Here is a 115,343-nt window from a genome sequence, read left to right on the forward strand (position 1 = left end):
ATAAAATCTCATTGAGCTTTCTCCTGTTGGTTTAGTCACCTTAAGCATACCGCTGATGCGGCTTGCTAGGGAGGAGGCTCAATGAGTATCAATGCATTGCAAAGGACAAAAAACAGCTGGCCGTTGCTCGTGCCTTGCTATTTTGGACATCAATTTTTAGCCTCTGAATACGGCCTTGAAGTTGTAGTATTTTTATTTTTTTAAGAAAAACAGCCATTTTTTAGGGTTCCAAATGCATTACCTAGCGTCTTAAAAGTGCTTAGGATTGATTTCAGGAGCTCGTTATTTAATTGGACTTGGCTGTTAGAGTTATTCTACAGTCTCGTTAGTTTTATTATCAAAGTGTGTATATTAAAAAGGATGAATGGATATGGGCGAATGGTCTGATTATTTCGAAGATTTCCCAGAAGAAGCACCTCAACCACCGAGCGCTGAAGAAAGAGCAAAAGAAAAATTTGACTCTGATATCAAAGATATGAATGCAGATGCATTTGCTTTAATAGCTAAAACGAAAAAAAAGGTTATTGATGCGGCTCAACTACAAAAGAAACAATTTTTTGAGTCGATTGATTACTGCCCTCAATGTGGTGAAAAAAAGTTAAATGTCTATAAATTAGAGAACAAAACTTATCTATGTGAGTGCCAAAATTGTGGTATTTACGGGGCAGGAGATAATTTTTCCGCAGCATTACATAAAACGGCGTCAGCAATCGGGGATAATATCGATTGGAGAGACGGATCCTTATTTTCAGTCAACACAAAATAAAACTAATCGGGTAGCCGGAGGTATCTCACAATACATGGCCACCCACGATTATTGGCTGCGCGGAGCCAAATGCTGATTCAATCGAGTGTATTAACCTCATTGAATCAGTTAGACTTAAAAAAGATGTGATGGAACACCACTATGAGAAGGGAATTTCAATGAAACACGTACATACCAAGCCATATTACCCGTTCAAAATAGCTCTGCAGCCCAGAGCCAGCATCAAAAAAAGCAAATTCCTATAGCCTAAAGGGTACCAATTAACCAGGACTCGGCATCGGCCAAGTTCAGCAAGCGTTTTCTGCCATGTAAACAGCGCAACGCACAAATACTAAAACGCTAAATGCCCACGCGGAAACTTATAGAGAAATGGTTATGGAAGATATGGATTTTTATTCACTCGAAGATAGGATGAAAGAACTCATACTTTCAACGAAGTTAAAGGGCGACACAACATGCGTGGCAAAAACCTCTGGGATGGCCGGGGATATTTACATTTTCGATCAAGGTGAAAATGTTGCCTCTAGATATGTTTGTATTAAAGTTCCAAAAAGGATCGAAGGTGTCTCAAAAGTTGATATTGCAAATCGATTTATACAAGAGCTTAAAAATCAGTTAAATTACTATCATAACTCATTTGTAAATTGGGCATTTGATTTTAATGAAGTCATGGGAGTGCCAATTGCACTATTTCGTTACTGGGGTCGTGACCTAGGTAAAGTAATAGAAAGTGGTACAGCTTCAGAAATAGAAAAACTTTCTTTAATATATTATGCATGTCTGGGTTTAACACACTGTTATGGAAATGGGCTAATCTGTCATCAAGATCTCAAGCCCGGAAACATTTTTATAAGAGACGTTAAGGAAATGCTCCGCATTCACTCCGATTCAGACGTTTATAAATTTGCAATGGTGGCTGACTTTGGCTTAGCTAATGCATTTATAAATTATAATTATTTTGAAGGTACGAGACCTTATATAGCGCCGGAACAGTGGTGTAAAGAACCTCTATCACCAAAGACTGATATGTTTGCTCTAGGGGTTATATTGTATGAGCTGCTCTCGGATGGTTTTCACCCCGTTGGAATTAAACTATCTGATTACTGGCCTGATCCTTTAGAAGGTAATACCAAAAAGTGGTTAAAAAGTAATGAGTGGAAAAAATGGGTTCGCAACGGTTGTCAAATTAAGAACGAAAATGAAAATGTAAGTCGAGAGTGTAAACTTTTCATCCAAAAAATGCTATCAATCACAGCTTCAGATAGGCCAAATATTCAAGAAGTACAAGCTTTCTTACTTGATCAAATTAAAAATAGGTGCGTGGATAGTCACACTAAAATAATGGCAGTTAAAAGTCAGTTGGGATCTTCTGGGAAATGTGAACCTCTCGAAACATACAACCCACATTTATATAATACTTGGACAAGTTTCGAAGCGAGGTTTAATGCAGCTTCTCCAAAAGGCATTAAACAAGGCGCTTAAATGACTAATAAAGTAATGAGTATATAAAATAGAATATGGAACAATTAAAACTAGAAAACTACGCTGAAGCGATTGCTGATAACTATTATTTGATTCTTACATCAAACAGCAAAGAAAAAGAAGCTGTTAACAAAATAATGTCTCAACGACGAAATCTTGTATTGGGTATACCAAGTAACGGATCTAGCATCGGTGTTATTGGAGGTGTTTTCGTTGTATGTACTGCACTAATTTATCGCGGCTGGTGACAAACTGGTCATCATGTATCGGTTGCGAACTCACTATTTTGCCGCCTTCCCATGTAAACATCATGCGCTGACGCTCAAACGGATGTTGAGTGCGGCTAAGTCGCTTTTGGACTCCGTTGAAGGCATTAATGAAGTTGATCTTGAGTTTGGCAGCTTTGGCACCGGTAAAGCCCATCACTAAAAACATAAAACCGTCTTTGGTCAGGTGGTAACACTTCAAATCACGTGACTCGTGCCAACCTGTTTATTTTGCACGTTGACGAAAATTCACTGGGGGCATCGTTTAGAATACGGTCAATTTTACTTATGAGTTATCAGTTAAGTGAGTTATCGATAACCATCCAGCCATTTTATAAAGCTAACATGGTGTCATCGAGAACCTTCGGTCATACGGCTATTTGCTGCCTAAAGCAAAGCGTATACGTTTGAGTGACTTAGCAAAAAATGGGGCAATATTAAGCGGCTATTTAGGTTTCCGCTTTCGCCTAGACTAAAGAGTGATTGATCAGAGGTGTTTAAGCTGATAAGTTACTAAAAATATTGATAAATAAAGCAATATTGATGTTAGGTTTTGGTTAATATTCTTTGAGTGTGTATCGGATTCACACTAATATGCTTTATAAGCCTTAAGGATGGCAGGTTATAGATGAAGAATTCTGAAAGCTTCAAAACTGTATGGTGGGGGATCCTCGTTGTTGTTATAGGATTCTATTTGTATGGTAGATACCCAAAGCTTATCGAGGGGAGCCCTTCCTACTTCGACGTTGTCGTTTTCGTCATATTGACTGGCGTTTGTCTTGCGCCAATATTCCAAGAAATGGACTTGTTTGGTGTAAAACTAAAACAACAAATCGATGATTTGAAGAAAGATGTAAACCATCAACTTTCCATACTCAAAACTGAAATCAAGTCTTCAATCGAGGTATCGAATGCTAACAGTAACCAGATATATTTTCAGTCTGGCGCTGTACCGCCGAAAGATTCTGAGATACCAGATCTCTCTGAACAGATACAACGCACCCTGGATAAAATGGGCATTAAAACAGCCCCAGAAGATGATGTATATGATTACGGTGTTGATCCAGTCCACGTTGAAATGTTCAAAGTAAGATTATCTTTTGAAAATCTGTTGCGCGAATATTCAGATGCTGATGAAAAATATAAACGTAGATACTCCGTTGGCAAGTTATTGAATGAGCTAAAAAACTATGAGCAAATATCCAAGAATGTTCTTCTTGGAGTAATGGAAGTTATATCAGTATGTAACTATGCGGTTCATGGTGAGCCCCTCTCAAAAGCTCAAATAGCTTTCGTCAGGGAATCTGCTCCGGGATTGCTTAAAGCATTAAAAAATGAATTGCAAAATGGCTTATAGCGCCTCAGTTGACTTAGTACCTTTGTAAATCTTGACAATCTTCTGATTTATAAGGTTATTATTTAATAGTATGAAATTTAAAGGAGCATTAATGAAACTAAAGTTAGATGGAATTAAAGATTTATACATAAGCATGAAAACTCAAAAAATAGAAAGATATTGTTTTGACTTTAAGCTAGGCACGGCATCTTTTAATGTGTTTTTCTTTATCGATGGAAGTCCTTTTAAATTGCTCTTTGGAGCAAAGGGGCACACATTTGGTTTTGAAGTGGAAGTTGGTCAAGGTTTTGAGATCGAGACTAACCTTGACAAAGCAGTTTTTAAAGGACTCTGTATAGTTTTAGGTTTAACCTACGATCCGAATAATAAGTTTAGCCCTTTTAAGTTTTTCAATGAGTTTAATAAATCTATCCCCAAGATCGCTATTTCTAACCAACCAATTGAACCTTCACTCCTAGCACCTTATGTATCTTTGGCAGAGGAAGAAAAGAAAGTTTACTTTACTGGATGGCGAGATCAAAACGCACGTGGTAGCAATGTTACAGAACAAAACCTAGATAAAACTCGAAAGTTAATTGGTGAAAAAGAATATAGAACTTGCAAAGCAAAAAATATCAGTAGCTGTTGGTCTGATTGTTCAAAACAAGCAAAAAAATTAACGTTACCAAAGTGAACAGTGTTTGTAACACATATGAGCCTCCCGCCAGTCAATAGGCGGGTCTAACTTATTTGACAGCTTTAGCAGTCAAAACATCATAAAGCTAAACAGGCCACCCACAATTATTGCTGCCTAAAGCAAAGCGTATGAGTTTTAAAGGTCAAGCAAAAATAATGGGTGGCAATATTAAGCTGAACTAGTTTGAAGTAGGACTTAGGACAAAAAAAAGGTTAGCTCGTACACAATCATCGAGTACACCATTTAGGGAAGAAGAAGGCATTCAATAATAATGTGAAAATCAACTTATTCTATTAATATATTTCGTGCTCGGGGTCCTTTTGACTCTTTTGATGTGTCAAAGTTAACTTTGGTACCGATCGAGACGTGAACTATATCGTCAGAGAAATCATCGATTGAAAAATAAACATCTTTGCCTTTCTCTCTGCGGATAAATCCAAAACATTTAAAATCATCATAAGTATTTACAAAACCATTCTCTCTAGACATTTTATCCCCAATATTCGCTGATTGTTGTTACTGATGAATAATGTTTTTTTAATGACACTCTTAATTTTTTTGATAGTATTTTATTCGTCCTAGCCAAAATTCCAAGGTTGTAAATTATCAGATTATATTTTTTTAGTACTCCCCATTTTGAGTGGGAACTGACAGGAACCTTTAAAGCAGCATTTGTGCTTCTAACCAGCTTGTCTTGTGCTTCTTGGTCATATTCAGGAAGCATGTTAGACAATCGTTCACGATGACTAATGGCCTGAGAGTGATTTAATCTACTTAATTTAGCAACTAATCCAGATGTTTTATTCCATAAGATGTGAAAGTCCTCACTCGTTTTAGACTTGGATGCAAGTTTTTCACATTCAAATACAAGTTGGCGGACATGCCTTACATCTTTTTTTCTCATTTGAGGATTTACTGGTTGTACCCATAGTCCAGTAACTTCGAATTCTTTATGTATTTCAGAACGGTCCGATATTTTTGTTTTATTGCTTTTTAATGATAATTCATTTTTTCTGAGCATCGCCGAGACTTTTTGAATTATCTTAGTGGTTGATTTGCTATCAATCTTATTTTTAGATGAAATTGTTATGTCATCTAACAATCTTGTATATCGAATGGCTTTCCCTCTAAAAGAGCTTACCAGTTTATATTCTGTATTAAAAAATACTAGATTTGCTAAATAACTTGAAGTACAGCCACCTTGAGGTAAGCTGCCATTGTAAGTTGTTAACGTTGTTAGTATTTCAACTACGTCATCGCTAAATCTAAAAAAATATTTGAAAATACCACTAACTGCATTTGTCTTGATGTTAGGATAAAAATTTTTTACATCTAAGTTTATTAGTGTTTGGCTGTGACCATGCTGAGAGGCATTTTCAACGTAATCACGCTTTATTGATGAAGTTGCTTTAATACCTCCATGTAAATAAGGAGGAAATATAACTAATTCAAAAATTCTAGAGTTGATTCGTTTTTGGATTTTTTTTAATTCGTGTTTGGGATCAACTACTTTTCTGATTTTCCCTGTGATCGGGTGCTTTGGTAGTTCATGACTTGTATATGAGGAATTAACTTTAGATGCAATATCAATCAGTTTTTTTTTATGAACGCCTAATGTTGTTGCTAATACATCAATAGAACCGATTGGTTTACAGGGGTATCTGGGCTTATCCATAAGTCACCGTTGTTTTGATTAAGAGAAGTCAGCTGTTAGCTAATATTAGATAAAACATCAAGAATATATGGTGTTACACCTAAAAATAAATTAACAGCCAAAGGGAGGTAGTCTAAAACTAGTCCTATCCAGCCCTTTGGGCTCTGGTCATTTTGCTTCTCAGAGGATTCGTAATTGACTCCAATTTCGAACTCTGTGTTTTCACTTTTACTTGTGTAACGCATGTTAAATATAAACATATATTTTGTCCTTATAGGTTGTTAGCGAAGTGCCTGCCAGACCAATAAAAACGTTAACAGAAATCTTAGTAATGACCGTTGAGCCGACTTCTCAAATCAGTGCCAGACAACCGTCGCCAATAATACGTTAAATAAAGGTGCGAAACTGAATGCAGCCTAAAGAACGAAGTAAGAGCGCGGATGCGGGTCATGAACCAATAATATGAATTAGAGGTTCGCTCAAAAGAGCGTCGTTTTTCTGTTTATTACACAAAGAAAACAATAGCAAATAGGCGATTTCACCTACACTTTAAGAGTATATTGAAAATGTTTTGTTGTAAATATAAATAAATGATTTCAGTAACTATTAATCATAAATGTGTGAGTTGGCTACTATTATAAACAGTAATTTTAGTTTTTCTAACCATCATAAATATCTTTGAAATTTTGATTATTTTTAGCTATAAATCTCTACAGTTTCATAAGACCATCACATATATCGCCTAGCCATCTTAAATCTTACATATCACGCAAACTCAATTCGACCAATGCCATGTGTGGCGTAAAACACGCCATATATGGCGTATTTCTACCCCTGAAATCAGCTACAGTTTATGTAAGCTTGATACCACTGCGTAACTGGCTTTGCTTCCTCTCTTGCTCCTTTATGCGTTCTCTCTCGTTAGACCCTTGCCGTTGGGCTCCTGTATTGGAGCCCATTTTTTTGCTTATTGTTTACCAGGTGCTGCATGAATATTAAAACAAGGCTTATGGCACTGGGGGTTTACTGGTGCCATTCTTACTGGTGGTGTGTTAGTTGCTACGGGTGAGGGTGAAGTATTAAGCACCTGTGTTGAACCTGCCGGTATTGAAACGGCCTGCTTTGGCCAAACTGGTCACAACATTAAACTTGGCATGGTGTTCACTAACTAGCAGTGCCTAGACATGCTGGCAACCAGCCTTAACACCTTTGACCGTGAGCTTGTAAAGTTGACCCCGCCATTAAGCGAGGGTGAACACATTAACAGCCTATTACGTGTGCGAACACTGCGGTTGCTGCATTGAAAACAATCAACTGCACCACATGGAAGAGCACCCAAGCGCTTTATGGATATGCGACAAAACGGGCGTGTACACCTCAAAATAGGGACGGTTGAATTGCGTTAGCCATAGTAAATATAAGATCCTTTTCCCGAGTAAAATCATGTTAATATTTATCAGCATAAAAAAATGATGATGAGTTAATCTACAATTAAATTAATTCTAATATTGACTCGTTTACTCGTGACTAATGAGGATTTGCTGATTAAAATTCAATAACGTAATAAAGGGATATTCTATGCATCATGTATTTACTCAACCCTGTGTGAGTGAAATAGTTCAACCGACTGCGTTGACGCTTCACTTACCTGATAGTGTGAGTGACTTATTAGTGTTATCAGCGATGAGTAGTCCTTTGGTTGAGTTTGTGGTTAGCCAAGTTAGTCACACTCAAGCGACTCTCATCACCCGAATTCAGCCGTTCTTGAGTTTTGCTTTTGAAACGATGCCGCCGACTAACAACACTCCACAGCAAAGACGTAGTGTGGGGCAGGGGATAAAGTTATATCCTTTAACAGGCGTGGCGCCTCGGGTGTGTATTGAACAGCTAAGACGTGGCGTAACGGTTAGCATTAACATCGATGCGGGTGTTTATTTTAGTTTATCTACCGAAACTCGTTTTGAATTAGTAACCTTAGAGAATGATTTACGGATTTTGAGCGAACCTCAAGTTCTCGTTATGGCTAAAGCGATATTAGGCCGTAAGTTTGATCATGATGAGCCCTCTAACATGCTTGCTGTTCATATTAGTGAATTAGAGCAAGTACGACGAGAGTTACGTGACTATTTGCGCGGTGAGTCGGGGAAAATCCACCCTGGTGTATCAACCGAGCTATTAAAACTTGATCATTTATTGCAAAATAAGCACCAATGGTTGTTACGCACCTATCATCAGTCATTAGAGCGTACCAACTTAGGATATTCATCAAATGAACAGATTGTTAGTAATGAACAACTACAACGTAAATTAGATTGTTTTGAACTATTAGCCCCTAAAGACGTGTCGGAAATGGTCAATAAGCTGTGTGAAGACGATCTTTAATTTTTCAGTAACTCTAGAGTCCAACATGTCTTATATTTGCCCTATTTGTAATGCCCCATTAGTACAAAAACAAAAATCATTGCAATGTGAACAACGCCATCAATTTGATTTTGCTAAAGAAGGTTACGTTAATTTATTACCAGTACAGAAGAAGAAAACCAAAGATCCTGGTGATAACAAAGAAATGATGTTTGCTAGGCGGGAGTTTCTTAATCAAGGTTTTTATCAACCGCTAAGTGACAAGGTAAATCAGTTAGCGCTTGAATATACCACTGATGTAAACAAGATCCTTGATATAGGCTGTGGTGAGGGATATTACAGTCATAGGTTGTTTGAAACACTACAATCTGCCACGCAATCCGACATTGAACTTTTCGGGCTGGATATTTCTAAGTTTGCCATTCGTTATGCCGCAAAACGCTATTCAACAATGAATTTTTGCGTTGCGAGTGCATTTGAAATGCCTTTTGCAGACGACAGTTTTGATTTAGCCATCCGTATTTATGCGCCCTCTAAAATTGAAGAGTTACAAAGGGTGATAAAACCAGGAGGAATACTCATTACTGTGTCACCAGGCCCTATGCATCACTATGCGTTGAAGAAGAAGATCTACAGTGAACCCAAACTACACTCTGAAGAGTCGATAGTATTAGCAGGATTTACGTATTTAGCACATGAAGAGCTTGGTTATTCGTTGTCACTGACGCGTACAGAAGATATTGATCATTTTCTTAATATGACGCCTTACGCCTGGAAGCTGAGTGACTCACAAAAGTCTCAAATAATAGAGCAAGGGCTCGAATGTGAGATAGACTTTAAAATCGAAATTCATCAACGCGAACAATAAACAATCAGATAATTGATATAAATAACTATTTGATGCTCAAAGATAAACCGTTTTGTGATGGCATTAAATAAATAGGGTTGTTTTGCCGATGTTTGTTGACTTATTTCTAAAATGGTTTATAGTTTACTCAGCTTGAAGGTTGGGCTTATATTTATCAATACGAACAGTTTCGTCCTGTAAACATAAGTAATACCGGCATTTTCCAGCTTTACCGCCGTTAAGGCTTTAACTATTTTTTTACAGGATTTATATTATGTCTCAAGTTACTGGTGTTGTTAAGTGGTTTAACTCTGATAAAGGTTTCGGATTTATTGAGCAAGAGTCTGGTCCAGACGTATTCGTTCACTTCCGTGCTATCAATTCAGACGGTTTCAAAACTCTTGACGAAGGTCAGAAAGTTTCTTTCACTGTGACTCAAGGTCAGAAAGGTCCTCAAGCTGAGAACGTTTCAGTAGTTTAATATTTAGCTCGAGCTAAATGTTAGGACTTTAAAGCTGTAGCAATTTATTGCTGCAGTTTTTTTTATTTTAAAAGTTTACTTTTTACACTCTTGTTGTATTGTCGTCATACCCATACCCATACCCATACCCATACCCATACCCATACCCATACCCATACCCATACCCATATCAATCATCATCATCCAGCTCTTGCTATCGGTTGTTATCATCAAAAACTATCTATTTTTATCAAGTCATGATCAATTACTGTCCATCATCCACCTTCTACCATCTATTAACATAAATCTCAGTTTTACTTACGCTTATTATATTATTTTCTAATGCTTAGACCTGGTATCGCGTTAATCGTTCATTAGAGCTTGTTTAATCATCGATTACTCGCCGCTATGGGCTTGAGGCTTGTCATTTAATAGAGAATAAGCTCGACTCGGGATAATAAACGATTATCAAACAGTAGGTTGTATCGCGGATTGGATTTCATTGTTTTGCAATGGGCTGGTTATTAAGGTGTTGATCTGTGTTGCTAACAAAACAAATGCGAGGTTAATGAAATAGGCCGAATGGGATGGATTTAGCTTACTTACTTCCCATAGCTTAACCTGAGTAATTAAAAAATATCTCAAACTGATCCGCTAGATGTAATGACGATAACTGGCCGATGTAAGTTGTGCGCTGTGTGATTAATTTACTCTTGGTTAATACAGTCTATGCCTGCTAGTTCAAGCGAGTGACTAAGGAGTGCGAGTTTAAGAGCCTTTTTGGGAATGGATGGTGTTTGAGCATTGTTAATATCAAGAGACGATCACGGAATTGAGAGGGGATGATGATGTGACATTTTTGGAGCCCCTCGTTTATGAAAAGTGCTAGTTAATCATAAATAAGGGGACTACATACTATTGCAATAACGTGCAGTGAGTCGCTTTCTCATCACTAGCGAAGCTGATGAGCATAAGTCATATTCTGAATAATCTCTAAATATTAAGAGAATAAGGTTTCTTCTAAAGTTCTGCCTTTTAGCAGGGCTTTATATTGCCATTGATTCACCGTAAACAGCTCAAATAATTGTATTTCAATGGCAAAGCCAGACTGTTTTTGGTACTCAATAACATATTGATCATCACCGATGCGTCTAACTTGAATAATATCGTTTAGCCCCAATAGTTTTTGGTGGAGGCTATCCATGTCGCACTGTTTCATTGTCAGGGTAATAAAGTCAGTCGCTTGACTGGCTTTTATCGATACAGATTGTTGTAGTTTGCCATGCTCAAGATAGACAACTTGGTCGCATAACTTTTCAAGTTCATCTAGGTTATGTGAACTGATCACAAATGTCGTATTACCTGATAAATCTTTAACAATCTGGCGGATTTTTTTCGCATTGGCAGGATCAAGTCCAGCAGTTGGTTCATCGAGTAAGACAATTTTAGGTGAACCCATTAACGCTTGTGCTATTGAGACTCGTTTGCTCATCCCGTGACTTAAGCTTTTGGGCTTAGCTTCAGCAGAATCGGTTAAATCAACAAGCGCAAGTACTCGTAATGCTTCTTGCTTGGCGGCTTTTGTTGTCATGCCTTGTAATTGGGCAAAGAATTGCAGTTGTGACACGATACTAAAATTAGGATCTAATGCTGCATCTTGTGGTAATGCAGATAATAGTCCTTGCAGCGCTTTGCTACCTGGTTTGTGGCCTAAAATGCTAATGCTGCCATTGGTGGGTTGAATATACCCACATAATAAACTGAATAAGGTCGTTTTACCGGCCCCATTAGGACCAACTAATGCAATGGGTGCGCCCTGTGTCAACGTTAACGATACTGTGTCGAGCGCCAGTTTATTACCATATTGCTTAGAAAGGTTGTCACATTGAATGATACTCATAGTGCGCTCCGGCTCATTAAGTGTTTACCGACAAATAAAATAACCGCAGTTTGCAGTAATGGGATGGGAGCTAGTGCGAAAGAGCTTAACCCTTGAGTATTAATTAAATTAGAAATTTGCGAACCTGGCAATATCCAATTTAACCAGCTCAGTTGGGGGAAGTTCATATTGATCAAGGCAATAAAAATCGATACCACAGCCCACAAGATAACCGCAAAGATACTCGCTTGTCTGGCCGAGTTGGCATGTAATGACAGCACCGCCATGGCGGCAGTGTAGGGCAATAATACAATGACTAAGTTCACCATCACTAATAGGCTGGTGGTGATCGATGGCAGTAATAATGACATATCACGCGAAAGAGCCAATGCGATAGTGGCCAATAGTGTTAACACAATAAGCATTAATTGGATCAGCATTTGACCTAGGAAACGTCCAAAAAACAAACTGCTACGACTAACCCTTAAGGTTAAAAATCGCAAGCTACCACGTTGCTTATCCGAGCTAAATTGATCTGCAGCGATAAAAATACTGAACATGGGAAACAGATATAGTGCGGCTAGCCAGAACACTGCAAATTCTTCAACTGGCCATTCGAATAAATGGCGTAAACTCCCCGGTCCAAAGAGTGCTTCGGTAAAGTCTCTGAAGTTTGGCTGCATAATAAATTCAGATGCACTCTTAATCGGATACAGTAATAAAATTGCCCAAATTAACATAAAGGCAATTAATGAAATCATGCCGCTTTTATTGGTAAAGCGTTTGCTTAACTCATATTTGGCTAATAACCAAATATGAGTCAATGTTGATGGGGAGGCAGTACTTTCCATAATATTGTCCTTGCTTACCGTTTAACGGAAAGCATAAGTTAGTCTAATAGGGGTTCTAATTGTGCGAGCTTTTGTTCCAGCAATTCAACTCTGCGCTCTAATTCTGCAATCCGAGTATCTTGCTGTAATGTTTGCTGCGTGTGGCCTGAAACCACAATGGCATCACTACTGTTAACATCATAGTCGTCAACATTACCACTGAAGCACTCAAGAAAGCGGCAATCACGTTTATTCGGCTCTCGAGCAAGTTGTACTACTAAGGGTTTTTCACCTTGGCTTAATGCCAGTAATACGGATTCAACTTGGGATACATCAGTGAACTCGTGCAGTCTATTTGAGCGAGTTTTGAGTTCCCCTGGCGTTTGAGGACCACGTAATAACAACACACAAATTAATCCAACTTCAGCACTGGTTAACTGTAATTCGCTGAACTCAGTATTACAAAAGCGATGTTTATATTTTACGACGCGACTACCAAAACCGGATTGCTCACTGATTAAGCGTTTTTTAGTGAGGTCTTCGAGTATCGTTTGTACTTGAGATTCACTGAGTGACATAACCGGTTCACGGCTACTTTTTTGGTTACATGCTAGGGTAAGTGAGTTTAATGACAGGGGATATTGATCAGGAGTTGTAAGTTCTTTTTCGAGCAAGCACCCGATAACTCGAGCTTCTAGCGGGGTTAATTCCATAAACAGTATCCTTTTAATAAAAAGCATGATTCTATTACTTTTATAACAGAGCCATGCTTTTTCTCAAAGGATTGCACTAGTTTAGGGAGGTTAATCGATTATTGTTCACACAGTTAAGCGAATGCCGTCACTTTCGATAGTGATTTCACCTGCTTTAAATAAACCACCAATAGATTTTTTAAAGGCTTTCTTACTCATAGCGAGTTTGTCATAAATAACATCGGCATCAGTTTTGTCATGTAAAGGTAAAAAGCCGTTTGCGCTGCGCAGTTTATTGATGATCAAGCGAGCATTTTTATCGAGCTCATCTTTGTCACCTTTTTGCAGCACAAGATCAATTTTGCCATCACTGCGCATCGTTTTAATAAAACCGGTGACTTTTTGGCCAAAGCGAAGTTTTTGAAACACTTCATTTTGGTATATCACTCCCCAGTGCTGGTGATTGATAATAGCTTTGTAGCCTAAATCTGTTGTGCCGCCAATGATCAAGTTAACTTGTTCGCCTTCGGTGTAATGAGCTTCTGTTTTATCAACAAACTTATCCAGTTTAGAGGAGGCCATGATGCGTTCATCTGCATGGTTAGCATGAACATACACTAAATATGAGTGGCCTTCTTCGGCAGGTTTGTGTTGCTCGCCAAAAGGCAGTAATAAATCTTTGTCTAATCCCCAATCTAAAAAGGCACCATATGGGCCTGTTGCAACCACTTTTAAGTAAGCATATTCACCTACTTGAGCAAGTGCTTTTTGGGTGGTAGCTATCACAATGTCTTCTGAGTCTAAGTAAAGAAATACATCGACCATATCACCGACATTACAACCGGTAGGGACAAATTTATTAGGAAGCAAGACTTGCCCAAGCTCTTGAGCATTTAGATAAACCCCAAAATTAACTTGTTTAACGACTTCTAATGAATAACGTTTACCGATTTGTATCATGAATGACTCTGCTCTACTTTAATGAAAGATAAAAATGAAAAGATGATCTTTGGAAATCCGCTTAATTATACACGTAAATTTAGCTGACGTTGTGCCAATTAAGCACGATTAAAAATCATTTATGGTTGAGGTACTGTTTATTGATGTTTAACTCATCGAATATAGACGTTTTTTTCTGGTAATTATTCGGTAATTAACTTGCATTACACGCCATTGCAGGTTTTAATTGCGCCGTTTTTATAAAGGCTGAAAATGTTACTGGTTTTGGGATTTAAAAGTGATCTAACCGTGCGCGAAATCAGTAAAAAACCTGTTACAGCAACTAGTCGATACTCTGTTAGTAAAATTTGCATGATTTGTGAATATCTGCGTAAGATGATTAGCATTAGATGTTGTGCAATAGATAAATAAAGATGAGATGACATTAGGGCACTTGGCAGTGCCTTTTTAGTCAAGAGTTTTGTAGCTTCAATCGTGCTGCACACTCTTTTACTGTTGAGATAACCTTGTTGTGTTATCTGGATTTTTAACAAGTAGATGCCCCTATTGCGGCACTGCTAACTTTGATACAAATACGGAAAATAATTATGTCTGATTGGTCTATCGAAGATGCTCGCTCGGGTTATAACGTGACTCACTGGAGCCAAGGTTTTTATGGTATTCGTGAAGATGGCGAAGTGACAGTGTCACCTAACCCACAAAATCCTGATCATAAAGTTGGCTTAAATGAATTAGCTAAAAGTATGGTTGAAGCAGGCGTTTCGTTACCGGTTTTAGTCCGTTTCCCGCAGATTTTGCACCACAGAGTGGAAAGTTTATGCGAAGCATTTAATGATGCAATTAAGAAGTACGATTATCAAAATGATTATTTGTTAGTTTACCCAATTAAAGTAAACCAACAGAAAACGGTAGTTGAAGAAATTTTAGCTAGCCAAAAATCGAAAGAAGTCCCTCAATTAGGGCTTGAAGCTGGTAGTAAGCCTGAATTAATGGCTGTATTGGCTATGGCACAAAAAGCCAGCTCAGTGATTGTATGTAATGGTTACAAAGATAAAGAATATATTCGTTTAGCGCTTATCGGCGAAAAGCTTGGCCATAAGGTGTATATCGTTCTGGAAAAAATGTCAGAACTTAAAATGGTATTAATTGAAGCTGAAAAGCTCGGTATTACACCTCGTTTAGGTTTACGTGTACGTTTGGCTTTCCAAGGTAAAGGCAAATGGCAAGCCAGTGGTGGTGAAAAGTCCAAATTTGGTTTATCTGCAGCGCAGGTGTTGAAAGTTATAGCTGAATTGAAAAGTGCTAACATGCTTAATTCTCTACAGTTATTACATTTCCATTTAGGGTCGCAAATTGCCAACATCCGTGACATTCGCCAAGGCGTAAGTGAAGCTGGTCGTTTTTATTGTGAATTACGCCAACTAGGCGCCAGTATTGATTGTTTCGATGTCGGCGGCGGGTTAGCGGTTGACTACGATGGTACTCGTAGCCAAAGCAACAACTCAATGAATTATGGTTTAAATGAGTATGCAAACAATATCGTCAATGTATTAACCGATTTATGTAATGAATACGAGCAACCAATGCCGCGTATTATTTCTGAATCAGGTCGCCATTTAACGGCGCATCATGCAGTGTTGATTACGGATGTTATAGGTACTGAAGCCTATCTTCCTGAAAATATTCAGGAACCAAGTGAAGATGCACCGCAATTGCTCCACAATATGTGGCAATCTTGGTTAGAAATCAGCGGTCGTTATGATCAACGTGCGATTATTGAAATTTATCATGATAGCCAAAGTGATATTTCTGAAGCACACTCATTGTTTGCTGTGGGTCAATTAAGTTTGGCTGACCGAGCTTGGGCAGAACAAGCTAATTTACGTGTTTGCCATGAAGTGAAGGGATTATTAAGTAACAATAACCGTTATCATCGTCCAGTGATTGATGAATTAAATGAAAAATTAGCCGATAAGTTTTTCGTTAACTTCTCATTATTCCAGTCATTACCTGATGCATGGGGTATTGATCAAGTGTTCCCTGTGTTGCCTTTATCTGGTTTAGATAAAGCACCAGAGCGCCGTGCGGTTATGTTAGATATTACCTGTGACTCAGACGGTATTGTGGATCAATATGTTGATGGTCAAGGTATTGAAACGACCTTACCTGTACCTACGTGGAGTGCTGACAGCCCGTATTTGATTGGTTTCTTCATGGTGGGTGCGTACCAAGAAATCTTGGGCGATATGCATAACTTATTTGGTGATACTAACTCAGCAGTAGTGCGTATCGATGAGCGTGGATTAAGCCAGATTGAGTCTGTCTTACAAGGCGACACGGTAGCAGATGTATTACGCTATGTGAATCTAGATGCTGTTGACTTTATGCGCACCTATGAAGAGCTTGTGAATCAGCATATTGTTGAAGATGAGCGAGCTAGTATTCTAGAAGAATTGCAGTTAGGTCTTAAAGGCTACACTTACTTAGAAGATTTTTAATCTCTTCTATTAGGTTAACTTGTTATCCAAAAAGCCTAGCACCCTCAGGTGGCTAGGCTTTTAAGTTGCTAAGATGTTTTTTGAAGGTTCAGAGAAAAAGTTAGAGATTATTGTTGATGCAGCCGCGCCTAAATTACGGTCTTTAGATCGAACGTTTTGGCAGGGGCTTGTTGCTGCCTCAAATGCAGACATTTTATCTAGCATAAGCAATGATTTTTGTGATGCTTATTTATTGAGTGAATCAAGCTTATTTGTTTGGGATGATCGTATCGTTGTGCTCACATGCGGGGCTAGTACGTTAGTCGAATCAGCCTGTTACTTCATTGAGCATATAGGTGAACAAGCGATTTCCTATGTGTGTTATCAGCGTAAAAATGAATATTATGCTCATTTACAAGCCAGCTCTTTTGGCGATGATGTGCTTAGGTTAAGAGATTTTATTGGTGGGCAGGCCTATAGAATGGGTCATTTAGATAGCCATCACCATTATATTTTTACCACAGATAAGCATTATCAAGCCAGTCCACTTGATACCACCAATGAATTACTGATGTATCATATTTCTGGTACCGTAGCAGACTATTTACGTGGCGAGCATCAATCAACAGAACAAATTAGTCAGCTGTTACAATTGGAACAATTATTCAGCGGTTTTAGTGTTGATCAATATTTATTCAGTCCTTTAGGGTATTCCATTAATGGTATTCGAGGTGCTGAATATTTTACTATACACATTACGCCGCAGGAAAATAGCTCTTATGTGAGTGTTGAAACCAACATCGATATTAGCTCAAATCAGGTCGATATTTTTGCTGAGCTTATCGTATTATTACAGCCTAACAGCTGCGATATTATTGGCTTTAATAGTCATATGGCCAATAAGCCAATGTTAAATTATGTGTGTTTAAGCCATTGCGCGATGACTCTCGAGCAAGGTTACAACATACATTTTAGCCACTATCAGCAAGATTGCTTAGAAGTGCTGAAGCCTATTTTATTGTAATTATCGGTGCTAGCTAGCTTTTGCATAGCCTATGACGCCTTTCACCGACAAAGCTGATTATTGGCTTTATTCAAATGTATTTAGCTATTTACGCCAAGCGCTTAATTTTAAACCCATTGAGTCTAACACTGTTATCGTGATTACTTAGATGGTGCTTTTTCATCCGCTACGGGTACCTCAGAGTGTTGTAGCTTAACCTGTGATAAATCAATGGCAATGATGCGCGGTTTACGTGGTATGGGTCTTGTTGCGATAGATGTTGTTGCAGTCGCAGCATCATAAATTCTGCTGAAATTACCGCGCTTGCAGGTGCAACATTGGACCTTTAAATACTGTATGTTTGGACCCAAGGTAAAGGCTTAATTAAAAAGTAATTTTAACTTTACTATTAAACACCTAAGCCAACGTGTTGACGTTGGCTTTTTTGTGTCAGCTCAGCGTAGAATACAACTTGCAAGCTTTAATGAGGAGCCAGTATGAGTGATTTAAGTGATATTCGCCGTGAATATACCCAAGGTGGATTAAGAAGGGCTAATTTACCTGCTAACCCAATGGATCTGTTTGAACAATGGATGCAGCAAGCTAAAGATGCTCAGCTTTCCGATCCAACTGCTATGTGCGTTGCTACGGTTGATGAAGATGGTCAGCCATTTCAACGTATTGTGTTACTGAAGAAATTTGATGACAACGGTTTTGTTTTTTTTACTAATTTAGAAAGCCGCAAAGCTAAACAAATAGCCGTCAATAGCAAAATCAGTTTATTGTTTCCATGGCATCCACTTGATCGCCAAGTCGCGGTATTAGGTCAAGCGGAGCCATTATCGATGTTAGATGTGGCAAAATACTTCATGTCTAGACCCAAAGACAGCCAAATTGCTGCTTGGGTATCTAAGCAATCAAGCAAAATTAGTGCGCGACAGGCCCTTGAAGGAAAATTTGCAGAAATGAAAGCAAAGTTTGCCCAAGGTGAAGTCCCTCTGCCGAAGTTTTGGGGCGGATATTTAGTTCGTCCTGCTAGCGTTGAGTTTTGGCAAGGTGGTGAACACAGATTACACGACCGATTTATTTACACCAAAACCGATGCTGATTGGAATATTGATCGTTTGGCACCTTAATGAGTGTTAATGAACAGGAGCTTTTAGCTGTGATAACGAATAAAATCTGGGTTGATGCTGATGCTTGCCCTAATCCGGTTAAAGAGATGTTATTTCGGGCATCTGAGCGGAAATCGATTCAACTTGTGCTGGTTGCTAATCAGATGATTAAAGTACCAATATCACCTTTAATTAGCATGATACGAGTGAGCTCAGGTTTTGATGAGGCCGACAACTACATTGTCGAACAAGTGGCACAAGGGGATTTGGTGGTTACTGCTGATATTCCCCTTGCATCGGATGCGGTTGATAAAGGTGCGCTTGTATTAAATCCTAGAGGAACGGTTTATACCGTGGAAAATATCAAACAGATCCTGACTATGCGTGACTTTATGGAAGAAATGCGCAGCAGTGGTATTCATACTGGTGGCCCGAATAGTTTTTCACAAACGGATAAGCATGCGTTTGCACAAGCATTAGACAAATGGCTGGCTAAATTGATCCCCAGCAAAATATAAGCAAATATTACTCTATACTTAATCTGACTTTCTATACTAAGGACTTTATGATGAAAAAATGGTTACCATTATTAGCCGCTAGCTTGCTCAGCACATCTGTGATGGCAAGCGACTGGCAAGTCAATCAAGATCATTCTCGAGTAAGCTTTATTTCGATTAAGAAAACTGATATTGCTGAAGTGAATCATTTTAAACACGTTGCTGGTTCATTAACGGATGCGGGTGCATTTTCTTTATCGATTGATTTAACCAGTGTTGATACTGGTGTTGAAATTCGTGATCAGCGCTTGCAGTCAGTGTTATTTGAAGTCGCGCAGTTTCCAACGTTAACGATAGATGCGGTGGTCAATCCTAAATTGCTTGCCGGATTAAAAGTCGGTGACACATTAACGACCCAAGTTGAAGCGACCATTATGTTACATGGTCAGAAACAACAGAAGAGCTTTGATGTGTTAGTGGCAAAATTATCTGATAAGAAAATGGTGGTTTCAAGTTTAGCGCCTGTGATTGTACAAGCAAATGAATTCGGTCTTGTGGCAGGTGTCGAAAAACTCAAAGAATTGGCCGGTTTACCGAGCATCAGCTTAGCAGTGCCGGTGTCATTTGTGCTAACCTTAGCGCAGTAGTTATCGGTGATTGAAAATGGCATTCGATCATCACGATTGAAAGCCATTTTCGGTTAAGTCGTTTCAAGAAAGGTAGGATAAAATGGTTACTGACAAAGAAGGGTACATACATTTAATTCAGTATTTAACTGAACATTTAGGGCTGTTTGAGTCATCTGAGAATAATGTAGCGGCAACTGAAACTGTCATGGAATTGTTTGAAGAGCAGTTATCTGCTCAGATTATTATGGTTTGCGGCCAGAACCCACAGCTATCGTTTGCTGAGCGCAATATGGTGATCCGTGAAATTGACGCAATTGTATACGATTTAGAAGAGATTTTAGCCTCTGTCGCTAATCATTTAGCCACCCCTGAACAGAGTATTTTTATTACTGAGTTTTCTGGTTTAATTAAAAATTTATTTGATCAAGAAGTTGATCATTTGTTGCGTTAAACGCAGCTAAACGCCCGCTATTAAAGCGATTTGTGGATTTTTGGAATTGATCATGTTTAAAAGAATTGTGATTGCCGCTGTATTGTGTTTCCTTTCTATATCCGTATTTGCAAGTGATAAAACCGTTTTAAGACAAGTTGAAACCATGACTGTTGCTAAGTCTGGACTTCATTATCGTGCCCGCATTGATACCGGTGCTGCCAATACCTCATTACACGCAGTCGATATAGATATTATTGGCGGTGCATCTAAGAAAATGAAAAACGATGTCGGTAAAATTGTTGAATTTACTACACAAAATGAGCGTGGTGAGAAAAAACGTATTCAAGCTGAAATAGTCAGCACATCTAGAGTCAAAAATTCTCAAGGGATTGAAACACGTTATATGGTGAAACTCGACGTCGGCTTTGCCAATGAGTTTCATAATATTCATGTTAATTTACGTGATCGTAGCCATATGAATCATAAATTACTCATAGGGCGTAATTTTTTAAAGCATGATTATATCGTGGATGTTTCAGATAAAAAAATGATTGGGCCTCTAGCTGAGTTGAGTATTAAGCAAACTGGCTTGTTGTATAATACCCGCATTGATACGGGGGCTGTTGAAAATTCATTACACGCGGTGAATATTCGCGTCGATAAAGAAGACACAGTTAATATCGAAAATAACATAGGTAAAATGATCACATTCACCACAGCTAACGAAAAAGGTCAGCAAGCAGAGGTTCGCACCAAAATTCGTGGTACCTCATTAATTCGTAATGCACAAGGTACAGAAAGACGATACATGGTGAGGTTAAATGTTGGTGAACCTCGTCATGAATATGTTGTTGACGTTAACCTTAAAGACCGCAGCAAAATGGGTTACAAATTATTAATTGGCCGCAATTGGCTGCAAGGTCATTATATGGTCGATGTGTCCAAAAAACATTAATCACAGTTAAACCAATTCATCTTATTAATACCGCTCATTATGAGCGGTATTTTTTTATTACTTTTATCTGATCCTGCAACATACCTGCAACCTAACTGTCATCGGTTACCGATATAGTAACAGCCGATTTACGCTATAAATCGATAAAAATATGTTTACGATATAAATCAGTTAACTAAAATTATGGATAATAATAAGGGTCTATTATGTTAAGCAATAAAACCTTGCTTGCGGCATCAATATCAACATTAATGGCTTTTCAAGTCAGCGCACAAGATTTACTTATTTCAGAATACGTGGAAGGTAGTAGTAATAATAAAGCTATCGAGTTATATAACCCAACAGGCACCAATATTGATTTAAGTGATTATGTATTATCATTTTATTTTAATGGTAATACTTCTGCGTCAACCAAGATTAATCTTTCAGGCAACATTGCGGCTAACTCTACTTTTGTGATTGCTGATAATGATGCTTCAGCAGATATTTTAGCATTGGCCCAGTTGACTTCTAATGGTAGTTTTTTTAATGGTGATGATGCCATTGTGCTGACTCATAGCGACAATGTTATCGATTCTTTAGGCCAAGTAGGCGTCGATCCCGGTGCTGAATGGGGCAGTGGCGATACCTCTACCCAAAACAATACGTTGCGCCGTGATACAAATAATTTAACAGCAGATCAAGTGATTGACGATGCCGTAACATTTGTGGGCTGGCAAGGTTTTGCGCAAGATGACATTAGTGACTTAGGACGATTTTCTGCCAATGGTTCAACGGATCCTGTTGATCCAGTTGATCCAGTTGATCCAGTTGAGTTTGTCTGTGGTCAATCAGCTGTCGCTATTCATGAAATACAAGGTAATGCTCAAGCCAGCGCATTGATAGGGAGTACAGTGGTTGTTGAAGCCATTGTCACCAGCGATCAGCAAGCGGGTTTAAAAGGCGTGTTCTTGCAAATGACAGACCTTGAAGCTGATGCTGATATAGACACTTCGGAAGGTATTTTTGTCTATACCGGCACTCAGGCGTTACAAGTTAATGCGGGCGATAGGATTCGAGTAGCCGCAAATGTAGCAGAATATAACGGTGTGACTCAGTTATCGGGCGTTAGCCAATTTGCGCTTTGTGCTACTCAGCAAATGTTGCCAAGTGTCTCATCAGTTACCTTGCCAATAAATGACAGTCAGCAGCTTGAGCGTGTTGAAGGTATGCGTGTGTATTTTGACCAGGATTTAGTGGTCAATGAGGTATATAGCTTAGGCCGCTATGGGGAAGTGTTATTAGGCAGTAGCCGCCACTTTATTGGAACTCAGGTCGCGACTCCAGGTGCTGATGCTGTTGCCGTTACAGCCGCGAATTCCCGTGACAGCATTATTTTAGATGATGGTTCAACTCGCCAAAATCCTGAAGTGATCCCGTATCCTGCGCCCGGGCTATCGGCTAATAATACCTTACGAGTGGGTGATAGTGTGACTAGGCTTGAAGGGGTAATGCATTATGGCTTTAGTCAATTCCGCATTATGCCGACCAGTTTAGTGAATGTTATCCAAAGTAATCCACGTCAAATGGCACCAGAAGTGGTTGCCGATGCCGATTTAAGAGTCGCCAGTTTTAACGTGCTCAATTACTTCAATGGCGATGGTAACGGTAACGGTTTTCCAACTGATCGCGGTGCTGATTCAGCCGTTGAATTTGAGCGTCAACGCGCAAAAATTATCAATGCCATGCAAACGATCAATGCCGATGTCTTTGGTTTAATGGAGATTGAGAATGATGGCTATGACACTAGCTCGGCCATCAGTGATCTTGTTAGCGGTTTAAATGCGGCACTAGGCACAACAACTTATGCGTATGTTATGCCTAACGTGGCAAAAATCGGCACTGATGCGATTACTGTGGGAATGATTTATCGCACTGATAAACTGACGCTATCTGGTGAGGCTGGGATTTTATCATCAGCAAATTCACCCGCTGATGATAATGGCGTGCAATTGTTTGATGACAGTAAAAATCGTCCAATGCTCACTCAGCAATTTACGGTCAATGGCACAGACGAGAATATTGTGGTTGCCGTGAATCATCTAAAATCTAAAGGCAGCAGCTGTGATAGTCTTGGTGATCCTGACTTACAAGATGGTCAAGGTAATTGTAACCAAACCCGAACTCGAGCAAGTGATGCTATTGGCCAATGGTTAGCGGTGCAATACCCTGATAGCAAAGTACTGGTAATAGGCGATTTAAATGCCTACGCAAAAGAAGATCCGTTAACCATGCTAGCAAGTCATGGTTATAATGAATTAACCAGCTATGTCGGTGCCCAAAAGCCTTACTCTTATGTGTTTTCTGGTGAGTCAGGTCAGCTAGATCATGCTTTAGCCAATGATGAATTAGTCAGTAACTTAGTCGGCATTACTCAATGGCACATTAACGCCGATGAGCCTATCGTACTGGATTATAACGAAGAGTATAAATCGGCAACACAACTGCAAGAATTGTATCAAGCGGATGCATTTCGTTCATCCGATCATGATCCTGTGATTATCTCGTTTAAATTTGCTCCAGCAAATGCGTTACCTGTGGCCAGCTTTGAGCAACAATTAAATGGCAGTGTATTGCACGTTCAGTCAACTTCAACTGATAGTGACGGCCAAATTGTTCAGCATCAATGGGACTTTGGTGATGGCACTGTGGTATCCGGCGTGACGGCTTCGCATCAGTATTTGCAACCAGGCGATTACCAAGTGCAATTAACCGTTACCGATGACAAAGGTGATGTTGCGACGAGTGTCAGCAGCATAAGTATTGTGGAGCCTGTCAACATGGCCCCCATTGCGCAAATTCAGCGAGTAAATTTATGGTTTATGCAGTTATTTATTTCAACTAGCTATGACCAAGACGGTGTCATTAAGCGCCAGCAATGGGCCTTTAATAATGGCCGCAAAGCGCGCGGACCTGTGGCCTTTAGTTTCAGCCGTCGTGAACATACCGTTGAGTTAACTGTGGTTGATAATGATGGTGAAACAGGCTCAGCAACGATGCGCTTTAGATAATAAGATTTGACTGATTATCGATGAGTATCTATTTGAGTTAGTCTCAGTAAAAAGGCGCATAACGCGCCTTTTTTATTACGTAATTATGCCAAATGATTTGTGGCTGGCATGTAAAAATTCCCCTGCAGTTAATAAGAATGATAGGCAATAGGCAATCACTAGCAACATAGACGTCGAAATTGTAGTTAAATACAACTATTTGGCATTAAAAAGTCCAATAATGACTAGTAAAATGGTAGTCGCTAACGTAAAATTTCAGTCTTTATTTTTAACCTTAGTTTTAGCTCTTTGTGGCTTTTGACAAGAGTTAAACTACCGCGTCGTCACTATTGATTGTTAATAGTCGACCAGACGCCCAATCGCATTGATATGCACAAATGCAGTGGATGATAACATGCAGCAGTTAACCGAGATCGTAGAACAAGCCTTAGAGGTCATTGATAAGGCCAGTGATCTAAAGACATTGGATGATATCCGTGTCGATTACCTTGGTAAAAAAGGTAAAATCACTGACATGATGAAAATGATGGGGTCATTAAGCGCAGAAGAAAAACCTGCCTTTGGTGCCGCAGTCAATCAAGCAAAGCAAGCCGTTCAACAACAGTTGACTGAGCGTATCGACGGATTGAAAGCATCAGAATTAGAAGCTAAATTAATTGCTGAAAATATCGATGTCACTTTACCTGGTCGTACGTTAGATATTGGTGGCTTACATCCGGTTACGCGTACAATCGAACGTATCGAAACATTCTTTGGTGAACTTGGGTTTGTTGTTAAGCAAGGTCCTGAAATCGAAGATGATTTCCATAATTTCGATGCGTTAAATATTTCTGAGCATCATCCTGCTCGTGCCGATCATGACACGTTTTACTTTAATCCAAAAGTGATGTTGCGCACCCAAACTTCTGGCGTGCAAATTCGCACGATGGAACATGAAAAGCCACCGCTACGGATCATCTCTCCAGGCCGAGTTTATCGTAACGATTACGACCAAACACACACGCCAATGTTCCACCAAGTTGAAGGCTTAATGGTTGCAGAAAATGTTAACTTTGCTGAGCTTAAAGGTATCTTGCATGACTTTTTGCGTAACTTCTTTGAGCAAGATTTAGAAGTACGTTTCCGCCCATCTTATTTCCCTTTCACAGAACCTTCTGCCGAAGTGGATGTGATGGGTAAAAACGGTAAGTGGTTAGAAGTATTAGGCTGTGGCATGGTACATCCAAACGTACTGCGCAGTGTGGGTATTGACCCTGAAAAATATTCTGGTTTTGCTTTTGGTATGGGCGTTGAGCGTTTAACCATGTTGCGCTACGGCGTAAATGATTTACGTGCCTTCTTCGAGAACGATTTACGTTTTCTTAAGCAATTCAAATAACGGAGCAAAAATTAGATGAAATTCAGTGAATCTTGGCTTCGTGAGTGGGTTAACCCATCAGTAAGTCGTGACGCATTATCACACCAAATCACCATGGCCGGCCTTGAAGTTGACGGTGTTGATCCTGTAGCTGGCGATTTTAGCGGCGTGATCATTGGTGAAGTGGTTGAATGTGGCCAGCATCCTGATGCCGATAAACTACGCGTTACCAAAATTAATGTTGGCGGCGATGAACTTATCGACATCGTTTGTGGCGCACCAAACTGCCGTTTAGGCTTAAAAGTCGCGGTAGCTATGGTCGGCGCAATATTGCCTGGCGATTTTAAAATCAAAAAAGCCAAATTACGTGGTCAACCATCAATGGGCATGTTGTGCTCGTATGGCGAGTTAGGTATGGACATCGAAAGTGATGGCATTATCGAATTACCACTAGATGCGCCTTTAGGCGTAAATGTGCGTGAATACTTGCAATTAGATGATGCCATTATTGATGTTGATTTGACAGCTAACCGTGCTGATTGTTTAGGCATGGCAGGGCTTGCGCGCGAAGTGGGCGTATTAAATCGTCAAGCAGTGACCGAGCCTTCTTGGCAAGCTGTTACAGCGACTATTGACGCACCGTTTAGCATTAATGTTGTGGCGCCAGATTTGTGCCCTCGTTACTTAGGCCGTGTGGTTAAGAACATTAATGTTAAAGCTGCTACGCCATTATGGATGCAAGAAAAGCTACGTCGCAGCGGTATTCGTTCAATTGATCCAATTGTTGATATCACCAACTATGTGTTGATCGAATTTGGTCAGCCAATGCATGCGTTTGATTTAGCTACCTTAAACGGCGGCATTACTGTGCGTTTGGCAGATGGTGTTGAAAAGTTAACTTTGCTAGATGGTAACGAAATTACTGTACCTAACGACACCTTAGTGATTGCCGACGATAAACAAGCTGTTGCATTGGCAGGCGTGTTTGGTGGTGAGAGTACCGGTGTGAGTGAACACACCCAAAACATCCTTTTGGAATGTGCTTTCTTCTCACCACTAGCCATTATGGGTAAATCACGTCGTTTAGGCTTACACACAGACGCGTCACACCGTTTCGAACGTGGTGTTGACCCTGAGCTACAACATAAGGTGATGGATCGTGCTACTCGCCTAGTATTAGATATCTGTGGTGGCGAAGCAGGGCAAGTGATTGAAGCTTTGTCTGCGGAGCATTTACCAACAGCGGCTAATATTACTTTGCGTCGTAGCAAGTTAGATAAAACCTTAGGTCACTTTATTCCTGACTCTGACGTGGTTGAAATACTAGAACGTTTAGGTTTTAGCGTGCAAACCAACGCTGATGTATGGAATGTGACCACTGCGACTTATCGTTTTGATATGGCGATTGAAGAAGATTTGATCGAAGAAGTGGCGCGTATTTACGGCTACAACAACATTCCTAACGTTGCCCCTATGGCTGCATTAAGCATGTCTGATCACCAAGAAGCTGATATCTCGCTTAAGCGTGTGCGCAGTATGTTTGTTGCACGAGGTTTCCAAGAAGCGGTGACCTACAGCTTTGTTGATCCAAAAATGCAGAATATTGTGCACCCAGGCGAAGAAGCCATGGTGTTGCCAAACCCGATTTCAGTTGAAATGTCAGCCATGCGTTTGTCGATGTTTACTGGATTATTGACTGCTGTAGGTTACAACCAAAGCCGTCAGCAAAATAGAGTACGTTTATTTGAGACCGGTTTACGCTTTGTTCCTGATGCACAAGCAGATTCTGGTGTTCGTCAACAAGCTATGCTGGGCGCGGTTATTTCTGGTGTTCAAAATGACGAACATTGGTCAATGGAATCGAAAACTGTCGACTTCTTTGATTTAAAAGGTGATTTAGAAGCAATAATCGGCTTGACAGTTGCCTCTACAGAATTTAGTTTTAAAGGGGCAACACATCCTGCGCTGCATCCAGGTCAATGTGCTGAAATATTGAGAAATAATCGAGTCATTGGTTACATCGGTGCTATCCATCCTAGTTTGGAAAAGCCGTTTGGCCTCAATGGTAAAACAATTGTTTTTGAGTTAGAACTGGATGCATTATTGCACGCCCGTTTGCCGCTAGCCCAAGCTGTATCTAAGTTTCCTGCCAATCGTCGCGACATCGCGGTAGTAGTAGATGAAACTGTTTCTGCAACTGATGTTATGAATTTGATAAGAAAAGTTGGCGAAAATCAGTTGGTTGGCTTAAACTTGTTCGATGTATACCAAGGTAAAGGTGTTGAGCCTGGCAAAAAGAGCCTAGCCATCGCACTTACGTTACAAGACACTACTCGCACACTTGAAGATAAAGATATTACTGAGGCTATGGAATCAGTGGTATTGGCTCTAAAGACCGAGTTCAACGCATCGTTGAGGGATTAAAGTATGGCACTTACCAAAGCCGAAATGGCAGAACATCTTTTTGAAACATTAGGCATTAACAAACGTGTGGCTAAAGAGATGGTCGAGTCTTTTTTTGAAGAAATTCGTGAAGCACTCGAAAGTGGTGAGCAGGTCAAGTTATCTGGCTTTGGCAACTTTGACCTTAGGGACAAGAATCAAAGACCGGGAAGGAACCCGAAAACTGGTGAAGATATTCCGATTTCTGCACGTCGTGTTGTTACCTTCCGTCCTGGACAGAAGCTAAAATCACGAGTTGAAGCGGCAAACTCGGGTAAAAAATAATTCACTAGTTAATACGCCAATCCGATCGGATCTGTATTACGAAGAGCCACTCTTAATTGAGTGGCTCTTTTGTTTTTGAGTTTGACGAATACTGTTTATCATCTGTATTGATTATGGATATTATACCCATTCCAATATTTATCTGGTCATTCAGTGGGAGTGTTGTGCCTTCTAGGCAAGTAATAGGATTGTAGGCATAGTTGTTCTACCTCAATAATTATATTAAGCCGTGCTGATGGTACAAAACCCGCCCGTGGGAGTGACTTAAGCTTTCCATTTTTTGTGGCATTGTTTTATGAGGGACAAGCATTATTTCAACAATGTGCCTGAAACTGAAAAAACTCAGTGACTCTGATTGAGCACGTAATTAATGGAATTGGTATTTCAAATTGTGATATCGGATAATCTTATTGACGCTGTCTTGTGCGTCAGAGCGATGCTATAGGTGACACTGTCGTTTTGTTATTGTTGATTATAATGTTGGTTTGCACTCCTTAATCACGAGTATAATGGCCTTGTTAGTATATTATTTTTTGCCGTGGCTCACGGTCAGTTTATTTGGAGATTCTTTTGGCACGACAAGCAAAATATTTTGACACTCGTTTTAAGCAATCATTACTGCATCCTCGTTACTGGGGAACATGGTTAGCCATCGCCGTGTTGTTTCTGTTTGGTGTTCTTCCCGCAACAGTAAGAGATCCTATTGCGAAATTATTGGCCCGCGTGGTGATGAAAGTAGCTAGCAAACCAATACGAATCGCAAAGGTTAATATTACCCATTGTTTCCCTGATAAGTCGCCTGACGAAGTCGATGAGTTAATTAAACAAAATGTTGAGACTTTTGTGATTACCTTATTGTCACAAGCTGAGTTGCTTATTCGGTCTAAAGCCTACTTAAAACGCCGTATTCAACTAAATGGCTTTGAAAATGTGCAAGCTGCTCGAGATGCTAAGCAACCGATCATTTTTATTATGCCGCATGTCTGGCCGATGGAATACGCGGGCCTGAGAATCAACTTAGAAATTCCGTTAGTGACTATGGTTAAAGCACATCGAAATGGATTATTTAATTGGTTTAGTAATCGAATGCGTAGCAGTCAAGGTGGACGTGTGTATATGCGTGAAGCAGGGATCAGAGCCTTGTTGGCCGAATTAAAAAACGATAATAGTTTTTTCTATTTGCCTGATGAAGATCTCGGACCTGATAAAAGTATATTTGCGCCTTTTATGGGCACAGTGAAAGCCACATTACCGGTCGTAGGGCGCTTAGCTCAAGCAGGTAATGCCCAAGTCATGCCAGTTAAGATTGGTTACGATCAACAAGCTAAGCAATTTATTATGACTGTGATGCCAGCGATAAATCCCCAAGAGATGGTTGGTAAAGAGAACGAAGCTATTGCATTAAATAAAGTGGTTGAGCAAGTGATTAATGCCTATCCAGAACAATACATGTGGTTTTTAAAACTACTGAAAACTCGCCCTCCGGGTGAAAAAGAATTTTATTAATCATATACGATTTGAATGCATTATTATCGGTCATGATCTTCTACTCATTCGTTGTAGTGTGTATCAGTTGTTTAACGACAACCATGACTTTGATAATATTAGTAAAAAAGACGCCTCGGCGTCTTTTTTACTAATAAAATGGGCTAAAACGTTACTGACCGGTGGCAGACTTGCTGGCTTTGGTATGGCGGTTTAGTAAGTTTTGATTAATATCGGCCATCGACAAACCTTGATCTTCAAGCAACACAATTAAGTGATACATCAAATCCGATGCTTCATTGACTAACTCTTCTTTGTCATGAGTGGCTGCGGCAAGGGCTGTTTCAAGGCCTTCTTCACCGACTTTTTGGGCAATGCGTTTAGTACCGCGTTCAAATAGTGAGGCAGTATAGCTTGAATCTGCACTTTGGCCTTTACGGGAAATAATCAGTTTAGTCAGATTATCGATAAAAGGGTGTGCGTTACCATCTTTCCAGCAGCTTTCTGTTCCTGTATGACAGGTTGGGCCGTTAGGGATCACTTGCACTAAAAAGCTGTCGTTGTCGCAGTCTTTGTCGATAGCGATGAGATCAAGCGTGTTACCAGAGGTTTCGCCTTTGGTCCATAAACGTTGTTTAGAGCGACTAAAAAAGGTCACTTGTTTAGTGGCTAAGGTTTTCTCTAATGCCGCTTGATCCATATAACCTAGCATAAGCACTTTGCCCGTTAGGTGGTGCTGCACCACTGCTGGTATCAAGCCTTGTTGCTTGTCCCAATCTACGCCTGTGCTATCAAATTTGATGTCTGTCATTTGTAATCTCTTTTTGGGTGAGGCTATGTTTAGTCTCGTAAAAATCTAAGCTTATAAACGAATCGCGATGTTATTGGTGTGCAAGTATCGTTTTAACTCACCAATATCAATGATGCCTTTATGAAACACACTTGCTGCTAATGCGGCGTCAACTTTGGCAAGTTCAAACACTTGTTTAAAGTGCTCCATAGTACCTGCACCGCCAGAAGCAATTAACGGCACATCGCAAATAGCGCGTACCATGCTAAGTTGTTTGATGTCATAACCACCGCGCACGCCATCTTGGTTCATGACGTTCAATACAATCTCGCCACAACCGCGCTTTTGTACTTCTTCAACCCAATCCTGAGTATACCATTGAGTGTCTTTGGTCGCTGCTTCATCGCCGGTAAACTGTTTTACTTTGTAACTGCCAGTTGCAGCATCATAAAATGAGTCAATGCCGATAACGATACACTGGCGGCCAAACTCATCTTGTAGGCGTGATATCAAACTCGGGTCGCTTAATGCAGGCGAGTTAATTGATATTTTATCCGCACCAAAAGCGAGTTTTTCGCGTGCTTGCTCGATGGTTTTAATTCCACCGGCGACGCAAAACGGAATATCAATTTGTTCAGCAACGCGGCTTACCCAGGATTTATCGATAACCCGGTCGTGTGCACTGGCGGTAATGTCATAAAACACTAACTCATCAGCGCCTTCTTCGGCATAACGTGCGGCGAGGGGAACGATATCACCGACAATTTCGTGGTTGCGAAACTGTATACCTTTAACCACTTTACCTTCGCGAACGTCAAGACACGGAACTATGCGTTTGGCCAGCATTGTATTGCCTCCTCGACGGTAAATTGATTAATCAATAAAGCTTTGCCGATAATAATACCCGATGCTTTACTGTTGCGAACTGCGGCAACGTTATCGAGCGTAGCAATGCCACCAGAGGCTTGCCAAAGGATAGTAGGGTAAGTCGCGGCAAGTTCAGTGTAGAGCTGCGTATTGGCGCCAGTTAAGGTGCCATCACGGCTGATATCAGTCACCAATGCATGCTTAAGGCCGACGGTTTCAAATTCAGCCACTAACGACTCTAATGACTTACCACCACCCGATTGCCAACCCGATACCGCGACAATTTTTTCGCCGTTATCGTTGATGTTGACGTCCAGAGCCAAACAAATGGCTTCACTGCCGTATTTTACAAACCAGCTTTTTACCAGCTCAGGCTCTTTAACCGCAAGAGATCCAATGACTACACGCTTAACACCGATAGCTAATAATTCTGCGACTTGCGCTTCAGTTCGAATACCGCCGCCGACTTGAATATCAACATCAAGCCCTGCAGCAAGTTCAGCGATTAATTGGGTTTGGCGTTTATTAGGATCTTTAGCACCGGTTAAGTCGACGATATGCAGCAGTTTCGCCCCTTGGGCTTGATAAGACTGCAATTGTGCCAGAGGGCTTAAGTCAAAGGTGGTTTGCTTGTCATAGTCACCTTGGTACAAACGCACCACTTGGCCGTCAATTAGATCAATGGCAGGAATAATCACTGTGGTGTCCCCATGTTTAAGAAGTTCTGCAAAATTTGTGCGCCCACTTTGGCACTTTTTTCTGGGTGGAATTGCACCCCAAAAAAATTACCTTTGCCAATGGCGGCACTGAATGACTCGCCATAAGTGCTACTGGCTAGGGTATATTCACTGATTGGCGCACGGTAGCTGTGAACAAAATACACGTAGCTGCCATTTTCAATGCCGACAAATAATGGGTGATCGCTCACCTCAATTTGATTCCAGCCCATGTGCGGCAAGGGCAGACCTTTGCTGTCTAAGTCACCAATATCAGTCGGCACTAAGCCTAAACAGGTGATATTTTGTTCGCTACGACCACCATGTTCATTAGACAATGATGCCAGCATTTGCATGCCTAAACATACGCCCATAACAGGTTGCGTTAAGCTTTTAATCAGCTCAATTAGGTGTTTTTGTTTTAAGACGTCCATTGCCGCACCAGCGGTGCCAACACCTGGCAATACCACTCTTGCTGCGCTGCGGATCACATCAAAGTCAGCACTGACTAAGACATTGGCATTCAGACGCTCAAAAGCGAACCGTACAGAGCTTAAATTGGCACAGCCGGTATCAATAATCACGGTAAGATCATTGGTAGCGTTTGAAGTATTCGATACTTGTGTCACATGAACTCCTTACAGCACACCTTTGCTTGATGGCAGTATGTCACCTTCCACTTTCACCGCTTGGCGAAGCGTACGGCCTAACACTTTAAACAGTGCTTCTACTTTGTGGTGATCGTTATCGCCTTGCGAACCAATGTGTAAGGTGCAACGTAGGCCATCAGCGAATGAGCGGAAAAAGTGTGGCACCATCTCGATAGCCATTTCACCGACCATTTCACGATCAAAGTCAGCATTGAACTTTATGAATGGGCGACCAGAAATGTCCATTAGGCACTCGCCGCTGGCTTCATCCATGGGTAAGCTGAACCCAAAACGAGCGATACCGCGCTTGTCGCCAAGGGCTTGACGAATCGCGTCGCCAATGGCCAGTGCGGTGTCTTCTACACTGTGGTGGTCGTCAATTTCTAGGTCGCCGTCAACATGCACGTCCATTTTAAAGTTACCGTGGGTTTGAATTTGATCCAGCATGTGGTCAAAAAAGCCGATTCCGGTTTCAATCTTTCCCTTGCTTTGATTATCTAAGTCGATGGTCACTTTGATGTTGGTTTCTTTGGTGGTACGCACTACTGTTGCCACGCGACCTTTACTTAATAAAGCACTGGTTATAGCGTCCCAGTCGAGCGTTTGACGATTGTATTTAAAGCTTTTAATGCCCATTGCATTGGCTAGTTCAACGTCGGTTTCACGATCGCCAATCACTGCTGAAGTGGTAAAATCTACTTTGCCTTGGGTTAAGTAGTCTTTTACTAAACCTAGTTTAGGTTTACGGCAGCTGCAGTTTTCATCATTAAAGTGTGGACAGATAACCACATCGTCAAATACTACACCTTGGCTTGCAAAAATTTGCATCATCATGTCGTGCGGGGCATCAAAGTCTTCTTTTGGAAACGAAGGTGTGCCCAAACCGTCTTGGTTGCTGACCATCACCAAGCGAAAACCGGCTTTTTGCAATTTAAGTAACGCTGGGATCACTTGTGGTTCAAACACTAGTTTTGCCAAACTATCGAGCTGCTTGTCGATGGCAGGCTCTTCCACTAATGTACCATCGCGATCGATGAATAATATGTTCTGTTTCATGTTCAATGCCTTAAATAGGGTGTAATTTTATTTGTTTTAATCTGTTGGTTTTATCTATTCAATTTGATCTATGTGTTTATCAATAGGTTAATCACAGTATCTATTGATAGGGCTTTAACTTTTATGCTACTGACTCTGACAGCGCTTTTTCAAACAAAGCGATAATCAAATTGGTTTGTTGTTCATTGGTAAAGCTAAAGCGAATTGCATCAGCAAGGCGTGGATCTTTGTATGCACGGGCAACCACGCCGGAATCACTTAATCGTTTGGCTGCAGCGCTAACATCGTCAAATTTTGCTAACATATAGTTACCATTAGCAGGCAGCACTTTAGCGCCATAGGCAGTTAACGCAACGCTTAAGCGTTGGCCTTGTTCAATTAAACTGGCGACTTGAGTTCGCATAGTATCGATGCCAGCTGGACTTAAGGCTCTTACCGCAAGTTCAGATACTGGCAAAGGTACTGGATACGGTGCGATAACTCGCATCACTAAATCGATAATGGCATCACTCGCAAGCATAAAGCCACAACGAGCACCAGCTAAGGCAAATGCTTTTGATAAGGTACGCAACACCACAAGGTTAGGGTACTGATCAAGTAAATCAGCCACGCTGTAGTCTGGGCAAAATTCAATGTAGGCTTCGTCGACCACTACAATCGAGTTTGGCGCCGCTTGAATGGCTTGTTCAATCTTGTCTTTAGCAAGTACGGTGCCGGTTGGATTATTGGGATTACAAATAAACACTACTTTTGCATTGCCTATTTGGGTTGGCCACGCGTCAGGTAACTGATAGTTGTCGGTTAAACTTAGCGCTGTGACAGCCACATTAAAGGTTGCGGCACTAATTGAATACATGCCATAAGTCGGTCCAAAGCAAGCAATACTGTCGACGCCAGGGATACAAAAGGTGCGAATGAGTAATTCAATCGCTTCATCAGCGCCACGACTGGCAATTATGTTACTGGCTTTCACACCGGAATAACTGCTGTAAGCATTGATGAGTTCAGGTGGCTGGCATTCTGGATAACGGTTCACTTTATCAAGGTCGCTATTATTAAATGGCGATTCATTGGCATTGATCCAAATATCACCTCTACCGCCAATACGTCTGGCACTTTGATAAGGTGTTAACGTGAGTAATTCGGGTCTGGCCAAGGTGTTTGGATCAAAAGTCGCTACTTGGGTCTGGCTCATGGCTATGCTCTCTACTTTCAACTCTAATAAGGTGTTAACTGAACACGACAGATTTTGCTCTAGGCTTAACAGTTACATACTGGCTAAACGGATTGCGATAGCATTTTTATGCGCATCTAAAAGCTCATTCTCTGCTAATACCATGACACTTTGCCCCAAGGTTTGTAATCCCTGCTGACTGAGTTCTTGCACTGTAAAGCGGCGACTAAAATCGGCTAATGACAAGCTAGATACCGAACGGCTGTAACCATAGGTCGGTAACACGTGGTTGGTGCCACTGGCATAATCGCCAACCGATTCAGGGGTGAATGCGCCTAAAAACACAGAACCCGCACCGCGAATTTGCTTTAGTACTTCCCGAGGTGCAGCCGTTTGAATAATCAAATGCTCCGGGCCATACAAGTTAGACACTTTAGCGGCCGCATCCATATCACTGACAATGATACTTCTGCTGCATTTAAGCGCTTCTGCGGCGATGTCTTTACGGCTCAATGGTGCTAATTGCTCAATTAATGCTTGGTTGACTTGCTCTGCCAGTGCTAATGAATCGGTCACTAGCATCACTTGCGAGTCAACACCATGTTCTGCTTGAGACAATAAATCTGATGCTACAAAAGCAGGATTAGCATCTTTGTCAGCAATAACGAGTACTTCAGAAGGACCCGCTGGCATATCAATTGATACGCTAATACGGCTGTCTTGTGACACTAAGCGTTTCGCCTCAGTCACGTAACGATTACCCGGACCAAATATTTTATCAACGTTTGGTACGGATTCTGTTCCAAAAGCCAGTGCTGCTATGGCTTGCGCGCCGCCGACTTGGAAAATATCGGTAATGCCGCAAACATTGGCTGCATAAATAATTGCATCATTAATTGGCGGAGGGCTGACTAATACGCGTTTGCCACAACCGGCTATTCTTGCCGGTAAGGCTAGCATCATGACCGTTGAGATTAATGGTGCCGTACCGCCTGGAATATATAAGCCAACACGCTCGATAGGCTCGCTTCTGAGTTCACAACGAATTCCTGCTTGAGTTTCAATATCTACACCCTGAAACACTTGCGCCTTATGAAAGGTTTCAATGTTGTTGACCGCTTGTGCAACTGCTTGCTTAACGTCGTCACCCACTCGTGCACATGCTGCAGCAATGGCGTCAGTTGATAACGCTAATTCTGTTAGCTCAACACCGTCAAATTGTTTGTTATAAGCCAATAATGCGCTATCACCTTGAGCGTTAACTTGCTCAATAATGTTGCGAACACCTTGCTCAACACTTGCGTCACCCACTAATGGAGAACGCGCTAAGGTTTGTCGTTGCTGTTCGGTAGATAAAGAAGCCCAATCGAGAATTTGCATTTGTGTTACCCCATCATTTTTTCAATAGGCATGACCAGAATTGAGCTTGCACCTAGCGCAGTTAATTCTTCCATTGTGTCCCAGAATAAATCTTCAGTACTTACAACGTGAATTGCCACCCTATTAGTGTCGTCATTTAGTGGTAATACGGTTGGGTTTTCAGCTCCAGGGAGTAGGGCAACGATTTGATCTAAGGTTTCAATTGGCGCGTGCAATAAGATGTATTTGCTTTCGCGAGCACGGATAACGCCATTAACACGCGATAGGATTTTATTGATTAGTGCTTGTTTTTCAGTTGATTGAGTTGTATTAGATTGAATGATGCACGCCATTGAACGGTAAATCACTTCAGTTTCATACAAGCCATTCGCTTCAAGGGTGGCACCTGTAGAGACTAAATCACAAATACCGTCTGACAATCCTGCTCGTGGCGCTACTTCAACCGAGCCCTTTAGCATACAATCGCTGTAGTTAATGCCTTTTTCTTGCATAAAACGGCGCAGCAAATTCGGGTAAGAGGTTGCAATGCGTAAGCCTTCAAGTGAGTTGGCATCTTTGTATTCAAACTCATTGGGTACAGCTAATGATAGACGGCATGAACCGAAATCTAACTCACGTAATTTAGTGCATTCAGCAGGCTTGTTTGCGAGTTGACGCTCAATTTGCTCTTCTTCAAGAACGTTCTCACCGATAATACCTAAGTCAACAACACCATCCATTACTAGGCCTGGAATATCATCATCACGAACGCGTAATAAATCGATTGGCATATTGTCTGCGTGTGCAATCAAGCGTTGCTCATTTACATTAAATTTAACCCCACAGCTTTTTAGTAACTGTTGAGACTCTTTTGATAAACGGCCTGATTTCTGGATGGCGATACGTAAACGTTTTGACTCACTCATGTGATACTTCCTTATGTATTAAATATAAAATTCTGTAAATTTAAAAGCTTAAATAAAAATATAAATTTAGAAAAACAAAAAACCCCTGAAATTCCTTCCAGGGGTTTATGTGAAATTTTGTTCACCACCAGAAGGATAACATCCTTCGGCAGTAAGCATCCGAAGGCTACCGCATATGGTGATGATGGTGGAATGTAGTCACTTGGATGTTCATATTAATTACTCTTTAAGTATGCTTGCTGTAATGGTTGTTATTGACTATCAATTAACCATTACGTTTACATTAATTATTCGCTAAAAACTATACGATTAAACTTAACCGTATTTATAACAGTTTGCAATAGTCAATAAACATAAAATGCGATTTACAGGTCAAAATTTTTGCATAAGTTATAAGTTTAATGTCAAGTTACCTAAATAAACCAATAACAAGATATTTATTGGTTATTAATAAAGCGATATGAGTTTATTTGTTCACCGTTAGGACAGCAGTCAGCCAAATTTACAGGATGGTGTTATCTTCGGGTTAACTTTTTTGTAACCATTGAGTCGTTGATTATCTAATGATACTAAATACTATGTTGTATTAATTTTACTCATTTAATACATCGGAAAGGTCATAAGCTGATGGTAAAATAGGTCAAAATTGGAGTGAAAAGTGAATATTGTTAATGGTTTATTTGTTTTTTATTGAATCGATACACTATACTTTGTTGCTAATATGGCTTCACACATTACACTCCTTTAATGGGTGTCATTAAAGGATATTCATTAAAGTCATTGAGTATATTTAACTAAGCTCATAATATTACATATTGCTTTATTAGTGATAAAACAACGTTATCGGGGTATGCATTGTATGAAGACCATTGACCTAGCTGCGCTTAGGGAAGTTATGGATTTAATGCTTGATGCTGTTTGTGTAGTGGATAAAAGTGGTTGTTTTGTATTTGTGAGTGCAGCGTTTGAAGATATATTTGGCTATGCACCAGCTGAAGTCATCAATAAACCAATGATAGATTTTGTTTATCCTGATGATGGACTAAAAACACTTAAAGTTGTTGAAACACTGATGAGCGGAGTGCATCAGCGGCGTTTTGAAAATCGTTGGGTCCGCAAAGATGGCAACATAGTTGATATTCTGTGGTCAGCAAGGTGGTCAGAAGATCATCAGTTGAGGATTGCGATTGCTCACGACATCACTGAGCGCAAAAAAATGGAACAACAACTTCATTACATTGCAGGACATGATCCATTAACAGAATTGCCCAATAGAGCATTGTTATTTGAACGCTTGCAAACGTCATTAGGGTTAGCGCGTCGTGAGGGAGCATCTTTATCATTACTGTTTATTGATATTGATGGGTTTAAGCATGTCAATGACAGTTATGGCCATTTGGTTGGTGACAAACTGTTAAAGAGTATAGCTCAACGTTTACGCCATTGTGTTCGTAAATCGGATACGGTTGGACGCTTTGGCGGCGATGAGTTTTTAGTTGTACTAAACTGTATTAATTCTCTAGAGAAAGTGCTTGTTATTGCTGAAAACATTCGTTCTGAACTCGATAAACCTTATCGGTTTGATGATCTCGTTCTGCAGCTATCCCCTAGTATTGGTATGGCACGTTATCCTGATGATGGTGATGATGAACAGCAATTGATTCAACATGCAGATAAGGCTATGTATAGTGCTAAAAATGCGGGTGGAAATAGAGTCAATGTCAGTTGATATAGTGCTAACTCAGCTGGTTACTTAGCCTATATTGTCAGTTTAAATCATACCCTTTTTAAGCAAAAAACCGCATCTAACCCGCATCCTCTCTCAGCACACCTAGTGTTTAATCTGTTTTGTTTATCATGAATTGATAACAGCATACTGATATTGTTAAATTATCACATAGAGTCACTCAGCAAGTCATGAAGGCCATCTCATAATGGGCATTTATGGATAAATAATATTTGACGATGTCAGCTGTAATTGTATTTGAGTGCTGATTTCACCTTTTTGACTGGCCGTTAGTTGGCTTGAGTTATCAATGGCTGCCAGCGCCGATCGCTTATCAAATCCACTCCACACAGTAATAGTATTTATAATCGATTCTAGTCGTGTTGCGGGGTCATTAATGAGTTCGGCTACATTAAACGCTTGCTGCGGATCTGTTTGGTTCAGCTGAGCTGAACGTTGATTTAATGCAATATCTTTGTTGTTATCAGACAATGGATTAATCAATTGTAAAAAATCGTTTTCAGAATATTCTACCAGGGCATAGCTAGCGTTAATAATAATATCGCGTTGCACTCTAGCCTCGTAGTTATCAAGTCTGGCTAACATCATGTTAGGTTCAACACTGGCGATTTCTGCTAGGGCGCTATTGAAATAGTCTTGGTTTAAATTGTAGCTTTGTTTTTGATTATTTAAAAAAATCAACGCGGCCTCTGGATCGGTTTCTGCCATTTTGCGTGAAATAATGAAAACGCCACTGGCGCGTTGTTCAACTGCAATGCCGTCCAACCAATCAACAGCTTCTTGAATATTCTTTTCAACTAGCTGATATACCATCGAGGTAATCAGATAATTTGTCGACTCATTCAATGGTAACGATGCAATAAGATTTGCAGCCTCATTAGGTGATTGTTCAATGTAATAATACATAGTATTTAAGTACATTTTTAAGGTCGATTGTGTTTCAGGTTGTAACTTTAACCATTCAAATGCCCCTATTGCATCTGAGCTTGCCCATGAATCGACAATCGACATCATTATCGATGACTTCATCGGCTCTACTGCTAATAAATCAATCTCGTTTAACGCCTGCTGTGGATTAACGGTCGCTAGAGCGCGCAAATAACTGTCGAGTAATGATTCGTATAGCTCAGTGGATTTTTGGTGTTCTAACCATGAGATCACGTTCGAAAATTGCATTTTTCCAGCGATTTCTAAAATTAAACCGTATAAGTCTTCGTGTTGCGTTTCTTGGGCAACGAGCAATGCTTCAAGGGGATCTTGTTCAGCCAATTGCATGATACGAAAAATCGACATGTAAGGTGTTTCATCGCTGTTTAATGACGCCTTAAAGGCATCGCGGTCTAGAGAGTTTTGCGAAGGATAATTTACTGAATGCAAAGCTAGTTTGTCTGCCGATAGCGAATTTAGCGTGTTGGTTTGTGGAGTTTGAGTCAACTCCTCTGGGGTTTTAGTTGTGTCTATGACGTCGCTCGGCCAGATCAGTGGATAACTGATAAACCCGATACACCAACTTATTACCACCACGATTAACCATTTCATTACTGCTTTTCCTTAAGCTTACTGTGTTTGCTCGATTCACTCTCATTTAGGTTACGTTATTATGATGCTGTTAATATTGCAATAAATTGTTCCGCCACAGATATGATAGAATGACTGTTAACTGACTAACTTTTATATTGAATTAATCATTAGTATCTAGACTATGTGGCCCCAAGCGAGTATTTATGCGTAAAAATGACAAAAAAAGAGACAATCAAATAAGGCTAGGGTTAACGGCCGTATGCGAACATGCATTAAATGCCTATCCTGGTTTTGCGTGGATTACCCATATTGTGGACTATGATTTGTATCCTAAGAGCCTTCAGATAGTGTGTATATTTGATACTGAAACACAACTAAGACAATGTAGCCAAAATGGTGATAAAGCCGCATTATTAGACTTAATTAAGTGTACTTTAGCTAAAGATGGCATTGAGTTTAAAAATATTAATCAACATGTTAGCTTCGATACAGAAACCGCCTGTGAGCAGCAACATAAGGGAAACTGGGCATTGCGATTAAATGAAAGAAAGCATAGTGCTAACTTACACTAATTGATTGTGTCTGCTGCTTTTTATCTGTTAGCACACCTTATAAGATGATGTTGTATATCATTCATTGATTGAATTAATATTTCCCATTTCAACATTTCCCGTACTAGCTTGTTTAAGTTTATTTCTACTATCCGCAAAAGCGAGATCTAGCGCTTATATCGCCTGAGTAAAAGCCGTTATCCTAATACCAAGTAAATTTGGGGTTACCGACTTATGTTTCAGGTCTTTTCAGATTTTGCCTCTTGGCTTGTTTACAGTGTATTGGGATTGTCTCCAGAGACAAAACTCGGCGATGCCCTGCATTTTTTTGCTGAAGATGTGACTAAAATTTTTGCTTTGTTATTGGTGATGATTTATCTCATTGCTTTAATGCGAGCATCGTTAAATGTTGAGCGAGTCAGAGATTATTTAGCCGGCAAGCACAGAGGGCTAGGTTACCTAATGGGATCGGGTTTTGGTGTGGTAACGCCATTTTGTTCTTGCTCGAGTATTCCGGTATTTTTAGGCTTTACCTCTGCGGGGATCCCATTGGGGATCACCATGAGCTTTTTGATTACCTCACCCTTAATCAACGAAGTGGCGATATTGCTGTTAATGAGCCTCTTAGGGCTTAAGTTTACCTTGTTATATATCGCCGTTGGCATGAGTGTCGGTATGCTGGGCGGCTTGTTTCTTGACAGCATTAAGGCTGAGCGTTGGTTACAATCATTTGCAGCAGAAGCGTTAAAACGTGGTCAGCAGAAGGCTGGCAATACAGTTGATGATAGTGCCAATGTGCAAGCCATGTCGTTAAGGCAAAGGCATCAATTTGCCAAAACTGAGATGCTAGATATATTTGGCCGAGTGTGGAAATGGGTCATTATTGGTGTGGGCTTGGGCGCCGCATTACACGGCTTTGTCCCAGACGGTTGGATTGCCGCGCATTTGGGTGACGGACAATGGTGGTCTGTTCCTGCTGCTGTGTTACTCGGTATTCCGCTATATTCGAATGCGACCGGAGTTATTCCGGTCATGGAAAGCCTGATTGTTAATGGTTTGCCAATAGGCACCACATTGGCATTCTGTATGAGCACGGTGGCTGCCAGTTTTCCTGAGTTTATTTTGCTAAAGCAAGTCATGCAATGGCGATTGCTCGTCATCCTATTTTGTTTACTGTTGGTTGCATTCACCTTAGTGGGGTGGATATTTAATGGGGTTGCACCGTTTCTATTGTCTGCTAATTAATTAGGCTAGTCGCAAGGAGTAAAAAATGAAAATCATTAAAGTCTTAGGTTCTGGTTGTAAAAAATGCCTTGAAACTGCGGAACTTGTTCAAGCGGTTGCGGATGAAAAAGGGGTCACGATAACAATCGAAAAAGTCACCGATATGGCACAAATTATGGCTTATGAGGTGATGAGTACACCAGCAGTGGTGATTGATGAAAAAGTGGTCCACAAAGGCAGTAAACCCACCAAGGAGCAAGTGGCAATGTGGATATAGAAGATATGTTTTACGGATGATTTTGTGATGCCTGATATATTGTCATTTGACTTATTCGGTCAAACTCGGCAGAAAAAGTCACGAGCATAAGTGTTAAACGCAAGGTTACCAATGAAAAAGTGGTATTTGAATTCACCCCTGAACACCACATTCAAAACCAGTTCTCTGAATTACTAAAAAATAAACTTTTGATTATATTTTATACGAGTCAAGAAATGCTGAGTCACGCTGGTGGCCAGCATTTTTGTTTCTGGTCTAAATTTAGTCAAATCATCGATATTGTTTATACAACTGCCTTTACAACTTTTGGTGATAAACAGTTGGAACATGGGGCCGTTATAAGCATAATAGCGCAAACCACATCACATCAGCATTAGCGCGATAATTTGAGGATGCTTTGAGCTCTACATTGACCCAATCTGTAATCCATGAGTTTAGCGAGCGTGGTGCGTTAGCCAAACATGTACACAATTATCATAATCGCCAAACTCAAACTGATATGGCTGTTGCGGTAAGCGATGCTATTGCTAAAAAGCACAATCTCATTTTAGAAGCGGGCACCGGCGTAGGAAAAACCTTCGCGTATTTAATTCCAGCCTTGCTCAGTGGCAAACAAGTGGTGGTAAGTACCGGCAGTAAAAATCTACAAGAACAGTTATTCCTCAAAGATTTACCAGCATTGTTAACCATGCTCGATATCCATGTGCCTGTTGCATTACTTAAGGGGCGTAATAATTACTTATGCCATTTACGCCTTGAAAAACAGATGCAAATGGCCAGCCAATTAAGCGAATATTATATTGATGATTTGCTTAAGATTAACCAATGGGCACATTTAAGCAAAGATGGTGACATAGGCAATTTAACCTCGGTGGCAGAGCATTCTGACGTTATTCCTAGTGTTGTTAGCACCAAAGAAACCTGTACGGGTAAAAAATGTGACCATTATGACGTGTGCTTTACCCGTAAAGCGCGGATTAGGGCGATGGAGGCCAAAGTGGTGGTGGTCAATCATCATTTATTTTTTGCCGACCGATTACTCAAAGACACCGGATTTGCCGAGTTACTGCCTGATCCTGATCTGGTCATTTTTGATGAAGCCCATTTAGTGCCAGATATTTGCATTAACTATTTTGGTAGTCATATATCCAGCCGCGAAATTGATCTGTTATTAAATGGCATCATCAAAATTCACAAAAAGGTGATCCGCGACAGCATTCAACTAGAGCAATTGTCGCAACGTGGTTTGTTAGCGTTAAGTGATTGGCATAATGCCATGTACGACAGTCAAGTATCTGATTGGCGAAAAGTACTTGCCAATAAACACTTAGCGACAGTGTCGTGGGCATTACAGCAAGCGTTGACTGATCTGGCCAATTCTATGCGCCATCATCTTGGTCGCGATGATCAACTCGATTTAGCGTTCGAGCAATTGTATGAATTGTCTCAAAAGCTGCAAGATTATTTTGAATGTAAAGATATCCAAGCAGCTTACAGTGTTGAGCTAGGTCCGCGTTTTATCATGTTAAGACTTAGTCCTATCAATGTCGCTAAACAATGCCAACAATTATTTGATGCCGATACTCGGTGGATTTTTACCTCGGCAACCTTGCAGGTGAACCGCAGTCTGGCTCACTTTGCGACTGAGCTAGGATTATCATCGGCACAACAAATTATTTTAGATAGCCCGTTTGATTATCCTAATCAGGCAGTATTTTGTGTGCCACGTCATTTAGGTAAAGTGGGGCAGTCGCAGCATACGGTTAAACAACTGGTTGATGTATGTATTCAAGCAATCAATGCTGCGCAAGGCCGCACGTTTATCTTGTTTACTAGCCATCAAATGCTCGAGCAAGTTGCATCGGCATTGCAAGGTAAAGTGGCTTATCCTTTATTGGTACAAGGCCAAGCGAGTAAACAAAGTTTGTTAAATAAATTTAGACAGTTAGGTAATGCCGTTTTGCTCGGTACCAGCAGCTTTTGGGAAGGGGTCGATGTTCGAGGTAAATTATTAAGCTGCGTGATTATTGATAAGCTGCCGTTTGTGTCACCAGATGATGCCTTATACAAAGCCCGTGCCGCCAATGCCGAGCGTCAGGGACTTGACCCTTTTAGTCATATTTCTTTGCCGCAAGCAGTCATTAGTTTAAAGCAGGGCGTCGGGCGGCTTATTCGCGATGAAAAAGATCGCGGAGTACTTATCTTGTGCGATAACCGCATTGTTAATCGGGCTTACGGGCAAGCTTTTATTAATTCTCTGCCACCAATGCAGCGTACACGTGACTTAGACCGTGCATTGCAATTTTTAAAACAAATTCCTTAAGCTTTTTAAAACGGTGCGCATCAGTTATCATATTAAGTCTAATTTGATGCTTTTTTACTGGGTAACCCATCATAATGCCAAAGCCGTTAACCATCCTCGCTCTTGATACTTGCACCGAAACTTGCTCTGCTGCGTTAACCACCAATGGTAAGGTGTTTGCACTTATTGCCGATGCTCCTCGTGAACACAGCCAACGTTTATTGCCTATGGTTGATGATGTATTGGCCCAAGCCCAAGTGACATTGGCCGATGTGGACATGATTGCCTATGGCCGTGGCCCTGGTAGTTTTACCGGTATTCGTATTTGTACCAGTATGACGCAAGGTTTAGCGTTAGGCCTTGATTTACCCGTTATTGGTATTTCAACGTTAGCCGCAATGGCTCAGTTAGCAATATCACAACACAATGCCTGCCAAGTTCTATGTTGTATTGATGCCCGCATGAACGAAGTCTATTGGGGCCAATACATTGCCAAAGACGGCATAGCGACATTAGTGGGTGAAGAACACGTTAGCGTACCAGAGGCAATTGAATTAATACTCGATACCCAGCAAAGTATTAGTGTATGCGGTACCGGTTTTGAAGCTTATCCAGAGTTACTCAATATTGCGCCAAACATGACACCATGTGCAGAAGCGACTTATCCAGATGCGAAAGCCATGTTAATTCTGGCGCAGCACGGGTACCAACATGGATTACACACCATTGTTGATGAACTGGCACCAGTGTACCTTCGAGATACAGTTACATGGAAAAAACTTCCTGGTCGAGAATAGCCATTAAAGGTAATTTGACATAGAGTATATGATACAAGTATAGGTAAATGGTGTCGTTAATGGCGATAAATGCTGCATTATCAATGGCAAATAATCAATCAGGTCCAATAACCCTGAGTCAAGCTGTTGCTGGTAATCGGCCTATTACGGCGGCCATTGAGCCTATTGTTGTTAATGTCTCTGCTTCCGAGCAACAAATTCAAGGCATTGAGGCGCGCAATATGGCCATAGTTGATGATTCAACTTTGTCGGCTAAACAGCAAGCTCGGGTTGAATATGACCGTGATACTTACAGTCAACGGGGGGCTATCGCGCAATATTTATCAACACAGCATTCTGCTAAAAGAGATGAAATTCAACAAATGGTTGGTATTGATTTATATGCCTAATGTTCCGTTGTCTGCAACACCCAGTCGCAGCCGTTTTATGATTGAATTACTGCTAGCTTTCCTACTAACTCGATTTCCTTATATCTCTATCCCTTTTAAATGGTTTGAAAGCTACTTTCACGAGTTATCTCATGGTATCGCAACGTTATTGACTGGTGGCTCTGTGAGTCATATTCAATTATTTCCAAATGGCGCGGGCTTTTGTTTTAGTCAAGGTGGTAGCAGTATACTTATTGCTTACGCTGGTTATTTTGGTGCGGCGCTATGGGGATACTCAATATTTCTGATGGCAACTCAAAAGCAAACGATTAGATTTACCTTAACCTTGTTAGCCCTCACTGTGGCTGCGTCATTGCTTTTCTGGGCGCGTGATGTATTAACGATCATTATTCTTAGCGTATTAATAATACTTTTTTTGTTACCACTTAAATTAAAAAATAGTAGTCTGCTAAACACCTTACTGCGTATATTAGGCCTAATGATTATCCTTAATGCCATGGCTAGTCCAATGGTGTTATTGGGGTTAAGTGGTCAAGGCGATGCGGTGATGTTAGCTAAAATGACTTGGCTACCCGCATGGTTATGGGTGATGACATGGCTTGCATTCAGTGGGTTTATGTTATGGCTCTGTTGGCGTAAAGTTGATCGAAAAAAGGGAGTGTCAAAATGAAACGTAACATGATGTTAGGGGCCTTAATTGGCTTATCAAGTTTAGGTATGTCAACGGTAATATACGCTGCGGATAGTGTTGACGAGAAATCCGTTACTGCGCCGCAGGTCAATGCTGCGCTCGCCAAAGCTGTGGCCAGTGAGTTTCGGTCGACTAAAAATAAACTGCGCGATCAATATCGTCATCCAGCAGAAACATTAGCATTTTTTGGTGTAAAACCCGATCAGACTGTGATTGAGTTATGGCCTGGTGGGGGGTGGTATGCTGAAATTCTTGCGCCTTATTTAGCCGCTGATGGCCAATATGTTGCCGCCAATTTCGAAACAAAACCCACTGAAGATAATCGCCAAACAGCGTATTATAAATCTGCGGGGATGAAGTTTGAGCAATGGGTCAGTGAAAATAAAGCCAGTGTGGGCAATGTTCAGTTTGTTACTCTCGATCCACCGGCTAAATTGTCATTAGGTAAAGATAACTCTGCAGATTATGTATTAACGTTCCGTAATTTGCACAACTGGGCCATGAAAGGCGAGTTAGAAGGTGTGTTTAAAGCCGCCCATGATGTATTAAAGGTTGGTGGTACACTCGGCGTTGTTGAACACCGAGCCAATGTAGATATGGCTGCTGAAAGTGGTTATATGGAACAAAACCAGATGGTTGAACTTGCTAATAAATATGGTTTTAAATTAGCGGCTAGCTCTGAAATAAACGCTAATCCTAAAGATACAAAGGATTACGACAAAGGTGTGTGGACATTACCCCCAAGTTTGGCCAAGGGCGATCAAGATAAGCAAAAGTACCTTGATATTGGTGAAAGTGATCGCATGACACTTAAGTTTACCAAAACAGCAGCTCAATAATTTTTGCAAAGTGAGTCAACAATGTTGAATGTTAACGTAGAAGAAATTCAATTGCCGTTGGCTCATATTACGCTTGCTGCAAAACGTTATGGTCATGCTGACAAGCCAGTAATATTAGCTTTACATGGCTGGCTTGATAACGCTGACAGTTTTGTTCCGTTAGCGCATGCCTTTGCACAGCAAAAATTATTCGATAAATTTCAACTCGTATGTATTGATTGGCCTGGTCATGGATTATCAGATCATCGCCCGGGTCGTTATCCATTACATTGGGTTGATTATATTTATGACCTGCAAGCCGTCATCCATACACTTTCACAAGATACAGGTCCTATTATTTTATTGGGGCATTCTCTTGGCGGCATAATTGCGTCGGCTTATAATGCCTGTCTTGCTGAAAATATTCATAAACTCATATTAATTGAAGCGCTTGCCCCTTTATCTGAGTCTGCTTCTAAAGCCAAAGATCGCCTGCGTAAAGGTTTGCTGCAACAACAACGTTTTAATCGCCAAGTAACCAGAGACTCTTCGACTTATTCTTCTATGGATTTGGCGGTACAAGCCCGCCATAAACTGACCGGATTAGCCATTCCATGGTGTGAGCTTATTACTAAGCGAAATATGGCAATAACAGATGGGCAGTATCATTGGCGAAGTGACCCTAGATTAAAATTAGACTCACTTAATCGATTTAGTTTTGAGCAGGTTGATGCACTGATGAGCACTAGTAATACGTCTACTTTACTCATGGTTGGTCACGATGGATACAAACACCTAACCGCCTCAACAGAACAGGCTAATAAATGGTTTTCTAATATTGAAATCATTCAGTTAAGTGGAGATCATCACCTCCATATGGGTAATGCTTATCGCGTCGCTGAATCGATTGGAGCATTTATTCTAAATAGGCAGTAGCACTGGCTGAAATCGCTGTTATTTTTGTTTTATTTATGTGACTATAGTCGAAAATTAAAACACTTGTATGATTTAGGTCACTACGAGCATCATAATAAAGCCTGCGATAACAATATTAATGATACGTGGGCAATAAAATATTTTACCACTGACGGGGAATGCACGTCTTAGCACAGTGGGTATTATTAGGAGACACCTGTGGACCAGCCTTGGATTAATAACTTACCTGAACATGTTCCGGCCGAAATCGACTCATCTCAATTCAGTTCTTTAGTCGATATGTTTGAAGATTCAGTAGCAAAATATGCTGATCAGCCTGCGTTTATTAATATGGGCGCGACCATTACGTACCGAAAACTCGAAGAACGAAGTCGAGCATTTGCAGCCTACTTACAAAATGAATTACATTTAAAAAAAGGCGACCGTGTCGCCCTTATGATGCCAAATTTACTGCAATATCCTATTGCTCTGTTTGGTATTTTGCGCGCTGGTATGGTGGTGGTTAATGTCAATCCACTTTATACCCCACGGGAATTAAAGCATCAATTGGTTGATTCTGGCTCTAAAGCTATCGTCGTGGTGTCAAACTTTGCTAACACCTTAGAAGAGATTGTTGATCAAACACCGATTGAGTCGGTGATTATTACCAATCTTGGCGATCAACTCAGTGCTCCGAAACGCACGCTAGTTAATTTTGTGGTTAAATACATCAAAAGATTGGTACCAAAATACCATTTACCACATGCATTATCGTTTCGTGATTCGCTCTCTAAAGGTCGACGCCTACAGTACATTAAGGCCGATATTGGTGGCGAGGATTTGGCTTTTTTACAGTATACCGGTGGCACGACTGGGGTCTCTAAAGGTGCCATGTTAAGCCATAAAAACGTGGTCAGTAACGTTTTACAGGCCAGTGGTGCTTATTCTCCAGCCCTTGATGATGGTGCAGAGTTTGTCGTGACAGCATTGCCTCTGTACCATATTTTTGCCCTAACAGTGAATTGTTTACTGTTTTTACATAAAGGTAGCAAAAATTTATTGATCACCAATCCTCGTGACATTCCTGCTTTTGTTGCTGAGATGAAAAAGTACCCGTTTACTGTCTTAACCGGTGTTAATACCTTATTCAATGCTTTGGTCAATAATGAAGAATTTACTCAACTTGATTTTTCTGGTTTAAAATTGTCTATTGGCGGTGGTATGGCGGTGCAGCGTGCGGTCGCGGATAAATGGCAAAACCTTACTAAGACACGCTTACTCGAAGGTTATGGTCTAACTGAAGCTTCACCATTAGTTACATGCTGCCCATATAACCTCAGTGGGTATAATGGTTCTATTGGTTTTCCTGCACCATCGACCACTATTCAAATTAGAGATGAAGATTCAAAAGTATTAGCTCAGGGTGAAACCGGCGAGTTATTTGCTAAAGGTCCGCAAGTCATGCAGGGATATTGGCAACGTCCGGAAGAAACTGCCACTGTGATTGATAAAGATGGTTGGTTAGCGACTGGCGATATTGGCTATATGGATGAAAAAGGTTTCTTTTTCATTGTCGATCGCAAAAAAGACATGATTTTAGTGTCTGGTTTTAACGTGTTCCCAAATGAAGTGGAAGAGGTTGTCGCGTTACATCCCAAGGTTATTGAAGTCGCTGCGGTTGGCGTTCCTAATGATGCCAGCGGTGAATTAGTGAAGATTTTTGTGGTCGCAAAAGACAAGTCACTTACAGAAGAAGAGTTGATTAAGCATTGTCGTCATCATTTAACGGGATATAAAATTCCTAAACTGGTAGAATTTAGGGACGAATTACCGAAAACCAATGTGGGTAAAATTTTACGCCGACAACTTCGAGATGAAGTTAACAAAGCATAAAATGATAGCCGGCAACTGAGCCGGCTTTTTTATACTTGGCAATTCTCAGTTTATGACCATTACTCACATCCCTTTTTAGCGGAGCCTATTTTGTTAACGTTTGAATATATCAGCGATGATGCCAGTTTGTTGTCATTAGTTGAACAATACCAACACAGCGCCTTATTGGTGCTTGATACTGAGTTTGTCCGCACTCGAACCTATTATGCTAAATTAGGCCTCATCCAAGCTTATGATGGTAAAACCCTAGCATTAATTGATCCGGTTGCGATTAAAGACTTAAGCCCATTTTGGCAGCTATTAACTGACCCCAATATTGTTAAGTTAGTGCATTCATGTAGCGAAGATCTTGAGGTATTTGCTCATTATGGCGAATGCCAACCGAGCCCATTATTTGACAGCCAAATTGCGGCTAGTTTTGCGGGCCTAGGTCATGGCTTAGGTTATGCCAAACTTGTAGATGCATGCTTGCAAGTTGAAATTGATAAGGGTGAATCACGAACCGATTGGATGAATCGTCCATTGTCTGATTCACAATTGCAGTATGCTGCTAATGATGTATTTTATTTGTATAAATTATATCCTCAATTACAACAGAAGCTTGTAGCCGAAAATCGTCTCGAATGGCTGTTTGAAGAAGGTCAGCGTATGACCGAGGGACGTTTGTCACTGCCAGAAGGTGACAGCGTTTACCTTAAAGTTAAAAATGCCTTTCAGTTATCAAGTCAGCAGTTAGCCTACTTAAAGGTATTGGCTAAGTGGCGATTGACCAAAGCGGTGAGCCGTAATCTTGCGCTTGGCTTTGTGGTCAAGGACCATGCATTAATTGCATTGGCCAAAAAGCAGCCCACAACATTGTCTGAGCTCAACAGTTTAAATGATTTAACTGATCAAGAAAAACGCATACACGGTAAAGATTTATTAGCGGTAATGGCGACTGCAGATTTAACAGATTTACCTGAAGAGGTAGATGTTGTGGCACTAAAGTCTGGTTATAAATCGGCTTTCAAAGAAGTTAAAACGATATTAACTGAGCTATGTGAGCGTGAAAACGTTGCATTAGAATTTGTTGGTTCGAAGCGCCATATTCACGAGTTTTTGCTCTGGTTGTATCACAATAAGCAAACACCAAAACCACTACTCTTTGTGGGGTGGCGCGGCCAATTGGTCGGTAATTTACTTGCCCAAGTTAAGTTTAATTAATTCAATAGCTTCATTAAACGAAAAAGGATACCGGCAGCAATGCCCGTATCCTTTTTGTTATATTAAGTCCGTCAATCTAAAAAGATGAGCGTTACTTAGTGTCCGGTAAGGTGACGTTAAGTTCTAGTACAGATAAGTTGTCATCATTTTGGTCTAACTGCACAGAGACTTGGTCATCTGATATTTGCACATATTTACGGATCACTTCGATGATTTCTTGTTTCATCTTTGGGAAGTAATCCGGTGCACCACGTTCTCCACGCTGATGAGCCACAATAATTTGTAATCGCTCTTTTGCCAATGACGCGGTATTGGGCTTTTTACTGCTTCTAAAATAATCAAGTATCGACATAATTAGCTCCCAAATATCCTTTTAAGGAATCCCTTTTTTTCTTCTGTAATAAATCGAATTGGTATATCGTCGCCTAATAAACGCGCAACGGTATCGCCGTAAGCCAAGCCTGCATCGCTTTCTTGGTCAATAATCACAGGTACACCTGAGTTTGACGCCTTCAATACCGACTGAGATTCAGGGATAACTCCCAGCAATTCAATAGCAAGAATATCCTGCACATCTTCAACACTGAGCATTTCACCTGTTTTAACTCTGGCCGGCGAGTAGCGAGTTAATAGTAAATATTCTTTGATAGGTTCCAAAGTCAATTCAGCTCGACGCGAGCGACTCTGCAGCATGCCCAAAATACGGTCTGAATCACGTACTGAGCTCACTTCTGGATTGGTGGTGACAATGGCAATATCGGCAAAGTAAAGTGCCATCATTGCACCTTGTTCAATACCCGCTGGTGAATCACACACAATAAAGTCGAAATCTTTGGCTAAATTTTCAAGGACTCGGCCGACGCCTTCTTTGGTCAGCGCGTCTTTATCTCGTGTTTGAGACGCGGGTAAGATAAATAATTTGTCGCAGCGTTTATCTTTAATTAACGCTTGATTCAAATTGGCTTCACCATTGATGACATTAACAAAATCGTATACGACCCTGCGCTCACAACCCATAATCAGATCAAGATTGCGTAAACCAATGTCAAAGTCGATAACGACTGTTTTGTGTCCTTTTAAAGCCAATCCGGTGGCAATTGCTGCACTGGATGTTGTTTTTCCCACACCACCTTTACCTGATGTGACAACAATAATTTGCGCCATTTATATTTATATCCTTGTGTTTGCCGATTATTGGGGCAATGTTTCAACAGTAAGGGATGCGCCCTCAAGGCGAATACAACCTCTTTGGCTTAAGTCGTATTGTTGCAAGTGTTCAGTCAACCAATACTGTCCAGCAATCGATACTAATTCTGCTTCTAACGAGTTAGCGATAATCACACTTTGATTATCTCCCGCGGCACCCGCCATGGCTTTACCACGAAGAGCACCATATATATGAATGCTACCATCAGCAATGACTTCAGCGCCATTACCAACTGCACCAAAAATGATTAAATCAGCGTTTTGTGCGTATATTTGTTGTCCAGAACGCACATTTTGCTTAACAATTTTAGTTGCTCGTTCAGGAAGTTCTGCTTTACGCGCTTGTTTGCCAGACTTTACCACTGCAATCCCCATGTGTTTTGCTTGTTCAACTTGCTCTGGGGTGGCGTCGGTAATGCCGACAATAATAAGGTTACGGTCAATCAATAATTGTTTTAGGGCATTAAAATCAATTTGGATATGCTGAATGGCTGATAAATTTAATACCAATGGTGCGCCCAAAAAAAACTGCGGCGCTTGTGCCAGCTTGTTGTCTAATTCAGCAGCAATAATATCGAGATCGTGATGATTAATATGCAGCACTGATAATGTAAAAGACGTAGCCTTTAATTCGAGATTTTGTTTAGCCATCCCGGCGTGATTCTCCATACTTCAGCGATAAACTGATTTACAATTATTTTTTGTGTCACCATGTTATAGTGTGCTTAGTTGACTATCAAGTTTGAACCTTTGGAAATTTACACTAAAATGATATGTGCAGTATATAAAAGCGGTCGAAGAGCGGATACTTACCTTTTTGTCAAAAAACGTGATGTATTTGATGACGTTCCTGAGCCTTTAATGGCGATGTTTGGTACTCCGTCATTAATCATGATTGTCCCACTATCTAAACGAGATCACTTGGGCATCGCAGATATTAATAAAGTGAAGTCTGCATTAGTTGAACAGGGTTATTACTTACAAATACCACCACCGCCGGTTAATTTACTCGAACAGCATAAACAAGAATTAGCGCTTAAGAAATAAGCATAATCTTAAAGGAGTAATCAACACGAATATGATCCCCAGAATCATTCTAAGCGTTTTTTTTTACTTCTTTTGCTCTCATGTTGTGATGGCTGAAGACAGCCATCACAATTTTGATGACTACCTATTATTGCTACAACAAAAAGCACTCGCTGCGGGCGTTAACCAAGCTATAGCAGAACGCAATATTGCGACGATTAAGATATTTAAGAAAGCCAATCTCAACCCCTCAGTCGATAAACCTAAGACATTAGAAGACTTCATCCCACAAGCTGTACCCGAAATCACCGTCAGTACTGCAAGAGCAATGTTATTGCAGCATGAATCTAAACTCGAACAGTTGAGTAAAACGTATCAAGTGCAGTCGCGTTTTTTGATGGCATTATGGGGTATGAATTCTCGTTTTGGTGAGCAGCCAGGGCGTTTCCCTGGATTATCAGTTTTAGCCTCACTTGCCTACAAAGGCGATGAAGAAGCATTTTATATTGCTGAATTTATTGCTGCACTTAAGTTAATTGAGCAAAAAAATATCAGTGAAGATGCATTGCTGAGTTCTTCATCTGGGGCGATGGGGCAGATGCAAATGATGCCGAGCCAGTTGCTAAAGTATGCTGTTGATGCTGATAAAGACGGCAGGATTGATGTTTGGAACAGTATGGATGATGCTTTTTCATCGCTGGCGAATATGTTGCATCAACAAGGTTGGCAGTCCGGTTCTACATGGGGAAGGCAGGTGAAACCCACTATGGCACTCGATCCTGGTTTGCTTGGTTTAAGAGTCAATCAAACATTTGTTCAGTGGCAGGCTTATGGTATTAGGCGTTTTAATGGCGCAGACTTACCGCAACGCAGTGACATGAATGTATTCTTAATTGCACCTGATGGATCGAAAGGGCGTTTTTATTTAGTCTACGATAACTTCCTTTTATTACATCAATTTAACCCGACTTTGCATGATACTTTGGCGATAACTTATTTGTCTGAAAAAATTAAGCAGTAAATTGCGGCCCATTGGGTGTAAAATGCAGGCAAATTTCGATAAAAGCTACATTAGATAACCAATGATGACTCAGTTTTGGACTACTACCCCCTTAGAAGACATGACCACCGAACAATGGGAATCGCTGTGTGACGGCTGCGGTAAGTGTTGTTTAAATAAAATCATCGACGATGAAACTGACGAGCTTTATTATACTAATGCTGCATGCCATCTACTGGATGACAGCAGTTGTGGTTGTCGTCGTTATCCTGAACGCTTCACCTATGTACCTGAATGTACAGCAATTACACCCGTTAATATCGCTGAGTTGACTTGGTTGCCTGATAGTTGTGCTTATCGGCGCGTATATGCTGGCAAAGGATTACCGAGTTGGCATCCGTTACTGACAGGAAATAAAGATGCCATGCATGCGGCGGGGATTTCGGTACAAGGGAAAACAGTTAACGAAACGAAAGTGAAATACTTAGAAGACTGTATTGTTTTGTGGCCTATGTTAGATGTTGAATAGTCAGCGTTGCTGTATAAGTGATTAATAATCAATGTATTAAGATATTGCATTATCGGTTAATGGAAAAGTAATGTGGTTCATATCCAATCTATAATGAATCAATTTATGGTTATGTTTGGCCACAACCTTATACAGTTTAAGCGTGTAAGATGGTTAACCCTGCTTGGCTTGATACATTGGACCAATAAGGCCATGTAACCATACTTGTCCTTATTGGTATCAGATTTGCCCTTTTCGGCAAATAAAAGCGGATTCTCGTATTACAAGCAGAGTCATGTGAGTTCATTACAGGTTAATTCAATAAGGTTAGCCAGACAAAAAATGATTTGATAATCACTTTTATCCCCAACTGAGCTTATTTCTTTTTGGGTAAATAAAACTCGGCCATGATGAGTTAATCATGAGTGATTAAGTTACCCTCGTCGCTAGGTGCTTGTGTTGCTATGTGACTATGATTAACTTAACTCATGTTGCGCAGCATGCTCAGCGGAGCAATACGTAATACCCAGTGTAAAATGGCCCAAGGATAACTAGGGACAAATGCATTGGCTTTTTCTTTCTGAATAGCCTTCACCATGGCTTTACAGCCCGTTTCAGTATCAACAATAAACGGTACCGTTTTTACCTTTTGGTTAATTTCACTGCGAATAAATCCTGGATGTACACAAGTAACCTTAATCGGTGTGTTCAGTACATCGATGCGGATACCCTCAGACAATGAAGTCACGGCGGCTTTTGTGGCAGCATAAACAGTCATTGCACGTCTAAATCCACGAACAGCGCTTATGGACGAAATAGTCACTAGATGCCCACTGTTTTGTTCTCGAAAAATTGTCATCGCCGCTTCACATTGGGCGATAGCGGCAATAAAGTTAGTTTGCGCAGTCTGCAAATTAGCAGCAAAAAAGCCAGTGCCTATAGATGCGCCTTTACCCATGCCTGCGTTTACAATGACTCGGTCCAGCTGTCCAAACTCTTGCTTAAATTGATTAAATACCTCAAAAACTTGTGGGTGATCATTTACATCAAGTGACTTAATTATCACCTTGATATTAGGATTAATGACGAGTAATTCTTGTTTTAATGTTTCAAGGCGGTCCATACGTCTGGCGCATAGTGCAAGGTTATGATGCTGTTTAGCAAACTCAATTGCCATGCCGCGCCCTAAACCTGAACTTGCCCCTGTTATGAGAATGTTTGTTCGTTTCATAATGTGCTCTTTTATTAATACGTTGTTTATAATAGAGATAAACAATGATCACTTACGCTGGCATCAAGCCTACATTAAGCGACGGAACCATCAAAAAGCCATGTTCATTAATGCTAAGTAAGCTTAAGCACTGTTGCTTTCGCTGTAACTGAGTCAGGCAGGAACTGACTAATGATTTATTAAGACTAAATATTGGTTGGTCATTTATTGATGATATTTGTACATATAGCAGGAGTTATTTTCCCGCAAGAGACGAATACCAATAGCGAGTCATGTGTTTGGTTTGATCAATAAATTGTGCTAAGCCAGTCGTCATTCGATGGCTAAAATACTACCCAAATGCACTCTCAGTATCTGCGTTCGTAAAGTGAGAGTTTCGCCAGTGTTTATTTATCATTGTTTACCACTAAGTATTTATTTTTTTGCGATTTTTAAGTGAAAATATTGACAACTGTCCAGTAAGGCACAACAGTTACAAAACAGTATCTTGATTCAATTGATTTTATACTATACATATTATTGCTGAGTCTGAGTTAATAATCATTTCAAAACCATTTTAATTATAATGTCATGGTGCCCGTATGAACCCAACAAATATGTTTTTTCGTAAAACCACTATTTCTAACCGTTTACTAGGCATGTTGGCACTAGCCATTATCGCTACTGTGATTGTTTTCTGGTTTTCATTAACGCGAGTTGAAAATGTGTTAATTAATGAAAAAGAAGCCAAGTTAAATGCGTTAGTCGATGTTGCAATCGCAATAACTGATAAATATTATCAAGATGTTCAGTCTGGAAGTATGGCTGAAGATGAGGCTAAAACTTTAGCATTAGCTGCAATAGATAAACTTCGTTATTCAGGTAACGAGTATTATTTCACTATTGATATTCAAGGCACCATGATCCAGCATGCTTTTGCAAAACAGTTAGTTAATACCAAGGTATTAGCAATGCAAGATCCAAATGGGGTAAAACTGTTTCAAAAAATGATCCAAGGTACGGAACAAAAAGATGTTGCTCGGGTTGATTACATGTGGAATAAACCCCAGCAGGAAAACCCAAGTCCGAAAATGTCTGTAGTTAAGCGATTTAACCCCTGGGGCTGGATTATCGGTACAGGTATTTATGTTGATGACATTCAAGCTGATAGAAACCAATTTATAACCCAATACCTATTATTACTGACACTGGTGTGGCTGCCGGTCATCTTATTATTATTTTTTATCATTCGCAGTATTTCAGGACCAATGGTTGAGACCATTGCAGCGTTTAAGAATATTGCTAAGGGTGAGGGGGATCTAACCCTACGGTTGTCCGAAGAGGGTAATGATGAGCTCAAACAAATTGCTCATCATTTCAATACTTTTATTGAAAAAGTCCAAAAAGTGATTATCTCTGTCAGCGACTCAGTCGATGAATCAAGCCGCTTGGCGAAGAATATGTCAACGATTACACAGCAGGCTAATCAAATTTCATCCAACGTACAAGCCGAAACAACTAATGTTGCCACTGCCATTAACCAAATGTCGGTAACGGCATCTGAAGTGGCCTCTAACGCACAGTTGGCAGCAGAAAGTACACATAATGCAGACACTGAAGCAGATAAATCCGCTGCCGTTGTCGATAATGCTATGCAAAAAATATCAGAGTTATCGACAGAATTAGCCGCGACAGAAGAGGTTGCTAAAAGCTTACAAGTGAGTTCGAGTAAAATCGGGCAAATTCTTGATGTTATTGTTGGGATTGCCGATCAAACTAATTTACTTGCATTGAATGCGGCGATTGAAGCTGCCAGAGCCGGTGAGGCTGGCCGTGGCTTTGCCGTCGTGGCTGATGAGGTTAGAACGCTGGCGAGTCGTACCCAAGCATCAACAAGTGAGATTAATCTTATTATCGATGCCATTAGAACTGCCATCGATAGCGTTAATTCCTCTGTTGAAAGAGCTAAAACTAAATCATCAGAAACCGTTAATGAAACTCAGCAAGTCGTTGGAGCACTCAATAACATTAAATCGTCCATTGATCAGATTTCGCAAATGAATATTCAAATTGCGGCGGCAACAGAGGAGCAAAGTACCGTTATTACAGAGCTTAATATGAATATTACCCGTATCAATGACATGTCATTAGATAACAGAACTCAAAATGAATTGATCAATAAAGGCAGTATGGATATTGAAAAAGGTGCGATCAAGTTGCATCAGCTTGTGGAGCAATTTAGAGTAAAATAATACATTGTCAATCGGGCTAATGTTTTTTAGTCCGATTGAACGTTTATATTTTACAACCAAAGCGAAAGAGGCAGAGCATCACTATTAACGTTGCAATTGCACCATAATATCGATGACATCTTGATATGAGATATTATATTTTCGAGATAGATTGATGATTTTTGTTTTATAGGTTTGGATATGTTCTTGTTTAAGCAGGTCTAATTTTTTTTGTTCAACAATTGAATTGACCGTGTCTTGCAATATTAATAAACGACGCAAACTAAAATCCAACGAATCAATATACGCTGTCATTTGTTGTTTATTACGTGCATTTTCAAGGTTTGTTGTTGTGCGTTGTTCGAAGTCTAGCTCGTCAAACGCATCCATCATTTTCTGTAAATTTAAATCGTCACTCATAAGTATGATTGTTTACGTTATTTTTCGGAAATTATATGCATTTTTATTGTATAAGTCACTCTTTAACTTGGTTTGTACAGCGCTTGATAGTCTGGACTAGCAGTACTTTTTAAAGTGAATAATATATCGTTAACAAAACTTGTTGAATTGCCTAATAATTAGTAATCTAAGATTCTGATTTTCAAGGAGGACTTATGCTAGATTTATTACCTGATCTATTCGATCATTACCCTGAGCAATTAGTTTTATTGCCTAATCCATGGCAGTCCTTTGGTGCTAAGCCGATATTTTACGGTGAAGTAGTGACGGTAAAATGCTTCGAAGATAATTCCAAAGTTAAATCTGAATTAGCCAAAAATGGTCAAGGAAAAGTATTGGTTGTGGACGGCGGCGGTTCGACTAGACGTGCGCTATTAGGTGACATGATAGCTCTCAATGCATATGACAATGGTTGGGAAGGTATCATTATTAATGGCTGTATTCGTGATGCAGGTACGATTAATACTATGCAGATCGGTGTGCAAGCATTAGGTACAAATCCGATTAAAACGGATAAAAAAGATGTTGGTGATGTCAATGTAGCTATTGAGATTGCGGGTGTCAGCATCTTTCCTGGAATGATGATCTATGCTGATTTAAATGGTGTTGCCGTCAGTAAGCAGGCATTAGATCTTACTATTTTAGCGTAAACAATCAACAGACAAGGAAGCAACAATGAAAGTAGTAAAATGGTTATTAGCAATTGTGCTAACTCTAGTAGTAGGTGTGACCGTCTACTTAACAATGTTTTTCGACCTTAATAACTTTAAACCGCAAATAGTTGATGCCGTTAAAAAACAAACCGGTCGTGATTTACAAATTACCCAAGACTTAAGCTGGAGTGTGTTTCCCTCTTTAGGCATTAAGCTCGGTGGTATAACTCTTACTAATCCAGATGGCTTTACTCCTGCATCCATGCTCAATGTGAATGAGGCTGTTGCGAATGTGGCGTTAATGCCATTATTTAGCCAACAGATTGAAGTAGATTTATTAAAGCTTGATGGTTTAACGCTGAATCTGGTTACGCAAAAAGATGGTACAACCAGTTTTGATGGATTAGTGTCAAAAAGTACGGCGGATAAACCACAAACTGCAGCAACCAATGATGCAAAACCTATGTCATTAGAGACATTGGATATAGGTGGTATTGAACTGACGAATACCAATATTAACCTCATTGATATGGCCAGCAATACGACGCAGACCTTTAATTTAAAAAGCTTCACCTTAGGTCAGTTTAGCCTGGGTCAGTTTGCTGATTTTGCTTATGAGTTTTCTGCGACATTGCCAGATATGCAGCTTGCATCATCTGGACAAGGTAAAGTCAAAATTGATCAAGCATTGAATCATGTCACTATTAATGATTTTGCTATGGTACATAACGCCAAAGGTGACAGCTTGCCGAATAAATCGGTTACCGCTGAGCTCACGACACAAATGACAATGGCACTGGATGCCAAAACTATCGATCTACAGTTGACTAGAATGTCTGCTATGGACTTGGCTGCCACCGGGGACATTAAGGTTAACTATGCTAATAGCGTTCCTAAAATTGCGATGAGTTTAGACGTGGGTGATATTGATCTTGATGCGCTGTTCCCAAAGCAAGAAGGTAATACTAAAGAGTCTGCCACAAAGACCGACACAGTATCGACTCAAGAGCCTGATCTGTCAGCACTTAAATCAGTAGATCTCACCCTAAATTTAACGGCTAAATCAATTAAAGTCAGCAATATGCTCACGCAAAACTGGCAAATGAAAATGGCTATCAATAAAGGTATCTTGAACTTGTCGTCGCTTACCGCTGACTTATACCAAGGCAAGTTAGCACTAAGTGCAAAATTGGATGCTCGCAAGGCAGTGCCAACATATCAATTTGATAAGAAATTGATTGGTGTGCAAATTCGTCCACTTTTAACCGATGCGGCTGAAGTGGATTTAATTTCAGGTACTGCAAGCTTTGAAGTTAAAGGCAGCGGCTCGAGTTTAATTGCTGATAATCTGAAAAAGAACCTTGATGCCGTTGGTAAATTTGAAGTCGCTGATGGTTCGCTTTATGGGGTTAACATTCCACAGATGATCCGTAGTGCTCAGCAAAAATTAAAAGGCGACTTGTCTGAATCCAGTAAAGAAGAGTTAAAAACTGACTTTACCAGCCTGACTGGCAGTTTCACCATGAAAGATGCCGTTGTGACTAATCCTGATTTGACCATGGCTGCCCCCTTAATTCGTTTAGCGGGTAAAGGGACGGCAAACATCGCGTCAGAAGCCTTAGATTATGCATTAACAACGAGTGTCGTTGGGTCGTTGTCAGGACAGGGTGACGCTAATGATGAGTCGCTTAAAGGTGTCGATATTCCTCTAACCATAAAAGGCACATTCCAAGAGCCTAAGTTTGGCATTGATACGAAGGCATTATTGGAAGGCAAGCTTAAAGGTGAAACCGATAAAGCTAAAGAAAAGCTAAAAGAGGGGTTATTTAAGAAGTTAGGGATTTAATTCATTCTCGTTGAGAATAAAGGCTGTCGTCGCTTATTGTGACTACAGCCTTGATTTATAACGTTAGCTACAAGGTACTTAGGTGGTGAAGGTTTGCCTAGAATATCTGTTGCCACACAGATATAAGCGCCTAATAAGTTAGCATGGCTATTAATCTTAAAACATAAAAAAAGGACAAGTGCATACTTGTCCTTTTTTATAATTCAAAATCAGTACTAAGGTGAAAACTGTTATAGGATAATCATCTTAGAAGCAATGTTAGTTAGCTATTGGTCATAATCAATTTTAATATTTGACCAGGTTGAATTAACTTGCTGTTTTGCAAACTATTCCATTCAATTAACTCTGCCACCGTCACTTTATATTTTACTGCTATACGCGCCAATGAATCACCTGATTGAACACGGTAGTTAACCGTTTTTTCATTATTACTGGTGCTTGCTGTCATTTCATTTGGATAAATAACTAAGTTTTTACCTATTGATAACGTTGACTGTTTTGTCAGGTTATTCCACTTCATTAATTGTGCCACAGTCACTTGTTGTGACTGAGATATTTTCCATAATGAATCACCAGACTTTACCGTATAGCTTTGCTTGTTCGGGCTAGATTTCACAACCGCTTTACGAGCGAGAACTTGGTCTGCTGTCATAGTCGCTAAATCTGGGTCTTTCGCAGCAACTGGAATAATTAAAAATCGTCCAGCAATAATGTTATTGCCTTTAATACCGTTACTGCTTCTAATTAAAGATGCCGTTGTTTCAAATTGGTCAGCAATTCGACTGATGCTGTCACCAAACTTAATTTTATAGCGAACCCAGTTAATACGAGAGTCAGGTTCTATAGTAGCTAATGCAAGTTTAAAGTTTGTTGCTTTATCACTGGGCAATATTAATTGATGTGGTCCTTGTGGTGCCGTTGCCCAACGCTTTAAACCCGGATTGAGCGCCTTTAAGTCAACTATATCAATTTGAGCTAAATCGGCTGCTAGGTTGATATCAAGTTGGCTCTCAATAGGAACAACTTCTATTTGCGGCACATTGTCGATAGGCGTTAACGTTATGCCATATTTATCGGCATGCTTAATGACATCAGCCAATGCTAATAATTGTGGGACGTAATGTGCCGTTTCTTTGGGTAACGATAACGACCAAAAATCTGTTGATTTGCCGCGAGCTTGGTTGTGCTTAATCGCATTTAAAATTCGACCTTCACCTGAATTGTATGCGCCAAGTGTATAAAGCCAATTTTGATCCATTTTAGGATAAAGGTACTGAATTAAGTCTAATGCACCTTTAGTTGACGAGGCCACATCGCGGCGACCGTCGTACCACCAGTTAGTTTTTACCCCAAAAGACGTGGCAGTTGGTGCGGTTAATTGCCAAAGGCCTGAGGCATGGCCACTGGAATAGGCTAGTGGATCAAAACCACTTTCAACTATCGGTAATAAGGCCAGTTCAATTGGCAAATGACGCTTTTCGAGTTGATCGACAATATAATACAAAAATGGGCTAGCGCGTTGAGTGATAATTTCTAAATGCTTGGGATTATCGATGTACCACTGTCGATAGCGAGCAACTAATTCGTTGTCTGTTATCGGTAGTGTCATTTCATTACCGATCCGCAGCCATAGATTATTGACTTCGGAAACTTGTACTTCTATTTCATCTAGTGTTACTGCCGACGACTTTTTGCTTTTAGCGTTAATGGCGACAGTCTGTTGATCTATATCTGTTTGCGGGCTAGTACTTTGAAGGGTCTGACACCCTGTTATTGCCAGTATGCTACCAGCAATAATAAATAAGTTTGCTTTCATTTGAAGATACACTTCCTCAAGTTCTCAGGGCGTTAAAATAAAGGCTCGAACATACCAAGTGCCTATGAGACTCTGTTGGTCATGCTTTAGTTCAGTTTGGCATTGTAGATTAAATTATTTAGCTTGTCTTATTAAAGTGTTTTCATGTTACTTTAGAATTGGTTTTTCCATTCTCTTATTAAAGTAAATGATTGAATTTCATTAATATTGTCGAGACCGCCCTTAGCGGATATTGCGACTTGGGTCTCATTTAAATGGCAGCGAAGGAACGGGTTTATGGCTTTTTCTGTCGCGATAGAGCTCGGAATGGTCGGTTTGTTTTGTGAGCGTAATTGATCCACTTTATTGGCATAATCAATTAAGTGTAAATTTTTTGGCGTGATATGTAAGGCAAAATCCAGATTGGACCGGGTATATTCATGAGCACAAAAAACCAGAGTTTTATCAGGTAAATTGGCTAACATAGTTAATGAATGCAACATTTGCTCAGGCGTTCCTTCGAATAAACGTCCACACCCGCCACTGAATAGGGTGTCGCCACAAAATAATTTATCGTCAATATAATAAGCAATGTGACCTAAAGTATGCCCTGGAACGGCCATGACTTGAGTTAGTCCTAAATGTGGAATATCGATACTCATCGTTGACTCTAGGGTCAACGGCTGGGTTAATCCATCAATGCGCTCGTTACTGGGTCCATAAACAGTCAGGTTATCATTGAAGTGTTGTTGCAGTTTTTCGATACCGCCAGTGTGATCACCATGATGATGAGTAATCAATATGCCAATGAGGTTTAGATTGGTAGTGGCTAAATAATCGATAACAGTTTGACCACAACCTGGATCAACCACATAAGCATTAAGGCTGTTTGTTTGATGGATTAACCAAATGTAGTTGTCATTAAAAGCTGCAATGGTATGAACGTTAAGCATAATCTGACTCGAGTGATGATTGACTATCTGTTAGGGTAACGGATATCGTTTAATAACTTCAAGTAAAGACAGATCGAAGTTTCAATTATGCTTAGCTGAAAATTAAATACCTTATGGTAGAGTGAATCTAATCAATACAACATTTTTGCACAATAAACCTTGGCGGGCTTCATGTTAAAACCCCTTATTTGGCAAGATTTACCTTTTGGTGAGTTATTGCAAACCGAGATAGAAGCTAAATTGGCTCCTTGGTGGCCCCGTATATTTGGCTATCATTTACTCAAGGTTGGGGCGTTAAGTGGTCAGCTAAATAGTTTATCTTGCAGTATTACTCGGCATTTTTCTGTTTATGACGCCACAAATGCCAGTATTCAGGCTGACCCACACCATTTACCTATACAGCAAAGTGCTATTGACACAGTATTAAGTTGTTTTTTACTCGAGTTCGAGTCAGATCCCTATCAAATTTTACGTGAGTTTGACCGGGTTCTCATTAGCAGTGGTTATATATTCATTGTCGGTTTTAACCCTATCAGTCCTGCTTTTATTGGTAAGATTTTACCAAAGTATCAAACTCAATTACCTTGGAGTGGGCAGTTTTTTATGCCATCTAGAGTGAAAGATTGGCTTGGGTTATTGGGCTATCAAGTCTTAGCGGATGAGCGTTTAATGTATCATTCGTTGTTAGGACAAGGTGCGGATAACCGTGGCCATCAAGCTAAAAAAAGCCCGCAAACTCCATTGTGGCAAAAAAGTATTGCTAACTGGTTACCTAGCACGGGCAGTGTCTATTTAATCGTAGCTCGAAAAATGACCACTCCGCTAACACCCATTAAAGATAAATCCAAAATAAAAGCGCCTACCTGGTCTCCGGCGCCAACGGCAGGTCGTTCAGGATTAACAAATACCCAAGGTGTTGAAAAAGCGTTGATAAAGCCCAAAAATTCCTAAGTATATGCAAATAATGAGCTTGACTCTTATTCGGGCTGATATCCAACATCAGTTTGTTGAGGTTTAGCTTCTGCGGCTTTTCGGGCTAATACGTCACAACGTTCATTTTCAATATGGCCCGCATGGCCTTTTACCCAGCGCCAGTCAATTTTGTGTAATTGACTTACTGCGTCTAAACGTTTCCATAAATCTACATTTTTAACTGGTTGCTTAGTTGAAGTCATCCAGCCCTTTTTTTTCCAGCCATGGATCCACGTCATAATACCCTGGCGCATGTACTGACTGTCACTGGTTAAAATGATATTACAGGGCTCATGTAAGGCTTCTAATGCGATAATTGGAGCCAAAAGCTCCATCCGATTATTGGTCGTTAATGAAAATCCGTCAGCCATTTCGTGCTGCTGATGTTTATATTTCATTACCACGCCATAACCACCCGGTCCTGGGTTTCCTAAGCAAGAACCATCAGTAAAGATATACAGCTGTTTGAGTTCGGCCATCAAGTTGTTACCATAGCTAAATATTCGCGCCAGTATACTCAATTTATACAAAGGCGAGGGCTGAATGAGTAAAAAATATGAACATTATTTCTAGTGCAAGTCGTCAAGTTATTCTCGATACCGAAACCACAGGTATGAACCAAGCTGGTGGCCCTATTTATGTGGGACATCGCATTATTGAAATTGGTTGTGTTGAGGTGATTAATCGCCGTTTAACTGGCAGGACTTATCATCAATATATTAATCCTGGTCAAGCCATTGATGAAGAAGCGATTCAAGTGCATGGCATTACCAATGATCGTGTTGCCAATGAGCCACGGTTTCACCAAATCGCCAAAGATTTTATTGATTTTATCGATGGTGCTGAAATTGTCGCTCATAACGCTAACTTCGATGTTAGCTTTATGGATCATGAGTTTTCCAAACTCAATCCAGTTGGTCCCAAAACCAAAGATATTTGCAGTATTTTAGACAGTTTAGCCATTGCCAAAAGGTTACATCCTGGCCAAAAAAATAACCTAGATGCACTGTGTCGACGTTATGGCATCGACAATGGACGTCGCACCTATCATGGGGCGTTACTTGATGCTGAAATTCTCGCTGATGTTTATTTAATCATGACCGGTGGACAAATTAAGTTTAATTTGTCTAATGAAAAAGCGGGTCAAGAGGGCGGCGGGATAAAAAATATCGATCCTGCAGCGTTTAATCTTAAAGTCGTTGGCGCGTCAGCCGATGAATTACTATTACACGAACAACGACTTGATCTCATTGAGAAGTCAGGTAAATGTCTCTGGAGAGGGTAAACCAACTTTTATGAGTGCCATTCGTGCCGGTTATCTAGCGATTTCTTATTTATTTTTGCTAAGTATCATCTTAGTTTGGCAATCTACTGCCCAAGCTTCAGTGGTAGCTGCATCGCAAGCCGCAGAATTAAAAAATCGTTTTCGCATTGATCATATGGTTGATCATCTCACATTAGTGATCCAACGGAGCTATGGTTCAGCCCCCGTTGTGGTGATTTTACCCGATGGCAGTAAATGGTATTCAAATCGTCATCCACAAACCGTCAAGTGGGTCGACGGTATTGCTGCCGACATGATTTATATTGAGAAGCCGATGCCTGGTCCTTGGCAGTTATTAGGCAGTGTGGTGGAAGGATCGACCATTCAAAAAATTTCTGCACTCGATATTGCAGTGGAACCTTTACCTCAGCCTCTTTATCAGGGCGAACGCTTGAAGGTGACGGCAAGGCTGTTAGGTGATGATTTAACCATGAGAATGCCGGGTTTAGACTATATGGTGGAATGGACCGCTCGTTTCACCAGTCAACACCTTGCTACTGACGATAATTTTGCTACTGGTACTGTTATTGTTGGCGAATATAAAGACAATGGTGAATTGTTTGATGAAGTTCCAGACGATGGCATCTTTACTGGCAGCCAAAATTTGCAACAACCCGCGGGTCATTATGTGCTTAATGTCACTGCGCGAAATAATGTGTTTGAGCGCGAATATACAATGCCTTTTGGGCTTTCAGCACAACCAATACAGGTTAAAATGGTGCCTAATAGCGACCCATTAAAAGAGATATGGCAGATCCAATTAGCGGTTGATGAATCCGTGGTGATACTGGCACAAACACATTTTGAATTTGAGTTAGTTGGTCCTGCCGGTTTATCGCTGCCTTTAACCGTTCAAACCGTGACCAGTGCAAATCAAATTCTCTTTTTACCTAAAGTGACCGAATATGGCAGTTATCGTGTTCAAGGGCATGCGTTCTCCACGACTGTCGATGGTCGTGAAATTGTCCTGAATTTGCCTGAAATGTTTTTTAATTTGATTGAGCCTCCAGCTCCGGCTCCATCGGTTGAAGAACTGGCTAAAAAAGCGGCTATTCAAGCTGAATTTGAAGAGCAAGAGGCTAAAGATAATGCAATGTTCTGGATTATTACCATCAACGGAATACTGTTTTTGTTCGGTGTTGTGGGCTTAGTGATATGGCGTAAAAAGCAGACCCTTGCCAAAGCGATGGCTGCAGCAGAAGAAAGGCTAAAGCAAAATCCTGAAAGTAATCAAAATTCCCAAGAGGGTCTGCTTGAAAGTGTTGATTTAGACGATATTGACCTGACTATGCCTGATGATAAAAACTAATATTTTGAGTGTTTTTTAGTCACAAAATGCGCAATTGAGCAAATTTTGACTAATTGAGCTAAAACAATTAAAAAACAGTTGACGATTAATTATCACAACTTTATTATTCATCGCACTTGTGTGGAGCGGTAGTTCAGTTGGTTAGAATACCGGCCTGTCACGCCGGGGGTCGCGGGTTCGAGTCCCGTCCGCTCCGCCATTCAAGTACCTGTTTGCACTTAATAAAATAAACAGCAATTAGTTTAATATTGTTAGTTTTATTAAGTGTATACAAACCGTTTTGGAGCGGTAGTTCAGTTGGTTAGAATACCGGCCTGTCACGCCGGGGGTCGCGGGTTCGAGTCCCGTCCGCTCCGCCAAATAAATAAAAAAGCCTCTACAGCAATGTAGAGGCTTTTTTATTTTAAGACGGAGCTGAATGCTTAAGCCAATCGAGATAACCACAGAGTGATTTCAGCATCAGATTGAGTAAATAGCCATTACGGCGCAAAGCAAAACATTATCCTTAGGGTAGGTGACATCTAAATCCTACCCATCAAGTAAGCCGCTTTATCGAGCTTATTTTGCATACAATTAACCGCAGTATGAATTGTAGGGTCTTGGCTGACGACTTCCTCTAAAAGCTAACTTTTATTTATTTAAACATAATTCATTCGAGGCTATATCGCATCTTGGCTGTTGCCATTATTGATAACTATCACCGCTGTTCAGCAGCACCCACTCAGTTCCGGCCGTAGTGGGTGCTTTTAATACTGAAAATATATAGCTAAGCAGTGTGATCTCGATGGCTTAAGGTAATTGTAATCGATACTTATTTCGCTATTATCTACCCAGCTCTAGAATGCGTAATTAATATTCAATTCAAGCGATCGTCCAGCTCCGGCTATTTGTTCAAAGCCGTTACTGTTGTCTGTTTTGTATTGTGCAATACTGACCCCGCCTAAAGGCAGTTGATAATATTCGTCGAGTAAGTTTTTCACGGCGACAGTCATTGTTGCACCTTGCCATTGGATACTGCTGCTTAAGTTAAGCAGAGAGTAACTGTTGGTTGTATTTTCTAAGCGCTGACTATCAACGCGATCTTTGCTCGCGACCCATTGCCAGCTAAGGCTATTTTTCCAATCACCAAGTTCTTGGTGAAGAGCAAGCTCAGTTTGTAATGGCTTTATTTGATACAGAGGCTCGTCACCGTTATCTCTTTCGCCGTGAGTGGCAGTGGCATTAGCAACCATGAGCCATTTACCACTGCGGTTTTCTGCTAGTTGGTATTCAGCATCAATACGTGCACCAAACAGAGTCGCGTTAACATTGGTAAACTGTAAAATATTGCGGCGAGTATTGGTCATAGGCGTTTTGTTAAAACTACCAACCTCATCGGCATCAATATAATCATTTATTTTGCTGTACCAAGCGGTAGCGCTGAAGGCTAAGTCATCTTGTACCAATTTATAGGCTGTACTTAAGGTATGTGCTGTTTCGGCATTGAGGTTTGGGTTACCTATATAGCCATTTCCATCACCAAACCAACCGATCATGGTTGTTGCCATGGTGCTTTGACCCCAACTGTAACGTTCATATAAATTTGGCGCTCGGCTTTTTCTCGCTAAACCAACCTCTATGACTTCAGTGTCACTCAATTGATATCGAGCCAGAAGAGTAGCGTCGATAATATTGTCATTACGCTTACGATAAAGGCTGTTAAATTCATCTGCGGCTATGGCATTGACATTGGTCATGCCAATCATGGCCATAGTGTTATAGGGTTGTACTTCAGCAGCGTTTGTTGACACGTATTCATATCGGACGCCAGCTGATAACCACCAACGACTATTTAGAGTGTGTTGCCATTCACCATAAAGAGCAGCACGTTGACGCTTGCCGTCATTAATATTGACATAATCATTAGGTCCCATCATAGATGAACCTTCGATAGCGGGCCAAGTATCGTCAAGTTGATAAACATAATATTCTTGTCCAATCAACAAGGTACTGTCTGAACTTATGGGTAATTGCCAATGCAACTGGTAGCTATAATCTTTTCCTTTAGTTTCCATCGGCATCTTGCCGGTTTTTTCGTCAGTAAAGAATCCCATTTCATGTTCGACGCTGTGCCAATTGGCTTGTGCTGTAAACTCGGCATCATTTTCTAGTGAACGCTGATAACGCACTAACGCTCCGTAGCTGTCATTGTTAGTCATATCCATATATTGGTTAGCGAAACCCTGATAAGGAATATGTTGATGAGTAAGCTTAATGGCTATTTGTTGGGTCTCATCTTGCCAAGCTGCCGTTAGCGCATGGTTTTGAGATTGATATAGGGTGTCGAGTACTTTATCGCCATGACCATCGGTATAACTGTTGGCATCTTCAAATGACCCTTGATAGCTAAAACTTAACGTTTTACTGGCAACGGTGGCATTGACGCCAGCAAGAAAAGCATCATCGGTACTGCGATAACCACTAGAAACATTACCACTGTGCCATGTTACAGCGCCGCTATCAGTGAACAGTGGGTTTAAACTGCTGATTTTTATCACTCCAGCAATATTATCACCGCCAGCACTTACCGGAGAGACTCCCGCGACGACTTGCGTTGAACTGATTTGATTTGCAGATACATATGAGAGCGGCGGGTTCATCTGGTTTGCACATGATGAAGTGATGTCACTACCATCGATAAGGATTTTTATCCGATCGCCCATCATGCCGTTTAAGATGGGTAAGGCTGACACACCGCCAGCCTCAGAGAAATCGACGCCTTGCTTTTTTAAGAGGTTTTCAGCCGAACCTAGTAGGTCTTTATGTGTTGTTTGCTGTCCTTGTACTTTGACATGTTCAACACCTTGGTTGTTTTGTATGTCATTCGATTCAGCTCTTACTTGCGGCGTTATGGCCAGTGTTACTGCCAATGCAATTGATGAGTAAGCCCATGGGGCGTTATTCGTTAATTTAATGGTTTGCATTACTTTGTGAGTCAAAGCTATCACCTTTATTGTTTTTTTATAAACCTTTGATGAGTTAATTTCAAAGGAGATTGTTCACCTTAATAAATTATAACCTGCTAATAAATATGAAGAGTGCGACATGATGTCGCACCTTTATAAATATATGCATCAAGTGTTGAGTGAATACGATAGATAAGGGATAAAGCTAAACTAATGCCGGCATGTTAACTCATAGATGTCATAGCAATAGATGATAGTTAGGGCTTGATATTTTGTTTAAAGCTTGCCTATACTGACGCACATCTTGTCGGAGTGCCATTATGGCTGAGACCGTTTATTCGGGATCCGTTGAACCTGATCAGGCTAGAACCTGCGAAGGAAACAAGCGTAATAATCATTATTATTGGGAAGATAATAACGTTTTAACAAGACAGTAAATGGACGTTTACCTCCGAGTTTTTTATCGGTTTATATGTCCAGTTAAGTTATTACTTTAGTATTTTTTATGTGGTTATTGACGTAAGCGATAGTATTTTTATTGTTTACTGCTGCTATCAACACCTCTCCAGACAAGCAACTCTACTCTTAATAATGAGGTTGCTAATGTCAAATCCAAACCGTCGTCAAACTCGAGCTAATGCTCAACAATTTATTGATACCCTTAAACCGTTACAACATCCTAATTCTGAAAAAGTCTATTTAACGGGTAGTCGTGCAGATATCAACGTCGCTATGCGTCAGGTTAATCAAACTGAAACCGTCATTGGCGGCACCGATGCAAAGCCCATTAAACAAGCCAATCCACCTATCATGGTCTACGACTGTGCGGGCGCTTATTCTGATCCCCTTGCCGACATTAATGTGCGTCAAGGTTTAGCTAAAATCCGTCAAGCATGGATTGATGATCGACAAGATACCGAGCAATTAACCGGTGCAAGTTCAGGTTTTACTCAACAGCGACTTGCTGATGATGGCTTAGATCACTTGCGTTTTGATGCCCTAGTTGCGCCGAAGCGAGCCAAGCCGGGCAAATGCGTGACCCAAATGCATTATGCTCGCCAAGGTATTGTTACCCCTGAAATGGAATACATTGCCATTCGTGAAAACATGGCTCGTGCTGAGGTAACTGACACCGTATTGACTCAAAAGGCACCAGGAGAGGCTTTTGGTGCGCATATTGGTCAGCTGATCACTCCTGAGTTTGTCCGCGATGAAGTCGCTCGAGGTCGAGCGATTATCCCACTCAATATTAACCATCCTGAAACCGAACCTATGATTATTGGGCGTAATTTTTTGGTGAAGGTGAATGCCAATATTGGTAATTCGGCGGTGACATCGTCGATTGAAGAAGAAGTGGAAAAACTGGTGTGGTCAACCCGTTGGGGGGCCGATACCGTCATGGACTTGTCGACCGGACGTTATATCCATGAAACCCGTGAGTGGCTTATCCGTAATTCGCCAGTGCCAATTGGTACTGTGCCGATTTATCAAGCATTAGAAAAGGTTAATGGCGTTGCCGAAGATCTCAGTTGGGCGGTATTTAGAGATACGCTAATAGAGCAAGCCGAGCAGGGCGTAGATTATTTTACCATCCATGCTGGGGTATTATTGCGTTATGTACCTATGACCGCCAAACGCCTTACCGGTATTGTGTCGCGTGGCGGTTCAATTATGGCTAAGTGGTGTTTAAGCCACCATCAAGAAAGTTTCTTATATGAGCATTTTCGCGATATTTGCCAGATTTGCGCCCAATACGATGTGTCCTTGTCGTTAGGCGATGGTATGCGCCCCGGTTCAATTGCCGATGCCAATGATGAAGCGCAATTTGCGGAATTAGAAACCTTAGGCGAATTGGTTAAAATTGCATGGGAATATGATGTGCAAACCATCATCGAAGGCCCTGGTCATGTGCCAATGCAGTTGATTAAAGTCAATATGGAAAAGCAATTAGTTCTTTGTGATGAAGCGCCTTTTTACACCTTAGGCCCACAAACTACCGATATCGCGCCGGGTTATGATCACTTCACCTCAGGGATTGGCGCTGCCATGATGGCTTGGTATGGCGTGGCGATGTTGTGTTACGTCACTCCCAAAGAACACTTAGGCTTACCTAACAAAGAAGATGTAAAACAAGGCTTAATTGCCTACAAGATTGCAGCTCATGCTGCTGATGTCGCTAAAGGTCATCCAGGTGCACAAGTGCGTGATAATGCGTTATCCAAAGCCCGCTTTGAATTCCGTTGGGAAGATCAATACAACCTAGGCCTTGATCCTGATACCGCTCGTGCTTACCACGACGAATCGTTACCACAAGAATCAGCAAAAGTGGCTCATTTTTGTTCAATGTGTGGGCCTAAATTTTGCTCGATGAAAATAACCCACGAAGTGCGTGAATATGCCGCGAATCTTCAACAAGCAGAAGCACTTAAGATTGAGGTCTCTGCCGCCAGTGCTTATCAAACTCAACCTATGGCTCAAGCCATAAATCCGTCCGAGGCTATGGTGCAAAAGTCGGCTGAGTTCAAAGCGTCGGGATCGGCACTGTATCACGCCGTCAAACCAGCAGCACAAGTTGATACCGACTTAGCGGTAGAGGTTGAATAACTATCATGAATTCATCGACATTTGTCAGTGAATCCATAATGCAAACCCCACCGATTGTCTGGACCATAGCCGGTTCAGACAGTGGTGGTGGTGCGGGGATTCAAGCTGATTTACTCACCATGCAAGACTTGTCATGTCACGGGTGTAGCGTAATAACCACATTAACTGCGCAAAACTCAGTCAGTGTCAGTCTTGTTGAAACTGTTTCTGAATCCATGTTACTGGCTCAGTTGACCAGCTTATGTGCAGATCTGCCGCCGGTAGCGATTAAAATTGGCCTGTTGGCATCCCAAGCACAGGTATACATACTGGCTGATTGGTTAACCCAGATACGATCTAGACTAATTATGGCTCCTTTTGTGGTGCTTGATCCTGTGATGGTCGCCAGCAGTGGTGCCAGCTTTAATCCTATGGATCTCGATTTTAGTCCTCTGATTGGCTTAATTGACTTATTAACCCCTAATCAACATGAGTTAGGGCGTTTATGTCATCATTGCGTTTTAGCGCAACATCGAAATGATAACCTTAATCTTGAATCATCGCTTGAGAACGATCCCATCAGTACTCTGCAACTGCAGATGATTAACGACGCTAAGTGGTTATCAAATATATTTAAATGCCATGTACTTGCCAAAGGTGGTGATGCTCATTGGCAGCACGATGCGACAGATATTTATGTCAGTACAAGCGTACCAGGTGCCAGTGTTGCACACAGTAATGCCGTGTTTATGTTAAGCAGTCAGCGGATAGTCACTAATAACAATCATGGCAGTGGTTGCACTTTATCATCTGCAATAGCATGTTTTATTGCCCATGACTTAGTGATCCATGATGCTATTGTGTTGGCAAAAGCTTATGTCAATAAGGGCTTAGCATTAGGTTTCAGTCTAGGGCAAGGTCCTGGGGTTTTAGCCCGTACCGGTTGGCCCGATGATTTACAGGCTATGCCGTTAATCAAGTTGATTACATCAGACAATCTCGCTCAAGCTTCGTTTAAACACACAGCCCATAATGACTTTAAATCGCGGCTAAAACCACTCGGTATTTATCCTGTTGTTGATGATCTAAATATACTCAAACAGCTGCTATCAGCTGGCTGCAAAACCATTCAATATCGCACTAAACTCGATAGCGACACTTGTTCGGATAGTCTGCAGCGATTAACACTCGAAACTAATATTATTGAGGTGATTAAACTGGGCCGAGAGTTTCATGCTCAGTTATTTATCAATGATCATTGGCAACTGGCGCTTAAACACGGTGCGTTTGGGGTTCACTTAGGCCAAGAAGATTTGGCGACTGCAGATTTAGCCGCGATAGCTGCAGCTGGAATGGCATTAGGATTATCGAGCCACAGTTATTTTGAAGCCTTATTAGCTCACCAACACTCACCTTCCTATATTGCACTAGGGCATATTTTTGCTACCACCACGAAACAAATGCCATCAGCCCCCCAAGGGATCACTAAGCTTACACGTTATGTCAGCTTATTTTCGCGTCATTATCCAACGGTAGCGATTGGCGGAATCAATCTCAGTAATCTTGAGGTCATTGCCATGACTGGGGTGGGTGATGTTGCGGTTGTCAGAGCCGTGAGCGCTGCTGCAGATCCCGCTAAAGCTTATCAAGCGTTAAATCATAAGTGGTTACAGTTGACGCGATCATTATCGAAACCGAGTGTCTCTGCGGAGGTGAGATGAATATACTATCGGATCAGCAGTATATCCAGTACTCACGCACCATGTTACTCAGTGATATTGGCGAGACTGGCCAACTCGCCATTATGAATAGTTCGGTCGTCATTATTGGCATGGGCGGATTAGGGCATCTAGTCGCTCATTACCTCGCGGCGGCAGGTGTTCAGCATATGTTGTTGATTGACCATGATGTTATTGAACTATCAAACTTGCCACGGCAGCTATTATTCACTGCCGCAGATATTGGCCAAACCAAAGTTGCTGTTACTAAAAGAGTGCTTAATCGTGCTTACCCTGAAATCAACATCGATACTATCGCGGAAAAAGTTACTGCCCAGCATTTTTATCAGCTTATCAAGCGAAAAGTAACCAAGCCTCTGGTATTTGACTGCACTGATAATTTCAAGACACGGCAGCTTATTAATCAACTCTGCGTTGAACAGAAATTGACGTTGGTTAGTGGCGCAATCAGTGGCTATCAAGGACAACTATTTTGTATTGATTTTTCAGACTCAGGCTCTAATTCACACCCAAATAGCGGCTGTTATCGTTGTTTATATCCACTTGATATGACGATTACGCAAAATTGTACTCGAGCAGGAGTGCTAGGGCCTGCTGTGGGTATTATCGCCAGTATGCAAGCGCTGGTGGGCCTTCAGCACATCTGCAATACCTTTACCCAATACGGTGTTCTACATTGCTTTAATGCTAAAAACTTACATTGGCAGCATGCCCACATGAGCCAAGATCCAGAGTGTGCAGTATGTCATCAACAGTCAGTCACTCAGCTTTCGGAGCAGCCCAATGACGCATATTAATTGCCACTCTCAGATTGCCTTGCAACTCAATGGGGTCGAACAAATCGTTCGGGCTAATTTGAATTTGGCCGAATTACTGATTTTAAGTGATCTACCAACTCAAGCGGTCGCCATAGTCGTCAACGATAGTGTTGTACCACGAAGCCGATGGGTGCACGTATTGTGTCAAGCGAACGATAATATTACGGTTTTTTCTGCCGTTGCTGGAGGTTAATAATGTTAACGATAGCCGATCATCAATTTTCGTCTCGATTATTCACCGGGACGGGAAAGTTTTCAGATCACAACACTATGTTACAAGCTATAAACAGTTCGGGATCGCAGTTAGTTACCTTGGCGATGAAGCGGATTGATTTAACCCGCGGCCATGACAATTTACTCGGGCCGCTGCAAAGTATGGGGGTAAAGTTATTACCTAATACCGCGGGTGCGCGCAATGCCAAAGAAGCTATTTTTGCTGCCGAACTGGCTTATGAAATGCTTGGCACTAAATGGATTAAACTTGAAATTCATCCAGATCCTAAATATCTCATGCCAGATCCTATTGAAACATTGATCGCGGCTCAACAATTATGCGAGCAAGGCTATATTGTCATGCCTTATGTGCATGCCGATCCTGTGTTATGTCGCCGATTAGAAGAAGTCGGCTGCGCCGCAGTGATGCCTCTTGGTAGCCCCATTGGCAGTAACCAAGGCCTAGCCACGGAAACCTTTTTACGCATTATCATCGAACAAGCCAGCATACCTGTGATCATTGATGCTGGAATTGGTGCCCCCTCGCAAGCCTGCAGAGCAATGGAAATGGGGGCAGCAGCCGTATTGGTTAATACCGCGATTGCAAGTAGTGCTTATCCTCAGCAAATGGCGAAATGCTTTGCTGATGCGGTCGCGACAGGAAGACAAGCCTTTCTTGCAGGTTTAGGGGCTGTGAACCATCACGCCGATGCAACCAGTCCATTAACCGGATTTCTGACAGAAGCATCAATCAATTCACTGACGCAGTCAGTGAACATCAAGGAGGGTTAGCATGTCATATTCAAGCGTATTTACGCAATTAGCCCCCGATGCATTATCGATGAAATTGTATTCGACTACCGCCAAAGACGTTGAATTGGCTTTGCAAAATCCAAACGGCAATCTTGATAGCTTGTTGGCACTATTATCTCCTGCCGCAATGCCATATATTGAACCGATGGCGCAGCAAGCAGTTCAGCTGACTCGAAAGCGATTCGGTGCCAATATCGGTCTTTTCTTACCCTTGTATTTATCAAATCTGTGCGCCAATGAATGTGATTATTGTGGCTTTAGCATGAGCAATAAGGTTAAGCGTAAAACCCTTAACAGTGATGAACTCACAGCAGAAATGGCTATTATCAAACAACGTGGCTTCGATTCGATATTGCTGGTGTCTGGTGAACACGAAACTAAAGTTGGAATGGGGTATTTTGAGTCGGTGTTACCGTTAGTTAGTAAGGCTTTTAATTACGTGGCAATGGAAGTTCAACCATTGGAAACAGAACAATATCAGCGTCTTGGTAAGTTAGGTGTTGATGCCGTTATGGTATACCAAGAAACTTACCGGCCTCAAACTTATGCAAAACATCATACTCGCGGTAAAAAACAAGATTTCGTTTATCGCTTAGATACCCCAGATCGAGTCGCAAAAGCAGGGATCGATAAAATAGGTTTAGGGGTATTACTTGGGTTAGATGATTGGCGACTCGATGCATTATTAATGGGGTATCATCTTGATTATCTAGAAAAAACCTACTGGCGTAATCGTTACAGTATTTCATTACCTCGCTTACGTCCATGTACTGGTGGTATTTCACCTAAGGTTGAATTAACCGATGCCGGATTAGTGCAATTGATCTGTGCATTTAGGTTGTTTAATCCGCAACTTGAAATCAGTTTATCAACACGTGAACTGCCGTCGTTAAGAGATAATTTACTGCCACTTGGAATTACTCACATGAGTGCCGGAAGTTCAACCCAACCAGGAGGCTACATGACACCTGACAGCCAACTTGATCAATTTGAGATCAGTGATAATCGCTCTGCAGAGCAAGTGATAATCCAAATGAGGCGACGAGGATTGAATCCCGTATGGAAAGATTGGGAGATGGGCTGGAATAATGATTAAAGTTTAAGATTGGTTTGCTTATAAACTGTACATATTAGTCGGTTTAGATCATACTAAATGAAAGTTTTTATGATCAGGAGTCGTCATTATGCAAGTTCAATCAGCGTATTCATCTGGTTTACAAGGTTTACAAAGTGCTCAGCAAGGTTTAGCGCAAGCAACAACATCTGTAGCAACGCCAGATCAGCAAAAGCCAGCAGTCGCTAATGCATCAACTCAAGATACTGTGACACTTAGTTCACGTGCAGTTGATCAAACTGACACCACAGCAGCTTTAGTCTCTGCAACTCAATCATCGAATCAAGCTCAAGCTTCAACACGAGTGATTGAAGAGGCTTCTGAAACAGTGGGCAGTTTGATTGATATAGAAGTGTAAACATGAGTGCGCCAATGGTTTCTGCTAACATTGGTTCATTCATTAATGCTGCCCATCACAATACAATATCCGCAGCAGCTATTCACACCAGTAGCGTTGCAAACAACAGTCTTAAAATCACTGCTATTGAAACTACTAGTCATATCAAACCCACTAGTATTAATCCAATCAGTACCAAGTCTATCAATACTGATACTGCTGTCGGTCAAAATTCCACTTCTCAACAACACGCTTATCAGCCACAAACGGCTCAAGCTACAGCGAGTCAAACTGCTGCAATAGACAAAACTCAATCTTATAAAATTGTCGGTTCTGATCCACTTAATAGTTATAACCTAAAGAGCGGTCCTGCGAATCTGGCTGGCGTATTGAATAATTCATCCGTGCCAGTACAGGCAGGCATCACACTTGCTGAAAAATCAGTCAGTGCAGATGTTACAACTAATATTTCAAGTGATGCGGCAAATACGCAACAGCCAGTGGTTAGAACTATTGCGGCAACAAATGACACAGTAGCGGATCCCTTTGCTGCTGAGTCTGATTCACAATCAGCTCCTCAGGCCTCAAATAATCAAGATGAAACAGCTAAACAGCAAGTTGAGCAACAGATTGTAAAAAAGCAACAGCAAATAGAACAAGCTCAAACAAAGCAGATTGAACAACTTGTACAACGAGATACCGAAGTTAAAACTCACGAACAAGCTCATGCAGCAGTGGGTGGTAGTTTAACTCAGAGCCCTAGTTATCAATATGAAAAAGGGCCAGACGGCCGGCGTTATGCCGTAGAAGGTGAGGTGAGTATTGATGTGTCGCCTGTTTCAGGCGATCCTAAAGCAACATTAAGTAAAATGCAGAAGGTATATGCGGCAGCGATGGCGCCAGTGCAACCATCAATGGCAGATATTCGTGTGGCTGCGCAAGCGCTACAAAACATGAATGAAGCAAATAAACAGTTGATACAAGACCGCCAGCAAGATACTGGTTCAACACTGAATAATCAAACCTCAGCTGAGAGCGGCAATATTTTTACTCGCGCACAGAATCAACAGCCATTGACTCCAGCAACTAACTCAAACAACTCTATCGCGCCAAATAGTAGTGTTTTGAAAATAGACGCTGATAACGCAAATATCAATTCATCGTCGTCTAACCGTCCTGTATCTGCGGCACAGGATAATGAGGCACTGGTTAATAATGGTCTTGCTAATAATACAGTTACAAATAATGCGGTGACAAATAATAACAGTAATGCCGAACGAGACTCTAGTCGTCAAATACAAACGTCTTTATCTTCATCAGAACGCGACCAATATCAATCGATTGAAATTTATGTGTAGTACTTCAGCACCTCCTGCTGATTTAATCCATTCAACCTGTTCACGATCAACTCAAACATTGGCTCATCTGTTAATCGGAATGTGAAATTCGTATTATAAATTGTATTGTGAGTATCTTCAGTGACTTAACAAATAGCCTCTGCTGCTCAGCATTAGCCATTAAAGGGTAAATCATGTTGTTTCAAAATGAGGCTTTCTAATAATTTACAGGCGGGTCCTTGTTGATCTCGATTGGGAATGACCAAGTTAAGCATTATTTTGCGCTGATAACTGCCACGTAAATGTAAGCGGATAAGCTGTTTATTGGCAATTTCTTGTTCAACTAAAAAGCTAGGTATCCAACAAAAGCCAATATTACGGGCCAGAATACTCTTTGCTTCATGAAAGTTCGAGACGGTCCAACGTTGTTCTGCTTTTAACCACCCAATATCATTACTGGCATTTATTCCGGTATCTTTAATGACAATTTGTAGGTGCTGGGCTAATTGCTTGTCATCTTCAATTAAAGTCAGTGTTGCCAGAGGATGATCTGGATGGCAAACCAGTTCAAAACTTAATTCACATAATGGTTCAGATATATGGCCTTTAGGTGCGGTGGCACAAATAGCAATATCAGCTTGATTATTATTGATAAGTTCGTGGGTTCCGGAAATAACAGAATCAATAATGGTTACCCGAGTACCACGGCTGTCCGGTAAAAACTCTCTCAATGATTCCACAAGATTGTCCATTGGGTAAACAATTTCTCTGGCAATAGTGAGGTTAGGTTCCCAACCTTGGCCTAAATTTGAGGCCAGTTGTTCAAGTTCTTCAACAGATTGAGTTAGGTGGCGAGAGCGACGTAATAACACTTCACCTTGCTCAGTTAAATATGCTTTTCGACCTTTGACTTCGAGTAGATTGATCCCCAATTGATGTTGTAACTTGGCCACGGCATGATTTAACGATGATTGGCTTTTGTTGAGTTTTTCTGCCGCTTGAGCATAGCCGCCAAAATCAACAACAGCTTGGACTATTCGCCATTGTTCTAAGGTTGATTTTGCTCTGCTCATTAAGTGCTCTCTTTATTGTTGGCTGAAATGAAGGAAACTAGCGTAATTTTTATCATAAAAAAGGCAAATGCACTGCAGCATTTGCCTCAAATGTATCTTGGCTAGTATTGAGTGTTATTTAGCATTGTTCAGAGAAGCTTTAGGCTTCACTAATTTTGGTAAGTACTTTTTAGTACTCGCAATATTATTTAAATACGGACCTTTGTGTAATGTTTCAGGCCAATTTAATAACATCATTGCTAGTACGTTTCTGTGTTCACCAGAAGATAATTCAGCTTTGCCATGTGGTGACGGGATCATCATGATTTTTGGATCATATGCCGCAATCACGTGTTGTTTCACTTTATCCACAACTGGATTATCGCCGTTACCCGTAATTAAGAAACTAATCCCAACTTCAGTAATAATATCTTCAGTCGTGTCGGTCAGAATACGATCAATATTTTTCTCAAAGTAATTTAAAATCCACTGATATTCTTTTGGATCGACAGGGTGTTGATAATACTCGCTGGCAGAAAAAATAAAGTGAGTCATACCATAGACTTTGTTTTTATATTGGCCTTTTTTGAGTTTATCATCATTGCTATCTGGATAGGTTTTAATAAAAGCTTGTTTGTAAGCTTGGTAATAGTCGCCAACGCCGATTTGTTTGGCCCAATATACATAGTTGATTAACTGCGCGGCCCAAGCCTTAATCATTTTTGTATCAGTGAAAGCAGGTTCTAAATTAGCATTTTTTAGGGTTTTTATCATTAAATCATGACAAGGTCCGGTAAAACCAAACTCATCCACTCGACTGGCATAGCGCAATAGCACGTCGGTATATAACATAAAATTAGGGTAGGGAGCGATGGCTTCTTTACGGGCAATAGCTCGTGGGCCTGAACCTAATTTATCCGCCTCAGTTTTTGATTCACTTTTAATAAAACCAGGCTTATCCAGATTACATGAATAGTAAGCCTGACGTTCAGCAATAGTGAGGAGATCAATTAATGAGCCGTTAGCGTATTTGGGTTCCCCAGTCATACGGAATTGGCGTATAGCATAGTGGCCTTGAACTCGTGGGGGTAAGGAGTAAAGGTTGGTTTCTAAATTGGATTTTATGCCTTGATAAACTTGTTCAGCGGTTAAATTATGGGCGGTTTTTTCTGCCGATTCTTTTGCGAAAGCCACACTACTAAACAACGTAGCTGACAATAGTAAATACGAGAGTGTTTTACTCTTGCGTAGTTCCAGCATGTTTAAATCTCCTGATAAGTGAATGTGGGTCAATCGGTAAGCCTATAAGCTGCTCGAGTTGATCGTTTAAGGTTAAATGTGTTTCATTGACTACCAGTAAATTAAATATCTCTCCAGTCGATATATTGGCTGGTGTTTGCTTCATAATTAGCTGAGTCAATGCGCTTTGCCATAGCGGAAGATAATAATTAACTCCTTCGTTAGCAATAGCTTGATAGCTGTATATTGCATCTGTTGCTTGCGGCCATTGTTGACCAAAACTTTGTTCAAAGTACGCTGATAGCTGATGGTTATGACTTAACCATGTGTCCTGTTCAGTGTTGTTGAAGTCGCCATCATATTGATAAAAATCCAGTGCAACCTTGGCTCTAAATACCCATAACTGTTGCTGATATTGAGCGACTAACTGATATCGTTTAGAGATACTTTCTAATTTAAGCTGCTGTTTAATATAGTTAACTAGCCACAGTGTTGCAATGGCGTGAGCATCCGTATTCTGCGCTTTATGGTTGAGAAAATAAAACTCTCCACCTTGTGCTAAGGATACTATTGCTTGGCTTAATTGGTTAATTAATTTTTGTTGTTGTGTTGCACGGGTTAATTGTGGTGGAAAGCTGAGTGCATATTGGCCAAATTGATGACCAACGACGGTTTGTTTTATCAATTGACCATTAACGTCTTGACGAGATTGTTGATCCGCTTGTGGATAAGTAAAAATTTCACCGAGTAAGCGTTGTTGATGCCATACCCGAATAATCTGGGTTTCATTTAAGCTGTTTTGTTGACCATCATCAGATGACGTTTCTCCCTCTACTCTCGGCTTTTCGATTGTGATGAGTTCAAATTTAAGGTTAAGAGGCTTAAGACTGGTGAATATTTGCTGTAGAAATACATTTGTTGTCATCATTTCCATACTAGATGATTTACTTATGTCACTTAACGTCTGGGCAATATTCCAGGGCGCAATATTGATATTGGCCGTTTGGCTATCTAAAAATTGTTGTAATAACTGCGGCGTTAAGCGATGAGAGGCCAGCTGAGCTTGAGCTGTATTGGCATATCCTTGACGATGGGCTTGCTGCTGTTGCAGAAAATGGATTGATTCAACCGCTGCTGCCTGTTGTTCTTTAGCGCGAGTTTGATAGGCGAGCCAGGCTTGTTTTCTGCAGTATTCTTTGGGTTGTTTAATTAAGTATTTGGCAATACTGATATCAATATTCGTATTTTGGGTAGGCTCAGTATCTTGATGCTTGTTTGTGGTTTCTGTTCGTTGTGGTAACACACAATCTTGTTGATTAAATTGCAGGGTAAAGTGTTGCTGCGATAACGCTTGATCTATGCTGGCTTGGGCACCATGCAATTTTGATTTTTCGATGACTGGCCATTTTGCACGTTTTATGGTCTCTAAACGTTGTCCTAATTGGTTATAAGGCGGAGCAAGGTAGGGTAATTGGTCAATGAGATATAAGGTTTGTGGTGCGCTAACGACAGCATTAAGTTCATCAGCAAGGTGAAGTTGGCACCATAATAAGCCTTGTCTATTGATGCTGTTATTGGCAAAAGGGCGATAGTATTGAATTCTGTCGTTAATATTATTTAACGCTAGTGTATTTTTTTCAAATGCAACTGCTCGTTGCTCAACAGACTGAAAAGAAACAAGCGTCTGTTGTGCTAAATCTGGTTGATATTGTAAGCACTGTTCGATGAACAGTGCTAAAGGATTAGCCACAGCATGTGTTGTGGCTAAAAGATTAAAAAATAGGGTTGCTACAAAAATGCTTTTTAGCATAAGCCACACGTTCCTCAACTGACATTGCTGAGCTATTCATCGCTTCAACATGCTTAAGTCGAGGTAAGATCCCTCTTCCATTGGCAATTTGAATTGTTAAACCGGGTCGGGCATTCAATTCGAGTAACAATGGGCCTTTGTTTTTATCTAGCACCATGTCAGTGCCTAAATAGCCTAATTCACACATTTCATAAGCACTAGATGCCGTGTGAAGTAAGGTTTCCCAATGAGGAACGACTATGTTCGACAGCGGGAAGTGGGTATCTGGGTGTTTATCAACGGGCACGTCAAATTGCACCGCGTGTAAACTGTTACCGGTAGCAATGTCTAAACCAACACCGACAGCGCCTTGGTGCAAGTTTGCTTTACCGTCAGACGCCGCCGTCGATAATCGTAACATTCCCATGACAGGAAAACCTTTAAAGACAATTAAGCGGATGTCAGGGACACCCTCATAACTTAACCCTTCAAAGACCGGATCAAATTCAATTAATCCTTCGACAATCGCCACATCAGGCTTACCACCAAGTGAAAATAAACCACTTAAAATATTAGATACATGGCGGTAAATTTCATTCTGAGTCACTTCGTGGCCATTGGGTTTATAATAACAACCATTGCTCACCCTAGTGATCACCATAATACCTTTGCCACCAGAACCTTTGGCAGGTTTTATCACAAAACCACTGCGGTCAAGGACCATTGCTGGTATTTCTTGGATTTTATGTTGCTGATGAACAACCCCAATTAAATCGGGAACAGCAATGCCATTAGCAAGCGCAAGTTGTTTAGTTATTAGCTTGTCATCAACGCGTTTATAAAACTTACGCTGATTATAACGACCAATATAGCTAATATTGCGCCTGTTCATGTTGAGTACACCGCTACGGCTCAATTCCCAGGGCCAGGCGTACTTCATTATTGTTCTCCAACTAATGGTCTAAAGCGTTTTAACTCAGTTAAACGGTAACCAGTGTACTGTCCCATTACTAATACCAACGCTAAGATCACTAAATGGATCCCTAAGAAGTTGAATACCCAATGCTGAACTAATTGGTTGTCCATAGCTAAGTAAGCCAATGTCGCCACAAATAAGCTACCACCACCAGATACAAAGACTTTTTTAGGGCCTTCTTCTTCCCAAAGAATCGACATACGTTCAATGGTCCAAGCCAGAATGATCATCGGGAAGAACGTAATGGTTAAGCCTTCACTTAAGCCTAATTTGAATGAGATTAAGGTAAATAAGCCGATAATAAAAATAACCACAATAATAACCGCCGATATTCGGGATATGAGCAGTAGGTTAAGTGTCGACAGATAGGAGCGGATCATTAAACCAAAGGCAACAATCAGTAAAAAACCGATTAAGCCAGTGAGTAGGGTGGTTTGAATAAATGCCAAGGCGATCAATACCGGCATAAATGTACCCGATGTTTTGATGCCTACAATCACTCGCAAGAACACGACAACTAATACTCCAATGGGTATTAATAAAATGCCTTTAAATGTGCTTTGTTCTTCAAGTGGTAACTGATACAGGGAGAAATCCATGGCATCGTCATTCATCATCATGTCGATAGATGTCGCTAATGCTGAACGAGTATCTTGTAGCATGGAGAAGTTAACTAATGAATTAGTACCTCCCATAACATCAAGAACTGGGTGACCTGCGTATTCCCATAATACTAAGGTATTATCACGGCCTTTCTTGTTGTTAGGTACATCAAAAAGCTCCCATTGACCGTCATTATACACTTGAACATATGATGTCAGTTGTTGGCGACGGCGCTGATCTTCAAGTTGTAAACCGTTCACTATGCGTGCCGGTACACCTTTAGAGTGCAACATGTGGACAAACAAATTGGTTGAAGTGTTAGCCGATAGTAGCAAGGCCATATTTTGGCTTTGGTTATTATCATTAATCAAATTCATTAATTGCTGAGCAAAAGACAAATTCGTTGCACTACGAGCCCATACTTCTTCAATTATTTGGTCGGCTGCTGATTTCTCAGTTGCAGGCCATAAATAGGGTTCAGGTGTTACAGGTTCCTGGTCTGCTTCGATAGTGAGTTTACCGGTTGGAACCAAAGTTACGCGATAATATAGTGCTTGTGAGCCTGTCGCTTCACGAATCGACCATATTGCCCGACGATTATTGGCATCGGCTGAAATGTTTAAGCCATAACCTGGCGATGATGCGTTTTCAACTAAAATATCAAATGCAGGATCGTCAGGTAATGAAAAATTGACTTCAGCAGGTTCATTGTTGCCATTGAAACTAATTTTAGCGTCCACGGCCCAACTTTGAACCTGTTCACCAGGTAAAAAAGGCACATTGTGTTCAATACCACGGTATATGCTGGTACTGATCCCGATGATAAATAGCAGCGCAACGAATATGTAAAACGGTTTACGAGAATGCATTACGGATCCTACTTAATTAACGTGGTAATTTGGTTTTTGTCTTTACCATGAATGTAGATTTGACCTACATCAACAATGGCAATATCTTTCATAAACTTGCGACCGAGTAACAAAGGATAATCAAGATGGCTTCGATCCGTTAAATTTAAATCAGTTTCGGCGGCATATTTACCTATTTTCAAATGGGCATGAATAACCGGACGACGATCATCATCTGAATCTGCATCTTGTTTAATACGAACAAAGCGCTCTACTTTAAATTCAAAAGTATTTTCTGGTTGATCTGCATTATTAGTGACGACGCCGAAACGAACCCATTGTACGCCTTCGCGTTCAAATAACACGATATTGCGCGCATCCAAAGATGATGACTCGGCACCGGTATCAATACGGGTGGCAAACTTTGCTTTTAACTCATCAATAAAAACACTTTCGACTTCGCCAAGGAGAAATTTTTCACCAATAAGACTTTCAGGGCATTGTAGTGGCACTGAAACAGGTTTGGAGACTGGAGGTTGAACTATTACCGTTTTTGGTTTCTGACTCATTGCAGTGCTGACTTGCGTCTTTAACTTTCTGACTTCATCAGAAAGCGCACTAATGTCAGCAATGTGCTGACTGCTTTGTGAATGTATAGCATCAATAATGACGGTTTGCGAAACTTGCAAACTGCTATTCAAATCAGCATTGGTTAGCGGAGGTGTTATTGGTTTTTGAGTAGTTGTACAACCCGATACGAGGGCCGCTACAACGGATAGAGCAATTACCTGCTTTAACATGTCAATTCCTGTTGAATAGTATTATTTACACTAAATCGTGATTCGGTTGGTTCTTTGTTGCAATGATGATGGCTCTCTTGGGAGCGGGATAACCTTCTACAGTTAAACTGACATCATTTGGATCGAGATAATCAACTAGAGATTCATTTTTCATCCATTGGGTACTACGTTGTTCCGCAAGCGAGGTAATATCGATGTCAACGCATCTAATATCAATAAACTCGCATTTTTTTAACCATAGCATTAAGGCTGCAACAGATGGGATAAACCAAACGTTGTTCATTTTGCCGTATCTATCTTGTGGAACCAATACCGCGTTTTCGTCGCCATCTATTACTAGTGTTTCAAGTACCAGTTCACCACCAATTCTTAATTGGTCTCGTAATTGTAGTAAATGATCGATTGGTGAGCGACGATGATAAAGCACTCCCATTGAAAATACGGTATCAAAGGCATCTAAAGCTGGTAACTCTTCGATACCAAGAGGCAATAAGTGCACTGGGTGTTGATTACCCGCAATGCGTTTTATTGCTTCAAACTGGCATAAAAATAACGGTGACGGATCAATGCCCACAACACGCGTTGCCCCAGCCCCTAACATGCGCCACATGTGATAACCACTGCCACAACCGACATCTAATACGGTGCGATTTTTTAAAGGCGAAATATAATCTTTAACCCGATCCCATTTCCAATCGCTGCGCCATTCGGTATCAATTTGAATACCATGAACGGAAAATGGACCTTTACGCCATGGTTGAAAAACGGCCAACAAATTAGTTAGTTTTTCGGCTTGTCCCGAGCTGAGTTGCTCTCCGGTTCCAATGGTCACACTACTGCTAAAATCTATATTATCGGGTTGCGGATAATGTAATTTATTGAGCACTTTTTCCCATTTGGGTAAATTACCGTGTTTATGATCTCTCTGCCATTTACCTAAAATTGCCGGTAATGTTTCTAACCAGTGTTGTAGGTTAGAATCGGCAATGTCTTTATAAAAAGAGCTGAAATTGATCATTTAATCGCTACCATAGATGCAAAGTTAAAACATTGAAACCAAACTGAGAAGTGACTAAAGCCGTTTTCGGTTAAGCGTTGTTGATGAACATTTAAGCTGTCTGGACGCATCACGTTTTCTAACGCACTGCGCTTTTGACTGATTTCGAGCTCACTATACCCATTTGCGCGCTTAAAATCTAAATGCTGTTCATCTAATAACTGTTGTATATGATTATCTTCAAAGAATAGCTTTTCCGAAATGACTAATATTCCGCCTGGAAGCATGCCATCGTAAATACGTTTTATTAAAGCATCGCGATCATGAATAGGCAAAAATTGTAGGGTAAAGTTTAGCACCACCATCGACGCATTTTGAATGTCAATTTCTCTGATATCGGCACACAGTAAATTTACTTTGATGTCGCTGACATATGCCGCAAGGTTTTCATTACAACGGTCAATCATCGACTGACTGTTATCGACAGCGTAGATCTGGCATTGACGGCCTTCAATTTGACGACGAATACTTAAGGTTGCTGAGCCTAACGAACTGCCGAGATCATATATATTGCTGCTAGGTGTGACAAATCGATGAGCAAAATCACCAATAGTATTGATTATTTGGGCATAACCAGGAACAGAGCGGCGTATCATGTCATTAAATACACCTGCAACACGTTGATCAAATTGAAAATCAGTGATTTTATCTGTCACATGAGCGTATATCTTATCTTGTTGGGAGTTCATGAGTTGCAATGTGAAAAAATGATAGCAGTATTTTAACTAATCATGATGAACGGCAGCAAGTATTCTACTGCTAATTTGTACGTTTTTTTTGATATATTTAACGATATAATAGGTAGCGAAGGTTCTGAATGCTTATTAATGCTGATAATATGTACAAAGAGCTAAGAAATTAATTTCTATTCATAAATTTAGCACGACACAAGATAGATTAATGATATTATTTAACCTTGTTACAAAACAGCAACAAAAATATACGCCATATCGTTTTTGTGTATTTGTGTATTTGTAACCAACATTAGCAATATTTTTCATTTGCGACATGTATTGATAATGATATTAACAAGGTCTTTTGGTCGCCTCATATCGGGATCGTCATCGGTTAAAATGCCATCTTCACCTTGGTCTTGTGTGTTGATGCACAGCACACTGCTATGGATGTTAATCAAGATTGTTAATCAATTGGCAACATGGACAAGTAATGCCTGAAAAGTCTCACATTGACTCCATTTTGGATTTATTGTATGAGTTGTTGGTTGTTATAACAAGTGAAAGTATTAGGGAAAAAACTTGAAATTTATACCTTGGATATTCGCAATAGTATTTGCGTTAGCATTATCACCTGCGCAAGCAATGCATTCAGATAAAGTCGATACTTCAGTACCATTGGTGATAGTGATGGGTGAAGATACTTATCCATTTGAATATTTAAATGAAAACGGTACTCCTTCAGGTATTTTGGTTGATTTATGGCGTGAGTGGTCTGCCATTACTGATACCAAGGTGCAATTTGTATCGCGACACTGGCAGCAGTCACTTGATCAACTTGAACAGCGACAGGCCGATATTCACATCGGCATGTCTAAAAATAGTGCGCGTCTGAAAAAATTTGATTTTGCCAAGCCATTCACCTCAGTAAATTCCTACTTATTCGTTCATAAATCTCTCAATAGTAAAAAACAAATTAGTGACTTAGTGCCTTATCAAATAGGTGTTGTGACAGGATCATCCCATGAGGCAACATTATCAGCGCTAGAGCCAAAGCTGAGCTTTAAGCACTATCAAAATCGTGAACAATTATTACAAGCTGCCGTGAATGGAGAGTTGTTTGTTTTTGCTGGTATGGAAGGCTATCAACGTAATTTGACTTTAGAACAAGATATCGCGGCGAATTTTTATAGTTCGTCACGTATTCCTATTGAAAAAATCAATATATCACCTGCAGTAGCCAAAGGTGATCAAGACCTTATTAATAAAATTAATCATGGTTTTGAATTAATACCACCTAACGTTATCCAACAAATAGAGCGTCGTTGGTTAGGCTATCATCGACAAACATCGGGTGTCATTATTGCGATGCAAAACGGCGTTGAACCTTATGTCGATATTGGTACCGACGGTTTGCCACATGGCATGTTGGTAGATTTATGGAAATTATGGTCAGAAAAAACCGGTATTAATGTTGATTTTGTGGCTGGTGACATGAACAGTAGCATTGATGACGTTAAACGTGGTGTTGCTGATGTCCATATTGGTTATCCTGAAAGCAAAGATATGCGTACAGGTTTGAAACAAGCTTGGCATATTATTTCAGTCAAAAGTCGTTTTTTTAGTGCTAATTTAAGCATCAATAACATTGAAGATATTGCGATGCGAATCGGTGTATTTCCAACGGCACCTTATATTAGTGAGATGAAAAAAGCGTTTCCCAAAGCTCAGTTACGTTTTTATGATTCATTAGACAGCATGGTAAAAGCGGCTCAGAATAAAGAGATCAGTGGTTTTGTGTCTTCTGCAGCGATGGCATCGCATTACTTGCTGGCAAATAAACTGTGGGCAGAATTTCGTCAATATACGGATATCGAATTTTCCACCGATATGTATGTCTTAACCCGGATTGATGACAGCGGCCTAGCGGACCGAATTCAAGCCGGTTTTAATCTAATTTCTGTCGAAGAACAAATGCAAATAGAGCGTAAGTGGTTAATTAATCCCGATGATCGTTTTTTTGCCAATTCTGCCCATAACATTAAATTGACGACCCAGCAAAAGCAATATATCAGTAGCTTAGGAGCCATTAAAATGGGTTACCTAAAAAACTGGGCGCCGATGGAATTTCAAGGGAGAAATGGTGAATTTTTAGGGATTAATGCAGACATTAAAAATTTATTAGTCAAACAACTTAATTTAACGATTATCCCTGTGCCTTACGATGATTTTCGCCAAATGATAGATGATCTTATTAAAGGCGATATTCATCTTGTTGCCAGTATGGCCAAAACCCCTGAACGTGCAAGTAAACTGGCATTTTCATTAGTCTATTGGCCATCTCCTTGGGCAATAATCACTTCTTTAACTCAACCTCCCATTTTTAATATTTCACAAGTAACCGGAAAACGCTTAGCGGTTGTCGAGGGGTATCAGATTGTCGATCAGTTGCGTCAGCAATATCCGGGAATAACATTAGTGTTTGTTGCAGATACTAAACAGGGAATGGCAGCCGTGCTTAATGGGTCGGCGGATATGTTTATTGAGCAGGTGGCATCATTAGCGACAACCTTAAAAAGCGGCCAATATCCCAGTTTGAAAATGTCGTTATTAGCTGAGCTTACCGAGCAACATAGCCATATTGGTTTATTTCCAGGGGTTAAAAATTTGGTGCCTTTAATTGATAGGGTTCTTGCCACTATTGATGAAACCGAACAACAAAATATGTATCAAAAATGGGTATCGTTAGATCTCAACAGTGACACGGTTCAGTATCAACCTTGGTTTAAATATTTGGTGATTGTTTTGTCTATTGTCACCCTAGTTGCCATTGTTATACTCGTGTCAAGTAGACGCTTAAATATTGAAATTCAAAAGCGCGCTAAAGTAGAAGAAGACCTAAGGTTTATGGCCAGTCATGACAACATAACGGCTTTGCCTAACCGATATATTTTCGAAGATAAATTAGCGCAAACAAGCCTAGCTCATCAGCGAGATAAATTAAAATTTGCATTGTTGTCTATCAATTTGGATGGCTTTAAAGTCATAAATGATAAACATGGCTATCATGTTGGTGACAAGTTACTGCAACGTATTGCGGTGCTACTGACTCGCCATTTGAAAGATTCTGATACTGTAACGCGGTTTGTAGCAGATGAATTTGTGATGCTATTAAATCAGATTGAAACCAAAGAAGATGCCCGTCAAGTTGCGGAAAACATACTCAGCACGTTAAAAAAACCGCTGCTAATCGGTGATGTCAGTATTACTATTTCTGCCAGTATCGGTATCGCCATATTTCCTGATGATTCTGATAACGCAGCCTCATTATTGAAAAAATCAGATCAGCTCATGTATCAGGCTAAAAAAGTAGGTGGCCATCAATATAAAATGAGCTAGTTTTGATTGATGGTTTTTCAGTCAGTCAATCCAGTTTATTCGCTATAGGTCTGGTTAATTGCCTTAATCTGATTGATACTTCAATGCATAAGTTTGAGTCACGGTATATAATGCCGTTTTTATCATTTTCGATTTCCAAAATACCGCTTTGTGGATAAAGGATAGAGTTCAATGCGCAGTCATTATTGTGGAGACATTAATCCGTCTCATCTAGGTCAAGAAGTTACTTTAGTCGGTTGGGTAAACCGTAGTCGCGATTTAGGCGGAGTTGTGTTTTTAGACTTACGCGATAGAGAAGGGCTAGTTCAAGTTGTTTTTGACCCAGATCTAAAAGACGTTTTTGATATAGCCAGCACATTGCGCAGTGAGTTTTGTGTTCAAATTAAAGGTGTTGTGCGCGCTCGTCCAGAAAGCCAAGTCAATTCACAAATGAAAACCGGTGCAATTGAGATTTTAGGTACGCAACTGACAGTGATTAATGCATCAGCTCCGTTACCTTTAAGCATGGATAATTATCAAAATAACAGTGAAGAACAACGCTTAAAATACCGTTATTTAGATTTACGTCGTCCAGAAATGGCCGAGCGTCTTATCTTCCGCGCTAAGGTCACCAGTTCTGTTCGTCGCTTCTTAGACACCAATGGTTTTTTAGACATCGAAACGCCGATTTTAACTAAAGCGACCCCAGAAGGTGCACGTGACTATCTAGTCCCAAGCCGAACGTATAAAGGTCAATTTTTTGCGTTACCTCAATCCCCACAGCTGTTCAAACAGTTGTTAATGATGTCAGGTTTTGACCGTTATTATCAAATCGTTAAATGTTTCCGCGATGAAGATTTACGTGCTGATCGCCAACCTGAATTTACCCAAATCGATATCGAAACATCTTTCATGTCTGCTGAACAAGTCATGGAAAAAACTGAGCAAATGATGCGCGGTTTATTTCACGATTTATTGAATGTTGATTTAGGCGATTTTCCGCGTATGACTTACGCCGAAGCCATGAAGCGTTATGGTTCTGATAAACCCGATTTACGTAATCCACTTGAATTAGTTGATATTGCTGATTTAGTTAAAGACGTCGAGTTTGCGGTATTTAATGGCCCAGCAAACGATGTTGAAGGCCGCGTAGCCGCATTACGTATTCCGACAGGCGCATCATTATCACGCAAGCAAATTGACGATTATACCAAGTATGCGGCAATTTATGGCGCGAAAGGCTTAGCGTGGATGAAGATAAATGACTTAGCTGCAGGTATTGAAGGTATACAATCTCCTGTACTTAAGTTCTTAACTGAATCGATAGTTAACGATATTATCAGTCGTACTCATGCACAAACAGGCGATATCATTCTGTTTGGTGCCGATAAAGCCAATGTTGTTGCCGAGGCTATGGGAGCATTGCGCTTAAAAGCAGGTGAAGACTTTAAGCTGCTTGAAGGTCAATGGCGTCCAATGTGGGTTGTTGACTTCCCTATGTTTGAAAAAATTAACGGCGGTTTCCACGCTGTTCATCATCCTTTTACCGCTCCTCGTGGTATGAGTGCTGAACAGTTGGCTGCAGATCCTGCAGCAGCAATTTCAGATGCCTATGATATGGTGTTAAATGGCTGTGAGTTAGGTGGTGGTTCAGTTCGTATTCACAACGCTGAAATGCAAAGCACAGTATTTAATATTTTAGGTATTGAAGCTGAAGAAGCCAAAGAAAAGTTCGGTTTCTTACTTGAAGCATTGCGTTATGGTACTCCGCCACATGCTGGTTTAGCATTCGGTTTAGACCGTATTATTATGTTAATGACCGGCGCCAGCTCCATTCGCGACGTGATGGCTTTCCCGAAAACGACTACCGCTGCATGTCCGTTAACCAATGCTCCAGGATTTGCTAACCCAGTGCAACTTGCTGAGTTAGGCATCGCCGTGGTTGAAAAGGTTAAAACAGAAGAGTAAAGCGCTAACGTTAGCCATTTGCTCGCCCTTAACAGGGGACTACATACCGAGGCTTTTGCCTCGGTACGTTTTTTACAAGTAAACGAGTTTACTTGGTACGTCCTATTGAATAGTAAGGAGATACAATGGCTGGACACAGTAAATGGGCCAATATTAAACACCGCAAAGCAGCACAAGATGCTAAACGCGGCAAGTTATTCACCAAATTCATTCGTGAACTGACCGTCGCGGCCCGCGAAGGTGGTTCAGATGTTGATGCCAATCCTAGATTACGTGCTGCAGTTGATAAAGCCTTATCCAATAATATGACTCGCGATACCGTTGAACGCGCCATAAAACGCGGTGCCGGTGAGATAGATGGCCAGCAACTAGAAACTATTATTTATGAAGGCTATGGACCTGGTGGAACGGCGGTGATGGTCGAAACCATGACAGATAATCGCAATCGTACTGTTTCAGGCGTGCGCAATGCCTTTAATAAATCGGGCGGTAATTTAGGCACCGATGGTTCTGTTGCCTATTTGTTCACGCAATCAGGTATTATTTCTTACGACAGTGATATCGATGAAGACAGCTTAATTGACAGTGCTTTAGAAGCGGGTGCAGAAGATGTTATCACCCATGAAGATGGCTCTATCGACGTTTTTACTACGCCAGAGGCCTTTGGCAAAGTCAAAGATGCACTTGATAGTGCGGCTTTTGGGGCGGTTCATGCTGAAGTGACCATGGTCGCGTCATTAAAAGCAGAGCTTGATGCCGATACGGCTGAAAAGTTTTTACGTTTAATTGATAACTTAGAAGATCATGATGATGTACAAGAGGTATATCATAATGCTGAGATTTCAGATGACGTTATGCAAGCGTTAGATAACGCATGAGGCATCAATGGCCATTATTTTAGGTGTTGACCCGGGTTCACGTATTACCGGTTATGGGGTGATCCAATGCCAAGGCCGTCAACAGATTTATCTTGGTAGTGGCTGTATTCGAACATCCGCCGATGAGTTACCGCAACGCTTACAGCAAATTTATGCTGGCTTATGTGAAATCATTACCCAATATCAGCCCGACGAGTTTGCTATCGAGCGGGTGTTTATGGCCAAGAATGCGGATTCTGCCCTTAAACTGGGCCAAGCGAGAGGTGCGGCGATTGTTGCTGCAACCTGTGCTGGTTTACCGGTTGCAGAATACAGTGCAACACAAATAAAAAGTGCCGTAGTTGGCACTGGCAGAGCTCAAAAAACGCAAGTACAACATATGGTGAAACAATTACTTAAGCTACCAGCTTCACCACAAGCTGATGCGGCCGATGCGTTAGGAGTAGCAATATGTCATTTTCATACTTATCAAAGTCTTATCGCTATGGGCGGTAAAGCTAGCAGCAGAACATATGGAAGATACAAATGATAGGTCGATTAAGCGGTATTTTAGTTGAAAAGCAAGCGCCTGAAGTGGTGCTAGACGTTAATGGTGTAGGCTACGAGTTACAAGTGCCGATGACCAGTTTTTATGAATTACCTGCGTTAAATCAAGCTACCATGTTATTCACCCATTTTGTGGTGCGCGAAGACGCTCAGTTGCTTTATGGTTTTATCACCAAACAAGAACGGGCGTTATTTCGTCTACTGATTAAAACTAATGGTGTCGGCCCTAAGTTGGCGTTAACGATTTTATCAGGCATGACGGCATCTGAGTTTGTATCATGTGTTGAACGCGATGATATTGCCACCTTAGTGAAATTACCTGGAGTGGGTAAGAAAACGGCTGAACGTTTAGTGATTGAAATGCGCGATAAGCTTAAAAGTTTGCTTGAAGCCTCTGCCGGTTCTGAGCGCGAGTTTATGCTACAGAGTAATTACACCCCCGCGCCAGCAGCTGAAAGCGCTGAAGAAGATGCTATTTCTGCCTTATTATCTTTAGGCTACAAGCCCGCTCAGGCCAGTAAGTCGGTTTCTGCGGCTTTTAAGCAAGGTATGAGTTCTGAAACGTTAATTAAAGCTGCTTTAAAATCAATGTTATAAGTATGATATGCATAAACAGGGTACGTAAAAATGATTGAAGCTGATCGCCTGATCCAGCCGCAAGTACAAGGTCAAGATGAACTGATTGATCGTGCTATGCGCCCTAAAATGTTGGATGAGTATACTGGTCAAGATGACACTCGTGCCCAGCTTAAGGTTTTTATACAAGCTGCGATTAATCGCCGCGAGGCCCTTGATCACATGCTGATTTTTGGCCCTCCAGGTTTAGGTAAAACAACCTTAGCAATGATTGTCGCCAATGAGATGGGGGTGAACATCAAATCCACTTCTGGCCCCGTGCTCGAAAAAGCCGGCGATTTAGCGGCCTTGTTAACGAATCTTGAAGAGGGTGATGTGCTGTTTATCGATGAAATACATCGGTTAAGCCCTGTGGTTGAAGAAATTCTTTATCCGGCGATGGAAGACTACCAACTGGATATTATGATTGGTGAAGGCCCCGCAGCACGTTCGATTAAGTTAGATTTACCGCCATTCACGCTTATTGGGGCGACCACTCGAGCTGGAGCACTAACATCACCACTGCGGGCGCGTTTTGGTATTCCACTGCGTTTAGAGTTTTATAATGTTAAAGATCTTACCACTATCGTGACACGCTCAGCGAATGTGATGGAGCTTGAGATTGATCAGCAAGGTGCGATTGAAATTGCCAAACGTTCACGAGGCACCCCGCGAATTGCTAACCGTTTATTACGCCGTGTTCGCGACTATGCGGAAGTTAAACATGATGGCAAAGTCACCCAAAAAGTGGCCGAGTATGCACTTGATTTGCTTGATGTTGATGAGCAAGGTTTCGATTATTTAGACCGTAAACTCTTGCTGGCAATTATTGATAAATTTATGGGTGGTCCAGTAGGATTAGATAACCTTGCCGCCGCGATAGGTGAAGATAGAGAAACGATTGAAGATGTATTGGAGCCTTTTTTAATTCAACAAGGCTTTATTCAGCGCACTCCTAGAGGACGAATAGCCTCCCAGCGTGCCTACGATCACTTTAGTTTGCTAAAGCCAGAATAGTCAGTCTCGATGGGTTAACGTTGAATCATTAATTTTGGTTTGTGTTTTGGGTATAAGATTAGCCCCAAATTTTTTAATCAATTGTTTATCAGCATATTATCCGCTGCATGCTTATTGCAGCTAACAAAAAAGCCAGCAATTCGCTGGCTTTTGTTATTTTTACTTATCACCAATACTAAGACGTACCGTATTAACCTAAAGCTGCAGTTGCTGACTTTTTCTGAATTAATTCAATTTTATATCCATCAGGATCTTCAACAAAAGCGATTTCAGTGCTTCCGCCTGCAACCGGCCCTGGTGCTCGGGTGACTTTACCTCCAGCTGCAGTAATTGCATCGCAGCGGGCATAGATATCTTCTTCGCCAATGGCTAAGTGACCAAAAGCATTACCTAAATCGTAACTGTCGACACCCCAGTTATAGGTTAATTCAATCACAGCTTGGCCTGTGGTTTCTTCGCCAAAACCGACAAAGGCAAGCGTGTACTTGTATTCTGGGTTTTCTGATTTACGCAGTAATTTCATCCCCATTACATCAGTATAAAAAGTGATGCTGCGATCTAAATTGCCTACGCGGATCATCGTATGAAGTAGTTGTGACATGATATACTCTCTTATTAAAAATTTATCTGACTGTATCAAGCTCAGATGCTAATGAAAAGTCTGGCGGTTAATACCCATAAAATTTTGCTTTAGCTCACATTTGTGAGGATATTTTTTGGGTTAACTCATAAAAAGCGTTATTCTTGCAGTATACACATTTGGAGGCAAGACAATGACTACAGAATTAAAAATGGCTTTAGGCACAACAGTTGTAATCGCAATTTGTTTCAGCGCATTTTTTGTGTCGATGTTTTAAGCACCCGCAAAAATAGATAGCTCCATTTGACCCAATGCCAAATGAACGTACAGCATGTTAATTGAGAAGTTAACATGCTGTACGTTTTTTTATAAACTCTCACAGTGCTTTTGGTGCTTTGAGAGTTTATTTTTTACAAATCTTGTTTTGCAGACAACTCCCACAAGGCTTCAAAAATACAAACGCCACCGAGAGGTTTTGTCGCTAAGCACAGTTCACTGGTTCTGGAGTGTTCGATGGTTGCAGATCCGAACGTGACATTTCACGGCTCTGATCACGCTAATTTCTGGACGCCTAATTCAGTTTGAACTGCAATATAACGACGAGAAAGGTGCTAACCAAACTTGTTTTCATGATGTTTTAAGGTTAATTCTACCCGTTCCAATGCTGTCATGATCATCGCCGCAATTGATGGCGATTGGTTTTTAATAAACAATGTTGACGAATGAGCCGCACATAACACTTCGGCACCGCTCCATTGCTCCGCTAGATCTGCGACCCAATGCCGAAAATCATCAGCAGCGCCTTTGCGTCGTTCCAATGTTTTCGACAGTGTCATATGAAAAGCCAATTCTGGACTTTTTAAAAAACGGAGTAAACCGGGTAATTGAAAGTACATTAACGTGTCGTCAACGTGAATGGTTTTTGACTCTTTGTGGTAAGCAAGCACCGATGAAAAATGTAGGTGCTCGTTTTTGGAAATAAAATCGACCCCGCGGGGCACTGAAAATTCAAAATCCTCTGAAAACAAAGCAGCAAACTCGTTTGAATTGGTTAACTCTGTTTGCCATGTTAGGTTGGGCAATTTATCGATATGGCGCTGCGTGCCATAGAGTTTTGCGTGTGGATAATCGCCATGTATTTTTTCAATATGCACTGTATGGAATGGATGCAAGTTAATAATCGCTTCAATGTTGACTCCATTGTTGGTCAGTGAATCGACTTGCTGTTTAATGTCGTCTTGCATTTCATAAGCATCGAGCAAAACAAACTTGCCGTTACCGCGCTTTACTAAAGAAGCGTGTGTTCCAATATTTAGTAAACCTAAAATATTAAACTCACCACGAATATTCCAAAACGCATCTGAAATTTTTAATATTTTGTCAGTCATAATTAATACTCATCGTTTGCTTCTCCTTAGGATAATTCACCAGGAATGATAAAAAGAGTGAAGTAAATTGTTATTTACTTCACTCTGACGGCTTATTCCCTAGTTGCTAGGCTCTTATGTTTTATCTGCTATCTAAAATAGCGACACAGAGACCGAAGAGCAAAAAGGATTTGCTGAGAAATGACAACATAAGCACTCATGCAAGGGATCCTTCCGATCTAGCATTTTTCCTCTGGCCCGACAATCCGTTTGAGTCCGCATGCTAAAAATCGCTCTCTTGTGCTGGCTTACAATGTAACTGGTTCAACAGCAGACCTAAGCTGCTGTGATTTTTATCATGCCAGTTTGCATCTTGCTCCAGTCCAATAGAGTGGCTTTGCGCTTACAGTGGCTGCCTAGTGGGACGAATGATAATCTCGTTGACATCAACATCTGCCGGCTGCTCGATGGCATAAGCAATTGCTCGTGCAATTGCATCAGGGTCAATGGCCATCTCGTACATTTCATCAACACCTTTGGCAGTATCGGGGTCGCTGATTTTACTGGTCAGCTCGGTCGCTACGGCACCAGGCGAAATATTGGTGGAGCGGATTTCCCCATTGCCTTCTTGACGAATGCCTTCTGATAGCGCCTTGACGGCAAACTTGGTAGCGGAATAAACGGCGGATGCCGGAAAGACCTTATGCCCGGCTACTGACGAGAGATTAATAATGTGGCCGACATGCTGCTCGCGCATGGTCGGCAGCACCGCGGCAATGCCGTAGAGCACGCCTTTGATATTGACATCAATCATTTTCTCCCATTCGTCGACTTTGAGTTCATCGAGGGGCGATAGCGGCATCAGACCAGCGTTGTTGACCAGCACGTCGATGCGTCCGTAAGCTTCCTTCGCCGCCTTGGCCAGCGACTCGACTTGAGCGCGGTCAGTGACGTCGGTAACCTGATAAATAGCTTCACCCCCCTGATCCTTGATCGTGTCACGCAGCTCCACAAGGCGTTCTTCGCGGCGGGCAGCAAGCACCAGTTTAGCGCCACCCTTTGCCAGGCGTAGTGCTGTGGCTTTACCCAGACCACTGCTGGCACCGGTAATGATAACGACTTTGCTATTGATCTCTGACATGGATTTTCTCCTGTTGAAATGAATGATTGAATTTTATACGTTAACGGTTCCAAGCTTAATGTTACGCCAGCGACACTAGGGTTAGGCTGACTGCATATTCTGCGTCATACCGTCGTAACGGCCTGTAGTGGCGGCCTCCATCAGTACGTGGGCCACATCCGCTCGAGATGCCTTGGCCGATTTGTCGACATTGTCACCCAGGATCACATCCGTGCTGCGGCCCTTGTTGGTCAGTGCTACAGGGCGCAGGATCGAGTAAGTTACTCCGGAAGCCTTGAGGTATTCGTCCGCTTCGTGTTTGGCATTCAGGTAAGGGGCCATGTCGCCGGTAGGGTTGGATTGATCTGCGCCGATCGAGCTGAGCATCACGAAACGCTTTACGCCTGATTCTTTCGCTTGATCAATCAGTCGCTTCGCGCCGTCCCGATCCACTTTTTTGGTCATTTCAGGGCCGGTGCTTCCTCCTGAACCTGCGGCAAAGATCACCACGTCCATGCAGTCGCACAGGCCGGTTTCCAAGTCGGTCAGGTCACCATGGCGCAGGTCTACACCTTGGGGCAGCGAGCTGGTATCCGAACTTTCGCGAACCAGCGTAATCGGCTTATGGCCCTGATCTATCAGGTACTGGGCCAGAAGCTGGCCCGTTTTACCGGTGGCACCGGCGACAAGAATGTTCATACTCATAGAGAAATCCTTAATGTTGAATGAAATGGGCGAAATTGTGGGTGTAAAGCCAGGTCAGGGCAGGAAAATCGACTTTACGTTGACGAACTCCTTAATGCCAAAACCACCGTGTTCACGTCCGTATCCGGAATTCTTGACCCCGCCAAATGGCATATTCGGATCAGCAACCCCAAACGAATTAATGCGGATCATGCCTGTGTCAAAGTCATCGCGTGCCAGTTTGAGGGCTCGTTCCTCATCCTTTGAAAAGATCCCTCCGCCAAGTCCATAGCGGCTTTCATTAGCCAGTCGCATGGCGTCCTCATCATCAATAGCGCGGATGATCGACGCGACCGGCCCGAAGATTTCATCATCGTAGGCTGGCATTCCGGGCGTAAGATTTACCAGCACAGTGGCGGGATAATAGGCACCCGTGCGTTTTGGCACTTCGCCACCGCAGAGGATTTTTGCACCCTTGGCGACGCTGGCGTCCACCTGCTCCTTAACGATGTCAAACTGCTCTTGGCTGGAAAGCGGCCCAAGCTGGGTATTCTTATCCGTGGGGTCACCCATGTTGATTTTTTGCATTTGAGCGACAAAAGCCTCGACAAAGGCGTCATAGACCTTATCGGTCACGATGAACCGCTTGGCAGAAACGCAGGTCTCTCCGTTGTTGTAAAGTCGGCCCATAACCGAAAATTTTACGGCGGTTTCAATATCGGCATCCTCAAGCACCAGATAAGCATCATTCGACCCCAGTTCGAGCACTGTCTTCTTTAACTCTTTGCCGGCCACAGCCCCGATGTGTCGCCCAGCGCCATCGCTACCTGTCATTGTGACACCACGGACCATAGGATGGGCTATCAGCTTGTCGCTGGTGTCATGATCGATCACCAAAACCTGGAACAGATCCTCGGGCAAGCCGGCCTCAATGCACAATTCACGCAAACGAAGTCCGGAGCCAGTGCAGATGCTGGCGTGCTTCAGAACACAGCCATTACCTGCCATCAGATTGGCTGCCAGCACACGGATCGGCTGGTAAAGGGGAAAGTTCCAAGGCTGGATTGAATAGATAACGCCGATGGGCTGATAACTGATGACGCCGCGTTTGCCGTTGAGTCCTTGCACACGCTCTTCATCAGCTAGCGCTTCTGGTCCATTTTCAGCGGTGTAATCTAAGATCGCAGCACAGAGCTGGACCTCAACGAGACCATCTTTCAGGAGCTTGCCGGTTTCGTTGGTCATCAAGGCGGCCAATTCATCGGCATTGTCACGTAGTTTTTGACCGATGTTATTAAGATAGGTGGCCCGTTCCAGATGGGTTAGTTTACGCCATTGCAGAAATGCCCCATGGCAGGACTCAAGCCGAGCCGTCGCCTGCTTTTCGGTCATTATGTCGTAGGAATGGATAGCTTTTTCAGTCGCGGGATTAATGGTGGTGATTGTCGTCATGGTTGCTCCTTCCAAGTCTGATGGGCAAACGCTGTTGGCGCTAGCTCTGGTGTATTATCAGTCCGTTGGCGGGATCTGTCTGTTCGCTTGCCAACACTACCGCGTTGTAAGCAGCGCCGAGCTCCTGCTGGTAGTGGAAAAATGGCCCAAAGAAAAAAGCACATACTTGATCGATTCAGCATGGTCTGATGTGTTGGCTTGAGGGTCATTGAACCCTATGTTGGAACAAGTCAATCGATTAGGCAGTTAGGATTTGCTAGTGCTAGGTATCAATTTTATCTGGTCAATCGACTAAAGAGCGCTAGGCAGGTATGTTGGTTTTCCCCTTTTCTGTAAGAATGCGGCGGCCAGAGAACAAATTTGATGGTGCTAATTCCCCTGGCGATATCTTGTTGTGAGGGGACTCGCATAGGCGGCAGTAAATTGCTTGGCGCTGAAATGAGCGGTGACGTTGGTATTGACCCACTTGCTGTAATGCCAGCAAAATAGTTTATCTTTGACCGCTTGATATGTTTTTCCTGTGTGGCAGGAAAAGATTAAGTGAACCACTGGACTCTCGAAAGTATTCAGTCCAATAATTATGTTATATGTCAGATCAGTAATGCTATATGTCGGATCAGTAATGGCAAATGTGCGCATTCGATGACTCAATATAAGCCTATTCGAGCGCTGATTATGCGCTTATATTTACATCCCAGAGAAAACTTGAACGTCGGTTATCTGAGTGTTACCGACCTTCAAGCCGCCTGGAACAATAAGTGTACTCGTAGCAAAAGCCGATGGTCGGCTCTTTTTCCAGAACGCTAGGAGCGATCTGCCGACCTTCAACATTTTTGGCAGTCTAATTAAATTAGACCGATGCGACAAGCTGACGTTCAGTTAATGAAAGTGCCTCTAATCCCAGAGATTACTTTTCATTTTCAGACGATGATGACTTCTGTGAGTCTGCTGATTTTTCTTCTGACGTTTCTTCTGACTTTGTTTCCGACAACATAGTATTGAGCTTTTCACCGCCTTTGGCGCCAAAATCCAATGTTCTGATAGGAAAGGGAATTAAGATATCAGCTTTTTCTAGCGCTTTTTTAATTTCTACCACCGCAGTATGTCGAGCTTTCATAAAGCCAGTGTCGCCTGGGTAATCGATCCAGAACCAGACCACTAAGTTTATACTGCTGTCTGCAAACCCCTTAGCAAATACGGCAGTTTGTTCTTTTTTGATAACAAAATCACAGGCGTTTATCGCTTCTTCGATAGCTTCAGCGGCCTTTTGTGGGTCGTCTGCGTAAGAAATACCAACGGGCACTTCGATTCGCCTGACCCCTGTAACCGTATAATTAGTGAGTACGTTTCGAAATAAGATTTTATTTGGAATCACTTCTATTTGGCCAAAAAACGTTTCGACTAATGTGTTACGCAAATTAATGGTTTTTACTGTGCCGAATACATCTCCTGCCTCAACCACATCGCCAATTTGAAATGGCTTACGAATACCCATAGCAATACCAGCAATAAGATTCTCTGCCATGTCTTGAAAAGCAAAACCAAGCGCTAGGCCAATAATACCTGCGCCAGCTAAGAGTGACGTTACGGTGCCGGTTAACCCCAAAAACTCTAGAGCGATAAATAGCCCTGTCAACAACACCAGCATCTTGATAATTGATGAAAGTAGATCGGCAATTTGTTCAGACTCTAAGGCTTTATGAAGCACTTTTCGAACGACTCTACCAACATATTTAGCCAGTAAGCCAAAAAACATGGCTAAGAGAAAGGCGACTATAAAATTCGGCAAGTGTTTAATGCCCGCTTCTAGCCAGCCTTGTAATTTTTCGTTAATTAGCTGCCAGAATTTGTCTAATACAGAGAGGTCCATTAATATTATTCCCACTATTATTTATCATCGTTCTTTAATGCAGATACAGCCCATGTATTGAGCTTTTCGAGTGTCGAGGAGAGGTAAAATAAAACGACATTTTTGACAAAATGAAAATCCATGTAGCCTCATATTTTCCATACTAACATCTCTTTACTATCCTTGAGGGAGTGAAATTCAGCGCACTGTCGTCTATTACCTAAAAAAGCTCAGCATATGCTGCGGACAACAGAGCTTTTTAAGCCGTCATCACCCGATGTTATTCGCCCAACGTTAAAGATGTCACAAGCTGAGTTTGCGCGGCGACTGGCGTAATTATGAGCACGTTGATGTTTCTCTATTTCCGAGGGGGAGTTTGGTATGATTTGTTAAGCTAAAAATATGTGTCAATAGCAATCGTGGGCTAGCCAAATATGGGAGTATTGCTATTGATAAAACCAATTTTATCATTGAAAAATAGTAGGTTAGCGCAAGAAGTACACATTGTTAAGTTAAGTTAAACCTAGCCTTTTTGGTTCTTTTTCTTTAAGCCTTTGCTTCTTGAGGCAGTCCAGTTTCGCGCAATGCTTTTGTATCTTTTAATGGAGACTCACCAAAAAAACGGCGGTATTCTCGACTGAATTGAGAGGGGCTCTCGTAGCCAACTTTGTATGTTGTCGTCGTCGCATCTAAGTTTTCGGTTAACATTAAACGACGAGCTTCATTCAAACGTAAACTTTTCTGAAATTGTAGAGGCGTCATAGCCGTGACTGAACGAAAATGACTGTAAAATGCAGATTGACTCATTCCACTGTAATCGGCTAGATCACTTACGCTTAATGGTTTAAAAAAGTTATTTCTAAGCCAATCAATTGCTTTAGATATTTGGTAGCTGTGGCTCTGAGTTGTAACGATTTGATTAAGCAGGATACCTTGCTCTGTCGTCAAAAGACGAAAAAAGATTTCTCTTTGAATTATGGGTGCTAAAGCTCCTATATTATCGCTCTCATCCAACAGATCTATTAGTCGAGTGAATGCGTTTAATAGCGACTCAGAAAGTTGTCCAACGGCAATCCCTTTTGTGGTCTTTTTATCGTAGGAAAACAAATTCTTATTTTCAGCAATCAGCTCTGAAATAATTTGTAGATCCAGCTCCATAACCAGCCCGAGATAAGGATGCTCATCGCTTGCTTGCATAATATTAGCAATGACCGGCAAGCCAACAGATGAAACAAGAAAATGATTGGCGTCATAAATATAACTTTCATCACCTAATAGAACACGCTTCTTACCTTGAGCAATTAAACAAACACTCGGGTGATGAATATAACTCGTTGGCGCGGTAGTAGATGGCCATCGGGTTAATTTCAATCCTGGAATTTTAGTCTCGACCTGGTTAACGCCTTTTTCCATCCATTTATCAATTTGTCTCGCCAGCTTTTCAGTATTGGCAACTCTACTTTGTGAACCGTTCATCATCATCCTAGTGGCAATATATATCGTAATGTTTAGTTTTAACATTTGGAATTTGCATAAGCTAATCGCGCTGATTAAAGCACTAGGCTATTAGTACAAATCAAATCCATCAACCGGTTTATATTTTTGTTCATTTTACAGAGACTAACTACCATTAAGTGCTATTGACTCCGACTGATGGCGTTTTTAAATAAAATGATTAGGCAACTTTAGCTATTGCTAGGCTAGTAGCGCTGATTTTATAAACCTTAGCAAAAATAGATGTTCACACTTAAGGCATTGTACTTCTGCCAGGACCAAAACAGCCAATGACATTAATGACCACCACAAACCACCGACATTACCACTTATTCAATGCCAAAACTGAAAACAAAGCTAACTCATATAGGCAAAAGTTGCCATATTATTTTATATGCAGGAATAGGCAATGATAAAAAAACTATAGGCAATAGTTCAGCAAATATAAATGATAAGTTAATCACATCAAAATTGAGCAGCTAACTTAGATGATTTATTTGATTATTTTTCAGAAAAGTCTCTTTCCTTACCATCAATTTAACAGCGATTTTATTTATGAATATAGCGTCAGTAACAGACTCGCTTGAACCTTCAGAGCAAGCCATTATTCCAATCGCGGCATTTACTGCAAGCGGTGATATAGAAAAGTTACAAGTCAGTTTACATGAAGGTTTGGATGCCGGCTTAACGATCAACGAAATTAAAGCAATCCTGGTTCAGATGTATGCCTATGCAGGCTTCCCCCGCAGTTTAAATGGACTTTCTGCGCTTATGAGTGTTGTGGATGACCGGAAAAAAACTGGCATGACTGACATTGTCGGCTCTGAGCCTAAGCCTTTACCTACAGACCGAACCAGCCTCGAGTTCGGTACTGAGAACCAGACCAAGCTAATTGGTGCTGAAGTTAAAGGGCCATTATTTGAATTCTCGCCTGAAATTGATACTTACCTGAAAGCTCACCTGTTCGGCGATATTTTCGAACGAGATTCCTTAAGCTGGAAGCAGCGAGAAATTGCCACAATAGCAGCTTTGGCTAATTTAAATGGTGTAAATAACCAGTTAAGTGCTCACTACACCTTTAGTATGAATAACCATGTATCTGTCAGTCAGCTCAACGAATTTATTCACATTATTGAAAAATATTGCGGCCCTCAGATTGCCGCAAATGCACTGCAAGTACTTAACTCTGTGCTTGACACTCAATAAGGTATAACAGACTCGACAAAGATTTATTTAACCCTAATTCTATCGTTTAATCAGGAGGCCATTTCATGAAAAAAATATTTCGTCGACTGTAAAAGCTAAATTACTCAATAGTTTGGAAGTGATATCGACCGCCAATGCTGAAGCCGATACTAATACAGAACAGACAGCTAATCATTCAAAAGACCATCAATCGTTTCAAGGCCCAGACCTCCTTTTTATCGGCCAAGTTAACGTCGATATGTTATTCCCAGAAAATGACGTCACGAATTACAGTGGCATGGGGCTACAGCTGATGCTGCGATAAAACACCTTGTTATTACATCCTCAAAAAGAGGGTGGAAATGTTATCTGGAAAGAAAAAAGTAGTTAATGAGCAATACGCGACAGCTAGCTAATAAAATTGTACTGGTATCGTTAAATTCAGCTATCGCGTTAGAAATGCTAATACACAACAGCAGGTTACTTATGGTCATGAGGTCGTTGGCTATTACTGTTGAGAACCAAGTTTACATTAACAACAACCCTAATTTTTAAACTGCAAATGTTAAGGATTTAAAATGAGCAATAACGTAGAGAACAAAGTCATCGTAATTACTGGAGCATCAAGCGGTATGGGCGAAGCTGCAGCGCGTCACCTTGCTTCTATGGGAGCCAAAGTCGTTCTCGGTGCTCGCCGCGCTGATCGCATAGAACAATTGGTTTCAGAGATTAAAGCAAAAGGTGGTGAAGCACTCGCTCTGGCAACTGACGTAACCAACAAAAACGATGTTAAAAACTTAGTTGATGCGGCAATTAACACATTCGGACGCATTGATGTTCTTATCAACAACGCTGGAGTTATGCCTCTTTCGATGTTTGAAAGTGTCAAAGTGGATGAATGGGATCAGATGATTGATGTTAATATAAAAGGTGTTCTATACGGTATCGCTGCTGCACTGCCGCATATGATAGAACAGAAAGCTGGACACATAATTAACACAGCATCGGTCGCAGCTCATCTCATTTTCCCTGCATCATCGGTCTATTCTGCAACCAAATTTGCTGTTCGCGCATTAACCGATGGTTTAAGACAAGAAGTCACGCCACACAATATCCGTACGACTTTAATTAGCCCTGGCGCCGTCAAAACTGAGTTACTTGAGCATATTAGTGATAAAGAAGTGCAAAGTGCCAACCAAGATTATGTCGGCCAAGTAGGGATCCCAGCTTCTAGCTTTGCAGATATGGTTACGTTTGCAATTAGCCAACCAGAGTATGTTGATGTAAATGAAATTATTTTTAGACCGACGGCTCAATCTTTGTAACTCTGCCAATTAATCGCCAATATTTTAAGTTTAATTATTGGCGATTTTTATTAGCCAATATCGAGTAACCCTATCGCAACGATTACATACCGTAATTTGTTAACCTACTCTGAGAGGCTAGTTGAAGATAATTGGCTGCATAAAATACATTTTCATCAAAATACAACCAACACAACGGAGGCGTTCTACTATGGAATATACGACACTAAATAATGGCTCTAAAATGCCCATGTTGGGCTTTGGTGTTTTTAAAGTCACCGATAAAGAAGAATGCAAAAATTCAATCCTCAATGCAATCCGTGTTGGCTACCGTCTTATTGATACCGCAGCCGTTTATGGCAATGAAGATGCCGTAGGTGACGCTGTACGTGAAGCAATTAAACACGGCCTCTGCACTCGTGAGGAGTTATTTATTACTTCAAAATTATGGGTACAAGACATGGCCTGCTACGATACAGCGAAAGTTGGCATTGAGGCATCACTTAAAAAATCAGGCTTAGAATATTTCGATTTATATCTACTTCATCAGGCTATGAGCGATTATTTTAGCGCTTGGCGTGCAATGGAAGATGCGTACGAACAAGGTAAATTAAAATCTATTGGTGTATCTAATTTCTATGCTCACGTATTAACCAACTTTTGTGAAACGGTCAAAGTTCTCCCAGTGGTGAATCAGGTAGAAATGCATCCTTACTTTTCACAAGCTGCGGCCATTGAAACAATGAAGTATTACAATGTGCAGCCAGAAGCATGGGCGCCCTTAGGTGGCGGTCGCCATAAACCGTTTGAAGATGAAAAGCTTCAAGGCATTGCAGTAAAACACGGTAAAACTATTGCTCAAGTCATTTTACGTTGGAACGTACAACGTGGCGTCACTGTAATCCCTAAATCGATTAAACCAGAGAGAATTCAAGAGAATTTTAATGTCTGGGATTTCACGCTATCTGCTGATGAGATGGACAAAATCAATAGTCTAGATTTGGGTTACGTTGGTGAAGCTATCAAGCACTTCGACCCAGAATTTGTTCGCGCTTGTCTCGGTGTCAAAATTCACGATTAATCATGCCTCCATTATGACTGATTGAATCCAATATTGGGGCGGTTCATTTAACATTGAAAATATGACTAAACTGTTTGGGATTTCAATTGTTCGAGGATGGAAAGCCCAATAGTCTCACTTTTACAAATTAACCTGTGTTTTGCATTTGTTCCTTGGGATCTATTCTCTTGTTATCAAAATAGTGACTCATGCGCCACTTACTCGATGAGTTTCTGCTCGACATTGTTTGAGGGTAATTTTTAAATTCATGTGGATACGTCAGGCTTTGTCCGTTGTCGCTTTGTTGATTGAGCCAATGAGTGCACAACAACGAGATCTCTAGCTTCAACAGTATTAAGGATAAAGTCGAATTGTCATTTATCGACGATACAAGATAATTTTTTGATTCGCCCAGTGCAATCTACCTCGAAAACGTTTTTGTTCGGTAACCTTGCTTTGATCAGTCGGTGTACAACCGAGCTCTCTGTTTATACCTTTTGTCCAGTGGTCACTTATTGAGCCGTTATTAAAGCTTTGCGAATGTTGATTTTTCAATAGTCGCTTGAGTCAGTGCTTATATTAAGTGAAATGCTAGTTTTTTGGAGTATCAAGCAATTAATTAGCAGGATCTTACTAACAAAACATACGCAAAAACTGCAAAACTAAACCCTCGAAAGACTCTCAATCTAAGCGCTATTAATCAAGGCTGGGTAAATCAGATACAGCCTATGAACAATTACTTAAAGGTGATGTTAACTACCGTTTTGTGAGCGTGAGCTCAACAGTCTCAGCCAAAATTTTAACTTGTCCGGAGAATAACCATGGATATACATACTGAAACGACCAAGATTACTACTGAACAAGATATGCCTAATGAAGGACGTCGCAATATGATGAAGATGACTGGTGCAGGTATTGTTGCGCTAGGGGTTGCCTCGCTAACCACTGGCCAAGCTTTTGCTCAATCATCAATTGCACTAACCGATGAGTGGGACAAAAAATTTGCTAAAAGTGACAAGGTCGATCATAAAAAAGTCACTTTCAAAAACCGCTATGGCATAACCCTTGCCGCTGATCTTTATCAGCCGAAAAACAGCACTGGCAAGCTGCCTGCTATCGTCGTAGGTGGCCCTTTTGGTGCGGTGAAAGAGCAATCATCGGGTCTGTATGCGCAAATAATGGCAAAACAAGGCTTTGTCACCCTTGCTTTTGACCCCTCATACACAGGTGAAAGTGGCGGCGAACCTCGCAATATTGCCTCGCCAGACATCAATACGGAAGACTTTAGCGCTGCGGTAGATTGTATTGGTATGCAAGCCAATGTGGATCGTGAACGCATCGGGATGATCGGCATTTGTGGTTGGGGCGGTATGGCATTAAATGCCGTCGCGGTCGATAAACGTGTTAAAGCCGTTGTAGCAAGCACTATGTATGATATGACGCGTGTTATGTCAAAAGGCTATAACGACAGTGTTACCCTAGAACAACGCACACAAACTCTAGAGCAACTGAGTCAGCAACGTTGGCAAGATGCAGAGAAAGGCACACCAGCCTATCAGCCGTCTTACAACGTGTTAAAAGGCGGCGAATCGCAATTTATGCTCGACTATCATGATTATTACATGACACCACGAGGCTACCATCCACGTGCGGTCAACTCAGGTAACGCTTGGTCACAGACGACGCCATTGTCGTTCATGAACATGCCTTTATTGACCTATATTTCTGAGATTTCTCCTCGTCCGGTGTTGTTTATCCATGGTGAAAAAGCCCACTCGCTCTACATGGCTAAAACAGCCTATGAGAATGCGGCTGAACCAAAAGAGTTGATGGTTATTCCAGGCGCAAGCCATGTTGATTTATATGATCAAGTGGATGTCATTCCGTTCGAGAAGCTCACAAGCTTCTTCAAGCAACACCTCGCTTAATAAATAGTGGGGTATTTGAAGTGAGATGAGAAGGGCACAAGGTAAACCTTTTGCCCTATTAACTAATGAAGTCAATCCGCATCATGTTTAATGCCCACACTTACGATTTAGTTAACTAAGCAGTATTTCCTAAACCATGTGGGCTATTTGAGCACGCATAGCACTTTTGTAAAACCGAGGCGTAACTAAAAAATCTATGAAATCCACTACATCTGATACCTATGATGGAACACCCTCTGATACGGCAAATACTACCGCTCACTGGAGTGGCGTTTTTGCAATGTCTTTATGCGTATTCACGCTTATCGCCTTCGAATTTATGCCAGTTAGCCTGCTAACTCCCATTGCCAGCGACTTACAGATCACTGAAGGAATGGCTGGCCAAGGTATTGCAATATCCGGCGCCTTTGCCGTGCTAACCAGCTTATTACTTCCTACGCTGATCGGCACCATGGACCGCAAAAAGTTAATGTTAATATTAACTATTTTGATGGGGATCTCTGGAACCATTGTAGCGCTGGCTCCAAACTACCTAACTTATATGCTTGGTCGCGGAGTCCTAGGCGTAGTCATTGGCGGATTCTGGTCAATGTCAGCTGCGATGGCTATTCGATTAGTGCCGCCTAATAAAGTCCCTAAAGCATTGGCTGTTTTCAATGGAGGTAATGCGTTAGCAACGGTTATCGCTGCGCCATTGGGCAGTTATTTAGGCTCTTTTATAGGCTGGCGTGGTACCTTTTTAGTGCTTATTCCTATCGCGCTCATTACCTTGATATGGCAATGGCAGGCATTACCTGCAATGAAAACTGAGGTGAGCTCTTCAGGTTCCAAGAATATTCTTAAGGCACTTAACAATCGTGCTGTTGCCTATGGCATGGCTGGATGCGGTGCTTTCTTTATGGGGCAGTTTGCATTATTTACTTACCTGAGACCCTTCCTTGAAACTGTCACCCATACCAGCGTATCTACATTATCTCTGCTGTTGCTTACCATTGGATTTTCAGGGCTTATCGGCACGTTAATCATTAGTACAATCTTAAAACGCACTTTATATGGTTTGCTTGTCGGCATTCCTGCTTTTATGGCGATGATTGCCGTCGCACTGATCCCCTTCGGCAACAATGTACTCATTGTCGCAATACTACTTGCACTGTGGGGACTGGTTGCAACCGCGGCACCTGTTGCGTGGTGGACTTGGCTTGCGCAAGCGATGCCAAATAATGCTGAAGCCGGTGGCGGTTTGATGGTGGCAGTAGCGCAATTATCTATTGCCCTAGGCTCTACTGTCGGAGGAATACTTTTCGATGCAGATGGCTACCAAAGCACTTTTATTGCAAGCGCAGCAGTATTACTCATTGGCGCTTTTCTGGCGTTTCAAGCCTATCGCACACGAGTACACTAAAATATATCCGTCTATTCAAACAATAAAATTTACGAGGCCGCTATTATGAATAACCCTGTTGCTGTCAACATACATAAGGTCAACACCTTATTCATAATAGCACCTCATCAGCGCTTAGCATTCATCAAACCAATTGGGCTATTAGTACTGTTTTTTTTAACACTCGATAGCAGCTATGCAACTGAGTTAACGGCAAGTCCTATCGCAACTAAACACACAGCCATTAAACTGGAGAGTTCGCATATGTGGATAACCATAGGAGATCATCGTTTCAAAGCAACCTTAGCCAACACCAGCGCAGCACGTGAATTTGCTGCCATGCTACCACTGACTCTCGACATGGACGATCTTAACAGTAACGAAAAGCATGCCGAGTTACCAAAATCATTATCAACTGATCCGTATCAACCTGTGACGATCAACAATGGCGATCTGATGCTGTGGGGCTCTCGCACTATGGTTGTATTCTACAAGAAGGTTAATACCTCATACTCATACACGCGTATTGGGCATATCGATGATACTTCAGGCTTGTCGCAACAATTAGGACAAGGTGATGTCACGCTGATATTTACAAAATCGGCCAACTAGTTTCAATGCTTTTCTGTCGGTTTTATCTTTCAATACACACAACATTTCGTTAATACAAGAATCGCAACCGGTTTTTTGGCGAAACAAGTGTAACGTCTGTAAATAATAAACCAATGATAAACATCAACTTTAAACTCACTCGGCACCAGTTTAAGCATATTCAGTTCAACTTGATCGACATTTTACCTGAGGCGAATTTGTTAAGCCGCCTAGTTGGGTGGTGTGGAATGACGACAAAAGATAGTTTGAGTTTGAGCCTCATAATAAAACCATGATTTTTGAAAATTGAGCTGTTTAAAAAGGCTATGGTGTAAAAATCGCTGAGTTAATTAATGGTTAGTTTGGTGCTGGGACTGTTCACTATAATTGGGTGCATGTTTATAAAGCAGTAAAGCGCCGAGTACTGATTGGTAAGCTCAATGCCAAAGTAGGGGCGGGATTACGTTCTTGAAGACAACTACCCGCCATTGATGAATAAAGCTGAGGTTAATTATTTAGTTGCTGACGGGTCTAAGCGCGGCGCCACTAAAGACTCACAAAAGTTTGTTGGCATATTATCTGGTATTGATGTGTTTAAGTGTCGCAGTTACGGTAAGTCGCTAGGCTCTCATAGTATTTAACGTAATAAATGTATTGATAAAGTGAAACGTAGTCATTGAGGCTTTATATATTGCTAAGTCACCACCAAAATCAGCATTGCCTATATTAGAGCGTGTATTCTTATGAGCTGCCCAACCAAACATGAGAGTTTACGTCGGCGGGCTAGCAGTCCTACCTGCATAAAAATTCACCTTCTTGCGCAGGGTATTGGCCAGAGAACCATGTATTTTCACTTTTTGCTCAATATTTTACATCTGGTTTATTATCGTTTTGGTCGGAATAAATAATTGCTTGTCCATTTTCAAATCTTACCCAATCAGGTACTTCAAAGTTAAGTGGTTTATTAGCCGTATATAGGGCAATTACTGCATCTGCGTCATACCGACTTGTTAACAATATTCAATAGTTATTAGTTTGTTTATTGAAAAATACTCCAGGATCACGAAAACAAAGTCGCTATAAGATCCTGTACCAATCAAGGGGTAGTCAATATCAATCACTCGAACAAAACTGAGCATTTATAGCCAAACAGACACAGACTATTTATGTGTTACTAAACGGCGCCATAGCGATTTATTGCCGGTTAAGGGTAAGCATTACTATAATTTAGGTTATTCCACAAACGTCTATAACACTGTTTTTGCTCTATATTACTTCTTATTGGCGCTTGGTTATCAACTTTGTCTTAATAAATCACCACAGCAAGGGATTGATTTTGCATGTGCGGTTGGGGCTATGTGAGCTCAATGTCACGGAGCAACTTCAACGTTATCTCATCAGCAGATTAATGAGTTTATCTAACCGCACAGATTGACTATCTTGGTAATAAAATAAATAGAATTATACATAAAGTTTGCAATATATGTTGAAACTTAGTTTCTTTGATGTTAAAAAGACAACGTTGTTTAAATCAGCAAAAGCTACTTCGAATTTGAATAAATATTCTAATATGTAGACTTTGATAACTAGCCTAAAAACAAAAAAAAGACAACGTTGTTAATTTGTAGTGAGTAATATCAACATTAATTAATTTGATCAATTGGGGACACACATAATGCAAAGGTTTCGTAAA

At 41.1% G+C, this 115,343-nt stretch carries 105 protein-coding genes, 2 tRNA genes, 1 pseudogene and 1 riboswitch (1 of these 109 running past the window's edge); of the genes and pseudogenes, 67 read left to right on the forward strand and 41 right to left on the reverse strand.

Going from position 1 to position 115,343, the window contains the following annotated elements:
• The first annotated feature begins 370 nt into the window (after positions 1 to 370).
• Positions 371 to 766, forward strand: coding sequence for a hypothetical protein (locus tag GW828_RS08145; RefSeq protein ID WP_273059140.1), 396 nt, complete (start codon positions 371 to 373; stop codon positions 764 to 766).
• Between the two features lie 375 nt (positions 767 to 1,141).
• The gene (locus tag GW828_RS08150; RefSeq protein WP_273059142.1) at positions 1,142 to 2,248 is read left to right on the forward strand and encodes a protein kinase domain-containing protein; all 1,107 of its coding nucleotides are present in this window, start codon (positions 1,142 to 1,144) and stop codon (positions 2,246 to 2,248) included.
• 195 nt (positions 2,249 to 2,443) lie between these two features.
• Here the strand turns inward: GW828_RS08150 and GW828_RS08155 are convergent, their stop codons facing one another.
• The gene (locus GW828_RS08155) at positions 2,444 to 2,683 is read right to left on the reverse strand and encodes a hypothetical protein (protein ID WP_273059144.1); all 240 of its coding nucleotides are present in this window, start codon (positions 2,681 to 2,683) and stop codon (positions 2,444 to 2,446) included.
• A 459-nt stretch (positions 2,684 to 3,142) separates the two neighbouring features.
• Here GW828_RS08155 and GW828_RS08160 point away from each other — a divergent pair, with 459 nt between their 5' ends.
• Positions 3,143 to 3,871, forward strand: coding sequence for a hypothetical protein (locus tag GW828_RS08160; RefSeq protein WP_273059146.1), 729 nt, complete (start codon positions 3,143 to 3,145; stop codon positions 3,869 to 3,871).
• Between the two features lie 91 nt (positions 3,872 to 3,962).
• Positions 3,963 to 4,544: a DUF6037 family protein gene (locus GW828_RS08165; RefSeq protein WP_273059148.1), complete on the forward strand. Its 582-nt coding sequence runs from the start codon at positions 3,963 to 3,965 to the stop codon at positions 4,542 to 4,544.
• Positions 4,545 to 4,832: 288 nt separating this feature from the next.
• On the opposite strand, the gene GW828_RS08170 is transcribed toward GW828_RS08165, so the two are convergent.
• On the reverse strand, positions 4,833 to 5,036 hold the full coding sequence (locus tag GW828_RS08170; RefSeq protein WP_273059150.1) for a retron Se72 family effector protein: 204 nt from the start codon (positions 5,034 to 5,036) through the stop codon (positions 4,833 to 4,835).
• A 1-nt stretch (position 5,037) separates the two neighbouring features.
• A complete protein-coding gene (locus GW828_RS08175; RefSeq protein WP_273059152.1) occupies positions 5,038 to 6,222 on the reverse strand; it encodes a reverse transcriptase family protein in 1,185 nt (394 codons plus the stop codon).
• A 1,557-nt stretch (positions 6,223 to 7,779) separates the two neighbouring features.
• Between GW828_RS08175 and GW828_RS08180 the strand changes: the two genes are divergently transcribed.
• The 3 genes from GW828_RS08180 (at position 7,780) to GW828_RS08190 (ending at position 9,890) form a co-directional block, all read left to right on the forward strand.
• Positions 7,780 to 8,583, forward strand: coding sequence for a hypothetical protein (locus tag GW828_RS08180; protein WP_182723811.1), 804 nt, complete (start codon positions 7,780 to 7,782; stop codon positions 8,581 to 8,583).
• Positions 8,584 to 8,608: 25 nt separating this feature from the next.
• Positions 8,609 to 9,430: a 23S rRNA (guanine(745)-N(1))-methyltransferase gene (gene rlmA / locus GW828_RS08185; RefSeq protein ID WP_182698747.1), complete on the forward strand. Its 822-nt coding sequence runs from the start codon at positions 8,609 to 8,611 to the stop codon at positions 9,428 to 9,430.
• A 253-nt stretch (positions 9,431 to 9,683) separates the two neighbouring features.
• A complete protein-coding gene (locus GW828_RS08190) occupies positions 9,684 to 9,890 on the forward strand; it encodes a cold-shock protein (protein WP_124018113.1) in 207 nt (68 codons plus the stop codon).
• A gap of 75 nt (positions 9,891 to 9,965) precedes the next feature.
• Here the strand turns inward: GW828_RS08190 and GW828_RS08195 are convergent, their stop codons facing one another.
• From GW828_RS08195 to GW828_RS08215, 5 genes are all read right to left on the reverse strand, one after another.
• Positions 9,966 to 10,100 (reverse strand): hypothetical protein, encoded by a 135-nt coding sequence (locus GW828_RS08195; protein WP_273059156.1) that lies wholly within the window; start codon positions 10,098 to 10,100, stop codon positions 9,966 to 9,968.
• A gap of 769 nt (positions 10,101 to 10,869) precedes the next feature.
• A complete protein-coding gene (locus GW828_RS08200; protein WP_273059158.1) occupies positions 10,870 to 11,769 on the reverse strand; it encodes an ABC transporter ATP-binding protein in 900 nt (299 codons plus the stop codon).
• Complete coding sequence (locus tag GW828_RS08205; RefSeq protein ID WP_124018115.1) at positions 11,766 to 12,599, reverse strand: ABC transporter permease; 834 nt, start codon at positions 12,597 to 12,599, stop codon at positions 11,766 to 11,768. Before GW828_RS08205 ends, GW828_RS08200 begins: the two co-directional genes overlap by 4 nt.
• A 38-nt stretch (positions 12,600 to 12,637) precedes the next feature.
• Positions 12,638 to 13,291 carry a YceH family protein gene (locus GW828_RS08210; RefSeq protein WP_124018116.1) on the reverse strand — a complete coding sequence of 218 codons (654 nt, stop codon included), beginning with the start codon at positions 13,289 to 13,291 and terminating at the stop codon, positions 12,638 to 12,640.
• A gap of 105 nt (positions 13,292 to 13,396) precedes the next feature.
• Positions 13,397 to 14,230, reverse strand: a complete 834-nt coding sequence (locus GW828_RS08215) for a CvfB family protein (protein WP_182698523.1) — start codon at positions 14,228 to 14,230, stop codon at positions 13,397 to 13,399.
• Between the two features lie 587 nt (positions 14,231 to 14,817).
• Here GW828_RS08215 and speA point away from each other — a divergent pair.
• The 13 genes and pseudogenes from speA (at position 14,818) to lpxM (ending at position 29,979) form a co-directional block, all read left to right on the forward strand.
• Positions 14,818 to 16,728 carry a biosynthetic arginine decarboxylase gene (speA, locus tag GW828_RS08220; RefSeq protein WP_273059162.1) on the forward strand — a complete coding sequence of 637 codons (1,911 nt, stop codon included), beginning with the start codon at positions 14,818 to 14,820 and terminating at the stop codon, positions 16,726 to 16,728.
• Between the two features lie 73 nt (positions 16,729 to 16,801).
• A complete protein-coding gene (locus tag GW828_RS08225) occupies positions 16,802 to 17,731 on the forward strand; it encodes an adenosylmethionine decarboxylase (RefSeq protein WP_273059164.1) in 930 nt (309 codons plus the stop codon).
• 198 nt (positions 17,732 to 17,929) lie between these two features.
• A pseudogene (locus GW828_RS08230) lies at positions 17,930 to 18,013 on the forward strand (hypothetical protein); the annotation flags it as partial.
• A gap of 194 nt (positions 18,014 to 18,207) precedes the next feature.
• Positions 18,208 to 18,846, forward strand: coding sequence for a pyridoxamine 5'-phosphate oxidase (gene pdxH, locus GW828_RS08235; RefSeq protein WP_124018120.1), 639 nt, complete (start codon positions 18,208 to 18,210; stop codon positions 18,844 to 18,846).
• The gene (locus tag GW828_RS08240) at positions 18,846 to 19,343 is read left to right on the forward strand and encodes a YaiI/YqxD family protein (protein WP_124018121.1); all 498 of its coding nucleotides are present in this window, start codon (positions 18,846 to 18,848) and stop codon (positions 19,341 to 19,343) included. Before pdxH ends, GW828_RS08240 begins: the two co-directional genes overlap by 1 nt.
• A 50-nt stretch (positions 19,344 to 19,393) precedes the next feature.
• Positions 19,394 to 19,969: a YceI family protein gene (locus GW828_RS08245; protein WP_165870182.1), complete on the forward strand. Its 576-nt coding sequence runs from the start codon at positions 19,394 to 19,396 to the stop codon at positions 19,967 to 19,969.
• 82 nt (positions 19,970 to 20,051) lie between these two features.
• Complete coding sequence (locus tag GW828_RS08250; protein WP_124018123.1) at positions 20,052 to 20,402, forward strand: DUF3802 family protein; 351 nt, start codon at positions 20,052 to 20,054, stop codon at positions 20,400 to 20,402.
• Between the two features lie 52 nt (positions 20,403 to 20,454).
• Positions 20,455 to 21,339, forward strand: a complete 885-nt coding sequence (locus GW828_RS08255) for a putative ATP-dependent zinc protease (RefSeq protein ID WP_124018124.1) — start codon at positions 20,455 to 20,457, stop codon at positions 21,337 to 21,339.
• Between the two features lie 206 nt (positions 21,340 to 21,545).
• Positions 21,546 to 24,389 carry an ExeM/NucH family extracellular endonuclease gene (locus GW828_RS08260; RefSeq protein WP_273059170.1) on the forward strand — a complete coding sequence of 948 codons (2,844 nt, stop codon included), beginning with the start codon at positions 21,546 to 21,548 and terminating at the stop codon, positions 24,387 to 24,389.
• 394 nt (positions 24,390 to 24,783) lie between these two features.
• Entirely contained in the window at positions 24,784 to 25,767 is a 984-nt protein-coding gene (gene pheS / locus GW828_RS08265) for a phenylalanine--tRNA ligase subunit alpha (protein ID WP_182698526.1), read from the forward strand.
• 15 nt (positions 25,768 to 25,782) lie between these two features.
• On the forward strand, positions 25,783 to 28,170 hold the full coding sequence (gene pheT / locus GW828_RS08270) for a phenylalanine--tRNA ligase subunit beta (RefSeq protein ID WP_273059184.1): 2,388 nt from the start codon (positions 25,783 to 25,785) through the stop codon (positions 28,168 to 28,170).
• A 3-nt stretch (positions 28,171 to 28,173) separates the two neighbouring features.
• The gene (gene ihfA / locus GW828_RS08275; protein WP_011637176.1) at positions 28,174 to 28,473 is read left to right on the forward strand and encodes an integration host factor subunit alpha; all 300 of its coding nucleotides are present in this window, start codon (positions 28,174 to 28,176) and stop codon (positions 28,471 to 28,473) included.
• A gap of 570 nt (positions 28,474 to 29,043) precedes the next feature.
• Positions 29,044 to 29,979 carry a lauroyl-Kdo(2)-lipid IV(A) myristoyltransferase gene (lpxM, locus tag GW828_RS08280; RefSeq protein ID WP_124018128.1) on the forward strand — a complete coding sequence of 312 codons (936 nt, stop codon included), beginning with the start codon at positions 29,044 to 29,046 and terminating at the stop codon, positions 29,977 to 29,979.
• Positions 29,980 to 30,130: 151 nt separating this feature from the next.
• Here lpxM and hisIE read toward each other — a convergent pair whose 3' ends face one another.
• From hisIE to hisG, 8 genes are all read right to left on the reverse strand, one after another.
• Positions 30,131 to 30,769: a bifunctional phosphoribosyl-AMP cyclohydrolase/phosphoribosyl-ATP diphosphatase HisIE gene (gene hisIE / locus GW828_RS08285; protein ID WP_273059190.1), complete on the reverse strand. Its 639-nt coding sequence runs from the start codon at positions 30,767 to 30,769 to the stop codon at positions 30,131 to 30,133.
• A 51-nt stretch (positions 30,770 to 30,820) separates the two neighbouring features.
• On the reverse strand, positions 30,821 to 31,594 hold the full coding sequence (gene hisF / locus GW828_RS08290) for an imidazole glycerol phosphate synthase subunit HisF (RefSeq protein WP_273059191.1): 774 nt from the start codon (positions 31,592 to 31,594) through the stop codon (positions 30,821 to 30,823).
• Entirely contained in the window at positions 31,576 to 32,313 is a 738-nt protein-coding gene (hisA, locus tag GW828_RS08295; protein WP_273059193.1) for a 1-(5-phosphoribosyl)-5-[(5-phosphoribosylamino)methylideneamino]imidazole-4-carboxamide isomerase, read from the reverse strand. Before hisA ends, hisF begins: the two co-directional genes overlap by 19 nt.
• Positions 32,310 to 32,960 carry an imidazole glycerol phosphate synthase subunit HisH gene (hisH, locus tag GW828_RS08300; protein ID WP_273059195.1) on the reverse strand — a complete coding sequence of 217 codons (651 nt, stop codon included), beginning with the start codon at positions 32,958 to 32,960 and terminating at the stop codon, positions 32,310 to 32,312. The genes hisA and hisH overlap by 4 nt, the downstream gene beginning before the upstream one ends.
• Before the next feature lie 9 nt (positions 32,961 to 32,969).
• Positions 32,970 to 34,037, reverse strand: coding sequence for a bifunctional histidinol-phosphatase/imidazoleglycerol-phosphate dehydratase HisB (hisB, locus tag GW828_RS08305; protein WP_124018133.1), 1,068 nt, complete (start codon positions 34,035 to 34,037; stop codon positions 32,970 to 32,972).
• Between the two features lie 121 nt (positions 34,038 to 34,158).
• The gene (gene hisC, locus GW828_RS08310) at positions 34,159 to 35,232 is read right to left on the reverse strand and encodes a histidinol-phosphate transaminase (RefSeq protein WP_273059197.1); all 1,074 of its coding nucleotides are present in this window, start codon (positions 35,230 to 35,232) and stop codon (positions 34,159 to 34,161) included.
• Between the two features lie 72 nt (positions 35,233 to 35,304).
• Positions 35,305 to 36,591 carry a histidinol dehydrogenase gene (hisD, locus tag GW828_RS08315; RefSeq protein ID WP_273059199.1) on the reverse strand — a complete coding sequence of 429 codons (1,287 nt, stop codon included), beginning with the start codon at positions 36,589 to 36,591 and terminating at the stop codon, positions 35,305 to 35,307.
• Positions 36,592 to 36,596: 5 nt separating this feature from the next.
• Positions 36,597 to 37,496, reverse strand: a complete 900-nt coding sequence (gene hisG, locus GW828_RS08320; RefSeq protein WP_124018136.1) for an ATP phosphoribosyltransferase — start codon at positions 37,494 to 37,496, stop codon at positions 36,597 to 36,599.
• Positions 37,497 to 38,355: 859 nt separating this feature from the next.
• Here hisG and GW828_RS08325 point away from each other — a divergent pair.
• Entirely contained in the window at positions 38,356 to 39,225 is an 870-nt protein-coding gene (locus tag GW828_RS08325) for a diguanylate cyclase domain-containing protein (protein WP_182723652.1), read from the forward strand.
• A 213-nt stretch (positions 39,226 to 39,438) separates the two neighbouring features.
• Here GW828_RS08325 and GW828_RS08330 read toward each other — a convergent pair whose 3' ends face one another.
• Complete coding sequence (locus GW828_RS08330; RefSeq protein ID WP_273059202.1) at positions 39,439 to 40,782, reverse strand: hypothetical protein; 1,344 nt, start codon at positions 40,780 to 40,782, stop codon at positions 39,439 to 39,441.
• Between the two features lie 185 nt (positions 40,783 to 40,967).
• On the opposite strand from GW828_RS08330, the gene GW828_RS08335 reads away from it, so the two are divergent.
• The 11 genes from GW828_RS08335 (at position 40,968) to rnd (ending at position 51,824) form a co-directional block, all read left to right on the forward strand.
• Entirely contained in the window at positions 40,968 to 41,336 is a 369-nt protein-coding gene (locus tag GW828_RS08335; protein ID WP_273059204.1) for a Fis family transcriptional regulator, read from the forward strand.
• Between the two features lie 213 nt (positions 41,337 to 41,549).
• Positions 41,550 to 42,560 (forward strand): permease, encoded by a 1,011-nt coding sequence (locus tag GW828_RS08340; protein WP_124018140.1) that lies wholly within the window; start codon positions 41,550 to 41,552, stop codon positions 42,558 to 42,560.
• Between the two features lie 25 nt (positions 42,561 to 42,585).
• Positions 42,586 to 42,816, forward strand: coding sequence for a thioredoxin family protein (locus tag GW828_RS08345; protein WP_124018141.1), 231 nt, complete (start codon positions 42,586 to 42,588; stop codon positions 42,814 to 42,816).
• A gap of 397 nt (positions 42,817 to 43,213) precedes the next feature.
• Entirely contained in the window at positions 43,214 to 45,139 is a 1,926-nt protein-coding gene (locus GW828_RS08350) for a DNA repair helicase YoaA (protein WP_420542413.1), read from the forward strand.
• 74 nt (positions 45,140 to 45,213) lie between these two features.
• A complete protein-coding gene (gene tsaB / locus GW828_RS08355) occupies positions 45,214 to 45,915 on the forward strand; it encodes a tRNA (adenosine(37)-N6)-threonylcarbamoyltransferase complex dimerization subunit type 1 TsaB (RefSeq protein ID WP_273059209.1) in 702 nt (233 codons plus the stop codon).
• 59 nt (positions 45,916 to 45,974) lie between these two features.
• Positions 45,975 to 46,304, forward strand: coding sequence for a hypothetical protein (locus tag GW828_RS08360; RefSeq protein WP_124018144.1), 330 nt, complete (start codon positions 45,975 to 45,977; stop codon positions 46,302 to 46,304).
• A complete protein-coding gene (locus GW828_RS08365) occupies positions 46,297 to 46,974 on the forward strand; it encodes a M50 family metallopeptidase (protein ID WP_124018145.1) in 678 nt (225 codons plus the stop codon). The genes GW828_RS08360 and GW828_RS08365 overlap by 8 nt, the downstream gene beginning before the upstream one ends.
• Positions 46,971 to 47,834 (forward strand): class I SAM-dependent methyltransferase, encoded by an 864-nt coding sequence (locus tag GW828_RS08370; protein WP_124018146.1) that lies wholly within the window; start codon positions 46,971 to 46,973, stop codon positions 47,832 to 47,834. The genes GW828_RS08365 and GW828_RS08370 overlap by 4 nt, the downstream gene beginning before the upstream one ends.
• A gap of 21 nt (positions 47,835 to 47,855) precedes the next feature.
• Entirely contained in the window at positions 47,856 to 48,749 is an 894-nt protein-coding gene (locus tag GW828_RS08375) for an alpha/beta fold hydrolase (RefSeq protein WP_182756129.1), read from the forward strand.
• Between the two features lie 198 nt (positions 48,750 to 48,947).
• On the forward strand, positions 48,948 to 50,621 hold the full coding sequence (gene fadD, locus GW828_RS08380) for a long-chain-fatty-acid--CoA ligase FadD (RefSeq protein WP_273059212.1): 1,674 nt from the start codon (positions 48,948 to 48,950) through the stop codon (positions 50,619 to 50,621).
• A 90-nt stretch (positions 50,622 to 50,711) separates the two neighbouring features.
• The gene (gene rnd / locus GW828_RS08385; protein ID WP_273059214.1) at positions 50,712 to 51,824 is read left to right on the forward strand and encodes a ribonuclease D; all 1,113 of its coding nucleotides are present in this window, start codon (positions 50,712 to 50,714) and stop codon (positions 51,822 to 51,824) included.
• Positions 51,825 to 51,915: 91 nt separating this feature from the next.
• Here the strand turns inward: rnd and minE are convergent, their stop codons facing one another.
• The 3 genes from minE to minC are packed head-to-tail and all read right to left on the reverse strand — an operon-like array spanning position 51,916 to position 53,681.
• Positions 51,916 to 52,176, reverse strand: a complete 261-nt coding sequence (minE, locus tag GW828_RS08390) for a cell division topological specificity factor MinE (RefSeq protein WP_124018150.1) — start codon at positions 52,174 to 52,176, stop codon at positions 51,916 to 51,918.
• A gap of 2 nt (positions 52,177 to 52,178) precedes the next feature.
• Positions 52,179 to 52,988: a septum site-determining protein MinD gene (minD, locus tag GW828_RS08395; protein ID WP_124018151.1), complete on the reverse strand. Its 810-nt coding sequence runs from the start codon at positions 52,986 to 52,988 to the stop codon at positions 52,179 to 52,181.
• Positions 52,989 to 53,015: 27 nt separating this feature from the next.
• On the reverse strand, positions 53,016 to 53,681 hold the full coding sequence (gene minC, locus GW828_RS08400; RefSeq protein WP_182723661.1) for a septum site-determining protein MinC: 666 nt from the start codon (positions 53,679 to 53,681) through the stop codon (positions 53,016 to 53,018).
• 117 nt (positions 53,682 to 53,798) lie between these two features.
• Here minC and GW828_RS08405 point away from each other — a divergent pair, with 117 nt between their 5' ends.
• From GW828_RS08405 to GW828_RS08415, 3 genes are all read left to right on the forward strand, one after another.
• On the forward strand, positions 53,799 to 54,077 hold the full coding sequence (locus tag GW828_RS08405) for a YcgL domain-containing protein (protein ID WP_124018153.1): 279 nt from the start codon (positions 53,799 to 53,801) through the stop codon (positions 54,075 to 54,077).
• 31 nt (positions 54,078 to 54,108) lie between these two features.
• On the forward strand, positions 54,109 to 55,077 hold the full coding sequence (locus tag GW828_RS08410; RefSeq protein ID WP_273059217.1) for a lytic murein transglycosylase: 969 nt from the start codon (positions 54,109 to 54,111) through the stop codon (positions 55,075 to 55,077).
• A gap of 61 nt (positions 55,078 to 55,138) precedes the next feature.
• Complete coding sequence (locus tag GW828_RS08415; protein ID WP_124018155.1) at positions 55,139 to 55,585, forward strand: YcgN family cysteine cluster protein; 447 nt, start codon at positions 55,139 to 55,141, stop codon at positions 55,583 to 55,585.
• A 460-nt stretch (positions 55,586 to 56,045) separates the two neighbouring features.
• On the opposite strand, the gene GW828_RS08420 is transcribed toward GW828_RS08415, so the two are convergent.
• A complete protein-coding gene (locus GW828_RS08420; RefSeq protein ID WP_182698545.1) occupies positions 56,046 to 56,795 on the reverse strand; it encodes an SDR family oxidoreductase in 750 nt (249 codons plus the stop codon).
• Positions 56,796 to 57,376: 581 nt separating this feature from the next.
• On the opposite strand from GW828_RS08420, the gene GW828_RS08425 reads away from it, so the two are divergent.
• Positions 57,377 to 59,026 (forward strand): methyl-accepting chemotaxis protein, encoded by a 1,650-nt coding sequence (locus GW828_RS08425; protein ID WP_273059219.1) that lies wholly within the window; start codon positions 57,377 to 57,379, stop codon positions 59,024 to 59,026.
• Positions 59,027 to 59,110: 84 nt separating this feature from the next.
• Here GW828_RS08425 and GW828_RS08430 read toward each other — a convergent pair whose 3' ends face one another.
• On the reverse strand, positions 59,111 to 59,425 hold the full coding sequence (locus GW828_RS08430; RefSeq protein WP_182698547.1) for a hypothetical protein: 315 nt from the start codon (positions 59,423 to 59,425) through the stop codon (positions 59,111 to 59,113).
• Between the two features lie 194 nt (positions 59,426 to 59,619).
• Between GW828_RS08430 and GW828_RS08435 the strand changes: the two genes are divergently transcribed.
• Both GW828_RS08435 and GW828_RS08440 read left to right on the forward strand, forming a co-directional pair.
• Positions 59,620 to 60,114, forward strand: a complete 495-nt coding sequence (locus GW828_RS08435; RefSeq protein WP_124018159.1) for a putative 4-hydroxy-4-methyl-2-oxoglutarate aldolase — start codon at positions 59,620 to 59,622, stop codon at positions 60,112 to 60,114.
• Positions 60,115 to 60,139: 25 nt separating this feature from the next.
• Complete coding sequence (locus GW828_RS08440; RefSeq protein WP_273059222.1) at positions 60,140 to 61,963, forward strand: AsmA family protein; 1,824 nt, start codon at positions 60,140 to 60,142, stop codon at positions 61,961 to 61,963.
• Positions 61,964 to 62,225: 262 nt separating this feature from the next.
• Here GW828_RS08440 and GW828_RS08445 read toward each other — a convergent pair whose 3' ends face one another.
• Both GW828_RS08445 and gloB read right to left on the reverse strand, forming a co-directional pair.
• Positions 62,226 to 63,779, reverse strand: coding sequence for a lytic transglycosylase (locus GW828_RS08445; RefSeq protein WP_124018161.1), 1,554 nt, complete (start codon positions 63,777 to 63,779; stop codon positions 62,226 to 62,228).
• Between the two features lie 152 nt (positions 63,780 to 63,931).
• Positions 63,932 to 64,711, reverse strand: coding sequence for a hydroxyacylglutathione hydrolase (gene gloB / locus GW828_RS08450; protein WP_273059224.1), 780 nt, complete (start codon positions 64,709 to 64,711; stop codon positions 63,932 to 63,934).
• Positions 64,712 to 64,882: 171 nt separating this feature from the next.
• Between gloB and GW828_RS08455 the strand changes: the two genes are divergently transcribed.
• On the forward strand, positions 64,883 to 65,662 hold the full coding sequence (locus tag GW828_RS08455; RefSeq protein ID WP_182756150.1) for a methyltransferase domain-containing protein: 780 nt from the start codon (positions 64,883 to 64,885) through the stop codon (positions 65,660 to 65,662).
• Positions 65,663 to 65,688: 26 nt separating this feature from the next.
• Here the strand turns inward: GW828_RS08455 and rnhA are convergent, their stop codons facing one another.
• Positions 65,689 to 66,162, reverse strand: coding sequence for a ribonuclease HI (gene rnhA / locus GW828_RS08460; protein ID WP_182756152.1), 474 nt, complete (start codon positions 66,160 to 66,162; stop codon positions 65,689 to 65,691).
• Positions 66,163 to 66,239: 77 nt separating this feature from the next.
• Between rnhA and dnaQ the strand changes: the two genes are divergently transcribed.
• From dnaQ to GW828_RS08480, 4 genes are all read left to right on the forward strand, one after another.
• A complete protein-coding gene (dnaQ, locus tag GW828_RS08465; RefSeq protein ID WP_124018165.1) occupies positions 66,240 to 66,968 on the forward strand; it encodes a DNA polymerase III subunit epsilon in 729 nt (242 codons plus the stop codon).
• A gap of 10 nt (positions 66,969 to 66,978) precedes the next feature.
• The gene (locus tag GW828_RS08470; protein ID WP_273059226.1) at positions 66,979 to 68,316 is read left to right on the forward strand and encodes a TIGR03503 family protein; all 1,338 of its coding nucleotides are present in this window, start codon (positions 66,979 to 66,981) and stop codon (positions 68,314 to 68,316) included.
• Positions 68,317 to 68,438: 122 nt separating this feature from the next.
• Positions 68,439 to 68,515: transfer RNA gene (locus GW828_RS08475), tRNA-Asp, on the forward strand.
• 83 nt (positions 68,516 to 68,598) lie between these two features.
• A tRNA-Asp gene (locus GW828_RS08480) sits at positions 68,599 to 68,675 on the forward strand.
• 477 nt (positions 68,676 to 69,152) lie between these two features.
• On the opposite strand, the gene GW828_RS08485 is transcribed toward GW828_RS08480, so the two are convergent.
• A complete protein-coding gene (locus GW828_RS08485; RefSeq protein WP_273059234.1) occupies positions 69,153 to 71,279 on the reverse strand; it encodes a TonB-dependent receptor plug domain-containing protein in 2,127 nt (708 codons plus the stop codon).
• Between the two features lie 280 nt (positions 71,280 to 71,559).
• Positions 71,560 to 71,659, forward strand: a riboswitch (TPP riboswitch).
• A gap of 205 nt (positions 71,660 to 71,864) precedes the next feature.
• On the opposite strand from GW828_RS08485, the gene thiC reads away from it, so the two are divergent.
• The 8 genes from thiC (at position 71,865) to GW828_RS08525 (ending at position 80,236) form a co-directional block, all read left to right on the forward strand.
• Entirely contained in the window at positions 71,865 to 73,865 is a 2,001-nt protein-coding gene (gene thiC, locus GW828_RS08490) for a phosphomethylpyrimidine synthase ThiC (protein WP_273059228.1), read from the forward strand.
• A 5-nt stretch (positions 73,866 to 73,870) separates the two neighbouring features.
• Complete coding sequence (gene thiE / locus GW828_RS08495; RefSeq protein ID WP_273059230.1) at positions 73,871 to 75,565, forward strand: thiamine phosphate synthase; 1,695 nt, start codon at positions 73,871 to 73,873, stop codon at positions 75,563 to 75,565.
• A complete protein-coding gene (locus GW828_RS08500) occupies positions 75,562 to 76,380 on the forward strand; it encodes a HesA/MoeB/ThiF family protein (RefSeq protein ID WP_273060396.1) in 819 nt (272 codons plus the stop codon). Before thiE ends, GW828_RS08500 begins: the two co-directional genes overlap by 4 nt.
• Positions 76,367 to 76,594 (forward strand): sulfur carrier protein ThiS, encoded by a 228-nt coding sequence (gene thiS / locus GW828_RS08505; protein WP_182698557.1) that lies wholly within the window; start codon positions 76,367 to 76,369, stop codon positions 76,592 to 76,594. The genes GW828_RS08500 and thiS overlap by 14 nt, the downstream gene beginning before the upstream one ends.
• 2 nt (positions 76,595 to 76,596) lie before the next feature.
• Positions 76,597 to 77,406, forward strand: a complete 810-nt coding sequence (locus tag GW828_RS08510) for a thiazole synthase (RefSeq protein WP_273058174.1) — start codon at positions 76,597 to 76,599, stop codon at positions 77,404 to 77,406.
• A 1-nt stretch (position 77,407) separates the two neighbouring features.
• The gene (gene thiH, locus GW828_RS08515) at positions 77,408 to 78,523 is read left to right on the forward strand and encodes a 2-iminoacetate synthase ThiH (protein WP_273058173.1); all 1,116 of its coding nucleotides are present in this window, start codon (positions 77,408 to 77,410) and stop codon (positions 78,521 to 78,523) included.
• An 88-nt stretch (positions 78,524 to 78,611) separates the two neighbouring features.
• A complete protein-coding gene (locus GW828_RS08520) occupies positions 78,612 to 78,899 on the forward strand; it encodes a chemotaxis protein (RefSeq protein ID WP_124018173.1) in 288 nt (95 codons plus the stop codon).
• Positions 78,900 to 78,901: 2 nt separating this feature from the next.
• The gene (locus GW828_RS08525) at positions 78,902 to 80,236 is read left to right on the forward strand and encodes a putative metalloprotease CJM1_0395 family protein (protein WP_273058172.1); all 1,335 of its coding nucleotides are present in this window, start codon (positions 78,902 to 78,904) and stop codon (positions 80,234 to 80,236) included.
• Between the two features lie 152 nt (positions 80,237 to 80,388).
• Here the strand turns inward: GW828_RS08525 and GW828_RS08530 are convergent, their stop codons facing one another.
• From GW828_RS08530 to cmoA, 8 genes are all read right to left on the reverse strand, one after another.
• Positions 80,389 to 81,288, reverse strand: coding sequence for a LysR family transcriptional regulator (locus GW828_RS08530; RefSeq protein ID WP_124018175.1), 900 nt, complete (start codon positions 81,286 to 81,288; stop codon positions 80,389 to 80,391).
• A gap of 114 nt (positions 81,289 to 81,402) precedes the next feature.
• Entirely contained in the window at positions 81,403 to 82,527 is a 1,125-nt protein-coding gene (locus GW828_RS08535; RefSeq protein ID WP_273058171.1) for a DUF3541 domain-containing protein, read from the reverse strand.
• Positions 82,505 to 84,316, reverse strand: coding sequence for a hypothetical protein (locus tag GW828_RS08540; RefSeq protein ID WP_273058170.1), 1,812 nt, complete (start codon positions 84,314 to 84,316; stop codon positions 82,505 to 82,507). Before GW828_RS08540 ends, GW828_RS08535 begins: the two co-directional genes overlap by 23 nt.
• The gene (locus GW828_RS08545) at positions 84,279 to 85,235 is read right to left on the reverse strand and encodes an alpha-L-glutamate ligase-like protein (RefSeq protein ID WP_124018178.1); all 957 of its coding nucleotides are present in this window, start codon (positions 85,233 to 85,235) and stop codon (positions 84,279 to 84,281) included. The genes GW828_RS08540 and GW828_RS08545 overlap by 38 nt, the downstream gene beginning before the upstream one ends.
• Positions 85,235 to 86,743: an inactive transglutaminase family protein gene (locus GW828_RS08550; protein ID WP_124018179.1), complete on the reverse strand. Its 1,509-nt coding sequence runs from the start codon at positions 86,741 to 86,743 to the stop codon at positions 85,235 to 85,237. Before GW828_RS08550 ends, GW828_RS08545 begins: the two co-directional genes overlap by 1 nt.
• A gap of 8 nt (positions 86,744 to 86,751) precedes the next feature.
• Complete coding sequence (locus GW828_RS08555) at positions 86,752 to 87,522, reverse strand: ATP-dependent zinc protease family protein (protein ID WP_273058169.1); 771 nt, start codon at positions 87,520 to 87,522, stop codon at positions 86,752 to 86,754.
• 25 nt (positions 87,523 to 87,547) lie between these two features.
• A complete protein-coding gene (cmoB, locus tag GW828_RS08560) occupies positions 87,548 to 88,540 on the reverse strand; it encodes a tRNA 5-methoxyuridine(34)/uridine 5-oxyacetic acid(34) synthase CmoB (protein ID WP_182723674.1) in 993 nt (330 codons plus the stop codon).
• Positions 88,537 to 89,268 (reverse strand): carboxy-S-adenosyl-L-methionine synthase CmoA, encoded by a 732-nt coding sequence (gene cmoA, locus GW828_RS08565; protein WP_124018182.1) that lies wholly within the window; start codon positions 89,266 to 89,268, stop codon positions 88,537 to 88,539. Before cmoA ends, cmoB begins: the two co-directional genes overlap by 4 nt.
• Positions 89,269 to 89,835: 567 nt before the next feature.
• Between cmoA and GW828_RS08570 the strand changes: the two genes are divergently transcribed.
• The 6 genes from GW828_RS08570 to ruvB all read left to right on the forward strand — a co-directional run bounded on the left by GW828_RS08570 (position 89,836) and on the right by ruvB (position 97,655).
• Complete coding sequence (locus GW828_RS08570) at positions 89,836 to 92,652, forward strand: transporter substrate-binding domain-containing protein (RefSeq protein ID WP_273058168.1); 2,817 nt, start codon at positions 89,836 to 89,838, stop codon at positions 92,650 to 92,652.
• A 171-nt stretch (positions 92,653 to 92,823) separates the two neighbouring features.
• Entirely contained in the window at positions 92,824 to 94,599 is a 1,776-nt protein-coding gene (gene aspS / locus GW828_RS08575; RefSeq protein ID WP_273058167.1) for an aspartate--tRNA ligase, read from the forward strand.
• A 125-nt stretch (positions 94,600 to 94,724) separates the two neighbouring features.
• Positions 94,725 to 95,477, forward strand: coding sequence for a YebC/PmpR family DNA-binding transcriptional regulator (locus GW828_RS08580; protein ID WP_124018185.1), 753 nt, complete (start codon positions 94,725 to 94,727; stop codon positions 95,475 to 95,477).
• Positions 95,478 to 95,484: 7 nt separating this feature from the next.
• Positions 95,485 to 96,006, forward strand: coding sequence for a crossover junction endodeoxyribonuclease RuvC (gene ruvC / locus GW828_RS08585; protein WP_124018186.1), 522 nt, complete (start codon positions 95,485 to 95,487; stop codon positions 96,004 to 96,006).
• Entirely contained in the window at positions 96,003 to 96,620 is a 618-nt protein-coding gene (gene ruvA, locus GW828_RS08590; RefSeq protein ID WP_124018187.1) for a Holliday junction branch migration protein RuvA, read from the forward strand. The genes ruvC and ruvA overlap by 4 nt, the downstream gene beginning before the upstream one ends.
• A gap of 30 nt (positions 96,621 to 96,650) precedes the next feature.
• Positions 96,651 to 97,655 carry a Holliday junction branch migration DNA helicase RuvB gene (ruvB, locus tag GW828_RS08595; protein WP_124018188.1) on the forward strand — a complete coding sequence of 335 codons (1,005 nt, stop codon included), beginning with the start codon at positions 96,651 to 96,653 and terminating at the stop codon, positions 97,653 to 97,655.
• A gap of 190 nt (positions 97,656 to 97,845) precedes the next feature.
• Here the strand turns inward: ruvB and gloA are convergent, their stop codons facing one another.
• The 5 genes from gloA to GW828_RS08620 all read right to left on the reverse strand — a co-directional run bounded on the left by gloA (position 97,846) and on the right by GW828_RS08620 (position 102,858).
• The gene (gloA, locus tag GW828_RS08600) at positions 97,846 to 98,256 is read right to left on the reverse strand and encodes a lactoylglutathione lyase (RefSeq protein ID WP_124018189.1); all 411 of its coding nucleotides are present in this window, start codon (positions 98,254 to 98,256) and stop codon (positions 97,846 to 97,848) included.
• 590 nt (positions 98,257 to 98,846) lie between these two features.
• A complete protein-coding gene (locus GW828_RS08605) occupies positions 98,847 to 99,623 on the reverse strand; it encodes a hypothetical protein (protein ID WP_273058166.1) in 777 nt (258 codons plus the stop codon).
• A gap of 382 nt (positions 99,624 to 100,005) precedes the next feature.
• Positions 100,006 to 100,743 (reverse strand): SDR family oxidoreductase, encoded by a 738-nt coding sequence (locus GW828_RS08610; protein WP_124018190.1) that lies wholly within the window; start codon positions 100,741 to 100,743, stop codon positions 100,006 to 100,008.
• An 81-nt stretch (positions 100,744 to 100,824) separates the two neighbouring features.
• The gene (locus GW828_RS08615) at positions 100,825 to 101,427 is read right to left on the reverse strand and encodes an SDR family oxidoreductase (protein WP_273058165.1); all 603 of its coding nucleotides are present in this window, start codon (positions 101,425 to 101,427) and stop codon (positions 100,825 to 100,827) included.
• A 54-nt stretch (positions 101,428 to 101,481) separates the two neighbouring features.
• Complete coding sequence (locus GW828_RS08620; protein ID WP_273058164.1) at positions 101,482 to 102,858, reverse strand: NAD-dependent succinate-semialdehyde dehydrogenase; 1,377 nt, start codon at positions 102,856 to 102,858, stop codon at positions 101,482 to 101,484.
• Between the two features lie 363 nt (positions 102,859 to 103,221).
• Here GW828_RS08620 and GW828_RS08625 point away from each other — a divergent pair, with 363 nt between their 5' ends.
• A complete protein-coding gene (locus GW828_RS08625) occupies positions 103,222 to 103,347 on the forward strand; it encodes a hypothetical protein (RefSeq protein WP_273058163.1) in 126 nt (41 codons plus the stop codon).
• 418 nt (positions 103,348 to 103,765) lie between these two features.
• Here GW828_RS08625 and GW828_RS08630 read toward each other — a convergent pair whose 3' ends face one another.
• Complete coding sequence (locus GW828_RS08630) at positions 103,766 to 104,728, reverse strand: mechanosensitive ion channel family protein (protein WP_124018192.1); 963 nt, start codon at positions 104,726 to 104,728, stop codon at positions 103,766 to 103,768.
• 525 nt (positions 104,729 to 105,253) lie between these two features.
• Complete coding sequence (locus GW828_RS08635) at positions 105,254 to 106,183, reverse strand: AraC family transcriptional regulator (RefSeq protein WP_124018193.1); 930 nt, start codon at positions 106,181 to 106,183, stop codon at positions 105,254 to 105,256.
• A 573-nt stretch (positions 106,184 to 106,756) separates the two neighbouring features.
• Between GW828_RS08635 and GW828_RS08640 the strand changes: the two genes are divergently transcribed.
• The 9 genes from GW828_RS08640 to GW828_RS08685 form a co-directional block, all read left to right on the forward strand.
• Positions 106,757 to 107,407, forward strand: coding sequence for a carboxymuconolactone decarboxylase family protein (locus GW828_RS08640; RefSeq protein WP_273058162.1), 651 nt, complete (start codon positions 106,757 to 106,759; stop codon positions 107,405 to 107,407).
• 118 nt (positions 107,408 to 107,525) lie between these two features.
• Positions 107,526 to 107,711 carry a hypothetical protein gene (locus GW828_RS08645; protein WP_273058161.1) on the forward strand — a complete coding sequence of 62 codons (186 nt, stop codon included), beginning with the start codon at positions 107,526 to 107,528 and terminating at the stop codon, positions 107,709 to 107,711.
• A gap of 253 nt (positions 107,712 to 107,964) precedes the next feature.
• Positions 107,965 to 108,711 (forward strand): SDR family oxidoreductase, encoded by a 747-nt coding sequence (locus GW828_RS08650; protein ID WP_124018195.1) that lies wholly within the window; start codon positions 107,965 to 107,967, stop codon positions 108,709 to 108,711.
• Between the two features lie 190 nt (positions 108,712 to 108,901).
• Positions 108,902 to 109,771: an aldo/keto reductase gene (locus tag GW828_RS08655; protein ID WP_182723678.1), complete on the forward strand. Its 870-nt coding sequence runs from the start codon at positions 108,902 to 108,904 to the stop codon at positions 109,769 to 109,771.
• Between the two features lie 800 nt (positions 109,772 to 110,571).
• Positions 110,572 to 111,678, forward strand: coding sequence for an alpha/beta hydrolase (locus GW828_RS08660; protein WP_182723679.1), 1,107 nt, complete (start codon positions 110,572 to 110,574; stop codon positions 111,676 to 111,678).
• 196 nt (positions 111,679 to 111,874) lie between these two features.
• Complete coding sequence (locus GW828_RS08665; protein WP_273058160.1) at positions 111,875 to 113,080, forward strand: MFS transporter; 1,206 nt, start codon at positions 111,875 to 111,877, stop codon at positions 113,078 to 113,080.
• Positions 113,081 to 113,125: 45 nt separating this feature from the next.
• Complete coding sequence (locus GW828_RS08670) at positions 113,126 to 113,671, forward strand: cyclophilin-like fold protein (RefSeq protein WP_220492610.1); 546 nt, start codon at positions 113,126 to 113,128, stop codon at positions 113,669 to 113,671.
• A 470-nt stretch (positions 113,672 to 114,141) separates the two neighbouring features.
• Complete coding sequence (locus GW828_RS08680) at positions 114,142 to 114,291, forward strand: hypothetical protein (protein ID WP_182698577.1); 150 nt, start codon at positions 114,142 to 114,144, stop codon at positions 114,289 to 114,291.
• Positions 114,292 to 115,325: 1,034 nt separating this feature from the next.
• Positions 115,326 to 115,343, forward strand: partial view of a SusC/RagA family TonB-linked outer membrane protein gene (locus tag GW828_RS08685; RefSeq protein WP_273058159.1) — the 5' portion only. It continues 2,928 nt past the right edge of the window; only the first 18 of its 2,946 coding nucleotides appear in the window; it begins with the start codon at positions 115,326 to 115,328; the stop codon falls past the right edge of the window.

This window comes from Shewanella vesiculosa (assembly GCF_009994065.1).
GTDB classification, from domain to species: Bacteria; Pseudomonadota; Gammaproteobacteria; order Enterobacterales; family Shewanellaceae; genus Shewanella; species Shewanella vesiculosa.

Bases quoted from the DNA above. Each gene is read 5' to 3' on its own strand.
- GW828_RS08145 (WP_273059140.1), top strand. From the start codon at position 371: ATGGGCGAATGGTCTGATTATTTCGAAGATTTCCCAGAAGAAGCACCT.
- GW828_RS08150 (WP_273059142.1), top strand. From the start codon at position 1,142: ATGGAAGATATGGATTTTTATTCACTCGAAGATAGGATGAAAGAACTC.
- GW828_RS08155 (WP_273059144.1), bottom strand. From the start codon at position 2,683: ATGTTTTTAGTGATGGGCTTTACCGGTGCCAAAGCTGCCAAACTCAAG.
- GW828_RS08160 (WP_273059146.1), top strand. From the start codon at position 3,143: ATGAAGAATTCTGAAAGCTTCAAAACTGTATGGTGGGGGATCCTCGTT.
- GW828_RS08165 (WP_273059148.1), top strand. From the start codon at position 3,963: ATGAAACTAAAGTTAGATGGAATTAAAGATTTATACATAAGCATGAAA.
- GW828_RS08170 (WP_273059150.1), bottom strand. From the start codon at position 5,036: ATGTCTAGAGAGAATGGTTTTGTAAATACTTATGATGATTTTAAATGT.
- GW828_RS08175 (WP_273059152.1), bottom strand. From the start codon at position 6,222: ATGGATAAGCCCAGATACCCCTGTAAACCAATCGGTTCTATTGATGTA.
- GW828_RS08180 (WP_182723811.1), top strand. From the start codon at position 7,780: ATGCATCATGTATTTACTCAACCCTGTGTGAGTGAAATAGTTCAACCG.
- rlmA (WP_182698747.1), top strand. From the start codon at position 8,609: ATGTCTTATATTTGCCCTATTTGTAATGCCCCATTAGTACAAAAACAA.
- GW828_RS08190 (WP_124018113.1), top strand. From the start codon at position 9,684: ATGTCTCAAGTTACTGGTGTTGTTAAGTGGTTTAACTCTGATAAAGGT.
- GW828_RS08195 (WP_273059156.1), bottom strand. From the start codon at position 10,100: ATGATAACAACCGATAGCAAGAGCTGGATGATGATGATTGATATGGGT.
- GW828_RS08200 (WP_273059158.1), bottom strand. From the start codon at position 11,769: ATGAGTATCATTCAATGTGACAACCTTTCTAAGCAATATGGTAATAAA.
- GW828_RS08205 (WP_124018115.1), bottom strand. From the start codon at position 12,599: ATGGAAAGTACTGCCTCCCCATCAACATTGACTCATATTTGGTTATTA.
- GW828_RS08210 (WP_124018116.1), bottom strand. From the start codon at position 13,291: ATGGAATTAACCCCGCTAGAAGCTCGAGTTATCGGGTGCTTGCTCGAA.
- GW828_RS08215 (WP_182698523.1), bottom strand. From the start codon at position 14,230: ATGATACAAATCGGTAAACGTTATTCATTAGAAGTCGTTAAACAAGTT.
- speA (WP_273059162.1), top strand. From the start codon at position 14,818: ATGTCTGATTGGTCTATCGAAGATGCTCGCTCGGGTTATAACGTGACT.
- GW828_RS08225 (WP_273059164.1), top strand. From the start codon at position 16,802: ATGTTTTTTGAAGGTTCAGAGAAAAAGTTAGAGATTATTGTTGATGCA.
- pdxH (WP_124018120.1), top strand. From the start codon at position 18,208: ATGAGTGATTTAAGTGATATTCGCCGTGAATATACCCAAGGTGGATTA.
- GW828_RS08240 (WP_124018121.1), top strand. From the start codon at position 18,846: ATGAGTGTTAATGAACAGGAGCTTTTAGCTGTGATAACGAATAAAATC.
- GW828_RS08245 (WP_165870182.1), top strand. From the start codon at position 19,394: ATGAAAAAATGGTTACCATTATTAGCCGCTAGCTTGCTCAGCACATCT.
- GW828_RS08250 (WP_124018123.1), top strand. From the start codon at position 20,052: ATGGTTACTGACAAAGAAGGGTACATACATTTAATTCAGTATTTAACT.
- GW828_RS08255 (WP_124018124.1), top strand. From the start codon at position 20,455: ATGTTTAAAAGAATTGTGATTGCCGCTGTATTGTGTTTCCTTTCTATA.
- GW828_RS08260 (WP_273059170.1), top strand. From the start codon at position 21,546: ATGTTAAGCAATAAAACCTTGCTTGCGGCATCAATATCAACATTAATG.
- pheS (WP_182698526.1), top strand. From the start codon at position 24,784: ATGCAGCAGTTAACCGAGATCGTAGAACAAGCCTTAGAGGTCATTGAT.
- pheT (WP_273059184.1), top strand. From the start codon at position 25,783: ATGAAATTCAGTGAATCTTGGCTTCGTGAGTGGGTTAACCCATCAGTA.
- ihfA (WP_011637176.1), top strand. From the start codon at position 28,174: ATGGCACTTACCAAAGCCGAAATGGCAGAACATCTTTTTGAAACATTA.
- hisIE (WP_273059190.1), bottom strand. From the start codon at position 30,769: ATGACAGACATCAAATTTGATAGCACAGGCGTAGATTGGGACAAGCAA.
- hisF (WP_273059191.1), bottom strand. From the start codon at position 31,594: ATGCTGGCCAAACGCATAGTTCCGTGTCTTGACGTTCGCGAAGGTAAA.
- hisB (WP_124018133.1), bottom strand. From the start codon at position 34,037: ATGAAACAGAACATATTATTCATCGATCGCGATGGTACATTAGTGGAA.
- hisC (WP_273059197.1), bottom strand. From the start codon at position 35,232: ATGAGCCAGACCCAAGTAGCGACTTTTGATCCAAACACCTTGGCCAGA.
- hisD (WP_273059199.1), bottom strand. From the start codon at position 36,591: ATGCAAATTCTCGATTGGGCTTCTTTATCTACCGAACAGCAACGACAA.
- hisG (WP_124018136.1), bottom strand. From the start codon at position 37,496: ATGAGTGAGTCAAAACGTTTACGTATCGCCATCCAGAAATCAGGCCGT.
- GW828_RS08325 (WP_182723652.1), top strand. From the start codon at position 38,356: ATGAAGACCATTGACCTAGCTGCGCTTAGGGAAGTTATGGATTTAATG.
- GW828_RS08330 (WP_273059202.1), bottom strand. From the start codon at position 40,782: ATGAAATGGTTAATCGTGGTGGTAATAAGTTGGTGTATCGGGTTTATC.
- GW828_RS08335 (WP_273059204.1), top strand. From the start codon at position 40,968: ATGCGTAAAAATGACAAAAAAAGAGACAATCAAATAAGGCTAGGGTTA.
- GW828_RS08340 (WP_124018140.1), top strand. From the start codon at position 41,550: ATGTTTCAGGTCTTTTCAGATTTTGCCTCTTGGCTTGTTTACAGTGTA.
- GW828_RS08345 (WP_124018141.1), top strand. From the start codon at position 42,586: ATGAAAATCATTAAAGTCTTAGGTTCTGGTTGTAAAAAATGCCTTGAA.
- tsaB (WP_273059209.1), top strand. From the start codon at position 45,214: ATGCCAAAGCCGTTAACCATCCTCGCTCTTGATACTTGCACCGAAACT.
- GW828_RS08360 (WP_124018144.1), top strand. From the start codon at position 45,975: ATGGCGATAAATGCTGCATTATCAATGGCAAATAATCAATCAGGTCCA.
- GW828_RS08365 (WP_124018145.1), top strand. From the start codon at position 46,297: ATGCCTAATGTTCCGTTGTCTGCAACACCCAGTCGCAGCCGTTTTATG.
- GW828_RS08370 (WP_124018146.1), top strand. From the start codon at position 46,971: ATGAAACGTAACATGATGTTAGGGGCCTTAATTGGCTTATCAAGTTTA.
- GW828_RS08375 (WP_182756129.1), top strand. From the start codon at position 47,856: ATGTTGAATGTTAACGTAGAAGAAATTCAATTGCCGTTGGCTCATATT.
- minE (WP_124018150.1), bottom strand. From the start codon at position 52,176: ATGTCGATACTTGATTATTTTAGAAGCAGTAAAAAGCCCAATACCGCG.
- minD (WP_124018151.1), bottom strand. From the start codon at position 52,988: ATGGCGCAAATTATTGTTGTCACATCAGGTAAAGGTGGTGTGGGAAAA.
- minC (WP_182723661.1), bottom strand. From the start codon at position 53,681: ATGGCTAAACAAAATCTCGAATTAAAGGCTACGTCTTTTACATTATCA.
- GW828_RS08405 (WP_124018153.1), top strand. From the start codon at position 53,799: ATGATATGTGCAGTATATAAAAGCGGTCGAAGAGCGGATACTTACCTT.
- GW828_RS08410 (WP_273059217.1), top strand. From the start codon at position 54,109: ATGATCCCCAGAATCATTCTAAGCGTTTTTTTTTACTTCTTTTGCTCT.
- GW828_RS08415 (WP_124018155.1), top strand. From the start codon at position 55,139: ATGATGACTCAGTTTTGGACTACTACCCCCTTAGAAGACATGACCACC.
- GW828_RS08420 (WP_182698545.1), bottom strand. From the start codon at position 56,795: ATGAAACGAACAAACATTCTCATAACAGGGGCAAGTTCAGGTTTAGGG.
- GW828_RS08425 (WP_273059219.1), top strand. From the start codon at position 57,377: ATGAACCCAACAAATATGTTTTTTCGTAAAACCACTATTTCTAACCGT.
- GW828_RS08430 (WP_182698547.1), bottom strand. From the start codon at position 59,425: ATGAGTGACGATTTAAATTTACAGAAAATGATGGATGCGTTTGACGAG.
- GW828_RS08435 (WP_124018159.1), top strand. From the start codon at position 59,620: ATGCTAGATTTATTACCTGATCTATTCGATCATTACCCTGAGCAATTA.
- GW828_RS08440 (WP_273059222.1), top strand. From the start codon at position 60,140: ATGAAAGTAGTAAAATGGTTATTAGCAATTGTGCTAACTCTAGTAGTA.
- GW828_RS08445 (WP_124018161.1), bottom strand. From the start codon at position 63,779: ATGAAAGCAAACTTATTTATTATTGCTGGTAGCATACTGGCAATAACA.
- gloB (WP_273059224.1), bottom strand. From the start codon at position 64,711: ATGCTTAACGTTCATACCATTGCAGCTTTTAATGACAACTACATTTGG.
- GW828_RS08455 (WP_182756150.1), top strand. From the start codon at position 64,883: ATGTTAAAACCCCTTATTTGGCAAGATTTACCTTTTGGTGAGTTATTG.
- rnhA (WP_182756152.1), bottom strand. From the start codon at position 66,162: ATGGCCGAACTCAAACAGCTGTATATCTTTACTGATGGTTCTTGCTTA.
- dnaQ (WP_124018165.1), top strand. From the start codon at position 66,240: ATGAACATTATTTCTAGTGCAAGTCGTCAAGTTATTCTCGATACCGAA.
- GW828_RS08470 (WP_273059226.1), top strand. From the start codon at position 66,979: ATGAGTGCCATTCGTGCCGGTTATCTAGCGATTTCTTATTTATTTTTG.
- GW828_RS08485 (WP_273059234.1), bottom strand. From the start codon at position 71,279: ATGCAAACCATTAAATTAACGAATAACGCCCCATGGGCTTACTCATCA.
- thiC (WP_273059228.1), top strand. From the start codon at position 71,865: ATGTCAAATCCAAACCGTCGTCAAACTCGAGCTAATGCTCAACAATTT.
- thiE (WP_273059230.1), top strand. From the start codon at position 73,871: ATGAATTCATCGACATTTGTCAGTGAATCCATAATGCAAACCCCACCG.
- GW828_RS08500 (WP_273060396.1), top strand. From the start codon at position 75,562: ATGAATATACTATCGGATCAGCAGTATATCCAGTACTCACGCACCATG.
- thiS (WP_182698557.1), top strand. From the start codon at position 76,367: ATGACGCATATTAATTGCCACTCTCAGATTGCCTTGCAACTCAATGGG.
- GW828_RS08510 (WP_273058174.1), top strand. From the start codon at position 76,597: ATGTTAACGATAGCCGATCATCAATTTTCGTCTCGATTATTCACCGGG.
- thiH (WP_273058173.1), top strand. From the start codon at position 77,408: ATGTCATATTCAAGCGTATTTACGCAATTAGCCCCCGATGCATTATCG.
- GW828_RS08520 (WP_124018173.1), top strand. From the start codon at position 78,612: ATGCAAGTTCAATCAGCGTATTCATCTGGTTTACAAGGTTTACAAAGT.
- GW828_RS08525 (WP_273058172.1), top strand. From the start codon at position 78,902: ATGAGTGCGCCAATGGTTTCTGCTAACATTGGTTCATTCATTAATGCT.
- GW828_RS08530 (WP_124018175.1), bottom strand. From the start codon at position 81,288: ATGAGCAGAGCAAAATCAACCTTAGAACAATGGCGAATAGTCCAAGCT.
- GW828_RS08535 (WP_273058171.1), bottom strand. From the start codon at position 82,527: ATGCTGGAACTACGCAAGAGTAAAACACTCTCGTATTTACTATTGTCA.
- GW828_RS08540 (WP_273058170.1), bottom strand. From the start codon at position 84,316: ATGCTAAAAAGCATTTTTGTAGCAACCCTATTTTTTAATCTTTTAGCC.
- GW828_RS08545 (WP_124018178.1), bottom strand. From the start codon at position 85,235: ATGAAGTACGCCTGGCCCTGGGAATTGAGCCGTAGCGGTGTACTCAAC.
- GW828_RS08550 (WP_124018179.1), bottom strand. From the start codon at position 86,743: ATGCATTCTCGTAAACCGTTTTACATATTCGTTGCGCTGCTATTTATC.
- GW828_RS08555 (WP_273058169.1), bottom strand. From the start codon at position 87,522: ATGTTAAAGCAGGTAATTGCTCTATCCGTTGTAGCGGCCCTCGTATCG.
- cmoB (WP_182723674.1), bottom strand. From the start codon at position 88,540: ATGATCAATTTCAGCTCTTTTTATAAAGACATTGCCGATTCTAACCTA.
- cmoA (WP_124018182.1), bottom strand. From the start codon at position 89,268: ATGAACTCCCAACAAGATAAGATATACGCTCATGTGACAGATAAAATC.
- aspS (WP_273058167.1), top strand. From the start codon at position 92,824: ATGCGCAGTCATTATTGTGGAGACATTAATCCGTCTCATCTAGGTCAA.
- GW828_RS08580 (WP_124018185.1), top strand. From the start codon at position 94,725: ATGGCTGGACACAGTAAATGGGCCAATATTAAACACCGCAAAGCAGCA.
- ruvC (WP_124018186.1), top strand. From the start codon at position 95,485: ATGGCCATTATTTTAGGTGTTGACCCGGGTTCACGTATTACCGGTTAT.
- ruvA (WP_124018187.1), top strand. From the start codon at position 96,003: ATGATAGGTCGATTAAGCGGTATTTTAGTTGAAAAGCAAGCGCCTGAA.
- ruvB (WP_124018188.1), top strand. From the start codon at position 96,651: ATGATTGAAGCTGATCGCCTGATCCAGCCGCAAGTACAAGGTCAAGAT.
- gloA (WP_124018189.1), bottom strand. From the start codon at position 98,256: ATGTCACAACTACTTCATACGATGATCCGCGTAGGCAATTTAGATCGC.
- GW828_RS08605 (WP_273058166.1), bottom strand. From the start codon at position 99,623: ATGACTGACAAAATATTAAAAATTTCAGATGCGTTTTGGAATATTCGT.
- GW828_RS08610 (WP_124018190.1), bottom strand. From the start codon at position 100,743: ATGTCAGAGATCAATAGCAAAGTCGTTATCATTACCGGTGCCAGCAGT.
- GW828_RS08615 (WP_273058165.1), bottom strand. From the start codon at position 101,427: ATGAGTATGAACATTCTTGTCGCCGGTGCCACCGGTAAAACGGGCCAG.
- GW828_RS08620 (WP_273058164.1), bottom strand. From the start codon at position 102,858: ATGACGACAATCACCACCATTAATCCCGCGACTGAAAAAGCTATCCAT.
- GW828_RS08625 (WP_273058163.1), top strand. From the start codon at position 103,222: ATGGTGCTAATTCCCCTGGCGATATCTTGTTGTGAGGGGACTCGCATA.
- GW828_RS08630 (WP_124018192.1), bottom strand. From the start codon at position 104,728: ATGGACCTCTCTGTATTAGACAAATTCTGGCAGCTAATTAACGAAAAA.
- GW828_RS08635 (WP_124018193.1), bottom strand. From the start codon at position 106,183: ATGAACGGTTCACAAAGTAGAGTTGCCAATACTGAAAAGCTGGCGAGA.
- GW828_RS08640 (WP_273058162.1), top strand. From the start codon at position 106,757: ATGAATATAGCGTCAGTAACAGACTCGCTTGAACCTTCAGAGCAAGCC.
- GW828_RS08650 (WP_124018195.1), top strand. From the start codon at position 107,965: ATGAGCAATAACGTAGAGAACAAAGTCATCGTAATTACTGGAGCATCA.
- GW828_RS08655 (WP_182723678.1), top strand. From the start codon at position 108,902: ATGGAATATACGACACTAAATAATGGCTCTAAAATGCCCATGTTGGGC.
- GW828_RS08660 (WP_182723679.1), top strand. From the start codon at position 110,572: ATGGATATACATACTGAAACGACCAAGATTACTACTGAACAAGATATG.
- GW828_RS08665 (WP_273058160.1), top strand. From the start codon at position 111,875: ATGAAATCCACTACATCTGATACCTATGATGGAACACCCTCTGATACG.
- GW828_RS08670 (WP_220492610.1), top strand. From the start codon at position 113,126: ATGAATAACCCTGTTGCTGTCAACATACATAAGGTCAACACCTTATTC.
- GW828_RS08680 (WP_182698577.1), top strand. From the start codon at position 114,142: ATGAATAAAGCTGAGGTTAATTATTTAGTTGCTGACGGGTCTAAGCGC.